The sequence below is a fragment of the Novosphingobium sp. BAM6 genome, assembly GCF_057784955.1.
In genome coordinates this window covers 57,672-173,014 of the sequence record NZ_JBYNTR010000005.1, presented here as the reverse complement: position 1 = coordinate 173,014, position 115,343 = coordinate 57,672, and the positions used below count along the sequence as shown (strand labels likewise).

Annotated in this window: 98 protein-coding genes and 3 pseudogenes (2 of these 101 cut by a window edge); 41 read left to right on the top strand and 60 right to left on the bottom strand. The window is 63.8% G+C overall.

Annotation, left to right across the window (positions count from 1 at the left end; genetic code table 11):
• Nucleotides 1–300, bottom strand: the 5' end (the start) of a protein-coding gene (gene serA / locus AC3EC3_RS14945; RefSeq protein WP_488490386.1) for a phosphoglycerate dehydrogenase. 1,287 nt of this gene lie to the left of the window's left edge; only the first 300 of its 1,587 coding nucleotides appear in the window; it begins with the start codon at nt 298–300; the stop codon falls past the left edge of the window.
• 123 nt (nt 301–423) lie between these two features.
• Nucleotides 424–1,554, bottom strand: coding sequence for a phosphoserine transaminase (locus AC3EC3_RS14940; protein ID WP_488490385.1), 1,131 nt, complete (start codon nt 1,552–1,554; stop codon nt 424–426).
• Nucleotides 1,555–1,737: 183 nt separating this feature from the next.
• On the opposite strand from AC3EC3_RS14940, the gene AC3EC3_RS14935 reads away from it, so the two are divergent.
• Nucleotides 1,738–2,439 carry an extensin-like domain-containing protein gene (locus AC3EC3_RS14935; protein WP_488490384.1) on the top strand — a complete coding sequence of 234 codons (702 nt, stop codon included), beginning with the start codon at nt 1,738–1,740 and terminating at the stop codon, nt 2,437–2,439.
• 239 nt (nt 2,440–2,678) lie between these two features.
• On the opposite strand, the gene AC3EC3_RS14930 is transcribed toward AC3EC3_RS14935, so the two are convergent.
• The 6 genes from AC3EC3_RS14930 to ykgO form a co-directional block, all read right to left on the bottom strand.
• Nucleotides 2,679–3,434 carry a proteasome-type protease gene (locus AC3EC3_RS14930; protein WP_488490383.1) on the bottom strand — a complete coding sequence of 252 codons (756 nt, stop codon included), beginning with the start codon at nt 3,432–3,434 and terminating at the stop codon, nt 2,679–2,681.
• A gap of 55 nt (nt 3,435–3,489) precedes the next feature.
• Nucleotides 3,490–4,398 (bottom strand): transglutaminase family protein, encoded by a 909-nt coding sequence (locus tag AC3EC3_RS14925; RefSeq protein ID WP_488490382.1) that lies wholly within the window; start codon nt 4,396–4,398, stop codon nt 3,490–3,492.
• 11 nt (nt 4,399–4,409) lie between these two features.
• On the bottom strand, nt 4,410–5,348 hold the full coding sequence (locus tag AC3EC3_RS14920) for an alpha-E domain-containing protein (RefSeq protein WP_488490381.1): 939 nt from the start codon (nt 5,346–5,348) through the stop codon (nt 4,410–4,412).
• A gap of 1 nt (nt 5,349) precedes the next feature.
• Nucleotides 5,350–6,750 (bottom strand): circularly permuted type 2 ATP-grasp protein, encoded by a 1,401-nt coding sequence (locus tag AC3EC3_RS14915; protein ID WP_488490419.1) that lies wholly within the window; start codon nt 6,748–6,750, stop codon nt 5,350–5,352.
• A 162-nt stretch (nt 6,751–6,912) separates the two neighbouring features.
• On the bottom strand, nt 6,913–7,587 hold the full coding sequence (locus AC3EC3_RS14910; RefSeq protein ID WP_488490380.1) for an HAD family hydrolase: 675 nt from the start codon (nt 7,585–7,587) through the stop codon (nt 6,913–6,915).
• Between the two features lie 98 nt (nt 7,588–7,685).
• A complete protein-coding gene (gene ykgO, locus AC3EC3_RS14905) occupies nt 7,686–7,811 on the bottom strand; it encodes a type B 50S ribosomal protein L36 (protein ID WP_004210176.1) in 126 nt (41 codons plus the stop codon).
• Nucleotides 7,812–8,053: 242 nt separating this feature from the next.
• Here ykgO and AC3EC3_RS14900 point away from each other — a divergent pair, with 242 nt between their 5' ends.
• The 4 genes from AC3EC3_RS14900 (at nt 8,054) to AC3EC3_RS14885 (ending at nt 11,453) form a co-directional block, all read left to right on the top strand.
• Nucleotides 8,054–8,848 carry a DUF4136 domain-containing protein gene (locus tag AC3EC3_RS14900; RefSeq protein ID WP_488490379.1) on the top strand — a complete coding sequence of 265 codons (795 nt, stop codon included), beginning with the start codon at nt 8,054–8,056 and terminating at the stop codon, nt 8,846–8,848.
• A gap of 75 nt (nt 8,849–8,923) precedes the next feature.
• Nucleotides 8,924–9,514 (top strand): DUF4136 domain-containing protein, encoded by a 591-nt coding sequence (locus AC3EC3_RS14895; protein ID WP_488490378.1) that lies wholly within the window; start codon nt 8,924–8,926, stop codon nt 9,512–9,514.
• The gene (locus tag AC3EC3_RS14890) at nt 9,511–10,650 is read left to right on the top strand and encodes a M14 family metallopeptidase (RefSeq protein WP_488490377.1); all 1,140 of its coding nucleotides are present in this window, start codon (nt 9,511–9,513) and stop codon (nt 10,648–10,650) included. The genes AC3EC3_RS14895 and AC3EC3_RS14890 overlap by 4 nt, the downstream gene beginning before the upstream one ends.
• Nucleotides 10,651–10,826: 176 nt before the next feature.
• Entirely contained in the window at nt 10,827–11,453 is a 627-nt protein-coding gene (locus AC3EC3_RS14885) for an RBBP9/YdeN family alpha/beta hydrolase (RefSeq protein WP_488490376.1), read from the top strand.
• 159 nt (nt 11,454–11,612) lie between these two features.
• Here AC3EC3_RS14885 and AC3EC3_RS14880 read toward each other — a convergent pair whose 3' ends face one another.
• Genes AC3EC3_RS14880 through AC3EC3_RS14870 form a run of 3 tightly spaced genes read right to left on the bottom strand, consistent with a single transcriptional unit; the run spans nt 11,613 to nt 13,285 of the window.
• Entirely contained in the window at nt 11,613–12,071 is a 459-nt protein-coding gene (locus tag AC3EC3_RS14880) for a cytidine deaminase (RefSeq protein WP_488490375.1), read from the bottom strand.
• An 11-nt stretch (nt 12,072–12,082) separates the two neighbouring features.
• Complete coding sequence (locus tag AC3EC3_RS14875; RefSeq protein WP_488490374.1) at nt 12,083–12,793, bottom strand: glycoside hydrolase family 25 protein; 711 nt, start codon at nt 12,791–12,793, stop codon at nt 12,083–12,085.
• 9 nt (nt 12,794–12,802) lie between these two features.
• Nucleotides 12,803–13,285, bottom strand: coding sequence for a UPF0262 family protein (locus tag AC3EC3_RS14870; protein WP_488490373.1), 483 nt, complete (start codon nt 13,283–13,285; stop codon nt 12,803–12,805).
• Between the two features lie 178 nt (nt 13,286–13,463).
• On the opposite strand from AC3EC3_RS14870, the gene AC3EC3_RS14865 reads away from it, so the two are divergent.
• Nucleotides 13,464–15,023, top strand: coding sequence for a replicative DNA helicase (locus tag AC3EC3_RS14865; protein ID WP_488490372.1), 1,560 nt, complete (start codon nt 13,464–13,466; stop codon nt 15,021–15,023).
• 192 nt (nt 15,024–15,215) lie between these two features.
• Here AC3EC3_RS14865 and AC3EC3_RS14860 read toward each other — a convergent pair whose 3' ends face one another.
• Nucleotides 15,216–15,722, bottom strand: a complete 507-nt coding sequence (locus AC3EC3_RS14860; protein ID WP_488490371.1) for a CHAP domain-containing protein — start codon at nt 15,720–15,722, stop codon at nt 15,216–15,218.
• A gap of 173 nt (nt 15,723–15,895) precedes the next feature.
• Nucleotides 15,896–16,753: a helix-turn-helix transcriptional regulator gene (locus tag AC3EC3_RS14855; protein WP_488490370.1), complete on the bottom strand. Its 858-nt coding sequence runs from the start codon at nt 16,751–16,753 to the stop codon at nt 15,896–15,898.
• A 241-nt stretch (nt 16,754–16,994) separates the two neighbouring features.
• Between AC3EC3_RS14855 and AC3EC3_RS14850 the strand changes: the two genes are divergently transcribed.
• Genes AC3EC3_RS14850 through ftsH form a run of 3 tightly spaced genes read left to right on the top strand, consistent with a single transcriptional unit; the run spans nt 16,995 to nt 20,451 of the window.
• Nucleotides 16,995–17,924, top strand: a complete 930-nt coding sequence (locus AC3EC3_RS14850; RefSeq protein ID WP_488490369.1) for a sensor histidine kinase — start codon at nt 16,995–16,997, stop codon at nt 17,922–17,924.
• Nucleotides 17,925–17,929: 5 nt separating this feature from the next.
• The gene (locus AC3EC3_RS14845; RefSeq protein WP_488490368.1) at nt 17,930–18,454 is read left to right on the top strand and encodes a hypothetical protein; all 525 of its coding nucleotides are present in this window, start codon (nt 17,930–17,932) and stop codon (nt 18,452–18,454) included.
• A gap of 59 nt (nt 18,455–18,513) precedes the next feature.
• Nucleotides 18,514–20,451, top strand: coding sequence for an ATP-dependent zinc metalloprotease FtsH (gene ftsH, locus AC3EC3_RS14840; RefSeq protein ID WP_488490367.1), 1,938 nt, complete (start codon nt 18,514–18,516; stop codon nt 20,449–20,451).
• A 214-nt stretch (nt 20,452–20,665) separates the two neighbouring features.
• Here the strand turns inward: ftsH and AC3EC3_RS14835 are convergent, their stop codons facing one another.
• The 3 genes from AC3EC3_RS14835 to rpoZ form a co-directional block, all read right to left on the bottom strand.
• Nucleotides 20,666–21,811 carry a DUF3667 domain-containing protein gene (locus tag AC3EC3_RS14835; RefSeq protein WP_488490366.1) on the bottom strand — a complete coding sequence of 382 codons (1,146 nt, stop codon included), beginning with the start codon at nt 21,809–21,811 and terminating at the stop codon, nt 20,666–20,668.
• Nucleotides 21,812–21,817: 6 nt separating this feature from the next.
• Nucleotides 21,818–22,588: a ParA family protein gene (locus tag AC3EC3_RS14830; RefSeq protein ID WP_488490365.1), complete on the bottom strand. Its 771-nt coding sequence runs from the start codon at nt 22,586–22,588 to the stop codon at nt 21,818–21,820.
• A 154-nt stretch (nt 22,589–22,742) separates the two neighbouring features.
• Entirely contained in the window at nt 22,743–23,087 is a 345-nt protein-coding gene (gene rpoZ / locus AC3EC3_RS14825) for a DNA-directed RNA polymerase subunit omega (protein WP_260929020.1), read from the bottom strand.
• Between the two features lie 201 nt (nt 23,088–23,288).
• On the opposite strand from rpoZ, the gene AC3EC3_RS14820 reads away from it, so the two are divergent.
• Nucleotides 23,289–23,975 (top strand): SDR family NAD(P)-dependent oxidoreductase, encoded by a 687-nt coding sequence (locus AC3EC3_RS14820; RefSeq protein ID WP_488490364.1) that lies wholly within the window; start codon nt 23,289–23,291, stop codon nt 23,973–23,975.
• Nucleotides 23,976–24,048: 73 nt separating this feature from the next.
• Here the strand turns inward: AC3EC3_RS14820 and AC3EC3_RS14815 are convergent, their stop codons facing one another.
• Entirely contained in the window at nt 24,049–24,564 is a 516-nt protein-coding gene (locus AC3EC3_RS14815; protein ID WP_488490363.1) for an SRPBCC family protein, read from the bottom strand.
• Nucleotides 24,565–24,665: 101 nt separating this feature from the next.
• Between AC3EC3_RS14815 and AC3EC3_RS14810 the strand changes: the two genes are divergently transcribed.
• Together AC3EC3_RS14810 and AC3EC3_RS14805 are read left to right on the top strand one after the other, a co-directional pair.
• Entirely contained in the window at nt 24,666–25,613 is a 948-nt protein-coding gene (locus AC3EC3_RS14810) for a LysR family transcriptional regulator (protein WP_488490362.1), read from the top strand.
• Between the two features lie 52 nt (nt 25,614–25,665).
• Nucleotides 25,666–27,378 (top strand): thiamine pyrophosphate-dependent enzyme, encoded by a 1,713-nt coding sequence (locus AC3EC3_RS14805; protein ID WP_488490361.1) that lies wholly within the window; start codon nt 25,666–25,668, stop codon nt 27,376–27,378.
• 510 nt (nt 27,379–27,888) lie between these two features.
• Here AC3EC3_RS14805 and AC3EC3_RS14800 read toward each other — a convergent pair.
• The 14 genes from AC3EC3_RS14800 to AC3EC3_RS14735 form a co-directional block, all read right to left on the bottom strand.
• A complete protein-coding gene (locus tag AC3EC3_RS14800; protein WP_488490360.1) occupies nt 27,889–28,386 on the bottom strand; it encodes a hypothetical protein in 498 nt (165 codons plus the stop codon).
• Entirely contained in the window at nt 28,383–31,814 is a 3,432-nt protein-coding gene (locus AC3EC3_RS14795) for a glycosyl hydrolase (RefSeq protein ID WP_488490359.1), read from the bottom strand. Before AC3EC3_RS14795 ends, AC3EC3_RS14800 begins: the two co-directional genes overlap by 4 nt.
• A gap of 99 nt (nt 31,815–31,913) precedes the next feature.
• On the bottom strand, nt 31,914–33,263 hold the full coding sequence (locus tag AC3EC3_RS14790; RefSeq protein WP_488490358.1) for a family 1 glycosylhydrolase: 1,350 nt from the start codon (nt 33,261–33,263) through the stop codon (nt 31,914–31,916).
• Nucleotides 33,260–34,150: an alpha/beta hydrolase gene (locus AC3EC3_RS14785; RefSeq protein WP_488490357.1), complete on the bottom strand. Its 891-nt coding sequence runs from the start codon at nt 34,148–34,150 to the stop codon at nt 33,260–33,262. The genes AC3EC3_RS14790 and AC3EC3_RS14785 overlap by 4 nt, the downstream gene beginning before the upstream one ends.
• A gap of 35 nt (nt 34,151–34,185) precedes the next feature.
• Complete coding sequence (locus AC3EC3_RS14780) at nt 34,186–36,459, bottom strand: TonB-dependent receptor (protein WP_488490356.1); 2,274 nt, start codon at nt 36,457–36,459, stop codon at nt 34,186–34,188.
• A 64-nt stretch (nt 36,460–36,523) separates the two neighbouring features.
• A complete protein-coding gene (locus AC3EC3_RS14775) occupies nt 36,524–37,357 on the bottom strand; it encodes a fumarylacetoacetate hydrolase family protein (RefSeq protein ID WP_488490355.1) in 834 nt (277 codons plus the stop codon).
• A gap of 29 nt (nt 37,358–37,386) precedes the next feature.
• A complete protein-coding gene (locus AC3EC3_RS14770; protein WP_488490418.1) occupies nt 37,387–38,277 on the bottom strand; it encodes a VOC family protein in 891 nt (296 codons plus the stop codon).
• 2 nt (nt 38,278–38,279) lie between these two features.
• Nucleotides 38,280–38,711, bottom strand: a complete 432-nt coding sequence (locus AC3EC3_RS14765) for a GlcG/HbpS family heme-binding protein (protein WP_488490354.1) — start codon at nt 38,709–38,711, stop codon at nt 38,280–38,282.
• Nucleotides 38,708–40,234: a bifunctional 3-(3-hydroxy-phenyl)propionate/3-hydroxycinnamic acid hydroxylase gene (locus tag AC3EC3_RS14760; protein ID WP_488490353.1), complete on the bottom strand. Its 1,527-nt coding sequence runs from the start codon at nt 40,232–40,234 to the stop codon at nt 38,708–38,710. Before AC3EC3_RS14760 ends, AC3EC3_RS14765 begins: the two co-directional genes overlap by 4 nt.
• Nucleotides 40,235–40,238: 4 nt before the next feature.
• Nucleotides 40,239–41,474 carry an amidohydrolase family protein gene (locus tag AC3EC3_RS14755; protein WP_488490352.1) on the bottom strand — a complete coding sequence of 412 codons (1,236 nt, stop codon included), beginning with the start codon at nt 41,472–41,474 and terminating at the stop codon, nt 40,239–40,241.
• A gap of 122 nt (nt 41,475–41,596) precedes the next feature.
• The gene (locus AC3EC3_RS14750) at nt 41,597–42,550 is read right to left on the bottom strand and encodes a LysR family transcriptional regulator (protein ID WP_488490351.1); all 954 of its coding nucleotides are present in this window, start codon (nt 42,548–42,550) and stop codon (nt 41,597–41,599) included.
• A 190-nt stretch (nt 42,551–42,740) separates the two neighbouring features.
• Nucleotides 42,741–43,382: a GlcG/HbpS family heme-binding protein gene (locus AC3EC3_RS14745; protein ID WP_488490350.1), complete on the bottom strand. Its 642-nt coding sequence runs from the start codon at nt 43,380–43,382 to the stop codon at nt 42,741–42,743.
• 29 nt (nt 43,383–43,411) lie between these two features.
• Nucleotides 43,412–43,921 carry a hypothetical protein gene (locus tag AC3EC3_RS14740; RefSeq protein WP_488490349.1) on the bottom strand — a complete coding sequence of 170 codons (510 nt, stop codon included), beginning with the start codon at nt 43,919–43,921 and terminating at the stop codon, nt 43,412–43,414.
• A complete protein-coding gene (locus AC3EC3_RS14735; RefSeq protein WP_488490348.1) occupies nt 43,855–44,790 on the bottom strand; it encodes a hypothetical protein in 936 nt (311 codons plus the stop codon). The genes AC3EC3_RS14740 and AC3EC3_RS14735 overlap by 67 nt, the downstream gene beginning before the upstream one ends.
• A 293-nt stretch (nt 44,791–45,083) precedes the next feature.
• On the opposite strand from AC3EC3_RS14735, the gene AC3EC3_RS14730 reads away from it, so the two are divergent.
• Nucleotides 45,084–45,737: an RNA polymerase sigma factor gene (locus AC3EC3_RS14730; protein ID WP_488490347.1), complete on the top strand. Its 654-nt coding sequence runs from the start codon at nt 45,084–45,086 to the stop codon at nt 45,735–45,737.
• Nucleotides 45,738–45,862: 125 nt separating this feature from the next.
• Here the strand turns inward: AC3EC3_RS14730 and AC3EC3_RS14725 are convergent, their stop codons facing one another.
• On the bottom strand, nt 45,863–46,186 hold the full coding sequence (locus AC3EC3_RS14725) for a hypothetical protein (protein WP_488490346.1): 324 nt from the start codon (nt 46,184–46,186) through the stop codon (nt 45,863–45,865).
• Nucleotides 46,187–46,332: 146 nt separating this feature from the next.
• Here AC3EC3_RS14725 and AC3EC3_RS14720 point away from each other — a divergent pair.
• The 4 genes and pseudogenes from AC3EC3_RS14720 to AC3EC3_RS14705 form a co-directional block, all read left to right on the top strand.
• Nucleotides 46,333–46,644 (top strand): annotated as a pseudogene (locus AC3EC3_RS14720) (tannase/feruloyl esterase family alpha/beta hydrolase); the annotation flags it as partial.
• Nucleotides 46,618–46,980, top strand: a complete 363-nt coding sequence (locus AC3EC3_RS14715) for a tannase/feruloyl esterase family alpha/beta hydrolase (RefSeq protein WP_488490417.1) — start codon at nt 46,618–46,620, stop codon at nt 46,978–46,980. The pseudogene AC3EC3_RS14720 and the gene AC3EC3_RS14715, both read left to right, overlap by 27 nt.
• 804 nt (nt 46,981–47,784) lie before the next feature.
• Nucleotides 47,785–48,180: pseudogene (locus tag AC3EC3_RS14710) on the top strand (PepSY domain-containing protein); the annotation flags it as partial.
• 11 nt (nt 48,181–48,191) lie between these two features.
• On the top strand, nt 48,192–48,566 hold the full coding sequence (locus AC3EC3_RS14705; RefSeq protein ID WP_488490421.1) for a PepSY domain-containing protein: 375 nt from the start codon (nt 48,192–48,194) through the stop codon (nt 48,564–48,566).
• Between the two features lie 51 nt (nt 48,567–48,617).
• Here the strand turns inward: AC3EC3_RS14705 and AC3EC3_RS14700 are convergent, their stop codons facing one another.
• Complete coding sequence (locus AC3EC3_RS14700; protein WP_488490345.1) at nt 48,618–48,833, bottom strand: hypothetical protein; 216 nt, start codon at nt 48,831–48,833, stop codon at nt 48,618–48,620.
• A gap of 53 nt (nt 48,834–48,886) precedes the next feature.
• Nucleotides 48,887–49,027, bottom strand: a complete 141-nt coding sequence (locus AC3EC3_RS14695; RefSeq protein ID WP_488490420.1) for a hypothetical protein — start codon at nt 49,025–49,027, stop codon at nt 48,887–48,889.
• 370 nt (nt 49,028–49,397) lie between these two features.
• Here AC3EC3_RS14695 and AC3EC3_RS14690 point away from each other — a divergent pair, with 370 nt between their 5' ends.
• The gene (locus AC3EC3_RS14690; protein ID WP_488490344.1) at nt 49,398–52,805 is read left to right on the top strand and encodes a S41 family peptidase; all 3,408 of its coding nucleotides are present in this window, start codon (nt 49,398–49,400) and stop codon (nt 52,803–52,805) included.
• Between the two features lie 96 nt (nt 52,806–52,901).
• Here the strand turns inward: AC3EC3_RS14690 and AC3EC3_RS14685 are convergent.
• The 3 genes and pseudogenes from AC3EC3_RS14685 to AC3EC3_RS14675 form a co-directional block, all read right to left on the bottom strand.
• A pseudogene (locus AC3EC3_RS14685) lies at nt 52,902–53,042 on the bottom strand (IS630 family transposase); the annotation flags it as partial.
• 120 nt (nt 53,043–53,162) lie between these two features.
• Nucleotides 53,163–54,263 carry an NAD(P)/FAD-dependent oxidoreductase gene (locus AC3EC3_RS14680; protein WP_488490343.1) on the bottom strand — a complete coding sequence of 367 codons (1,101 nt, stop codon included), beginning with the start codon at nt 54,261–54,263 and terminating at the stop codon, nt 53,163–53,165.
• Nucleotides 54,264–54,274: 11 nt separating this feature from the next.
• Nucleotides 54,275–55,276, bottom strand: a complete 1,002-nt coding sequence (locus AC3EC3_RS14675) for an alpha/beta fold hydrolase (protein WP_488490416.1) — start codon at nt 55,274–55,276, stop codon at nt 54,275–54,277.
• Between the two features lie 85 nt (nt 55,277–55,361).
• Between AC3EC3_RS14675 and AC3EC3_RS14670 the strand changes: the two genes are divergently transcribed.
• The 7 genes from AC3EC3_RS14670 (at nt 55,362) to AC3EC3_RS14640 (ending at nt 62,922) form a co-directional block, all read left to right on the top strand.
• Nucleotides 55,362–56,084, top strand: coding sequence for an A24 family peptidase (locus AC3EC3_RS14670; protein WP_488490342.1), 723 nt, complete (start codon nt 55,362–55,364; stop codon nt 56,082–56,084).
• Between the two features lie 70 nt (nt 56,085–56,154).
• Nucleotides 56,155–57,168, top strand: coding sequence for a Flp pilus assembly protein CpaB (cpaB, locus tag AC3EC3_RS14665; protein ID WP_488490341.1), 1,014 nt, complete (start codon nt 56,155–56,157; stop codon nt 57,166–57,168).
• A gap of 91 nt (nt 57,169–57,259) precedes the next feature.
• Nucleotides 57,260–58,816, top strand: coding sequence for a type II and III secretion system protein family protein (locus tag AC3EC3_RS14660; protein ID WP_488490415.1), 1,557 nt, complete (start codon nt 57,260–57,262; stop codon nt 58,814–58,816).
• A 14-nt stretch (nt 58,817–58,830) separates the two neighbouring features.
• Complete coding sequence (locus AC3EC3_RS14655; protein ID WP_488490340.1) at nt 58,831–59,532, top strand: CpaD family pilus assembly protein; 702 nt, start codon at nt 58,831–58,833, stop codon at nt 59,530–59,532.
• A 1-nt stretch (nt 59,533) separates the two neighbouring features.
• Nucleotides 59,534–60,814 (top strand): CpaE/TadZ family protein, encoded by a 1,281-nt coding sequence (locus AC3EC3_RS14650; RefSeq protein ID WP_488490339.1) that lies wholly within the window; start codon nt 59,534–59,536, stop codon nt 60,812–60,814.
• Between the two features lie 94 nt (nt 60,815–60,908).
• Nucleotides 60,909–61,883: a type II secretion system F family protein gene (locus AC3EC3_RS14645; protein ID WP_488490414.1), complete on the top strand. Its 975-nt coding sequence runs from the start codon at nt 60,909–60,911 to the stop codon at nt 61,881–61,883.
• A gap of 28 nt (nt 61,884–61,911) precedes the next feature.
• Nucleotides 61,912–62,922, top strand: coding sequence for a type II secretion system F family protein (locus AC3EC3_RS14640; RefSeq protein WP_488490338.1), 1,011 nt, complete (start codon nt 61,912–61,914; stop codon nt 62,920–62,922).
• Nucleotides 62,923–62,948: 26 nt separating this feature from the next.
• Here the strand turns inward: AC3EC3_RS14640 and AC3EC3_RS14635 are convergent, their stop codons facing one another.
• Genes AC3EC3_RS14635 through AC3EC3_RS14615 form a run of 5 tightly spaced genes read right to left on the bottom strand, consistent with a single transcriptional unit; the run spans nt 62,949 to nt 66,528 of the window.
• Nucleotides 62,949–63,884 carry an AraC family transcriptional regulator gene (locus AC3EC3_RS14635; RefSeq protein WP_488490337.1) on the bottom strand — a complete coding sequence of 312 codons (936 nt, stop codon included), beginning with the start codon at nt 63,882–63,884 and terminating at the stop codon, nt 62,949–62,951.
• 49 nt (nt 63,885–63,933) lie between these two features.
• Nucleotides 63,934–64,203, bottom strand: coding sequence for a hypothetical protein (locus AC3EC3_RS14630; protein WP_488490336.1), 270 nt, complete (start codon nt 64,201–64,203; stop codon nt 63,934–63,936).
• Nucleotides 64,204–64,228: 25 nt separating this feature from the next.
• Nucleotides 64,229–65,083: an S-methyl-5'-thioadenosine phosphorylase gene (mtnP, locus tag AC3EC3_RS14625; RefSeq protein ID WP_488490335.1), complete on the bottom strand. Its 855-nt coding sequence runs from the start codon at nt 65,081–65,083 to the stop codon at nt 64,229–64,231.
• Between the two features lie 25 nt (nt 65,084–65,108).
• A complete protein-coding gene (locus AC3EC3_RS14620) occupies nt 65,109–65,735 on the bottom strand; it encodes a TetR family transcriptional regulator (RefSeq protein WP_488490334.1) in 627 nt (208 codons plus the stop codon).
• A 7-nt stretch (nt 65,736–65,742) separates the two neighbouring features.
• A complete protein-coding gene (locus AC3EC3_RS14615; protein ID WP_488490333.1) occupies nt 65,743–66,528 on the bottom strand; it encodes an SDR family oxidoreductase in 786 nt (261 codons plus the stop codon).
• A gap of 422 nt (nt 66,529–66,950) precedes the next feature.
• Between AC3EC3_RS14615 and AC3EC3_RS14610 the strand changes: the two genes are divergently transcribed.
• The 3 genes from AC3EC3_RS14610 (at nt 66,951) to AC3EC3_RS14600 (ending at nt 76,918) form a co-directional block, all read left to right on the top strand.
• Nucleotides 66,951–69,986 (top strand): TonB-dependent receptor plug domain-containing protein, encoded by a 3,036-nt coding sequence (locus AC3EC3_RS14610; protein ID WP_488490332.1) that lies wholly within the window; start codon nt 66,951–66,953, stop codon nt 69,984–69,986.
• A 334-nt stretch (nt 69,987–70,320) separates the two neighbouring features.
• Nucleotides 70,321–73,359, top strand: a complete 3,039-nt coding sequence (locus AC3EC3_RS14605; RefSeq protein ID WP_488490331.1) for a TonB-dependent receptor domain-containing protein — start codon at nt 70,321–70,323, stop codon at nt 73,357–73,359.
• A gap of 487 nt (nt 73,360–73,846) precedes the next feature.
• The gene (locus AC3EC3_RS14600; protein WP_488490330.1) at nt 73,847–76,918 is read left to right on the top strand and encodes a TonB-dependent receptor domain-containing protein; all 3,072 of its coding nucleotides are present in this window, start codon (nt 73,847–73,849) and stop codon (nt 76,916–76,918) included.
• Between the two features lie 146 nt (nt 76,919–77,064).
• Here AC3EC3_RS14600 and clpB read toward each other — a convergent pair whose 3' ends face one another.
• Complete coding sequence (clpB, locus tag AC3EC3_RS14595) at nt 77,065–79,644, bottom strand: ATP-dependent chaperone ClpB (protein WP_488490329.1); 2,580 nt, start codon at nt 79,642–79,644, stop codon at nt 77,065–77,067.
• Between the two features lie 193 nt (nt 79,645–79,837).
• On the opposite strand from clpB, the gene AC3EC3_RS14590 reads away from it, so the two are divergent.
• A complete protein-coding gene (locus AC3EC3_RS14590; RefSeq protein ID WP_488490328.1) occupies nt 79,838–82,780 on the top strand; it encodes a M16 family metallopeptidase in 2,943 nt (980 codons plus the stop codon).
• Entirely contained in the window at nt 82,780–83,082 is a 303-nt protein-coding gene (locus AC3EC3_RS14585) for a hypothetical protein (RefSeq protein WP_488490327.1), read from the top strand. The genes AC3EC3_RS14590 and AC3EC3_RS14585 overlap by 1 nt, the downstream gene beginning before the upstream one ends.
• A gap of 81 nt (nt 83,083–83,163) precedes the next feature.
• Here the strand turns inward: AC3EC3_RS14585 and gatB are convergent, their stop codons facing one another.
• From gatB to rpsU, 6 genes are all read right to left on the bottom strand, one after another.
• Complete coding sequence (gene gatB, locus AC3EC3_RS14580) at nt 83,164–84,660, bottom strand: Asp-tRNA(Asn)/Glu-tRNA(Gln) amidotransferase subunit GatB (RefSeq protein ID WP_488490326.1); 1,497 nt, start codon at nt 84,658–84,660, stop codon at nt 83,164–83,166.
• A 1-nt stretch (nt 84,661) separates the two neighbouring features.
• The gene (gene gatA, locus AC3EC3_RS14575; protein WP_488490325.1) at nt 84,662–86,149 is read right to left on the bottom strand and encodes an Asp-tRNA(Asn)/Glu-tRNA(Gln) amidotransferase subunit GatA; all 1,488 of its coding nucleotides are present in this window, start codon (nt 86,147–86,149) and stop codon (nt 84,662–84,664) included.
• A gap of 93 nt (nt 86,150–86,242) precedes the next feature.
• Nucleotides 86,243–86,545, bottom strand: coding sequence for an Asp-tRNA(Asn)/Glu-tRNA(Gln) amidotransferase subunit GatC (gene gatC, locus AC3EC3_RS14570; RefSeq protein ID WP_260928633.1), 303 nt, complete (start codon nt 86,543–86,545; stop codon nt 86,243–86,245).
• A 149-nt stretch (nt 86,546–86,694) separates the two neighbouring features.
• Entirely contained in the window at nt 86,695–87,315 is a 621-nt protein-coding gene (locus AC3EC3_RS14565; RefSeq protein ID WP_488490324.1) for an FKBP-type peptidyl-prolyl cis-trans isomerase, read from the bottom strand.
• A gap of 17 nt (nt 87,316–87,332) precedes the next feature.
• Nucleotides 87,333–87,893 carry an FKBP-type peptidyl-prolyl cis-trans isomerase gene (locus AC3EC3_RS14560; RefSeq protein ID WP_488490323.1) on the bottom strand — a complete coding sequence of 187 codons (561 nt, stop codon included), beginning with the start codon at nt 87,891–87,893 and terminating at the stop codon, nt 87,333–87,335.
• Nucleotides 87,894–88,119: 226 nt separating this feature from the next.
• Nucleotides 88,120–88,326 carry a 30S ribosomal protein S21 gene (gene rpsU / locus AC3EC3_RS14555; RefSeq protein ID WP_054440590.1) on the bottom strand — a complete coding sequence of 69 codons (207 nt, stop codon included), beginning with the start codon at nt 88,324–88,326 and terminating at the stop codon, nt 88,120–88,122.
• A gap of 303 nt (nt 88,327–88,629) precedes the next feature.
• Here rpsU and crcB point away from each other — a divergent pair, with 303 nt between their 5' ends.
• From crcB to AC3EC3_RS14530, 5 genes are read left to right on the top strand one after another with little or no spacing between them, the layout of a single operon-like run.
• The gene (gene crcB, locus AC3EC3_RS14550; RefSeq protein ID WP_488490322.1) at nt 88,630–89,034 is read left to right on the top strand and encodes a fluoride efflux transporter CrcB; all 405 of its coding nucleotides are present in this window, start codon (nt 88,630–88,632) and stop codon (nt 89,032–89,034) included.
• Nucleotides 89,034–90,368, top strand: coding sequence for an RluA family pseudouridine synthase (locus AC3EC3_RS14545; RefSeq protein WP_488490321.1), 1,335 nt, complete (start codon nt 89,034–89,036; stop codon nt 90,366–90,368). Before crcB ends, AC3EC3_RS14545 begins: the two co-directional genes overlap by 1 nt.
• A gap of 1 nt (nt 90,369) precedes the next feature.
• Nucleotides 90,370–91,020: an HAD-IA family hydrolase gene (locus AC3EC3_RS14540; RefSeq protein ID WP_488490320.1), complete on the top strand. Its 651-nt coding sequence runs from the start codon at nt 90,370–90,372 to the stop codon at nt 91,018–91,020.
• Nucleotides 91,017–91,241, top strand: coding sequence for a hypothetical protein (locus AC3EC3_RS14535; RefSeq protein ID WP_488490319.1), 225 nt, complete (start codon nt 91,017–91,019; stop codon nt 91,239–91,241). The genes AC3EC3_RS14540 and AC3EC3_RS14535 overlap by 4 nt, the downstream gene beginning before the upstream one ends.
• Complete coding sequence (locus AC3EC3_RS14530; protein WP_488490318.1) at nt 91,238–91,933, top strand: ATP12 family chaperone protein; 696 nt, start codon at nt 91,238–91,240, stop codon at nt 91,931–91,933. Before AC3EC3_RS14535 ends, AC3EC3_RS14530 begins: the two co-directional genes overlap by 4 nt.
• 33 nt (nt 91,934–91,966) lie before the next feature.
• On the opposite strand, the gene AC3EC3_RS14525 is transcribed toward AC3EC3_RS14530, so the two are convergent.
• From AC3EC3_RS14525 to AC3EC3_RS14510, 4 genes are read right to left on the bottom strand one after another with little or no spacing between them, the layout of a single operon-like run.
• Nucleotides 91,967–92,590 carry an ABC-type transport auxiliary lipoprotein family protein gene (locus AC3EC3_RS14525; protein WP_488490317.1) on the bottom strand — a complete coding sequence of 208 codons (624 nt, stop codon included), beginning with the start codon at nt 92,588–92,590 and terminating at the stop codon, nt 91,967–91,969.
• Nucleotides 92,591–92,601: 11 nt separating this feature from the next.
• Nucleotides 92,602–93,540, bottom strand: coding sequence for an MlaD family protein (locus tag AC3EC3_RS14520; protein ID WP_260928652.1), 939 nt, complete (start codon nt 93,538–93,540; stop codon nt 92,602–92,604).
• Between the two features lie 9 nt (nt 93,541–93,549).
• Nucleotides 93,550–94,464 carry an ABC transporter ATP-binding protein gene (locus tag AC3EC3_RS14515; protein ID WP_488490316.1) on the bottom strand — a complete coding sequence of 305 codons (915 nt, stop codon included), beginning with the start codon at nt 94,462–94,464 and terminating at the stop codon, nt 93,550–93,552.
• The gene (locus AC3EC3_RS14510) at nt 94,461–95,579 is read right to left on the bottom strand and encodes an ABC transporter permease (RefSeq protein WP_488490315.1); all 1,119 of its coding nucleotides are present in this window, start codon (nt 95,577–95,579) and stop codon (nt 94,461–94,463) included. Before AC3EC3_RS14510 ends, AC3EC3_RS14515 begins: the two co-directional genes overlap by 4 nt.
• 150 nt (nt 95,580–95,729) lie before the next feature.
• On the opposite strand from AC3EC3_RS14510, the gene AC3EC3_RS14505 reads away from it, so the two are divergent.
• Entirely contained in the window at nt 95,730–98,375 is a 2,646-nt protein-coding gene (locus tag AC3EC3_RS14505) for a valine--tRNA ligase (RefSeq protein WP_488490314.1), read from the top strand.
• A 75-nt stretch (nt 98,376–98,450) separates the two neighbouring features.
• On the opposite strand, the gene recN is transcribed toward AC3EC3_RS14505, so the two are convergent.
• The 3 genes from recN to AC3EC3_RS14490 all read right to left on the bottom strand — a co-directional run bounded on the left by recN (nt 98,451) and on the right by AC3EC3_RS14490 (nt 101,545).
• Entirely contained in the window at nt 98,451–100,115 is a 1,665-nt protein-coding gene (gene recN, locus AC3EC3_RS14500; RefSeq protein WP_488490313.1) for a DNA repair protein RecN, read from the bottom strand.
• A gap of 61 nt (nt 100,116–100,176) precedes the next feature.
• The gene (locus tag AC3EC3_RS14495; protein ID WP_488490312.1) at nt 100,177–100,647 is read right to left on the bottom strand and encodes an RrF2 family transcriptional regulator; all 471 of its coding nucleotides are present in this window, start codon (nt 100,645–100,647) and stop codon (nt 100,177–100,179) included.
• A 97-nt stretch (nt 100,648–100,744) separates the two neighbouring features.
• Entirely contained in the window at nt 100,745–101,545 is an 801-nt protein-coding gene (locus AC3EC3_RS14490; protein ID WP_488490311.1) for an outer membrane protein assembly factor BamD, read from the bottom strand.
• Nucleotides 101,546–101,722: 177 nt separating this feature from the next.
• Between AC3EC3_RS14490 and AC3EC3_RS14485 the strand changes: the two genes are divergently transcribed.
• Together AC3EC3_RS14485 and AC3EC3_RS14480 are read left to right on the top strand one after the other, a co-directional pair.
• Entirely contained in the window at nt 101,723–103,495 is a 1,773-nt protein-coding gene (locus tag AC3EC3_RS14485) for a cation:proton antiporter domain-containing protein (protein WP_488490310.1), read from the top strand.
• Nucleotides 103,496–103,559: 64 nt separating this feature from the next.
• Complete coding sequence (locus AC3EC3_RS14480; RefSeq protein ID WP_488490309.1) at nt 103,560–103,931, top strand: hypothetical protein; 372 nt, start codon at nt 103,560–103,562, stop codon at nt 103,929–103,931.
• A 287-nt stretch (nt 103,932–104,218) separates the two neighbouring features.
• Here the strand turns inward: AC3EC3_RS14480 and AC3EC3_RS14475 are convergent, their stop codons facing one another.
• From AC3EC3_RS14475 to alaS, 3 genes are all read right to left on the bottom strand, one after another.
• Nucleotides 104,219–105,160, bottom strand: coding sequence for a glutaminase (locus AC3EC3_RS14475; RefSeq protein WP_488490308.1), 942 nt, complete (start codon nt 105,158–105,160; stop codon nt 104,219–104,221).
• A gap of 7 nt (nt 105,161–105,167) precedes the next feature.
• Entirely contained in the window at nt 105,168–105,650 is a 483-nt protein-coding gene (locus AC3EC3_RS14470; protein ID WP_488490307.1) for a hypothetical protein, read from the bottom strand.
• Between the two features lie 162 nt (nt 105,651–105,812).
• Complete coding sequence (gene alaS, locus AC3EC3_RS14465; RefSeq protein ID WP_488490306.1) at nt 105,813–108,461, bottom strand: alanine--tRNA ligase; 2,649 nt, start codon at nt 108,459–108,461, stop codon at nt 105,813–105,815.
• 322 nt (nt 108,462–108,783) lie between these two features.
• On the opposite strand from alaS, the gene AC3EC3_RS14460 reads away from it, so the two are divergent.
• Nucleotides 108,784–110,322: an MFS transporter gene (locus tag AC3EC3_RS14460; RefSeq protein ID WP_488490305.1), complete on the top strand. Its 1,539-nt coding sequence runs from the start codon at nt 108,784–108,786 to the stop codon at nt 110,320–110,322.
• A 510-nt stretch (nt 110,323–110,832) separates the two neighbouring features.
• Here the strand turns inward: AC3EC3_RS14460 and AC3EC3_RS14455 are convergent.
• Nucleotides 110,833–111,585 (bottom strand): hypothetical protein, encoded by a 753-nt coding sequence (locus AC3EC3_RS14455; RefSeq protein ID WP_488490304.1) that lies wholly within the window; start codon nt 111,583–111,585, stop codon nt 110,833–110,835.
• Nucleotides 111,586–112,283: 698 nt separating this feature from the next.
• Here AC3EC3_RS14455 and AC3EC3_RS14450 point away from each other — a divergent pair.
• Both AC3EC3_RS14450 and AC3EC3_RS14445 read left to right on the top strand, forming a co-directional pair.
• The gene (locus AC3EC3_RS14450) at nt 112,284–114,008 is read left to right on the top strand and encodes an Ig-like domain-containing protein (RefSeq protein WP_488490303.1); all 1,725 of its coding nucleotides are present in this window, start codon (nt 112,284–112,286) and stop codon (nt 114,006–114,008) included.
• An 85-nt stretch (nt 114,009–114,093) separates the two neighbouring features.
• Nucleotides 114,094–115,343, top strand: partial view of a family 43 glycosylhydrolase gene (locus AC3EC3_RS14445; RefSeq protein WP_488490302.1) — the 5' portion only. It continues 1,126 nt past the right edge of the window; 1,250 of the gene's 2,376 nt are visible here — the first part of the coding sequence; the start codon lies at nt 114,094–114,096; the stop codon falls past the right edge of the window.

The following is a 115,343-nucleotide window of genomic DNA, read 5'->3' as shown; positions in this document are numbered from 1 at the left end:
CGAGTTGCCGAACGGCGTATTCATCACCACGACGCCCTTGGCCGATGCCGCCGGGATATCCACGTTATCCACGCCGATACCGGCACGACCGATGACCTTCAGATTGGTCGCGGCTTCGAGAATGGCAGGCGTCACCTTGGTCGACGAGCGGATGGCGAGGCCATCGTACTCACCGATGCGGGCGATCAGCTGTTCGGGAGTTTCACCGGTGATGACGTCAACGTCGCAGCCCATCTCCTCGAAGATACGGGCGGCGTTGGGGTCCATCTTGTCGGAAATGAGAACTTTGGGCTTGGTCATGGAATGTATCCTTGCGCACCTTGCCGCGACACGGACGCAATTCAGGCGTCGGCGCGGCATTGGAAAGAAGCGGAACCCCTGCGACCTTGCAGGGGCTTCGCCAGTATCGGATCGGTAGTTGGGTCAGACCGCCTTGACAGTGGCGTAGGCCCAGTCGAGCCAGGGACCGAGCGCCTCGATGTCGGCGGTGTCGACCGTGGCGCCGCACCAGATGCGCAAGCCTGCCGGAGCATCGCGGTATCCGGCGATGTCGAAGGCCGCGCCTTCCTTTTCGAGGAGAGCGGCGAACTTCTTGATGAAGTCGGCATCCGCGCCTTCGACGGTCAGGCAGACCGAGGTCTTCGAACGGGTGCCCGAATCCACCGCGAGGTGGCCCAGCCAGTCACGCTCAGCGACGATCTTGTCGAGCGCGTGCGCGTTGGCGTTCGAGCGGGCCATCAGCCCTTCGAGACCGCCCAGACCCTTGGCCCATTCGAGCGCGAAGATCGCATCCTCGACGGCGAGCATCGAGGGAGTGTTGATGGTCTCGCCCTTGAAAACGCCCTCGGCCAGCTTACCCTTCGAGACAAGGCGGAACACCTTGGGAAGCGGCCAGTTGGGGGTGTAGTTCTCAAGCCGTTCGACCGCGCGGGGGCCGAGGATCAGCACGCCGTGGCCGCCCTCGCCGCCCAGAACCTTCTGCCACGAGAACGTGGCAACATCGATCTTGGTCCAGTCGATGTCATAGGCGAACACCGCCGAGGTGGCGTCGGCGAAGGCAAGGCCCTCGCGGTCGGCCGGGATCCAGTTGGCATCGGGAACGCGCACGCCCGAGGTGGTGCCGTTCCAGGTGAACAGCACATCGTCCGACCAGTCGATCTTGTCGAGGTCGGGCAGCTGGCCATAGTCGGCGCGCACGACGGTCGGTTCGAGCTGAAGCTGCTTGACGGCGTCCGTCACCCAGCCCTCGCCGAAGCTTTCCCAGGCAAGGGCGGTGACGCCGCGGGCGCCGAGCATGGTCCACATGGCCATCTCGAAGGCGCCGGTGTCCGAACCGGGGACGATACCGATGCGGTGCGTATCGGGCAGGCGCAGCACTTCGCGCATCAGGTCGATGCAGTAGGCGAGGCGCGTCTTGCCGATCTTCGCACGATGCGAACGACCCAGCGATTCGGTAAAAAGCTTTTCGGGGGAATAGCCGGGCGGCTTGGCGCAGGGGCCCGACGAGAAGTGCGGACGCGCAGGCTTGCGCGCCGGAATCATAATATCAGTCATTTCTGACTCTCCTTACAGAGAGCACGCGCGGCGTTGGGACCGCGTGGCCCGGAGCCGCGTTTAAAGTGCGCTGGCGGCATGTCAATCGCACTTTGTCGAAACTGGAGGCCGGGGCGACGAAACGATGTTGTTTTCCACGCGTTGGCAAGCTGCAGTTAAGCCTTGGGGGGCACACTCAAGTCCATGCGTATAAACACGAAGATCCTGCTCGGAATCCTGCCGGTGGTCCTGACACTGGCCTTGCTGAGCGGGTGCATCGGCGGTCAGGGAGCGCGTGATCGCGCCGAGTCGCGGCGCCCGCCGGGGCGGATGCAGTCACGCCCCGCACCGGTTCCGCGCGTAATCAGCGACCAGCAGTGCATCGCTGATCTCAGCGCCCGCAGCGCGCAGTTCACACCCCTGCCCGATCGCTATTACGGATCGGGCTGCACGACGCTGGGAACGGTCCGACTGGTCAGTCTGGCGAGCGATTCGTCGCGGATGGAAGTGACCAACCTCGGCCCCGTCACCTGTTCGATGTCCGAAGGCTTTGCCGGATGGGCGCGATTCGGCGTGGACCGCGCCGCGCGGCAGATCCTCGGCAGCCCGGTGGTGAAGATCGAGACCTTCGGCAGCTACAACTGCCGCAATGTCGCGGGCACCAACCGCCTTTCCGGCCACTCCACGGCCAATGCGATCGACGTCTCCGGTTTTGTACTCGCAGACGGACGCCGGGTGACGGTGCTGGGCGACTGGAGCGGCGGCACGGCGGACGAGCGCGAGTTCCTGCGCGTGGTTCACGACAGCGCCTGCAAGCGCTTCGGCACGGTGCTTGGCCCCGGCTACAACAGCGCGCACCAGAATCACTTCCATCTGGAGGCCACGCCAGGGCGCTTCTGCCGCTAAGCCGCTCGACAAATACAAGGAAGCCACGATGCACGTATTCATCGTCGGCGGCACCGGCAAGGCCGCAACGGACGTGGCCCTGCCCTACGGCAGCGTGACCCGAGACGGCGTTGCCGCCGTGCTGGCCGCGCTGCTGGAGACGCCGCAGATACGCCTCCGGATCATCGAGCCGACCGAAGGTGCAGAACCGGTGCCGATTGCCGTCCAGCGGCTGGCGCACGAATGGGGCTGGCAGGCGCTCAGCGCTTGCTGTCGCGCTCCATCACGTAGTCCGGCAGGCCATCGAGCGCTTTCTTCAACGCCTCGCCCCAGCTGTTGGACAGGGTGGCGAAGTATGGATCGTCGCCGTCGATGCGCCGCTCCTGCAAGGGCTCGAAGGTATCGCGCTCGACCACCAGCAGGTCGAGCGGCAGACCGACCGAGAGATTCGCCTTCAGGGTCGAATCGAAGCTGACGATCATCAGCTTCACCGCCTCCTCGAAGCTCATGTCCTTTTCATAGGCACGGATCAGGATCGGGCGGCCGTACTTGGTCTCGCCGATCTGGAAGAAAGGCGTATCGAAGCTCGCCTCGATGAAGTTGCCTTCGGGGTAGATCAGGAACAGGCGCGGCTCCATGCCCTTGATCTGGCCCGCCACGATGATCGAGGCATTGAAAGTGCCCGCCGCCGCGTGCTGGCCGTTGTCCTGCGCGGAGTTGGCGATCGTATCGCGCAACAGCTCGCCCACCGCCGTCGCCACCTGGAACATGGTCGGCGCTTCGAGCAGCGAATTATGCCGCTCGGCAGGTGCCTTGTTGCGCTCTTCCAACTGGCTGATCACCGCCTGCGTCGTGGCGAGATTGCCCGCCGTCATCACCGCGATCAGTCGCTCCCCCGGCACCGACCAGTGGAACATCTTGCGGAACGTGGAAATGTTGTCGACGCCGGAGTTGGTGCGCGTGTCGCTCATCAGAACGAGCCCGCGATCCAGCACCATGCCCACACAATAGGTCATGTCGTATCTTAGTCCTGCAACCCTTATGAACGCCCCACCCCGGAAGCGCGGACGATCAGCCGCCCTGCACCTGCTGCCCCGACGACGCGGATTGGGATTGGGACTGGCCCGAATCCGACCCCGAATCCGACTGGGACTGCTGCTGCGCCTGGCTTCCTAGCATCTTCTCACCCACCGATAAATGAACGGAGAGGCTGGTATCCCCCGCACCTACGGCAAGCCCGGTGACAGGCGCCGCTTCGGCATAGTCGCATCCGGTGGCGACACGGATATAACGCTCGTCCGGGCAGATGGCGTTGGACACGTCGAAGCCCACCCAGCCCAGCCCCGGCACATGGGCCTCGGCCCAGCCATGCCCGGCCTCCTGCTCGTCCTGCCCTTCCATGCGCAGATAACCACCGACATAGCGCATCGGGATGTCCAGCAGGCGCCCCGCCGCGATCAGCACATGGGCGTGATCCTGACAGACGCCTTCGCCGCGCACCAGCGCTTCCTCCGCCGTGGTCGCCGCATCGCTGGCGCCCTTGGTGTAGGCGATCCGCTCCCCCACAGCCTGCGAAAGGTGGTGCAGCATGTCGAGCGGATTGGCACGGTCGAGCGCGGTATCGCTCACCAGATCGCGGATCGCCGGGCCGGGGCGCGTCAGCGCGGTGGGTCGCAGGAAACACCACAGCGGCATCAATCCCGAGTGCGACCCGGTAACGCCGTTGTTGTCCACCGTCTCCACCTCGCCCCGGCAGGTGATGACGACTTCCTCCACGCCCGGATCGATGGAGACGAGCACGGTGCGATTGTCGTTCTGATCGACATATTCCGCCTCGGGCTTGGCACCGAGATAGCCCACCGACCAGTCGATCACGCGCTGGCCGTGCGTGGACTTGGGCCGCAGCCGCAGGCGTTGCAGGCCGTGCGAGACGCCCTGCGAGAAGCCGTAGCGAGTGGTATGGGCAACGCTGAGCAGCATGGTCCCGGCTCCTATTCGACGAAACGGTAATCGGCGGCGATGGCCGTGCCGATGCGGATATTGCGGGCAATGAAGTCCTGCAGGAATTCGTGCAGGCCATGGTCGAAGATATCGTCGATCGAGGTCTGGTGCAGCCGCGCCCCGGCATCGCGCAGCAGTTCGTGCGCTGCCGTTTCGCGCCCGTACTGCTTGGCGAGCCCGGCCATATTGCTGCGCACCTTCTCGTAACAGAAGGTCAGACTGCGCGGGAACTGGCCGTCGAGGATCAGGAAGCGGGCGATGTCGCGCGGGTCCATGGTGCCTGCGTTGAGCCAGGAATAGGCCCGGTTGCCCGCCACCGAGCGCAGCAGCGTATCCCACTGCACGTTGTCGAGACTGGAGCCGACCCACGCCACCGACGGCAGCAGCACGTAGTACTTCACGTCCAGGATGCGCGCGGTGTTGTCCGCCCGCTCGATGAACGTGCCAATCCGCGCGAAGTTGAAGACATCGTTACGCAGCATCGTGCCTTCCAGTGCGCCGCGAACCAGCGTCCCCTGCCGCCGGATGGTGGTGAGCACGTCTCCCAGATCCGCCTCGCGCACGGGGCGGGCCAGCAGCGCACGGATGGTCATCCAGCTTTCGTTGGTGGCTTCCCATACCGAGTTGGTGATGCTGGTGCGCACCATGCGTGCGTTGGTGCGCGCATTCTCGATCATCTGCAGCACCGAGCCGGGATTATCCCGGTCGCGCAGCAGGAAGTTGAACACCTGCGCCCCGGAGAAATCGTCATGCCGTGCAGTGTATTCGTCGAGCAGGCCGGTGGTGGTGAGCACCGACTTCCACTCCTCGTCCGCCGACTTGCGCGTCAGCGCGAGGTGGAAGCCGACGTCGATCAGCCGCGCGGTATTCTCCGCCCGTTCGAGATAGCGGCTCATCCAGTAGAGCCCGTTGGCAGCGCGTCCCAGCATCTTATTCGTCCAGCACCCAGCTGTCCTTGGTCCCGCCCCCTTGCGAGGAATTGACCACAAGAGAGCCCTTCTTCAGCGCCACGCGGGTCAGGCCGCCGGGCGTAATCTCGATACCGTTCGGGCTGACCAGCACGAAGGGCCGCAGATCGACATGGCGCGGCGCGAGGCCTTCCTTGGCGAAGATCGGCACGGTCGAGAGCGAGAGCGTGGGCTGCGCGATGTAGTTCGACGGCTTGGCTCGCAGCTTCGCCTCGAACTCGGCCAGTTCCTTCTTCGAGGAGGTCGGCCCGATCAGCATGCCGTAGCCGCCCGATCCGTGGACTTCCTTGACGACGAGATCGGCCAGATTGTCGAGCACATAGGCCAGCGCCTCCGGCTCGGAACAGCGCCAGGTCGGCACATTGGGCAGCAAGGGCTTCTCACCGGTGTAGAACTCGACGATCTCGGGCATGTAGCTGTAGATCGCCTTGTCGTCGGCGATGCCCGTGCCCGGCGCATTGGCGATGGTGACGCCGCCCGCACGGTAGACGTCCATGATGCCTGCGATCCCCAGTACCGAGTTCGGATTGAAGCTGAGCGGATCGAGATAATCGTCGTCCACCCGGCGATAGATCACGTCGATCGCCTTGTAGCCGGTGGTCGTGCGCATGCACACGCGCCCGTCGACGACGCGAAGATCGCTGCCCTCGACCAGTTCGGCGCCCATCTGGTCCGCCAGAAACGCATGCTCGAAATAGGCCGAGTTGTAGATACCCGGCGTCAGCACCGCCACCACCGGACGATGTCCGCGAAACGCCGGCGGCGCGCAGGCTCGCAGCGAATGCGCCAGACGGCGCGGATAGTCGGAGACGGGCCGCACCGGAACCTTGGTGAACAGCTCGGGGAACATCGACATCATCGTCTCGCGGTTCTCGAGCATGTATGAGACCCCGGACGGCGTGCGGGCGTTATCTTCCAGCACCATGAACTCGTCAGGGCCGGTGCGGACAAGATCGATGCCGACGATATGCGTGAAGACGCCGCCCGGCGGCGTCATCCCGATCATCTGCGTCAGGAACGCCTCGTTGTTGCGCAGCGCCTCGATCGGCAGACGGCCCGAACGGATGATCTCCTGCCGGTGATAGAGATCCTGCAGAAAGGCGTTGAGCGCGCGCACCCGCTGCTCGATGCCCTTGGTCAGCTTGCGCCATTCCTGCGCCGTGATGATCCGGGGGATCATGTCGAACGGGATCAGGCGCTCCTCACCCGCATCCTCGCCATAGACGTTGAAGGTGATGCCGATGCGGCGGAAGAAATGCTCGGCCTCGGCGTCCTTGCGCTTCAGCCAGGCGCGATCCTGGGCATCGTACCAGTTCCGGAAATCTGCATAGGCAGGGCGGACCGAACCGTCCGCATTCAACATTTCGTCGAAGTTCTGTACCTTGGTGCCGCTCACTCGTGACTCCCGTTTGACCTTGTGATGCAACAAGGAAACGGGCTTGCCAAGCGGTTCCACCGCGCCTGCGAAATAAAAATGCAGAAATTGCGAAGGCGGAATTACGACTATTTCAGTCGTTAATTGCCTCTAAGACACGTCATTACCGACAGGAGCCTCGGCAGCCAGCAATCCCCGCGCGGTCAGGTCGGCACGAAGCCCTTGTGCATCCGCGAAATGATGCACCTGCCAGCCCAGCTTCGCCGCCGACGCAATGTTCGCCGCATTGTCATCGATGAACAGCATGCGCTGCGGGGCATGGCCAAAGCGGCGCGCGGCAAGATCGAAGATCGCCGGGGCGGGTTTGGCGAGCTTTTCGTCGCCCGAGACGACGATATCGCCGAACAGGTCGAACAGCGATTCGCTGGCCCGGTATTCGCGCCAGAAGGGCGTCGCGAAGTTGGTAATGGCAAACAGCGGCGTGCCGCGCGAGGCCAGTTCGCGCACGATCTCGTGACTGCCGGGCACATTGCCGGGGATCGTTTCGAGGAACCGGGTCGCGTAGGCGTCGATCGCCGCGTCATTGCCGGGATAGAGCGCCTTTCGCTCGGCCACAAGATCGGCAAGTTCCTCGCCCGCGTCGTGGCGCGCGTGCCATTCCTCGGTGATCACCGTCGAGCAGAACCAGTCGAGGTGCGCCGGATCGTCGATCACCCGCGCGAACAGGCGGCGCATGTCCCACTGGACCAGCACCCGGCCCACATCGAACACCACCGCATCGACCTGAAGGGCCTCGCCCCCGGTGAAATCGGCAACAGCAGACATGACAAGACCCCCGCGCTCAGGCGGGGGCCTCCTGTCGTCGGAACGGAGCCGTCCGCCGAAATGCCCCCGCGTGGTCACGCAGGAGCAGGCAGACTGGATCAGCCCTGACGCGCCTTGAAGCGGCGGTTGGTCTTGTTGATCACGTAGGTACGGCCACGACGGCGGATCACGCGGTTATCGCGATGGCGGCCCTTGAGCGACTTGAGGCTGTTACGAATCTTCATGGGTCTATCTCGTCTGCGTTGGTCGGGCGGTTACCGACCGCCGGAAAATCGAAGCCGCGCCGTTACCGGTGCCGCCCGGCAAAGTCAAGCACAGCACCGCTTTTCCATCGCGGCTCCGGCACAACTTGCGACAGGCGTTCATTTGTCGGCAAGGCACGCTTGCCCTATATGCACAAACACGCTCGTAACCAAGCCGGTCTTTTTCGTCTCAACCAGCCCACAACCAGCAAAGCCTTCCAGCCATGTCCAAAACTGCCTCTTCCAGACTGACGCGCGTGGCCCTGCTGGCCGGCCTTGCCGCCACGATCGCCACGATTCCCGTCGCTGCACAGGCGCAGCGGGGCCGCTGGGGCGGTGGTTGGGGTGGCGGCTGGGGCGCCGGTGGCTGGAACGATCCGTGGGGCTACGACGGCTGGGGCGCAGGCCCCTTCGATTCGCCGGGCATCCCCACCCGCACGTTCGATCCGCGCGAGGGCAAGATTTCGGTCAGCCGCTTCCTGGCCTCGCCCGATGCCGCACAGGAGTTGGGCCACGGCATGGCGACGATCGCCTCGGATGCAGCCAAGGACGGCGCAGGCGGCGAATCGGACAGCGCCAACTGGGTGGCGCAGGACGACCGCAAGACCTTCGAGGCCGCCGTGATCGATTCGCTGGTCGGCGCCGGCTACGACACCACCCACCCGCATGCCGACACCGGCCAGTCGGTGGAAGTGCGCGTCAGCCGGCACGAACTGGCCCCTGCAGAACAGAAGAAGAGCCCGATCAGCGGCAGCGCCGCGATGGGCGTGAGCAACTATGGCTCCGCCTACGGCCTTGCGATCAATGTCGATCTGAGCAAACCGCGCTCCGCCCTCGTCTCCACGCGCCTCGACGTGCGCATTCTCGACAAGGCCACCGGCAAGCCCTTGTGGGAAGGCTATGCCACCATCGCCACGCGCGATGGCGACGACGGCTGGACCGACACCAAGATCGCCAACCGCCTCTCCGAAGCCCTGTTCGACAACTTCCCCAAGGCGGATACACCCGGCAAGCCTTAACCCATACGCGGGCGACACCGCTTGCCTCCGGCACGCAGGCGCCCCACATCGGCGTTTCAATTCAGGAGAGGTTCGATGCGGCAAGGCATTCTGGTGGCAACCACGGCAGCACTGGTCGCAACCCTGCTGGCAGGCGGATGCGCGGCGCCCGTCGGGCCGGTTTCGGTCACACGCTTTCATGTGACGCCCGCGCCGATCGCGCGCGGTACGATCCGGGTCGTTCCCGGTCCCGGCATGGATGCGCAATCCATCGAGTACCGGGACTATGCCGCCGCGCTCGCCCGTGAGCTGAACGCTGTCGGCTATACCAGCGGCGACGGAGGACAGGTGGCGATCCTCACGCTGGAGCGGGAAACCGCCCTTCCGGCGCCACGACGCAGCCCCGTTTCCGTAGGCCTCGGCGGCAGCACAGGCAGTTATGGCTCGGGCATGGGAATGGGCATCGGCATCAACCTTGCCGGACGCCCCAAGCCCGCCGTGGCGACGCGCCTGCACGTCTTCATCCGTCAGAACGCGGATGGCCCTACTGTATGGGAAGGCCGCGCCAGCTTTGTCGTGCGCGGCGATTCGCCGCTCGCCACCACCTCACTGGGGGCAGCGAAGATGGCACAGGCCCTGCTCAAGGGCTTCCCCGGCAACTCCGGCGAGACTATCGACGTCAAATGACCCAGATCCAGATCACCTCCGCTTTCGATTCCGGCAATATCGAAGTCCTCTCCATCGACGGCACCGAGGCGCGCCTTGCGGTGCGCCACGATCACCAGAGCGAGTTCTACCAGTGGTTCCACTTTCGCGTCGCAGGCGCAAAGGGGCAGGATCTGACGCTGCGGATCACCGATCTTGGCAAGTCCGCCTATCCGCTGGGCTGGCCCGCCTTCAAGGCCCGCGTCTCGGAAGACCGCCAGTTCTGGGGCCTTGCCGAAACCAGCTATGACGCCACTGTCGAGGGCGGCACGCTGACGATCCGTTATCGCCCGGAAGGCGATCTTGCGTGGTTCGCCTACTTCGCTCCCTATTCGCTGGAGCGCCATGACGATCTGATCGCCGAAGTTGCCGCCGCGCCCGGCGTCTCGCACCGCATGCTCGGCACCACGCTTGACGGACGCGCGATCGACTGCCTCGAAATGGGCGAGGGTCCGACGCAGATCTGGCTCTATGCCCGCCAGCATCCCGGCGAATCGATGGCCGAATGGTGGATGGAAGGCGCGCTCGACGTGCTGGCCGATCCGGCGAACTCGGTGGGGCGCGAGCTGCGCCGCCGCTGCTCGTTCCATGTCGTGCCTAATGCCAATCCGGACGGCTCGTTCCGCGGCCACTTGCGCACCAATGCGGCAGGCGTGAACCTCAACCGCGAATGGGCCGAGCCCACGCCCGAACGCTCGCCCGAAGTGCTGGCGATCCGCAACGCGATGGATGCGACCGGCGTCGACTTTGCGATGGACGTCCACGGCGACGAGGCGATCCCGGCGGTATTCCTCGCAGGGTTCCACGGCATCCCGTCGCACAAGGACACTCAACAGGCGGGCTATGATCGCTACGCCGAGCTGCTCGACCGCCGCACGCCCGATTTTCAGCGCAAGCTCGGCTATCCCGAAGCACGCGCAGGTGCGGCCAACCTCACCATGTCGACGAACCAGCTGGCGGAGCGTTTCGGCGCCGTCTCGATGACGCTGGAAATGCCCTTCAAGGACCACGACGACGCCCCCGATGCGGCGCAGGCGTGGAGCCCGGAGCGCTCCGCGCAACTGGGTCGCGACTGCATGGCGACGCTGCTGGAATGGCTGGTCGGCTACGAAAACTGAGGTTTCGCGCGGTTCGGCGGTCTATCGGCCGAACCGCGCCTATCCTTTTGGCGCATCGCCTCTTCGGATCGCCGCAAGCCTATTGTCTACTATATCAGTTATGATAACTTTGCTCTCACTCGGGACGTAAACAGAGTCGACCGGGCCCATTTCCGCAAAGCATGTGGAGAGAGCCGATGACGATCTACCGTTACCCTGAAGAACATGCCCACCAACCGCTGATCCTGATGGTGCCAGGAGCCCCGCTCACCGAAGGTCACTGGATGACGCGCTGGAGCCGCTGGAGCGCCAATGCGCAGATCCTTGAGCTGGGGCTGTGGGACGAACCGCACCGCAATACCTGGGTGAACAAGCTGAACCTCGCGATCCAGCGGGCTGACCGGCCTGTGGTGATCGTGACCGAAGATATCGCCGCGCTGGCGCTGGCCTGGTGGGTGGAGTTCGAGGCCGTAGGCCCAGAGAATGCTGTGACCGGCGCCATCATCGTCAACCCGCCGGACCTCGACCTGCCCGGTGCCGACGAACGCCTTGCCCGCTTCGGCGCGGTACCGCGCCGCGAACTGCCGTTCCGCTCGTTTCTGGTCAGCGATTTGGAAGGTTCGGTCGGTCGCCAGCGCTCCTTGGCTCGCCTTGCGCGGGATTGGGGCGCCTGCCCGGTCTGCGACGACACCCGGCGCGGGTTCACTTCGGGCTGGATGCTGTTGCAGACGGTGCTGGGGCTGGAGACGAAGCAGGCCGCCCCTGATGCGCCCTTCGTGGGCGTGCTGCCGGGCAATGCGCCGGGATCGTCCCTGCGTCAGTGAGATAGGGGGAGGCTTCCTTTGCGAAGGGGCCTCCCCCTTATCGTCATCCCAGCGAAGGCTGGGATCGTTATGAACTTGGCGCGATATCGAGAGCGATCCCAGCTTTCGCTGGGATGACGAAATTGCCTGTGACATCCTGCTCCCAAAGCAGGCGCGCTATCAATCCCGCCCCGTAATCCCCAGATGGGCCGGACCAAAGGCATGGGGCAGCATGTCCGACAGGCGCATTTCCAGCGGCCCTTCGGCGCCGTCGCTCCACACCACCGGGTCGGTGGCGCCCAGTTGGGCAAGCTCGTTCAGCACCTGACGGCAGCGCCCGCACGGCGTCACCGTATCGCCGGCGCCCGGCGCCCCGGCCATGCCGCCGGTGACGGCAACCGCCTCCAGCTTCGGCGTTTTGCCGGTCGAGAGAATCTTGGCGATCGCTACCGTCTCGGCACAGAGCGAAAGGCCGTAGCTGGCATTCTCGACATTCGCGCCGGTGACGACAGTGCCGTCATCCAGCAGCAGCGCCGCGCCGACATGGAACTTCGAATAAGGTGCATAGGCCCCACGCGCGGCCTCACGGGCGGTTGCCAGCAGGGCGTCGCGTTGCAGGCGGGCGGTCTCTTCGCTCATAATCTGATCCCTCAGGGCTGGACGACCACCCAACGCAGACCGTGCTCGGTCACTTCGTTGAGGTAGTCGGAATTGGCCGTCCACATCGTCCAGGGACGACCGGCATAGTCGGGCTGCACGCGGTCGCGCACCAGCCACAGGTTGCGATCGAGCTTGGCGGCGATGTCGTAGCGGGACTGGAAGCGCGGCGTGACTTTCAGGATCACGGGCTTGCCGGTGTGCGTCTCGATCTGGTTGAGGAAGGTCATCAGCTCGCTCTCGACCTTGGCCTCGCTGACGTGCACCGGGCAATCGTCCGCAAGGCGGTCCAGCTCGACCGCAGGCGGCAGCATGGTGAGATCGCGCGGCACGGTGACGACGAAGTTCGCCGCCTGGTTCTGCGCGGGCTGGCACGGGTCGTAAAGATGCACCGCCCCCACCTGCAAGCCGGCTACTCGTGCGTGCTCCAGATTGGCGACAAAGCGCGGATCGCGCGCAAAAGCGCTGGCGCTCGCATCGATATAGGCGAACTTCACACCGATGGCCTTGAGCGAATCCCAGGCGATATCGCCATCGGTATCGCTCACTTCCACGCCCTGCATCGGATAGACATCATGCGGCGGCGTCCAGTGGCGTAGATGCCACCAGGCAATACCGCTGCCGACCGCTGCCAGCAGCGCCAGCACGATGACGACGATCAGGATCAGTCGGGCCTGCCCGACCCGGCGCTTCTTGCGAGCCATCGGTATTCTTCAGCCCCGGATATGAAGGACGCAGATCAGCGTGAACAGCCGCCGCGCAGTAACGAAATCGGTCTCGATCTTGCCGTCGAGACGCTCGATCAGGATTTCCGCCGCCTCGTTGTGGATCGAGCGGCGGGCCATGTCGATCGTCTCGATCTCCTGCGGCGTCGCCTTGCGGATGGCCTGATAGTAACTCTCGCAGATCGCGAAATATTCGCGGATCGAGCGACGGAACCGCGCAAGGCCGAGCAACAGCGATTCGACTTCCACGCCCGCCTCGTCGGCGATCTTCATCGACAGCCGCCCGTCGCGGACCGAAAGGTGCAGGCGATAAGGGCCTTCATGGCCGCTTTCGAACGCACGCAAGGGCTTGAAAACGCTGTCTTCGATCAGGTCGAAGATGGCGATACGCCGCTCCTGCTCGATATCGGCGTTGCGCCACAAAATGGTCGCCTCGTCGAGTTCGATGTGGGAGATGCGCGGATCGGCCATGATCCTCGAAGCCTTACGCGGTCACAGGGGTATGCGGCAAGGGAGCGGCGCCTGAAAAAGCGGAACGGACGATTGGCCGGCAGGCGGACCTGTCCCTCTCCGTCCACACCCTGTGGAAACAAATCGCCCCGATAGCAGCTTGAAGCCAGGCCGCTTCGCGCGCATGGTCACAACCCTTATGGCATCCGAAAGCACTCTCGTCCGCGCCGTCCCTTCGGCAGCGGCAACCCCCGGCGATTCCGGCAGTTCCGCGGGCGAGCAGGCCCGCACCCTGCCCTCCAACGTTGAGGCCGAGGCCGCGTTTCTGGGCGCGGTGCTGATCGACAATCGGGTGATCGAGGAACTGCAGACGCAGCTGACGCCCGCGCACTTCTTCGAGCCGGTCCATGCCCGCATCTACGAGCGCGTGCTCAACCTGCTCGATCGCAAGGCGGTGGTGACGCCGGTCACGCTGCGCCCCTACTTCGAATCGGACGAGGCGTTGAAGGCGCTGGGCGGCGTGGGCTATCTCGCGCGCCTGACCGCCGACGGACAGGGCCTGCTGGCGCCGCGTGAACTGGCCGACCAGATCTACGACCTCGCCCTGCTGCGCGAGCTGATCTCGGTGGGACGCAATCTCGTCGAAAGCGCGATGGACACCTCGGAATCGGTCGAGCCGCTGGAGCAGGTCGAACGCGCCGAAGCCGCGCTCTACAAAGTGGCCGAGGGCGCTGCGACGCAGAGCGAGGCACAGAGCTTCGGCGTTGCCACGCGCACCGCGATCCAGGCAATCGAGAAGGCGTTCAATTCGGGCGGCCATGTCTCGGGCAAGACCACTGGCCTCAACTCGGTGAACGAGAAAATCGGCGGACTGCACGATTCCGACCTTATCATCCTTGCCGGACGTCCGGGCATGGGCAAGACCTCGCTCGTCACCAACATCGCCTTCAACGCGGCAGACCGCCTCCAGCGCGACCATGCCGATGGTATCACCACCGAGAAGTCGGTTGGCTCGGCCGTCGCCTTCTTCAGCCTCGAAATGAGCGCCGACCAGCTGGCGACGCGTATCCTTGCCGAACAGTCAGGCATCAGTTCCGAAGCGCTGCGCATGGGCAAGATCAGCCGCGAGGACTTCCAGCAGCTCTCGTTCGCCAGCCAGCGCCTTGCCGAGCTGCCGCTCTATATCGACGATACGCCGGGCCTGACCATTGCGGGCCTGCGCACCCGCGCACGTCGTTTGAAGCGCCGTCACGATATCGGGCTGGTGGTGATCGACTATCTCCAGCTGTTGCAAGGCTCGGGCCGCGCCACCGACAACCGCGTGAACGAGATTTCCGAAATCTCGCGCGGCTTGAAGACGCTGGCCAAGGAACTGCACGTTCCGGTGATTGCGCTCTCGCAGCTCAGCCGTGCGGTGGAACAGCGCGAGGACAAGCGCCCGATGCTGTCCGACCTTCGTGAATCGGGCTCTATCGAGCAGGACGCCGACATGGTCTGGTTCGTGTTCCGCGAAGATTACTATGTGAAGGCGACCGAGCCGAAGTTCCCCAGCGATACCGACACGCCCGACGTGAAGGACAAGTGGGAAAGCTGGCGGGCGAAGATGGAGGAAGTGACCGGACTTTCCGAACTCATCATCGCCAAGCAGCGTCACGGTGCCACCGGCAAGGTGCGCCTGCGTTTCGAGGCGCGGATTACCAAGTTCTCGGATCTCGCCCACGACGATCTGCGCGCCAACCAGTACGGCTCGGACGACTAGAGCATTTTCCAATCAGGCAGGATCGCCTGATGGCTCGGAAAATGCGACAAACCAAAAACTTAGAGCGATTGATCCGATGCAACCGGATCGGAAATCGCTCTAATCACGGTCTTCAGGCCAGGTGCCCGCATACAAAAAGGCCCGCGTGGAGCGATCCGCACGGGCCTTTTTGTATGCAGCGGCCTGTTGCGATCAGCCTGCCGAAGACGCCGTGTCCGCATCGTTGCTGGCGATGGCAGTGTCTGCTGCCGGAGCGTCTGTCTCTTCCGGACCGTAGATGAAGCCGAAGGCCGCGTTCGGGCGCAGGCCGAGCGAGTGCGTCGGGCTGTACCACACGCGCACGTCCGACCAGTCGCCCGCTGCCGAGACATCCTCAGCCATCGCGTCACGCTCGACCATGCCGGGGCGCGACCAGTTGGCGTGGTTGAGGATGACGTGGCGCGCATCGACGACCTTCTCGATCACCGCAACGTGGCCGTAGGGCATGGAGCCGGTGGCCTTGAACACCAGCACGGCACCGGTACGCGGATCGTGGCCGCGCTCGTACGTGCCGGCGGCCTGCGTCCACCACGTGGCGGCATTGCCGTGCAGGTCGACGTCGGAATGTTCGCGGGCATAGGGCGCGCACTGCAGCGGCGAGGCCATAACGGGAGTCGCGAAGAGCGACGCGATCAGAGCTGCTGCGGGAACCCACTTCATGGGAGAAAGTTATAGGCAGGAGAGTGTAACCGGGACACCTGCCGACCCGGAAGGCTGCCGTTCGTCCTGCACGGTTCGTCGCGCGGTGAACGGTGGGCTGTGCACAATTCATCGCCCATACACCGCCATGCAGCATGATCAGGCATAAGGCGATCCCTCTGCCCGCTGCGCGCTCACTCGACTGATTCGAGAACTTTTTCTGTCGTACGGCTTGCGCAAAGTTGCCGGATGCGCTCGCGATCCACCGGATCGACGGGGTTATAAACGATCATCGCCAGATCGGTCCGACCATCCACCGCAAACCCTGAAAACTCCAGTGCCAGCTCGCCCAGTTCGGCATGGCGGATACGCTTGATCCCGCCGCCGAAAGCACTGACATCGCGATCGTGCCACAGGCGACGAAACTCCGCGCTGGTCTCGCACATCTCGTCGACCAGCGCCTGAGCGCGGTCCTGCGCCCCGGCACGCGCCACATCGGCGCGAAACACCGCAACCACCATGCGCGCCACGCTTTCCCAGTTCTCCTGATGACCGCGCACCCGGTCATCGCGGAACATCATGCGCAGCACATTGCGATCGCGCGGCGGGATGGTTGCGTAATCCGTCAGAACGACGCTCGCCGCGCGGTTCCACGCGATGATATCCCACAAGGCGTTCTTGATCATGGCCGGAGCGGGATCGAGCGCATCGAGCACGCCCTGCAGGCGCTGCGTCACGCCTTGCGGATCTTCGACAGCCTTGGCCCTCACGTCCGGTGCATGGCCGAGTGCCAGGAGGAACAGATGCTCGCGCTCTATATCCGTCAACAGCATCGCGCGCGCCAACCGGTCGAGCACATCTGCAGACGGCGCGCCCCCGCGTCCCTGCTCAAGCCATGTGTACCAGGTGGCACTGATGCTCGCGAGTTGCGCCAGCTCCTCGCGCCGCAGCCCCGGCGTACGGCGGCGGCCTGCCGGAAAGCCGAAATCCTGCGGATCCATGCGCTCACGACGATCGCGCAGGAACGTTCCCAGAGATGTGCTGTCGGGCATGTGTGGCCTTTCAGTTATACCTGTTTAGAAGGTATACATTACCCCGATACTGCGCAAGACAGGTAGCGACGGAACAAAACGCCACGCCGACCGTCTTTTCGGTTGAAAAACGGTCGCCGTCTGCCCGACTGACATGAAAGCACCGCAAGGACGGGCGATGTCCGCTTCCGGCCACGGCTGAAGGGAGCAACGATTGGGTCAGCACCCGACCTTGATAGAACGCTTGCCGCTGCTGCCACACATGCCAGCTGCCGGATATGCCTTTGCAGTCGTGCTCAGCCTTGTCGCACTCGCTCTGCGCTGGCAGCTCGATGCGGCCTTCCCGCCGGGCTACCCCTACCTGACCTTCTTCCCCGCCGTAATCCTGACATCGTTCCTGTTCGGACCGCGCCCCGGCATCGCCGCCGCACTGGTTTGCGGCATTTTCGCATGGTACTTTTTCATTGCTCCACGCTGGAGCTTCACGTTCGACGCCCGGACGCAGGTCGCCCTAAGCTTCTACGGTTTCGTCGTGGGGGTCGATATCGCCCTCGTCCATTTGATGCAGGCCGCGAACCGTCGGCTCAGCGCGGCGCGCCAGACCGTACACGACCTTGCGGAAGAGCGTGGGCGGCTGGCGACCCGTGCCGAAGTCCTGTTTCAGGAACTCCAGCACCGCGTCGGCAACAACCTGCAGATGATCGGCAGCATCCAGCGCGAACTCTATCGTCACCATGGCGACGACGTGCCGCTGGATACCTTCATTACCGATCTTGCGACGAAACTTGCCGTCGCCACGGCCCATGCGCAAGTGACCATCCACGTCGAGGCCAATTCGAACCGGGCCTTGCGACAGGCTGCTGCGATCCCGGTGGCGCTGATCGTCGCCGAAGCGATCGCCAACGCAGTCGAGCATGGCTGCCCAGGTCATGTCGGCACGATCCACGTCCATTGCCTGCACGATACGGCCTCGCGCGCAATCCGCATCCGCGTACGGGATGAAGGGCCGGGCCTACCGTCGACGTTTAATGCGCAAGCTGCCACCAGCGTCGGCTTGCGCCTGTCCCATGTCATGGCACACCAGCTAGGCGCAGAACTGCTGCTCGAAAATGGTCGATCCGAAAGCGATATCCCCTGCGGCGCGGTCTCCACGCTCACCTTGCCTCACGAACACTTGCTCCCGCATACATGAGCCCCGTGCCGCTTCCAGAACTCGCTCCTGCCCTGCGCAAAACCCTGCTTGATGTCGCCGCGATCATGGCCGGCGCACGCGAGCGCTGGTGGATCATCTCCAGCGCAGCCGCTGCATTGCACGGTGCCGCGCCGATCGAGGTGGCCGATGTCGATGTCTTGCTTTCGGTCCCAGACGCCAACTCGATCCTACCGGGCCTCGGGCTCGCCGTAGGCCCCGGCACGGCGAACAAGCGCTTCCGTTCGGCCTGCTTCGCCACCTGGCGATCCGCCGCCCTGCCTGTCGATTTCATGGCAGACTTTCTAGCTTGGGATTCCCAAAGGCCAGAGGGACCCAAATGGAATCGCGTAATGCCGCAAACGCGCGTGTCGATCGATCTTTCCGGTGCAAGGCTCTACATCCCCTCACACGTTGAACTTCACACGCTTTTTCTGCGCTTCGGGCGCCCGAAAGACCTTGCGCGGGCACGGCTACTGGCCGCTCTTCACGTGCCGGATCCGGGACAAGCGCATCTTGGTGACGCCCGCTAACTTGCAGTTCACTCCAAGGCGCCTACATTGGCGAGGAGAAAGGACGGATTCCCTCCAAGATGAACAACGACGACCAGCCTAACGGCAATCCCTGGGTGAAGAGCCTCTTTGTATGGGGCGGTATCTTCCTGGCCCTGCTTCTGGTGGTATCGATGTTCGGATCGCGCGCCGAAAGCGGCCCGCTGATCCCTTACTCGGACTTCCGCGCCAAAGTCGCACAGGACACCGTCGCGTCCGTCGATATCGGCGACGATCGCATCGACGGCAAGCTGAAGAACGGCGAGAATTTCTCGACTATTCCTGTCGCCAACGACACCTCGCTGGTTCAGCTGCTGCAGGACCATGACGTGCGTTATGCTGGCAAGTCGCCCGAGCAAGGCAGCATGCTACTGTATGTGCTCGCCAATTTCCTGCCGTTCCTGCTGCTTCTGGGCATTGCCGTGTTCGCACTGCGACAGGTCCAGAAAGGCGGCGGTTCGGGGGCGATGGGCTTCGGCAAATCCAAGGCCAAGCTGCTGACCGAACGCGCCGGTCGCGTCACCTTCGACGACGTGGCCGGTATCGACGAGGCGCGCGAGGAACTGGAGGAAATCGTCGAGTTCCTGCGTGATCCGGGTCGCTTCTCCAAGCTCGGCGGCCAGATCCCCAAGGGCGCACTGCTGGTCGGCTCGCCCGGCACCGGCAAGACCTTGCTCGCCCGCGCCATCGCCGGCGAAGCAGGCGTGCCGTTCTTCACCATCTCGGGTTCGGACTTTGTCGAGATGTTCGTCGGCGTCGGCGCAAGCCGCGTGCGCGACATGTTCGAGCAGGCCAAGAAGAACGCCCCGTGCATCGTCTTCATCGACGAAATCGACGCCGTGGGCCGCCATCGCGGCTCGGGTCTCGGCAACTCGAACGACGAGCGCGAGCAGACGCTCAACCAGTTGCTCGTCGAGATGGATGGCTTCGAGGCGAACGAGGGCATCATTATCATCGCGGCGACCAACCGCCCCGACGTGCTCGACCCCGCACTGCTGCGTCCCGGCCGCTTCGACCGCCAGGTCGTAGTGCCGGTGCCCGACATCGATGGACGCGAGAAGATCCTGGCTGTTCACATGAAGAAGGTGCCGCTGGCGCCCGACGTGAACCCGCGTGTAATCGCACGCGGCACGCCCGGTTTCTCGGGCGCGGACCTTGCCAACCTCGTCAACGAAGCCGCCCTGCTGGCCGCACGCCGCAGCAAGCGCCTCGTCGCCATGCAGGAGTTCGAGGACGCCAAGGACAAGGTGATGATGGGCGCGGAACGCCGCTCGATGGTCATGACCGAAGACGAGAAGAAGATGACCGCCTATCACGAAGCGGGCCATGCGCTCGTCTCGGTGCATGAACCGGCGTCGGATCCGATCCACAAGGCCACGATCATTCCGCGCGGTCGCGCGCTGGGCATGGTCATGCGCCTGCCCGAGCGTGACAGCTATTCGTATCACCGCGACAAGATGCTGGCGAACCTCTCCGTCGCCATGGGTGGCCGTGTCGCCGAGGAACTGATCTTCGGTTACGACAAGGTATCCTCGGGCGCTTCGGGCGATATCCAGTACGCAACCGGGCTGGCCCGCTCGATGGTCACGAAATGGGGCATGTCCGACAAGCTCGGCCCGCTCCAGTATGAAGACCAGCAGGAAGGCTATCTTGGCATGGGTGCCTCGCAGCGCATCATGGGTTCGGACGAGACCAACAAGCTGATCGACAGCGAGATCCGCGAATTGGTCGACAATGCCCATGCCCGCGCAACGCAGATCCTCACCGATCGCAACGAGGAACTCCACACGCTGGCGCAGGCGATGCTGGAATACGAAACGCTGACCGGCGATGACATCAAGCAGTTGCTGGAAACCGGCAAGCTCGACCGCCCCGGCGACATGACGCTGGCTGCGGGCAAGCCTGTGGCCGTGCGCGGCTCGTCGATCCCCAAGGCAGGCAAGCGCTTCTCCGGCGGTCCGGCAGCGCAGGGTATCTAACGGTGAAATTTTCCGGTCCGTTTCACCAAACGGGAACCGGATGAACAAACTACGGTTCTCCTTCATGGAGAATGCAGGAAGGGGCGTTGAACCAAGGGTTTGGCGCCCCTTTGCTTTGGGCAATCGGCTCGCGAAAGTGACAGCCGGATCGGCTAACCATGGCGGACATGTACTCTGCCCTGCCGGACGCGCCTTTAGTGCGTTCTCTACCCGCTCAAAAGCTGGTCTGGGCCATGATCATCACGAAAAACAGCGTCAGGGCCATCGCCGCGAACCACACCAGCATGACCGTTCGCCAGAGCGCGCCCCAGCGGCTGACCAGATAAGCACCGCGCAACTGTCGATACATATGCAGCGGCGGCAGGAAGGCGAGCACGCCGACCAGTCCTCCCCAACCAATGGCTGAACAGAGCATCGCCACAATCACCAGAAGTGTCATGAAGCATAGTGAATATGTCACGAAAACGGTATGATCGTACATGTGGTATCGTCGGGAGAACGGGAAAAGCAGCCACAGGAAAGGCACCGAAATCGGAATTAGTGCCCAGCTGTATTTATAGGCATAGGTCTGTATCTTGTAGATCGCGAGATCGGGATTGCTCTGGAATTTCCGGATCGCGCCGACAATTCGCGGGCGCAAGGTCTTGTCGAGCTGCGAAATCGACGTCCCGCTCGCCACCAGATTTCCGCCCTTGTCCGACAGGGCGTCGCGTGTGCCATGGAGGACATCGAGGCCATCCTCGGCATTGTCGATCTGCTTGTCGATCTGATCTGTATCGCGCCCGGCGACGACCAGACGGGCGCGAGCAGCCTTCAACTGATCTACTTTCAACTCACTGGCAGATATGGCTTTCTGGATGGCAGAAGGGTCGGACACCGCCGCTGTGGTGTGCCCGCCCTCGCGGTCTTCCACCGCATGGAACACGGCAAACATCACGAAGACGAAGAACAGGAACAGCGCGATCGGCGACACGTAACTCGCCCGTTTTCCCGCGATATATTGCCGCGTCAGTCGCCCCGGATGCAACACCAGCAAGGGCAGCGTCCGCCAGACCCGTCCCTCGAAATGGAAGACCCCGTGCAGCAGGTCGTGGAAAAACGCTCCCAGGGTCCGGTGAATATGCGCTGCCTGGCCGCAGACATGACAGTGAGAGCCAATCAGGCCCGTCCCGCAATTGAGGCAGGCGGTTTCATGGGTGTGACCGTCATTTTGAAGCCCCTGCGGCTTGACGCCGCCGCCGTCCACCGCCGCCGAAAGCGACACCCCCTGCCCCAGTTCCGCCAGCCCTTCCCCTGCACTCATCATCGCCCCCCAGCAATCCAGTGCAGTAAGTGTGCCGTACTGATCGCCACTACGCAATGCAGGTTAGATTCCGGCGAAGCCTCCGGCACGGCCACCCTGCAACTTGCGCTCGATCGCCGACCACAGACCGGCAAACGCCTGCGCCGCTGCGCTTTTCGGCGATAGTACGCCTACTGGCTGACGCTGCACGGCACCTTGTTCAACCACGCTGGCATAAGGCACCGAGGGCCAGTCCGGCTGCGCGGCGCGCACATCCCGGTGGAGACCGCGACGTAAGTCTAGCATCGAGAGAACAGGAAGGATCGGCGGGTGTCGCTTTCCGGCTCCGACGATCTCGCGGACCACCAGATCCAGCGCCCGTGCCGAAAGCGGCGAAGGCGGCAGTGGTACGATCACAAGATCGGCCGCGCGAATGATCTGGGCGGACAGTTCGTTCATCACCGGCGGGCAGTCCAGCACCACGCGGGGATAATGCTGCGTCAGTTCCTCGGTCAACCGCGCCAGGCGCTTGCGCTTGCCGATCTGCAAAAGCCGAGAATCGAGCGCTCGAATGCTGTCATCGGCAGGCAACACATCCAGCCCGGCATAAGAGGTGTGCTGGATCAGCTTCGCAACGGCACGGCCGCGCGTGAAGACCTCTTCGACAAGATGCGTTGATTGTGGCTGAAGATCGTAGAGAAATCCCGATCCGCCTGCAGCATCGAGATCCCACAATAATGTACGATACCTCGTCATTGCACTGGAGCACCAGGCAAGGTTGGCGGCGAAGGTCGTCTTCCCGACGCCACCCTTCACGCTGTAGACGGCAATCGTCGCACCAGCAGGTGCAGACATGCCATCAGCGTTTTGCTCACCAGAATGTCTGGCCGCCTCATCCGGCTTTCGCACGCCACCCATGGCGAACCCTGCGATCCGGGGAAGTTTTCGGTTTTTGTCCTTCACCGGGAGGAGACTTGCGCCTCATCCCGGCAAGGTCAAGTGCCGGGGATCAACCGTCGTAATCGGCGCCCAGCGAGGTATTGCGCGTCGGCGCCGAAGCGGTGATGCGCAGCGCTTCGGCCGACTGGCTCAGCGAGCCGACATCGTCCATCTCATCATCATCTTCCGGCAGGTAGCGCTGCATCGATGTGACCAGCGTTTCCTTGAGGATCTTGGGCGTCACGGTCTCTTCTGCGATCTCGCGAAGAGCGACGACAGGGTTCTTGTCACGATCGCGCTCGAGCGTGAGTTCCGCACCACCCGAGATCTCGCGCGCACGCTGCGCAGCCAGCAGGACCAGGTCGAAACGGTTGGGGATCTTGTCGACGCAATCTTCGACAGTAACGCGCGCCATGGGCACTCCGTGAAAATTCGAGAGTTCGGAAAGGACGGCAACTAGGCATCGATTGCCGAAAAGTCAAGAAAAGCCGCATCCGCACCGGAACGCCGCCGCGCACGACATCAAACGAATGACGTCGGAGGGAACCTGTAGCTCCTTCAACCGCTTGACCCGAGGGCGTATCCTGCCCTGCCTGCCACTCGAGGGATTTTCATCATGGCCAATATCGCCATAACCGGCGCGGGGCGCGGCATCGCGCTCGAAATTGTGAAGCTGCATCTTGCCAAGGGCGATCGCATCTTCGCCCTGCTCCGCGATCCTGACCGCGCGACCGAACTGAACGCGCTGGGCGCCAATAGCGATGGCCGGATCACGCTTCATGCCATGGATGTTTCCGAAGACGAATCGGTCCGCCAAGGCGCTGCCGATACCGGTGACGCACCGATCGACATCCTGTATAACGTGGCAGGTGTCCTGGGTTCGCGCTCGTCGCAGGTCGAGCATGCGGATTTCGACGAATGGCTGGGCGTTCTCAACGTCAATGTCATTGGCCCGATGCGCGTGCTTCAGGCGTTCCTGCCCCGGCTCCACGAAGGCAGCAGGGTCATCAATTTCGGAAGCCAGATGGGCGCATCGACGTGGACACATCCGGGTGCGGAAATCTACTGCACATCCAAAGCCGCATTGCACAAGCTGACGCAGCAGATTGCGGCCGGCACGACGGGTCGCGGCATCATCGCCATCAGCGTCCACCCCGGCTGGGTGCAGACCGACATGGGCGGCCCCGGCGCCGACATCACGCCGCAGGAGAGCGCGGGCGGCATCTTCAATCTTGCCGGGCAGCTTACGCCCGACATGTCGGGCGGCCTCTACAAATGGACCGGCGAGCCCCACGCCTGGTAAGACGAGCCCCACGCCTGGTAAGAAAAGAACGTGCGGACGACGGGAGCGCCCGTTCGCCCGCACGCTTTCTTCCTCAAGCTTGCGCCAGGCCCTCGCGCACCGCGGCGAGCATCCCGCGCAGCCATTCATCGTGACCATTGATCATCGGGTTTGGCACAGCTGCCGCCAGCGCCTTCGCAGGGGTGCCGTTCTGGGTTTCCTGCGTGAGGATGCGCACCCGGCCGCCTTCGATATCTTCAATCAGCCAGGCATGATGCACGTCAAGACGCTCATCGCCCTCACCCGACCAGCCATGCCACGCGACACGCCCCGGCGCTCCAGCCTGCGGTGCAACATATTCGGTCACTTCGCAATCGACCGGAAAGCCAAAAGTGCGGAAAAAGAAACGAGTACCTTCTGCGAGTACCGGACCATTCCCATCGGGGAAGGCAATGTCAGCGCAATTCGCGTAGTAGCTCGGCCACACTTCAGCGTTGGCCAGCAGCGGCCACACCTGCCCGGCGGTGAGCCCAGCCACGATCATCTCGTTCGAGGCAAAATTGTCGGCAAAGCCGGGAATGTAACCTTCCGGCCAGAAAATGGCATTCATCTCAGGATCTCACTCGAAATTTTACGGTGAACACCCTCTGCGTTCACCTTACGGCTGTTCATTTGCGCCTCACTCAGCCATTATTCCAATTATGACTCTGGATGATCGTCATCGCCATGGCTGATATCAGAACTTTCGACCTCAATCTGCTCAAAGCGCTCGACGCCCTGCTGGTCGAACGCAGCGTGACGCGAGCTGCCAATCGGCTCAACTTGTCGCAGCCGGCGGTCAGCGGCATGCTCGCACGGCTAAGGGAAGCGTTTGCCGACCCACTGTTCGTCCGGGGACAGCGCGGCATCGTGCCGACCGAGCGCGCACTGCAATTGACCGCGCCACTCCGGCAGGCTCTGGGCGAGTTGGACAGCCTGTTCCAGCCCCCGATTTTCGACCCGTCGAGCGCCCGGGGTACATGGCGTATTGCAGCGACCGATTATGCGCTTCACACCCTTGCCCTGCCCTGTCTCTCGCGCCTTCGCTCGCTGGCTCCGGGAATACGCGTTTCGGTCCAACCCGTACCCGAGGTGGAACTGGGAACGTGGTTTGACAATGGCGACCTCGATCTGGCGCTGACCACGCCGCAGATGGCACCGGGGTCGCTGCGCTCCCGCCACCTGTTCGACGAGCATTACGTTGTCGCGATGCGGGCCGATCATCCGGCCTCCGGGACGTCGCCCGACCTCGACACGTTCTGCGCGCTCGATCATGCGCTGGTTTCCCTTGGTGGCGACGATTTCTCCGGGGTGACCGACATAGCCCTGGCCACGATCGGTCGCTCGCGACGGGTACAGGCATCTCTTGGCAGCTTTCAGGCGCTCGCCGATCTGCTGCGAACGACCGATCTGGTAACGGTCGCCCCTTCACGGCTTTTCCGGCATGCTCCAGGCATCGTGGCATATCCGCCGCCGATCGACGTCCCCGGCTTCAGCAAGATCGCCGTATGGCATGAGCGCAGCCACCGCGATCCCACGCAAGGCTGGCTACGCGCATTGCTTTTCCAGCAGGCAGCCGGAGATGCCCCACCCTCATCCCCACTTGCGGACAACGCATGAAACCTTACCCTCTCCCGGGACTTGCTTGGCCGACCCCCAAGGAGTTTCCCGCATGTCCCAGACCGTCGCAGATGTCATCGTTGAAACGCTGGAACAGGCCGGTGTACGCCGCTGTTACGGCGTCCCGGGTGACACGCTGAACCATGTTACCGATTCGATCCGCCGCTCGCAGATCCGCTGGGTTCACATGCGCCATGAGGAAGCCGGTGGGTTTGCCGCAGGAGCCGATGCCATGGTGACAGGCGATCTCACCGCCTGCGCCGGTTCATGTGGCCCCGGCAGCCTGCACTTTATAAACGGTCTGTTCGACAGTCATCGCAACCGGGCGCCGGTGGTCCTTATCGCCAGCCAGATCGTGCGCGACGAACTCGGCTTCGATTTCCCGCAGGAAGTGGACTACAAACCGATCTACCAGAGCTGTTCGGTATTCTGCGAGGAGATCCGCACACCCGGACAGGCCCGCCGCATGACCGCTATGGCTGCGCAGGCCGCGATCGCGAAGAAAGGCGTTGCGGTGCTGATCGTTCCTGCCGACGTCTCCAGTGCCAAGGCGCCCGACGAGCCTGCCTTCCGCGTCCATCGCACGACACCGCGGACGCTTCCTGCCCAGACAGAACTGGAACAACTGGCAGCAGCCCTGAACACCGGCAGGAAAGTCGCGATCTATGGCGGTTCGGGAACGCATGAGGCCCATGATCAGGTGATCGCGCTGGCCGAAAAGCTGAAGGCGCCCGTGGCACATACCTCGCGCGCCAAGGATTTTCTGGAGCATGACAACCCCTACCTCGTGGGCATGACCGGTGTGTTCGGCTCCGAGGCGGGTTATCACGCGCTGACCGCGTGCGATACGCTGTTGCTGCTCGGCTGCGACTTCGCGTGGCGCCAGTTCTATCCCGAAAAAGCGACGATCCTGCAAATCGACCTGGATGGCACCCACCTTGGCCGCCGCCACCCGGTAGACATAGCTGCAGTCGGCGATGTGCGCTCGACACTCGATGCGCTCCTGCCGATGATAACCCCAAAGGATGATCGCGCCTTCCTCGACCAGTGCCTGAAACATCACGCCAAGGCAAAGGGCGAACAATCAAAGCATGCCGTAGCCAATGACAAGGTGCCGATCCATCCGCAGTATCTGACCGAGACCATCGCCAAACACGCACAGCCTGACGCAGTGTGGACGGCCGACGGTGGCTCCCCGATGGTCTGGTGCCTGCGCCATGTCCCTGCGACCGGCCAAAACCGCACGGTGATCTCACTGACCCACGGAACCATGGCCAATGCCATGCCCAATGCACTGGGCGCGCAGGCGGCCTGCCCCGGCCGTCAGGTCATCTCGCTTTCGGGCGACGGCGGCATTGCCATGCTGCTGGGCGACCTGCTGACAGCCATTCAGGAAGACCTGCCGATCAAGGTCTGCGTGTTCGACAACAGTTCGCTGGGCTTCGTGGAGCTTGAACAAAAGGTCGAAGGGCTTCTCGATTCCTACACCAACCTCAAGAATCCCGACTTCGCACGGGTTGCCGAGGCCATCGGCTTCTGGGCTCGGCGCGTGGAGAAAGCCAGCGATCTGGACAATGCCGTGCGGGACTGGTTGGCAACGCCTGGCCCCGCACTGCTCGATGTCGTTACCGATCGCATGGAACTGGTGATGCCGCCCAAGGTACAGGCCAGTCAGGTATTCGGCACCGCGCTCTATTCGGCCAAGGCTGTGCTTGCGGGCAGGGCCGAGGATGTGAAGGGGCTACTGCGCGGTGCCCTTACCTGATTGCGCCTGTGCCGCGCGAAGGGGAGCCGCACCTGCTTGCACTCCCCTTCGCGCGATACATCCGCCCGGCCGGTTCGTGCCCTCAGAACGGGTATGCTGGCCGTCATGACAAGGGCTACTGCGCAAAAAACAAGGATTAGGGATACAGCGTATCGTCTCCGCTGTTATCGGCCTAGTGCATACACGCATCAAGCGACGGCATGGACTGGCGAAGCTGGAGCGGCCGATTATCGAACCGCCACTCCCGAACAAGCCGCACGATATGGCGAGACAACCAGCGAAACCTCGTCAATTCATCCGCGCTCTAACGCGTCATAAGATCATCCGCTAACGCCAATCCAGTTGGCACTGGAAAATGACGACACTACCGATGTCATCATACGAATGGCAGCAGAGCGCCCTTGATTTCACGTGTCACACCACGCCTGGGCAACCGATCGCTAATATTGTCATCACCCCTTCGAAACGACAGCACAGTTAATCACCTGGTGCTTGGCCCAAGCATGCTGATCACCGTGCGGCCAGTGCTGCCCGCAGACCTGCAGGCGTTACAACCAGTGCTAGCATGGCACCGAAGAGCAGTTTGCCGCTCAACGCAAACCACCAGTTCATCTCTTGCAGACCCGAGACAGCGAAGATCGCCAGTGCGATCAACGAGCAGGCCAGCGCAGAGAGCACGGCCATCCCGATCGCCCGAATCCAGGGCGAATACGGCAGAACAGACTTTCCGACGAATGCCCCCACCTTGCCTGAACGCCGCTTCGCGCGCGCTATCAAACCTGGAACCAGTACCCCCATCAGTGTGATCATGAAGCTTTGCGGCAAAGTGTCGAAAACGAGGTTGCCAAGCCCCCAGATCGGCACTCGTGGCTCGATACGAAACACCGCGAGAAAAAAGGCCAGACTGAGTGCCGTGTTGATTACCACACTGGTCATCGTTTCACGGCGAATGAAATCCGCCGCAGACATCGCGCCTGGCTCGATAGGCAGACCACTCGTCTCGATCACTTCCCTTCCTCCCACAGCCGCACCGGACCGATCAGGCCAGAAGGACGCAGCGGCGCGTCGGCACGGTAGGTCGGCATTGCCGTCCAGGTAATGGCTTTCGCACCCGGCTGAGCATCGCCGATCAGGCGATTGACCCAGGTATCGGCGACCTGCACCTCGAGCGTGTTGGCGCCCGCCTTCACCACCTTGCCTATCTCCAGGCGGTAAGGCGCATGCCAGACTGTGCCGACCGCGACACCGTTCACCCGAACCGCAGCCAGGTCGCCGACCTGCCCAAGGTCAAGCCACAAGGGCGTACCGGCCTTGTGTGAAGCCGGGACTGTGAAGCGCCGCGAATACGTCGCCACGCCGGAGAAGTATTTGATCCCGGGATCGACGCTTTCGCTCAACGAACCCAGCTTCGGCAGGTTCGCTGATGCCGGAGCGCCGCGATCCGGCTGGAAGGCAACCCTCCAGCCACTGGTGAGATCGCCAGCCACCGCACGTGGCACCGGCTTGGGCACGGTGAAGTCAGCCTGCGTGGTCGGTTCGCGGAACACCACGAAGACGGCGTCGTCGGCCGTGAGCGAGAGCGGCACGATCGTCTCGCCCTCGACGATCCGGTAACTCACCGGCTCGGACGTTCCGGTCTCGGGATGCCACAGTTCGGGGCGCTTGCCGGTCACACGAAAATGCGCCTCGATGGTCTGCGCGGTGTCTGCCGGGTTCGAGAGATAATAGATGTCGCCCTTGCCGTCACGCCGATGGACGAAGGGGATCGCCACACCCGATGCTGCCCCGGTGAAGCGGAAATCGGGCGCGACACCCATCCCCGCAAGCGTGCCTTCCACATCGTCCGAGGCGATCACCCGGCCCTTGCCAATCATGGCCTGCCCGCCAGCCGGCCACAGCCGGTCGACAAGACTCGTCCACTGCGCCACCTCGCCCTGCTCACTTGCGACGAGGCTGGGTGAAAACTGCGGCTTCTCGCCGATGACCGTGGCCCCGCCTTCGACCAGAGCGGACAAGCGACGGAGCGCCGCCAGCGTCATCCGGCTGGACGAACCTCCGAGATAGATCGCGCGATAGCGCGCGCCTGCGGGCGACACCACATCGGCCCCGTCATTGGTCAGCAGTGTGTTCAAGGCATCGAAGTTCAGGAAATCATAGGCATGGGTCACGGGCGCATCGGCGACGGGCTTGTCGCCATACAGCGATGTCAGCGGTGCTTCCTCGCCATGGAAATAGGCCAGATCGGCCACGTTGCGCCCTTGCTGCAACATCAGCGAAGAGCGCGAGATATAGTCCACCCACGGCTTCGCCATACCGGACCAGCTCTCCATCCGGTTGAAGTACTGGCCGAAGATGAACAGCGAGAGGCCCGGCTTCTTGTCATCGACCGGGACATGGACCGAGGTGTGCACCACCGGGCGGTTGACGCCGGTCACGAACTCCAGATCGATGACGTGCTTCAGATCCTTCGGCGCAAAAGCCCAGGGCGCCATCTGCGAGGTCATCGATTCCGCCGCGACAAGGTTCTGCCCGTAAAGGTGCGCGACCGAAGCCGCGCCCTTGATGTCGGCAACCAGCGACTGGCGCGGCCCCTCGGCCTTGTTGAATGCCCACATCGCCGCCATCGGCACGTCGGTGTGACTGCGCATGGTCATGTCATCGCCCAGCATCGGGCGGTGATCCTCCAGCGCCTCACCATAGAGCTTGAGGCCGTTGGCATGGGCAACGCGTGCAATGGTGCCATAGTGCTCGCTCGCCAGCAGATCGGCCATGGTCCGGCGATAATCATAAAGGAAGCGATCGCTATCCTCGCGCGAGCCGACGAGCACACCGGTCAGCGCCGGCAGCCAAGGCGTCGGATCATAGCCGCGCAAAGATCGGAACTTCGCGATCATCTGCGGCGTCCAGTTCGCCTCGCCTGCCTCGATGGAATCGGTCAGCAGCGCACGGATGCCGTGCTGACCGATCAGGCCATCGCCTACCGTCTCGCGATACATGCCCAGATAATGGTCGAGATAGGCCTCCACCGCCTTGCCATCGTACTTGTCGACTTCCAGACCGGTCGCCTCGGGTGTCGCCGGGTGATTGGTCGTGCCCAGCAGCGACCAGCCGAGCCGCAGCACTTCCCAGTGCTGTCCCTTGGGGAGCTTTGGCGCGATCCAGTCGAGCGAGCCGTCCAGCTTCACCCGGCTCGACAGATCGACCACTTTCGCCGCATCGATACCGCGCGTGGCATCGTTCACCGATCCCAGCGCATAATAATCCGGGCTCATCACGAAACCGGCCTTGGTTTCGAACCGGTCCACCCGCGCCTGCGACGCGAGCGCGAAAGTGCCGACGACCAGCGGCTTCTTCGCCATGGCCGCGCCGATGCCGTCGAACAGCCCCCCCATCGCCACACCCGGGGCGGGAGCGCCAAGGCCGCCATGGAGCGGCGCGGGATTCAGGACCAACCGATAATGCGAAGCCGTAACCGCCGGGAAGCTGGCCGTCGTGGGTACGCCGCTAAGCGTAAGGTCGGTGATCTTCGTCCAGTTCGTGCCATCTTCGCTCGCCTCCACGGCAGCCAGAAATGGCGAACCGGAGAATGGAATAACGACGTCCGGCAGGAACAGCGTGACGCTGCGCATCGTCACCGCACCGGGATAGTCCAGCCGCAGCACCGGTGCGGCGCCGTCCTTACGCGCAAGCGTCACACCCGCGCCCAGATCGCCATCTCCCAGCGCAGAGGCGTCGAGCGTGTTGCCCAGCCCATCCTGTGCGTGCGGAACCGGCAGTGCGGCTGCATCCTCGACTGGATAGGCGAGCACTGGACCGTCGCCTGTAAAATGCGGCCCTTCCGGTGCAGCATGCCCCGAAATCATCTCCTCGATGCTGAGCGCAGGATGCAGGCCCTGATAGGGACCAGTCGTAACCGGGAGAGTTGGCAGCGTACCGGTCAGTCGCTGCCCCGGCGCGAGCGAGAGGCTCGACCAGATCAGCTTCTTCATACCGTCCTTCGGCGCCACCCAGGGCCCACCGGTTTCGGACCACCCCGGCGAGGAAGCGATGGCGAACTCCAGTCCCAGCCGGTCCGCTTCCTGCACCGCGAAGCGAAAGGCATCCTTCCATTCGGGCGTCATGTAGGCGAGGCGCTTGGCCACCACCTGCGGGGTCTGGAGGTTTGCGTCAAAGTTCTGGACCCCGCCGATGCCGACCGACTTCATCCACGCCAGATCCTTGGCGATGCCGTCCTTGGTGATATTGCCGTTCATCCAATGCCACCACACGCGCGGGCGGGCAGAGGCCGGAGGATCGCGGAACTCCTGCGCCAGTGCGCTGTCGGTGGCGGCAGGTGCCGGCGCGCTCCCCGGCGTAGCGGGTTCTTCTGCCAGAACGGGCGCGGCGACAAGGCCGCTGGCAAGACACAGCATGATCCGAAAGCGCTTGCGCGACATTCCCAACTCCCGATTTTCCAGCCCTGCCTGTTGGGGCCTCTGGCTGATGTTTTCTTTTGCAATCATCAGGCTGGCGCAACCGCCAGCCCGCTACAATGCCTAGATTGATCCGCGAGAAGCTATGGCCCCCAGCACACGCGCGCTGGGCTTGGGCGTACGCACAAAAGTCTCACGATCGACGCTGCACAGGCCGAAATGCGGCTTGTATCCGAAGATCCACTCGTAGTTGTCGAGCAGCGACCAGTGGACATAACCCAGCACCGGCACGCCATCGGCCATCACCTGCCGCAAATCGCGCAGCGCTGCCGGAATGAAGCGCGCACGCAGAGTGTCGTCGTCGGTGCCGACGCCATGCTCCGAGACCAGGATCGGCACGCCGGTTGCTTCATGGGCATACTTCACAGCCCCGGTGAGCGAGGGTGCATAGACCTCGGTTCCCGACCAGTTGCGATCCGCGCCGTCCGGTGCCGGAAGCCGTCCCTTGTCGTTCCAGACGGCGCGCTCGTAGTTCTGCACGCCGATGAAATCGTCGCCCTTCGCGATCTCCAGCCACATGCCATACAGCTCTTGGCGAACGGCATCGCGCAGCGAGTTTTTGCCCGCCGCCTCTTCATCGATAATCGAGAGCGTGAAGCCCACCGGCAGATCGCTACGCACCGCCTTGATCGCCGCGCGCGCCGCCTTGTGCCCAGCGGCAAGGCCATGTTCGATGGCATCGATATCTTCAGGGCCAGCCACATTGGCGCAGACAAATTTCTCGACCCCCAAGCGCTTTGCGGCGGCCTGCACGGTGGCACGCTGTGCATCCCACACCGGCGGCGGCAGGATCTTGCGCAGCAGCAGCAGGATGTTCGGCTCGTTCAGCGTCATCGCCACGCCGATATCGGCGCCGATCGCGCGGGCGATCTTGTCGCAATAGTTCGCGAACAGCGCAGGCGCGTCGGGATTGGTCCAGCCGCCCATCGCGCTGAACCAGCGCGGCGCGGTGAAGTGGTTGAAAGTAACCAGCGGCGTGATCCCGCGATCCCGGCAACCGGCCACCATCGCCTTGTAGTGATCGAGCATCGCGCGCGAGATCAAGCCCTTCTCCGGCTCGATCCGCGCCCATTCGATGCCGAAGCGATAACTGTTGAGGCCCAGCCCCTTCACGATGTCGAGATCGGTCGGCCACAGTTCCAGACTGTTCACCGCATCGCCCGAAGGCTCGGCAAAGACGGTCGGCTTCTGGTTCTCCAGAAACCACAGGTCGGAGGCGATATTGTTCCCCTCGACCTGATGCGGTGCCGTCGCGGCGCCCCAGAAGAAGCCCTTGGGAAATGGCGCAGACGCTTTCGTGACAGCCGCCTTCGCCGCAGCCCTTGCGCTCAAGGGCGCAAGCCCTGCAAGCGCCCCTGCTCCTGCGCCGACGGCCAGCAACGCGCGGCGGTCCATCCGGAAACTCTCGGTCATATCGGCCTCTTACACAGGGTGTCAGAAAGGAAGGTGAGAAGATCATCGGACAGACGCGTGTCCGAAGTGCCGAGGTGCATCGGCAATGTGTAGTGCGTATGCCCGCTGGCAAGATAACCGCGCGGCAGAATGCCGTGGCGCTCCAAACGCGCCTGCATCAGCCCGGTCCACTCCCGCTGGAAGCGCGGCGGGTCATACTGCGCCCCGGCAATGTAGAGCGGCAGATCGGTCGCGACGACAGCCTCCAGCGGCATGCGCGATGCGTAATCCGCCTGAGGTCCATAATAGCGCTCGTCCCGGTCATCGAGCGGCGTGAATCCGTAAAGCCCGGAAAGCAGGATCGCCGCCTGGACAAGATCGGCGTGATGCGGATCGTCGCGCAGAAAGCCCGCGACATGCACCGCCCCCGCCGAAGTGCCCATCACCGCGATCCGCCCCGGATCGCCGCCATGCTGCGCAGCATTTTCGCGCAGCCATGCCAGTGCGGCACCGACGTCCTGCGCCCCGGCGGGCCATTGGTGATCGGGCGCAAGGCGGTAGTTCATCACCGCGCCCAGCATGCCGTTGGCTGCGGCCCAGCGCCCGACATGGGCGTTCGACCATCCGCTCTGCGAACCCTCGCCCCCCTTGTCGCCCATCAGGAAACCGCCGCCATGGACGAATAGCAGAACGGGAAGGTCCTCCTGCTCACCATCGCGATAGAGGTCCAGCCTATGACGCGCATCATCGCCATAGGCGCAATCGAGCGCCACCGGAGCGACCTTCTCGGCCAGACCCTGCTGCTCGGCGGCGAACAGGTCGCGGCACGCCGCCACGACCTGCGGCCCCATCCCGCTGCCCATCGCCATGATAGCATCGCGGATTTCGGCGGGTTGGGGTCCGGTCATCGTCGTTTTCTCTCCGGTCGTTACAGGCAGTGGCTTCAGAACTTGGCATCGAGGCTGATGCCGACATTGCGGAACGACTGCGGGCCATAGATCGCCCCGACATTCGCCTCACCGCTGTCCGTCGTATAGGGGAAGCTGCTCTGCATCAGCGACGGCTCATGCACGTTGAACAGGTTTCGCACGAAGACCGAGACCTGATAGCGCTGATCCTCCGTCCGCAGCCCCATCCGGCCACCCACCATCCAGTGCGGACGGAAGGTCGTTCCCGAATACGAGTTCTCCTCGTATCGGATGCGCGACTTCCACACGGTGTCGACCGCCAGGAAGGCGCCCAGACGCTCGCTGACAGGCACGTTGTATTCACCCGAAAGCGTGAACTTGTAGCGCGGCGAATAGGCCAGCTGGCTGCCGCCGATGTCCGTGCCATCGGTGCCGAGATAGCCCTTGGGATAGGTCGCCTTGGCATAGATGAAGCCGGTGTTGAGCGAGAGGTTCGGCGTGATGTTGCCGAAGAAGTTCACCTCGACGCCGCGCGTTTTCACACCGTTCACGTTCTTCTGATCGCACGAGATCACGCCGGTCCCATCCACCGTGCAGCTCTGCGCCTGGAAGTTGTCGATCTTCATGTAGAACGCGCTGACATCGGCCACCCAACCGCCGAACAGCGTGGACTTGAAGCCCACTTCGTAGCTGGTCGGGATTTCCGGCAGGACGACATAGGGCGTGCGGCCATCGGTCGGCACCGCGATCTGGCCGCCCTTGAACCCGCGCGAGACGGTGGCATAGGCCATCGTGTTGCGCGCCAGATCGTACTGCGCGCCCAGACGCCACGACCATTCCTCGGCATTGAGCACGGTATCGGCAGTGCTGGGCATCTGCAGCGAGAGGCGATCGGTGGTGTAGCGCGCGCCGGTGATGAGGCGCAGCGAATCTCCGATATGGGTGGTCGCCTGCCCAAAGAAGGCCAGCGATTCATCGCGGATCGTTAGATCGGGCACCGTCGTCGAGGCGATCGGAACCACCACGCCCGGCACCGGGACCAGCGTGACGTTCACCGTCTCGGGATCGCGGGTCTGCTTCTGGTTCGAATAGAAGGCACCCACGGTATATTCGATGGTGTTGGTGGCTGCCGAACTGACGCGGAATTCCTGCGTGAACAGGTTCAGGTTGCGATCGACCGGTTCGTTTTCCACCTGCAGTTCGAGCGGATCGCCACGGAACACGTTGGCCGATGCGCCAGAGCCCAGTTCGCCCGACTTGCGATAGGCAGTGATCGAGGTGAGCGTGAAGGGATCGGCGGCATAGTCCACCTGCACCGATCCGCCGTAGTTGCTGGTCGTGCCCTTGTAGTGCGAACTGGTGCAGTAGTCGCGGTTGCCCTCCTTCACGGTCACGCCGCAGCTGGCAAGGCGATCGGTGATGCCCACCGCGTCATAGCCCGCGCCACCGAAGAACGAGCCGGGGCCGCTGGTCTTGACGAAGGTGAAGAAGTCGCCGCCGTTCTCCGCGCTCGAATGCGCGTAGTCGCCGATCAGGTTCACGGTCAGGCGGTCGGTCGGCTCCCACAGCAGACGGCCGCGCACCGAATAGCGGTTGTTGTCGTTGAGATCGCCGGTCGTGGCATTGCGGTCTACGCCCTGACGCAAGTTGGCAACGCCGGAAATGCGCGCGGCCATGTTGGACGAGATCGGAATATTGACGACGCCCTGCACCACCTGATTGCCGTACTTGGCACCGGCGGTTCCGGCGTTCGACAACTCGGTGCGCACGCGGGCGGAGAACTCGCCGAACTTGGGCGCATTGGTGGTGATGTTGATGACGCCCGCAGAGGTCGTCAGGCCGAACAGCGTGCCCTGAGGGCCTTTCAGCACCTCGACACGGGCAACATCGAACAGATCGGAAATATTTGCGTTGCCCTGGCTGACCTGATCGACGACCACGCCCACCGAAGCCACCGCGCCCGGCGAAAAGGTCATCGTGCCGATGCCGCGGATCGAACCGCCGCCGCCAGTGTTCTGGCCCGGCGCCGCCTGAATTTCGAGGCTCGGCGCAATGCGGGCAAGGTCGTTCACGGTATTCACCTGCTGGCGCTCAAGCTGCGCGGCGCTGGCGACGGTGATCGAGATCGGAACTTCCGTCACCTTTTCGGCGCGGCGTTGCGCGGTGACAATGATTTCCGACGGCGGCGGTGCTGCGGGGGCGGGTTCGGCGCTGGTGGCGTCCTGCGCCATGGCAGGAACGGCGAAAGCCGAAACCGCAACACCGCACAGCAGAGCGAATTGCCTGGTCTTTTGCCCGATCTTTTGCATGGTCTGTTCTCCCTGACAGGTATTTGGTTTGTTTTTTAGATTCTGAGTATTGAAGGAATAAAATTCAGATTTCGTCGATTACGGGGTTGCTCAAAGTCCCGATCGCCCCGACCGATATTTCCACGGTGTCACCCGCCTTCATGTAAAGCGGCGGCTTTCGCTTGTCGCCGACACCGCCCGGTGTTCCGGTGGCGATCACGTCACCGGGATTAAGCGTGGTAAAGATGGAGCAGTATTCGATCACCGTCGGGATATCCCAGATCAGGTCGGAGATCGGCTGGTCCTGCAACAGTTCGCCGTTGAGGCGCGTCTGCACCCGCAAAGAAGCGAGATCGGACACCTCGTGCGCCGGGATCATTGCAGGACCGAACGCGCCGGTGCCGGGCCAGGTCTTGCCGGGGGTGAACTGGATGTTGTGGCGCTGCCAGTCGCGGATCGAGCCGTCGTTGAACACCGCGTAACCGGCGATGTGGTCCATTGCATCGGCCCTGGCAATGCGGCGCCCCGGCTTGCCGATCACGATGGCGAGTTCGCCCTCGTAGTCGAAACGCTCGCTTTCGGGCGGACGGACCATCGGTTCGCCATCGGCGATCAGGCTGTCGGCCCAGCGGGTGAAGATCGCGGGATGATCCTTCTGCTCGCGTCCGGTCTCGGCGACGTGGGTGGCGTAGTTCAGACCCACGCACAGGATCTTCTCGGGGTTGGGCACCACCGGAAGAAGCGTGACCTCGGCGCGCGCATGCTCGCCGGTGACAGCCAGAACCGCCAGATCGCCACCAAGCGCGTCCTTCAACCACGCATCGCCACCGGGCGCGCCCAGATCGTGTACCGTCTCACCATCGAAACGACCGAAGCTGGCGGTGCCGTCAGGGCGCTTGAAGCTGATGTACTGCGTCATGTCCGTCTCTCTTTCCGCAAATGCTGCATTCAGGCGCCCAGCGGCGCAGGCTCCCAGTCGCGCCGGAAGCGGAAGCGCTCCTCGGCACGGCGCAAGCCCTCGAAATCCTTGTCCGACATGCCCCACTGGTCGATCCGGCCTTCCGGCCAGGTCCAGTCGTCGGGAGCGCCGACCCGATAGTCCTCGGCCACCTTGTTCACGGCGGTAGAGAACTCGATCACCGGGCCGAACGGCGCGATGTAGTAGGCATAGACATTGGCACCCGGCCCATGGCGGCCCGGCCCCCAGGCGGGCACTTGCGCATGATCGCGCAAGCGGCCGATGCCGCGCATCACCGCGTCGATATCCTCCATCTCGAACGCGACGTGGTTGAGCGAGGTGAACCCGGCGCGAGCGAAGGCGGTGGAATGGTGGCTGTCGTTGCAGCGCACGAAAACCATGCCCTTGGTACGGTCCGACACCTTGAAGCCGAGTACCTGCTCCACGGCATCGCCGCAGCTTTCCGCATCCGCTGCGTTGAACACGACATGCGTGAGCTTAACCGGCAGATCCTTGCCCGCGATCGGCGCGACTTCAACGGCATCTACCAGAAAGCGCAGCAGCACGCCCTCGGGCAGTTCGACCAGCAGACCATGGCCTCCGCCCGGATCGGACGAGGTGACAGGCGCCGCCGTCCACCCCGCCGCACTCACCCGCGCGGCCAGCGCGGCAAGGTCCGCCGCGTCGCACACGAAAGTCGTCGTACGCACGAACTCGCTTTCCGAAGGCTCCAGCGCGACGAGGTAGGGGAACGGGCCGGAACCGCGCAGATAACGCGTGCCGCCCTGCTCTCCGGCCTCGGCCATGCCCCAGATACCAGTCATGAACGCCGCCGCCGCTGCCGGATCGGGCAGTGCCAGTTCGATGCTGCGCAGACGGATGGTCATGAGCAGATTCCCTGCCTGATAAAGGCGGCCGCGAGCCCCGCTGCCGCGCATTCGGCATCGCATTCCCCGGTGTCGCCGCTGACCCCCACCGCGCCGATGACGGTGCCGCTATCGTCGCGCACCAGCACACCGCCGGGCGAGAACGCCATCTGGCCGCCGACCGCTGTGGCCAGGCTCTGGAAGAACACCGGATTGCCCCTGGCCCGCTCTGCCAGCACCGCCGTATCCGCGCCCATGCCAAGCGCACCTGCGGCCTTGGCGCGGGCAATGTCGAAACGGAACAGGCTGGCCCCGTCCTCCCGTGCGAAAGCCACGGGATGCGCACCTTCGTCGAGCACGATCACTGCAAGCGGCTGTGCCCCCCTGTCGCGCGCGGCGGCAAGCGTATCGTCGACGATGGCCCGCGCATTTTTCAGCGTCAGTTTCATGCAGCCTGCTCCTGATGTTCTGTTGCGTTCCCGAAGAGCATTTTGCGCCGGGCGGCCAGCAGTGCTGCGCCGCGCCCTTTTTCCGTGCCGAAAACGTAGTGGTCGGGGCGCACGAGCACCGCATCGGCTTCGTGATCGTCAAGCCAGCGCGTCACCGCGCCGCCATCCGGCAGGTGCGCAGCGCCGATCACCGCGACACCGCAGGCAGGCAGCCCACCACCCGATCCGCGTACGAACAGCCGCCAGCCGCCCCCGGCCAGATCGTCGAGGCGCCCGCCGTTCTGCAATAGCGGCTGGACAAAGCGAGCCCCCGCGCCGGTGCTGGGCATCACCAGCCCAGCGCCGATGGCAGGGATCAGATCGTGCGCGGTTTCGCCGCTCCTGGCCCGCTCGCGAATTTCCGCATCACGCACTGCCGCTTTCGCCGGATCGAGTTCGCAGATGTAGCGCCCGGCATTCACCGCAGCACCGATCACCGCGCGAACATGCGGGTCGCGCTCGGGCTGGTAGGTTTCAAGGATCGTCTCCTCGGCGCCCTCATTGGCGATCCCCGCCATCTTCCAGGCAAGGTTCGCCACGTCACGCAGGCCATGGCACATGCCCTGCCCGAAGAACGGCGGCGTCTGGTGCGCGGCATCCCCTGCCAGAAACGCCCGGCCCACCTGCCAGCGCTCGGCCACGAGGCCATGGAAGCGGTAGGTCGCCGCCCGCACGATGGTGTGCGGCACGTCCTTCATCCACGCGCCGACCAGTTCGCGCACCTTTTCCGGGCGCATCATCTCGGCATCGTCCTCGCCGGGCAGCAGCATGAACTCCCAGCGACGATGGTCACGACGTCCCGGAACGACGGTCGCCGGGCGCGCGGGATCGCACATCATCACCGACAGGCGCTGTAAATCGGCATCGGCAGGCACGCCCGAAATCGGTGGAAAGCTGACGCCGCCCTCGACCTCGGCATCGACCACCAGCCACGGCTCCTCGAAGCGCAGATCGTCGAGCGCGACGCCCAGCGCCTTGCGCACCGCACTGCGCGCGCCGTCACAGGCAATCACCCAGCGCGTGCGCACCGTATATTCGTTGCCGTCCTGAAAATAACGCACCGTAGCGCCGCAGGCATCCTGATCGAGACCTGCAAAGGTCGCACCCAGCTGGAGCGAGACGCTATCCAACCGCGCCATGCCTTCGCGCAGATGCGTTTCCAGTTCGGGCTGGTAAAAGAAGTAGTCGTTCGCCCAGCCGAACGGACGCGGACGGCCGACCGTCCCCATATAGCGGATGACGCCGTGATCGGCACCAATGTGCAGGTGCCCATCGGTCGCTACCATGTCGGGCTCCACTGCGTCGATGACGCCGGCGGACTGGAACAGGCGCATCATCTCATGATCGAGATGCACCGCACGCGGCAGCGGGTAATGCTCCAGCTCCTTTTCCAGCACCAGAACGTTCAGTCCGTTCAGGCCGAGAAGGTTCGCGGCCAGCGCACCGACAGGTCCGCAGCCAATGATGACCACATCATGTTGCATCGGATCAGCTCGCGGTTTGAGGCTCGGCCAGCGCCTTGTGCAGCGCGCCGTCCTTCATGATCATATGGATGTTGGCAGGGTTCTGGAGGATGGTGACATCCTGCGTCGGATCGCCATCAACCAGAAGCAGATCGGCAAGATAGCCCTCCTTTACCAGTCCGGTCTCGATCCCCATCAGCTCGCCACCGTACTGGGTTGCGGCGCGGAGCGCCTCTGCCGGGGTGAAGCCGTAATAGGTCACGAAATGCTCAAGATCACGGGCATTGCGGCCATGCGGATTGAACGGGAAACCGTAATCGCCACCGATCAGAATACGCACGCCGCGCTTCTTCAGTTCGGGCACCAGCTTGGCCTCGATGTCGAGGCGCTTCCGCGCGCTGGCCTTCATGTGCGTCATGTCGACATGCGGCGGCGGATTGGCTTCGAGCGCGGCAACCGACACACCCGGCCCCGGCGCATAGAAGAACGTGTCCCTGTCAGCCGCCATACGATCGAGCGCGGCTTCGTCTGCGAACGAGCAGTGATAGAGGATGCGCGCACCGGCATCGAGCGCCAGGCCGATCGCTTCGCCCGAATAGACGTGGCAGGCGATCCACAGGCCCGCCGCGCGGGTTGCCTCGCCCGCCGCCATCATCTCGTCGCGGGTATAGAGAACGTCCATCGCCGAATTGGGCTTGAGCGCATCCTCGCCCGAAACCACGAGCTTGATCGACTTCACCCCTTCATCCGCACAGTAACCGACGAAAGCGCGCATCGCATCGGGTCCGCGACCGTTGAACACGCCGCCGGTCTCGACCCCTTCGCCCCCTTCCGGGCTGCGCTCCAGCGTGGAGGGCACCAGACGCGGCCCCGGCGTCTCGCCCCGCTCTATCGCACGGGCCAGATCCGGCTCGATGCCGTCCCCCAGCGCACCGGCGGAATAGAGGCTAGTATAGCCATGGTCGAGCAGCACGCGCGCATTGCGCCAGGCAGCGACCTTCAACTCGTCCGGCGGCAGAATGAACTGGTGATAGACCTTCTCGATCGAGGATGCCCAGGTTAGGTGCGTATGCGCATCGATCAGGCCGGGCATCAGGGTCATGCCGCGCCCGTCGATCACGATATCCGCCGCAATGTCTGGCATGGCACTCTCGCCCAGCGAGACATCGGCGATGCGCTCATCCTCGATCAATACCCGGCCGCGCTGCAGCGGCGCTCCCGTGCCGTCGAAAATGGCGATGTCACGGATCAGTGTCCGCATGGTTCCTCTACCCCAATCGTTTGTGTTCTGGGTTCTGATTCGGTGTAAAACCTCACGGATACCATGTAAAATAATGAATATTTCGATCTCCATAGTTTTTAACTATGGAATGCCGGCCCGGATCACTCCAGCCTCGGCAAGGCCTCGAACAGCACTCGCGCAAGCGGTGAGAGCGACTGGTTGGCGAGGTGTAACACACCGACATTCCTGTCGAATTCCGCCTCGCGGATAGTGATCGCGCGCAACGAACCATTGGCGATATCCTCGCCCACCACCGTGCGCGGGAGTACCGTCACCCGGTCAGTTTCGCGCACAATGGCACGGGTGGTCAGCAGCGAATCACAGCGGATCGCCGTCAATGGCACGCTCACTCCCGCCGAAAGGAACAGCGCATCGACCTGCCGGCGGAATGCTCCCCGCGCCTCCGGAAGTACCCAGTTCCACGCAGCAGCATCTCGCAAGGATATCTCGTTGCCCAGATCAAAGTGCTGCGCGCCTACAACCAGCGAAAACGGATCGCTCGCGCATGTGACTTCCGCCATATCATCCGGGCGCTGCTCGATCCGGGTGGTGACAAATGCCAACTCGATCACCCCCTTTCGCAGCATGTCGAGCAATTGGGCATCATCACGCTCCAGCACGCTGAGGGAAAACTTGCCGACTTGCGCTTCCACCTCAGGAATCACGCCAGGCAACAGTGTCAGCAATGCACCGGGCGTTCCAGCAACGCGTAACGGCCCAGCGATACCGAGACGTGCATTATCAATATCAAGAGCAGCGTCGACCAGCAGTGTTGACAAGGCTTCTGCCCGGCGTTGCAGCGCTTCGCCCTCTGACGTCAGCGCAATTCCTCCGCGCCCACGCGCAAAAAGACTGGCACCGAGACTACGTTCAAGCAGAGCGATGGTGTTCGAGACCGACGGCTGAGAAATATTGAGATCCCGTGCGGCTCCGCTGATCGAGCCCGCCTGACAAACTGCGCGAAAGGTCATCAATGCCCGCGGATCAATCGCGAGGCGCCGTCCATTCACTTCATTACCCGGCCTTTCCTTCGTAAATGCGTTCCGTTCGCTCACATCTGACCTCATTGCTTGCGTCGACACCCCTACCTAGCGGTCCGGCAGATTCTTCCTGCAGTGAGACCCGCTTCATCTACAAGAGCCATAACGCCCGGCACCGGCAGAAACTGACACCCTTTTAGCCGATGCGGTCTAGGCGCTGCTCAGTCTCAGGCCCGATCGGAGTGAACTGCCCCCGGGGAAACTCTCAAAGCCTATCAACGATTTTCGCGATTCCATCTGCGGCACACTTTTCCTCTTCGTGGGCACTGGCACAACTTGTGGCGATCGCACCCAGGAACCGACCGTCCTTGATGATCGGCAGGCCGCCGGGCAGGAGCGACATATGCGGCTTCACCTGATCCATGAGCGATGGATCCTTCTCGATTCTGGCCCGCAGCTGCAGTGTCGACATGCGGAAACCTACGACCGTCAGGGTCTTGTGCATGGCCATGTGAATGCCATTGGGCATGGTGCCCTCGCCCGCCAGCGCTGCCTTGAGGTTGCCTGCGGAGTCCGACACGGCGACTGTCACGCTGTACCCGTCCTTCGTACACGAATGAAGCGTAGCCAATGCCGCTTCGGCGGCCAGTTCTCCGTTCGGCCCCAGAATCGAAGCCGGGATTGGGCGGTGCGGCAAGTCCTTGGGGCGCGGCCCGGCGGGAGGACCAAGCGGCACCTTCAACTGCGCACTTTGCGGAATGTCGAAGTAGTCGCCCGTCATCGATTGCGGGCTTGGGGGTGTCGTGTTCCGCTCCGGGTGCCCGTCCTGCGCCTGTAGCGCAACGGCACCGAACAACATGGTGGTGCCCAGCACGGCGCTCGTGAGGCTAAGGGGTCGGTTGGCCATGGGTAAATGCTCCATCTCTCTATCGGCGATCAGCGTGTTGGGAGGAAGCGGCCCGGCTTCGACAGCCAGCCGTCGAGGTAATCAAACAGTGTCTTGACGGTGTCGCCGAATTCACCGGGCTCCCGTTCGCACTCCGTGCAAGGCACGTACATGTGCGAGGCGCCCTCGACGAAGGCGATCTGCTTGTCAGCGCTGGCGGCATGCTCATAGATCGTCTCGGCGGCCAGGCCTTCCCAGTGGCCCGTCATGCCCATGGCGATCAGCGGCACATGAATATACGCAACATTGCCCGGCGGGTTGGCGTAACTGGAATCCCAGTCGATCCCGTGGATCGAGGTGGCATCGTAATAGAAATCGGGCGCGACCCGGATGGCGAAACCGGACAGGAAATCGCGCACCGTGGTATTCATGGCGCCCATCCGGAAGTTCGCCGCAGGGATGCCATGCCCTTGCCCGACGCGCAGCGAATAGATCACTTCGGTGGTCTGGGCGCCGCCCTTGTGGAGCAGCGGATAAGGCTTGCTCGATGTCGAGAGCAAGGCGGTATCCTGCGAGAAAAGCTTGTTGTTCGGTCCCAGACTGCTGCCGCCGGGAATAACCATCGAGGCATCGCCGATGAATGCAGCGGTGCCGGCATCGAGACGTGCGGCACGGGCCTGCGCTGCGGCGACCAGACGGTTGTAGCGCGCGGCCTCGGCCGCCAGAAACTTGCGGCGAAAGTCTTCGCTGTAATGGCTGCCCCCGGCGAGAATCCGATCTTGGCGGAATACATGTCGAGACCTTCGTCGACCGCGGTTCCATCGCTTTCGTCGACTACCGCAGGGTCGATGCTGAACAGCGTCATTTCCGCATCCCCCCAGTTGGCATCCGGCAGGACGACACCATCCGCCGGGGTCAGCCCGGCAAGGCCCGAGGGACAGGCATGGACCATGCGCGCATCCTGGCAAAAACCGAGGCCGCTTTCCGCCATCGCCTGATAGGCGCTGACGATCGTCGCCCCTCCGCTGAGCCCCAGCAAGACAACCTTGCGCACGCCCGTAAGGCGCTTGAGAAAATCGACCGCCAGCCCTGTCTCCGCAAGCGTCTTGTCGAGGTTCCCGCTGCTCGGGCTCTCACACAGGACGCGATAGCCGCGACGGGCAAGCTCGGGACAGGCGATGAAGCGGGTATAATCGCCATAGTGCGTGACGACGATGCCAATGGTCGCCCTGTCTCGCGGCTTTGTCGGTTCATACAGCACGCCGTAGTCATCGTCGGCATGATGCACGAAAGTCGTCCTCACACCGGCGGGGACCGAAGTCGGCGCCGTATCCGCATGCAGACCCATCGGCTCGTCCGCGCGTACCGGACCGGCAGAAGCGACTGTCAACGCAGCGGAAACAAGCAAGGCATGGCGCAGTAAGGGCATCGTTCTTTCCGTTGATCCAGGCTCCCGAGAGCCGCCATAGCCCATCATCCTGAACCGAAATCAAACGAGCCGCAGCGCGCGGCGAAGGCGCGGTTTCGCACCCGTATCGCCACCAGATCCGCCTCTCCCCGAAGCGCAATCGACGCCCCGCACCGCATTCAGATTCAGTTTAATCCGACCCCGCATAGCGACCTGAAAAACAATCGGCACTCGGGGAGAGAGCGATGATGGGACGCCTGGTGTTTCGCAGGGGCAAGGCAATGCTTGGCCGCGTATCGTGAATCGAACATCTCATGACGGGGCTCGACAACGACCGGCACCGCTGGTTCCGCATGGCCGTCCTCCCGCTCGAATCCGACCTGAAACGCCATGCCCGGCGGTTGTGCCACGGCATCACCATCGACCCCGAAGACCTGTTGCAGGATACGATGGAACAGCTCTTCCGGTACGAAAACTGGCACGGGATCGACAATGTTCGGGCCTTCAGCATCGCCACAATGCGCAATCTCGCGTTGCAGGTCGCGCGCCGTGACAGGGTCCTGACGATCCAGACCATCGACAATCTGGAGAATTTCGACATCGCTTGCGAAGCGCCCTCAGCTGAGCGGATCGTGGTCGCGCGCGATGACTGGGCAACAGTGACAAAATGCATCTCGTCACTGCCCCCACAGTGCGGCAAGGTCTTTTCGATGCGCAAGATCGACGGATTGTCCCAAAGCGAAATCGCAAGGCAACTCGGCCTCAGTATTTCCACGATCGAAAAGCATGTGATCAAGGGATTGCGCCGGTGTTCGGATGCCATCGCCTGGCCCTCCGAGAGGGCGAGCAGGACCAGCCCCCAGCGACCACGCAACCTCTCTCGTGATAATTCCGGTGCAGTTCCATGCCCGCCACTAACGACAGTCAACGCGCTCGCTTACGGGGCCGTCGATTGCACTCATTTCTGAAACCTGAGCACAATTGCCGACGGGTTGGCGGGCATTCCAGCAGGCGCCTGCATCAAGATACGTTCCCTTAAGGAAAAAATCGGGCCGCCTTCCCGAAAAGGGGAAACGCGGCCCGAAATCCATGGTCAGTAACGCACTGTCAGGCGTACACCGAACAGGCGCGGGTCAGAGACCCGGACTGTCGTGCGATCGGCCGCGCCCGATGTCGGGTTGTCGATCGGACCAGGATTGATGCTCTGCGGCGCGCCCAGCAATTGCATCTTGTTCTCGATGTTGTGCACGAAGGCGTCGATGCTGAACTTGCACGATGCAGTCGTATAGCTGATCATCAGGTCACTGCGCGTAAAGGACTTCTGGGTGAACTGGGCCAGAAGAACAGTATAGACGCCGGTGAATGGGTTGCCGTCACCGGCATAATTGCTCACCTTGTAGCCGCTGTTGTAAGTCATGTTCACGTGAGCCGTGATGTTGCCACCACCGGCAAGGTCGAAGCGGTGCTCGTAAGAGCCGCGGATCGTGGTCCGCGCCAGCAGATCCAGCTCCTTGCCCTTGAAGTTCTGCTGGTTAGAATAGATGAACCCGGCAGCGCTTCCCGCTCGATTTCGACGGGATCGGCGCAGGCTGCCCGCCTATCAACACCACCGTCAACAACGGCTTGTTCACCGCGTGGAACGTGATGACCAACACCGCGCCCGATGGCGGGCCAATCCTGACCGCCGACAAGCTGCCCATCCTGCACAAGGCAGTGCTGGACCAGTGCGATGCGGCGGATGGTGCCAGGGACGGTATCGTCTCGCTGCCCTATGCCTGCCACCCCGACATTACCGTGGTGGAGTGCAGGCCGGGTCAGGATCCCGCCACCTGCCCGACCCCGGCACAGATCCATGTCGCACAGGAAATCTATCGCGGCGCACATGAGAAGGCGGGCCGCAAGCTGATCCTGTGGATGGCATTGGCCGATACCAACGTCATGGTTCACCAGTCCGTCCTCTATTATCAGGCGCTGCAAAGCCAGATGGGCGAGAAGACGGTCGATGTTTTCGTCCGCTTCTACGTTTTGCCCGGCGTGTACCATTGCGGAGGCGGCGATGGCCCTGTGATTAGCGACCTGCTCGAACCGCTTATGCTGTGGGTCGAGCGCGGGATCGCGCCGGGAGCGCTTGCCGGGGTTCACCGCCGCGCGGACCGGGAATGGAGCAGGGGGCCGGGCCGCGTCAGGCTACCCTCGCCGCGCCCGACCTGACCCGGCCGATCTACCCCTACCCCTACATCGCGCAATACACCGGAAAAGGCGATGTCCGGGTCGCCGCCAATTTCGTGAAGGCGCCGCACATCCAGCCCCGGCCGGTCTCGGAAATTGGCCCGGTGCCGGATTCTACAAGCCCGGATACATGCGCTGGTGCACCGCCACGCCCACGTCGATCGATTGCACCACCACCCGCCAGTAATTTCAGTCTCAGCCCCTGAGCGGTGCGCCCCGTCCGTCGCGCCGCTCAGGGCAAAGGGAGTGCCCACCTTTGCCAGACATCAATCCTGCCCCGCCCGCGCCCTTCCGGAAGGCCGCTGCCCCGCCCGTCGCCAGACGAAGCGGCAAATCGATCGAGATGCGCACGGTGCACCGGGTGCTCTCGCTGATCGCCTGCCTGTTCCTGCTCTATATCGGCGTGACCGGAACCCTGATCCAGACGCTGGACCTGACGGCGCTGCTCACCGGCAAGCCCGAGAGCGACCCGACGATGCAGTCGATCAATGAAGGTAGGTTCGGCAACGGCTTCTACTCTGCTGTCACGCTCGCAGACTGGAGCGCAGGCTCGCTACCAGCGAATGTCAACGTCGCGCGCGGCTTTTCCCTCGCGCTGACCCGCTTTCACGAGGTCCGACCCGACATGACCCCGGCCTTCGCCGAACTGCGCATGGTTGACGGGCGCGTCGTCGGCCAAGTCGCCTATGCCGATCCCGGCCCCCGCCCCACCCACGCCGCATCGGCACACCGGTTTCGGCGCTCGCGTTCGACATCGCGACCGGCCGGCCGGTCGCGTCCATCGACATGCGCGGCGCCTACCCGGCCCCGTCGCTGCGCCAGACGCTCAAGCAATGGCACCGTTTCTGGGGGCCCAACTTCTTCGGTCTGCGCGACGTGCCCGGCGTCTATATCGAGCTGCTGTCCGGCCTTGCCATGTCTGCTCTGATCGTCACCGGGCTGATCATGTATTTCCGCCTGCTCAAGCAGCGTCGCAAGATCAAGCGTCCCGACATGTTCTGGATGATTTCGGACAAATGGCGCTCCCTGCATCGCGGCGTTTCGGTAGCTGCATCGATACTGCTCATCCTTGTCGCCTTCAACGGCACCTGGATCGGGTTCGAGAGCACCTATGCCACCTTCAACCGGCACCGCCCCCGCCCGAAACACTGGCGATCAGCGATGCGCAAGTCGCCACCGTCGCACGAAGCACAATGCATGCGTTCAGAGCGCAAGAGCCCGACACACCGATCCGCACCATCCACGCCCGCGTCTGGTACGGCCAGGCCGAAGGCGCGGTCGTCACCGCAAGCGATCCGACGCGCCAGCTCGTTTACAACGCCGCCAGCGGCCAGAAACAAGGTCTCAGTTCTCCGCTTCATCCCAGATCGGCGTTCCCCTTTGGAACCAATGTGCATGAATGGATGAAGCATTTCCATTCCGGCGAACTGCTCGGTTTGCCAGCGCGAATGCTCGATCTGCTGGCAGGGATTTCACTCGCCTTTCTATCTGCTTCGGAGCTGTGGATGTACATCGACCTGTGGAGAAAGCGTGCAAGATCAGGCCGCAAGGCGTTGCTTTGGAAATAGTCAATTTCCATCATCAAGGAAACTTCTGAACCGCCAGAAGTAATATTATGATTAATAAAATCGAATATCATCTTGTCCTATGATCTTCGCGACATTTTTCAAGCGAATAAATACAAATATTTCATAACGAAACCGGACCGTAACAGCGCCCTTCTGACTCTGGCAGAGATCATCAAATTTTCCCCACTGCCACGCCACGCCGTCGCCGATTGCAGATATACGCACAGCCAGCTCAGGAAAACACGCCGACATCGGCAAACCGGCCATTGAAATCGTCAAACTGAACTGCGCCGGGTGTACCGGAGGCTGCTTGGTTTAAGTTACTCCGCCGTGGAGAAGTCATCCAGCATGGCATAATAGAGTTCTTCAGCCTCGGCAGGAGGTAAGCTGCCGACAGGTTCGAGCAGGCGACGAAGGTTGAACCAGTTCAATGTACCCGCGACATTTGCGGCAAGCATCATCAGCGGTCGGCTGGGAGGTTTGTACGAGACCATGATTCCCCAGAAATTCTAGTTCCTACATGCTGCGGTCGTCGGCGCGGGAAGACGCGCCCTGATGGTGCTGAGCAGACCGATCAGGCGATTGCTGGAAGCATGATCAGCTCTAAAGGCGGAAATTTTAAAAGAAGAAGGCATCCAGAAATCAAAGTGCGCTCAGATCCTACCACGGATGTATTCTCACCAGAATCCTCAATGAACTTCTATCAGAATATTGCCAACCAACCTGCGGCGTTGACGAGCACGTACTATCGTTCATATTCAACACTCTCAGCCAACCGGAAGCGCAGGTACTGACAAGCCGCGCCGCCGGACTATCAGACAGGGGATCTCGATGCGGCGACGTTTTTTCGCGTGTGGGCTTGCGTTCCTGATGGGCACGACTTCGGCTCTGGCGGCCAGTCCTTCGACCGCTCCCACTGACAATGCCCCGGCCCAGCCGCCGCTCCTGCTACAGCACCCCTCGCTGTCAGCGACGGCAATCGCGTTCGAGTACGCGGGCGAAATCTGGATTGTCCCTCGCGCAGGCGGCCGGGCCGCCCGGCTGGTCACCGGACAGGGGCAGTTGCGCGCGCCGATCTTCTCGCCCGATGGTAGCCAGATCGCCTTCACCGGTCGCTATGACGGGAATACCGATGTCTATGTCGTGCCTGCCAGTGGAGGCGAGCCGCGTCGGCTGACCTGGCACCCCAGCGCCGATGTTGCGCTGGCCTGGACGCCGGATGGCAAGTCCATCCTGTTTCGCAGCCCGCGCGCTGCCGCGCGTGATCTCGACCAACTCTATCTCGTCGATGCCGCAGGCGGCCCGCCGCGCATAGTGCCGCTGCCATCGGGCGAGGCGGGCAGCTTCTCACCCGATGGCACTCGCCTTGCCTACGATCCCTATCCGCAGTGGCAGCCGGCGTGGAAGCAGTATCGCGGCGGGCAGACCGCACGCATCTGGATCGCGGATCTCGCCACCTCGCACATCACCCCCATCCCGCGCCCGAACAGCAACGATCGCGCCCCGATGTGGGTGGGCGACACGCTCTATTTCCTGTCCGACCGCGACGGACCAACCACGCTTTATGCCTATGACGTGAAGACCGGCACTGTTCGCCGCCTGATCGACAACGCGCAAGGTTTCGACATGGCCTCTGCCTCGGCCGGTCCCGGCGGCATTGTAATCGACGCGTTCGGCAAGCTGGAGATCTACGATACGGCCAGTGGCACGGTCAGCGTGGTGCCGGTCACAATCGACGCCGACCTGCCGCAGGTCCGCCCCCATTTCGAGACGATCCAGCCGGACTCGATCGAACATGCCGCAATCACCCCATCGGGCAAGCGCGCAATCATCGAGGCGCACGGCGAGATCCTCTCAGCCCCTGCGGAAAAGGGCGAGATCCGCAACCTCACGCAATCTCCCGGCGTCGCGGATCGGGACCCGGCACCCTCGCCCGACGGCAAGTCGGTCGCCTATTTCTCCGACGAATCGGGCGAATACGCGTTGCACATCCGCCCCGCCGAAGGGGTCGGCCCGGTCCGCAAGATCGCGCTGGGGACGCCCGGCTCGTTCTTCTACAGCCCGCACTGGTCGCCCGACAGCCGAAAGATCGTGTTCCACGACAAGCGACTGAACCTGTGGATGATCGATCTCGATCACGACGGCGCAATCACCAAGATAGATACCGATCGGTACGACACGCCCAATTTCGATTTCGATCCGGCCTGGTCTGCGGACAGCCGCTGGATCGTCTACACCAAGCAGTTGCCCAACCACCTGCATGCCGCCTGGGCCTATTCTCTGGCCACCGGCAAGGCGACGCAGCTGACCGACGGCACCAGCGACGTGTCATCGCCCCGCTTCGATGCCAGCGGCAAGTACCTCTACTTCACCGCCAGCACCGATCACGGCCCCGGCGCGGGCTGGCTGGACATGTCGAGCATGGGCCGGGCGGTGGATGGTGCAGTCTACGTCATGGTGCTGCGCAAGGACATTCCCTCGCCGGTGCTCCCGCAGAGCGACGAGGAAAGCGCCGCCGAAGAACCGCACCCCGGCCCGCCGATGAAGCGAACCGCGCACGGCAAACACACCTCCGCTACACCTGACGCCGCGACCACCGACACCGCGCCCGACGGTACGAAGGACGACGGGGCGGCGGGCAAAGGGCCGCCTCCGCCGGTCACTATCGATTTCGCCGATCTCGACCAGCGCATCCTGGCCCTGCCGATCCCGCGCGCCAATTTCGCCGACCTCGAAGTCGGCAAGAGTGGTGTGGTCTATACCCTCACCTTGCGCCCCGCGCAGACCGATGCGGACTACGAAGGGGACGATGACACCGGCACCGCGACGCTGTTCCGTTTCGACTTCAAGGACCGCAAGAACACGAAACTCGCGGACGAAGTTGCGCCGGGCAGCTTCTCGCTCTCGGCCGATGGCTCGAAGATGCTGCTTGCGCGCAAGGACAGCTGGGTGATCGCGCCCGCTGACGCCCCGCTAAAGGACGGCGACGGCGAACTGGCGCTTTCCACGATGAGCGTGTGGGTTAATCCACGCGCCGAGTGGAAGCAGATGTATTACGAGACCTGGCGGATCGAGCGCGATTTCTTCTACGATCCGCACTACCATGGTCTCGACCTGCCGCGCGCCAGGGCGCTTTATGCCCGCTTCCTGCCGGGCATCGCGGCGCGGCAGGATCTCAACACGCTGTTCGAGGAAATGACCGGCCAGATCGAGGTCGGCCACACCTTTATCAACGGCGGCGACATGCCCGAACAGGGCAAGGCGCAAGTCGGTCTGCTCGGCGCCGATTTCGATCTGGCAGACGGCCACTGGCGTATCGCAAGAATCTTGCAAGGTGAGAACTGGAACCCCAAGCTGGTCGCCCCGCTCAGCCAGCCGGGTATCGACGTGAAGGCAGGCGAATTCCTGCTTGCAGTCAACGGCCAGCCGGTTTCGGGCGATGCGCCGATAGAAAAGGCGCTCGACGGCACAGCAGGCAAGCACACCGTGCTGACGGTCAGCCCACATGCCGACGGCACGGGCTCGCACGAAGTTACTGTGGTGCCCGTCGCCAGCGAGACGCAACTGCGCTTGCGCGACTGGATGGAACACAACCGCCACACGGTGGATCGCCTTTCCGGAGGCAAGCTCGCCTATGTCTACCTGCCCGATACCGCTAACGGGGGCTTTGCGAACTTCAACCGGTATTACTATTCGCAGGTAGGTAAGCAGGGGGCGATCATAGACGAGCGTTTCAATCACGGTGGCGACATCGCCGACTACATCATCCAGCAGTTGCAACACACGCCGCAGATGGTCAACTCAACGCGCGAGGGCGACCCCATGGTCGAACCCGCGCAGTCGATCTTCGGGCCAAAGGTGATGATCATCAACGAGATGTCCGGTTCAGGCGGCGACGCCCTGCCCTGGTTGTTCAAGAAGAACCATGTCGGCACGCTCGTCGGCACACGGACCTGGGGCGGGCTGGTGGGCATCGGCGACTATCCCTCGCTGATCGACGGCGGCACGGTAACTGCGCCGCGCTGGGCTATCTATGGCACGCAAGGGGAATGGGAAGTCGAAGGCATCGGCATCACGCCCGACGTCGAAGTGATCGAGAACCCCGAACTAATTCGCCAGGGCCGTGATCCGCAGTTGGAGCGCGCGGTGCAGGAAGGGCTCGCACAGCTGGCAAAGAGCCCGCCGCAGACCTTCCCCGCCCCGCCTGCGCCTGACAAACACCAGGTTCTGCCGCAATAAGGGGGCCTGGGCACAGATATGCGCTGTCATCTGCAGGTTGGACCGCACTAGCCGTATTCATCGCTGTACTTGTCCTCCGCCTGGAGCAAATTCCGATCAGTCCGGATCATATCTGCAAGATCTGAAGTAATTGGAGCATTCGGCGGGCCGGCAGATGTCGACGAGCTTGCCGATGAGGCTCCACAGGCCGCTGACCATTCGCCCGCCGATCTTCCCGAACAATGCCAAAAGCCGGGAGCACGAATCCATCAAAAGCGGGCGCCCCATCCATACCAGCCTCATTTACCGGCCGGGATTATGAGTTACAAAGCGACATCGTACGGGATCTCTACCGCCTCACACTGGTCGAAACCCGCTCTAAGCGAGATGTCCCGAAGCGAAGCGCGCCGGCGAATAGGGCACCGGGTCGATGTCACCTCCGCCTTCGCCCAGCAGCAGACGGGCGCCGAGCTGCGCGGCGGCAGGCGCGGTCTGGATGCCGAAGCCGCCCTGCCCGGCGAACCAGAAGAACGCCGGGTCGCGCGGATCGAAACCGTAGACGGCCATCCGGTCCGGCGCGAACGAGCGCAGGCCCGCCCAGCGCCGCTCCACCCGCTCGACCCGCCAGTCCACCACGCGAGAGAGACGGTCCAGCGCCAGCGAGACGTCGGCCTTGTCGGGCGCCGCATCGCAGGGTACGCTCGGCGTCTCGTCGTGCGGGCTGAGCCAGATGCCACCGCTCTCGGGCTTGAAGTAGAAGCTGCCGTCGAGGTCGAGCACCAGCGGCAGCGCCGCCGTCGTCGCAGGCGCGACGGCGACTTGCGCCATCGTCCGGCGCAACGGCACGATCCCGAGCGGACGTACGCCTGCCAGCCCCGCCACCGGGTCCGCCCAGGCGCCTGCGGCATTGACCAGCACCGCTGCCCGCGCCTCGCGTCCATCCTCGAACGTCAACGCCCAGCCGCCGGTCAGGCGCTCGGCAGACGCAAGACGGGCGCGCGTCCACAGATCCACGCCATCGCGGCGCGCCTGCGAAAGGTAGTGCTGATGCACCCGCGCCACGTCGATATCGCAGCAACTGGGTTCGAGCACGCCGCAGGTCCAGTCGGCGTGCAGACCCGGCACGCGCGCGGCGATCTCCGCCCGGTAGAGATCCGGCATCTCGACACCCAACGCCCGGAACGGTGCGGCGAAGGCCTGAAGCGCTGTCTCCTGTCCCGCCTTCGCCAGCGTCAGCGCGGCACGCGGGGTCAGCGCGCCAAGCGCGTCGAGCGGTGCGCGCGAGGCAAGCGTGAGCGGCTGCATTCCAGCGCCGCCGTAGCTCTCCATCCAAAACGCAGCCGAACGCCCCGTGGTGTGATAGCCGGGCACGCCCTCCGCCTCGGCCAGCAACACGCGCGCCTTGCCATCGAGCCCAGCGGCCAGCGAGGCGCCTGCCATCCCCGCGCCGATGATCGCGATATCGTAACGGCCTTCCATGCCCGCAGCCCCTAACGGGCGGGAGCCACCTCGTCCAGAAAGGCAGTGACCGCCTGCATCGCCCGGTCGCGCACGGGATCGACCTCGCGCAGGATTTCGTGCCGGGCCTCACTCCCGAACGACAGCAGCCGCGCGTTCGGCAAGCGCTTCGCCGCGCGTTCGATCGCGGGCCAGGACACCAGTCCATCGGCAGATGTGCCGAACAGCAGCACCGGCACCCTCACGCTTTCGGGCACGCCGCGTTTTTCGAGGCCGTGGATCGAGGAGAGCGCGCGTTCGATCCAGCCCCAGCTTGCCGCGCCCATGGCGAGCCCCGGACGCTGCTGGCGCCACCACGCCTCGTCGGCATAGCGCGCTTCGTCATGGGTCAGCAATTTCGCGCGATCGACGGGCGGGAACTGGGGTTTCTCGCTGTGCTTCCAGCCGGGGCGACGACGGTCGCCCAGCGCGGCGATCACCTTAGCGACGGGTAGCAGCACACGGCTTGGTACAGCGGCGGGATGGATGCCCAGCATCGGCGCGGAGAGTACGAGGGCGTCAGGCATCACGCGCTTTTCGGCAACGGCGCGCAAACTGAGGTGTCCGCCCATCGAATGTCCGATCAACACATGCGGCCCCGGCGTGCGCGCGACCCAGTCTGCCCAGATCGCGGCGAAGTCGTCGATCCAGATCGCGAAGTCAGGAATATGCCCGGTCAGCGCATCCTTGCCGAGCCGCCCGCTGAGCGCCTGCCCGCGCCAGTCGAACGAGGCGACGTTCCATCCGGCATCCGACCAGTCGATAAGCGATTCGAGCCACTTCTCGTAAGCGTCCCCACGTCCGGGCACGAACATCAGCGAGCCGCGCGCCACCTCGCCTTCGGCCAGCGCGGGCGACCACTCGATCCGGCGCAACTCCTGCCCGTCAGGCCCTCCTCCCGGCGCCGCCCAGCGCCATTCGCGAGCGCGGGAAGGAATCGTGCGGGTGCGGGCGCGGTCCGTGACGACAGTTTCGCCAGCGCGCTCGGGGGACAGGTCGGGAATGGGAGCCTCTCGGGTTTGGTTACTATTTGCTAAGCGGTGCGCGCGTACATGCAGTCTCGAATTGGGAATGTATGTCATGCCGCTCGGACTAATTTCGTACGCATTGCCGGGAGCGCTGGCAACCGCGCTTGTCGTGGCAGCCTTTACCGACATTCGCCGTCGCGAGATCGACAACGGCCTGAACCTCGCCATCGCCCTCGCCGCGCCGCTGTGGTGGCTGGTGAGCGCCTATAGCTGGGCCGCAGTGGCGATCCAGATCGCCCTTGCGGCGGGGACGTTCGCTCTCGGCTGCCTGCTCTTCGCTCTGCGCCAGATGGGTGGCGGCGACGTCAAGCTGCTGACCGCGCTGGCGCTGTGGTTCGTGCCGGAAAGCTTCCTGCAACTGGTGGTGCTGATGGCGATCCTGGGCGGCGGCGCTTCGGTGGCGATGGCCGCCTTCAACATGCGCCGCGTTCCGGGCGAAACCCTGCGTGACGGGCTGGCGGTGCTGGCCGCGCTCGTCTGGGTGGGAGCCATCGCTTCTGTGGTCATCTCGCTAATCACCCATCGCCCACTGGTGCCAGCGTCGCGAATCGAAACGGTTCTCACCGCGATTCCGTCGATATGGATGCTGTTTGCGCTGCTGCTTACGGCGTTTGCCGTAATCGGAGCGGGCCTGATGCACATCATGCGGCGACAGAAATCACGCCTCCCGATCCCTTACGGCGTGGCCATTTCTGCGGCTGGGCTGTGGATTCTGGGCGAGCATGCGCTGCACACCGCCGGGCAACTCACGGGAAACGTGGGCGGCTTGGGGTGAACCCGATTTTAACCATTTTACTCCAGATTCGTACGGACGATGACAGGGATTCTAGGGGGCTTGCATAGCCATGGACAGAAATAAGCTGCTGCTTCTGGTGCTGGCGCTGGTCGTCGCGGCGGGGACCGCGATGGCCGCACGCTCGCTCTTTGCGGGCAGTGCCGCACCGCGCGCCGGAGCCGTGGTCGAGACCGTGCAGCCCAAGGGCCCCAAGGTTCTGGTCGCCCAGCGCCAGTTGCCGGTCGGCACGATCATCACTGCCGACGCCCTGTCATTTCAGGACTGGCCCAAGGGACTGGTCAAGGACGCCTATTTCCTCGACGGCCAGACCGACATGAACAAGCTGCTCGGCACCGTCGTGCGCTTTCCGATCACGGCTGGCCAGCCGCTGACGCAGGGCGCGCTGGTCAAACCGGGCGACCGCGGATTTCTGGCAGCAGCACTCGGGCCGGGCATGCGCGCTGTCACGATCCCGGTCAACGCCAAGACCGCCGTGGGCGGCTTCGTGTTCCCCGGCGACCGCGTAGACCTCGTGCTGACGCAGGAGGTCAAGGGTGACGGTCAGGGTCAGGATCTGGCCGCTGCAGAAACGATCCTACGCAACGTGCGCGTTCTCGCCACCGACCAGTCGACCGAAAACGAAACCGAAGACGGCAAGACCGTGGTCCATGCCTTCCAGACCGTCACGCTCGAAGTCACGCCCCGCATCGCCGAAAAGGTCGCCGTGGCGCAGGAACTGGGCCAGCTGAGCCTTTCGCTGCGTTCGATCCAGGACAGCAGCGGCGAATTCGAGAAGATGCTGGCCGACGGCGACGTCAAGGTCCCCGACGGCGCCTCGCCCAAGCAGGAAGACGCGCTGATGCGCAACGCAATGAGCCAGCCGATGGACAGCAAATCGTCCTACGTCACCGGCGGCGATGTTTCGCGGTTCCAGCGCTCGTCGATGCCGCGAATGGCGCCGCGCCAGCAAATGGCAGTGGCAGGTCCGGCAGTCGCTGGCACGGCCGCTCCGACACGTCCGGCAGGCCCCGTCGTCCACGTCACCCGCGGCAAGACCACGACCGACGAACCGGTGAGCAAGTAAGATCGCCATGTCGCATCACACGCACCTGCGCAACGCGCTCCGCTCCACGAAGAACCCGCTCATCAAGGGTTCTTCCTCCAAGGGCAAGGTCATGAAATCGCACCTTATCAAGTCCCTGCTGATCTCCGCCTGTGTGCTTGCGCCACTTGGCCTGGGTATGGCGAGCGCCGCCCCCGCCAATGCACAGGCAGTCACCAAGCCCGCGCACGACATCGCCCTGTCGATCGGCAATGGCGAACTGATCACCGTCCCCGGCACGATGAACGACGTCTTCGTCGCCAACGACGCCGTTGCCGATGTGCAGGTCAAGTCGAAGAGCCAGCTCTACGTCTTCGGCAAGGCGGGCGGCACCACCACCGTCTATGCCAGCAACGCGGCAGGGGCGGTGGTATGGTCGGCAACGGTCCGCGTCGGCTCCAACATCGACAGCGTGGACCAGATGCTGCGCCTTGCCATGCCAGAGGCGCAGATCGCGGTCTCCACCATCGGTTCAAGCACCGTGCTGCTGACCGGCACCGTGCGACAGCCCGAGGACGCGGCGGAAGCCGAGCGCCTCGTTACGGCCTATATGGGCAAGGACAGCAACGTCATCAGCCGTCTTCGCGTGGCGACGCCCCTGCAGGTCAACCTCCAGGTTCGCATCGCCGAAGTGACGCGCTCGCTGGTGCGTTCGCTGGGCGTGCGCCTGGCATCGGCAGACACCTCAAGCGGCTTCAAGTTCGGCATCGGCCAGGGCAGTGCTGTTAACACACAGTACGTTGCCGGGGGATCTCTCGGTGTCGGCGTCACCGCCACGAGCGGAGCCAACCAGTCGGACATCGCAGTGACAAGCGGCGCGACGACGATCGGCGCGGCAGGAAAGCTGCTCGGACTCAATCTGATCGGTGCGCTCGATGCCGGTGAAACCGTTGGCCTCGTGCATACGCTGGCGCAGCCCAACCTCACGGCGCTATCGGGTGAGACGGCCGACTTCCTCGCCGGCGGTGAGTACCCGATCCCGGTTTCGCAAGGCTCCAGCGGCGGCACCAGCGTCACAATCCAGTACAAAAACTATGGCGTCAGCCTGTCTTATACGCCCACCGTACTGGCCAACGGTCGCATTTCGCTGCGCGTGCGTCCCGAGGTTTCCGAACTGTCGAGCGACGGCGAAGTGACGCTGAATGGCTATTCGGTACCTGCCCTTACCGTGCGACGCACCGAAACCACTGTCGAACTCGGCTCGGGCCAGAGCTTCATGATTGCTGGCCTGCTCAGCACCAGCGAGCAGAACTCGATCCAGAAGATGCCGGGCGCCGGCGACATTCCGGTACTGGGCTCGCTTTTCCGTTCGACCAGCTATCAGCGCGGAGAAACCGAGCTGGTGATCGTCGTCACGCCCTATCTGGTCAATCCCGTCACCGGTGCGCAGATCGCGCTTCCGACCGATGGGTTCCAGAGCGCCAACGAACTCCAGCAGATCCTCGGCAATGCCGCACATGACGGCCAAAGTGGCGCGCCCCGCACCGGCGCGACGATGGCGCCCGGCAACGCCTCTGCCAGCCCCGGCGTCGGTCAGGCTGACACTGCAATGCCTGCCGCCGCCGCCAAGAAGCGCAGCACTTCGGCGGACGATGCCGCCGCCGCACGCCCCGGCTTCGGCTCGAACTGAGAAAGACACCGGACATGACAACCGCTTCTCCTTTGCGCTCTTCCGGCCCCCGCCGGTCGTTGCGGATCGCAGCCGGAACACTCGCTCTGTCGCTGGCGCTTACGCTTGGCGCCTGCGGCGGGGTTCCGACCAACCGCTCGCTTGATTCGATTCACCAGCCCGAAGTCTCGCGCAACGACTACACGCTCGACATCGCCACGACGCCCGACGGTCTGGCGCCGGGCGAGGGACGCCGTCTTAACGATTGGCTGGGGGCCATGAGCGTCAAGTACGGCGATCATCTCTATCTCGACGACCCCGCAGCCGTTCCGGCAGTTCGCGATGCCGTCGCGGCGATCAGCCAGCGCGCGGGCATCGCGCTTGACGGTGCCGCGCCGGTGACGACCGGCTACGTCACGGCAGGCACCGCCCGTGTCATAATCACGCGCTACAAGGCTTCGGTCCCCGGCTGTCCGGACTGGAAGGGCAAGTCGGACTTCAACCCGAACAACGCCACCAGCGCGAACTTCGGCTGCGCGGTCAATTCCAACCTGGCCGCGATGGTCGCCAATCCACAGGATCTGGTGCAGGGTCAAACCGACACCGGCAGCACACAGGCGATGACCACCTCCAAGGCCATCGACGCCTACCGCAAGGCCGACACGACCGGCTCTAAGGGCCTGTCGAGCAGTTCATCGACCAGCAGCAGCAGCGGTTCAAGCGGAGGGAGCAACTGACATGAACGCACCCTGGAAAGGCTCGGGCCAGGCCCGGGATCAGTTCTGCGCCTACATGTGCGACGAAACCTCGCTCGACGTAATTCGCCAGATCTCCATCGAGATGGGCTGGCCGCCGGAGAAGTGTCATCGCGGCGGCCTGCGCAGCGCCGTGCAGTCTCTGTCCGTCTCGGCGAGCCCGAACATCCTGATGATCGACCTGTCCGAAAGCGGCGATCCGCTGAGTGACATCAACGCGCTCGCCGAAGTGTGCGAGCCGGGGACGATCGTGATCGCGGTGGGACAGGTCAACGACGTACGCCTATACCGTGACCTGCTGGCCAGCGGCATCCACGACTATCTGCTCAAGCCGCTGTCGCAGGGGCAGGTGCGCGATGCCATCAGCCAGGCGCAGGCGGTCTTCTCGGCCCCGCGGCATGGCGACGGCGATGTACGACGCCACCTCTCGACTGCCGTCATCGGCACCCGAGGCGGTATCGGCGCTTCGACGATCGCCACTTCGCTCGCCTGGCTGATGAGCATCGAGGACAAGTTCCCGACGGCACTGCTCGATCTCGACATTCACTTCGGCACCGGCGCACTGTGCCTCGACCTCGAACCGGGGCGCGGGCTTGCCGATGCGATCGAGACACCCAGCCGCATCGACGGCCTGTTCATCGAGCGTGCTATGATCCGCGCGAATGACAACCTCGCGATCCTTTCCGCTGAAGCGCCGATTACCGCGCCGGTGCTCACGGATGGCAGTGCATTCCTGCAACTGCTCGAAGAGTTCAAGCAGGCGTTCGACATGTCGGTAATCGACCTGCCGCGCAATATCCTCATCAACTTCCCGCAACTGCTGGCCGAAGTGAACGTGATCGTGCTGGTGGTCGAAATGACGCTGGCCTCGGCGCGCGACACGATCCGTATCCTCTCCTGGCTGCGCAGCAACGCCAGCCATACACAGATCCTGATCGTGGCGAACAAGGTCCAGCCCGCGATGGCCGAGATCAGCAAGAGCGATTTCGAAGCTTCGATCGAGACCCGGATCGACCACCTGATCCCCTATGACCTGAAAGCAACCTCGACCGCAGCAAAACTGGGGCAGACGCTGGTAGATGCGGCGAAGACAAGCAAGGCGACCGCTGCCATCCACGATCTCGAACGCGCCGTAGTGGCCACCAGCGCAGAGCTTTCCGGGAAGACCGAAGCGACGCCCAAGACCTCGTTGCTGGGCAAGTTCGACCTCAAGTCGCTGATGCCCAAAGCCACCGCCAAGAAGGCCGGGGTTCCGGCCCGATGATCCACGCCGCCACCGTCATGCCCCGGCAACGCCCGCCCATTTGCGAACGGGCCGGTGACGCATGCGGGTGGCCATGCCCCGTCTGGACAGCGCGATGAACACGCTTCCGCTCCTGATCGTAGCCGCCGGTATCACCACGTTGATCGTGTTGGTCTTCATGGCGTTTTCCGGCCCTTCGACCAGCAAAGAATCGACGCGCCGCCTGAAAGCCGTGCGCTTTCGCCATTCCGGCTCGGCAATGGACCGTGCAGAAGCCCAGATGCGCAAGGCTGTTGCCGCCCGTCGTCGCCCTGCCCGGCGCGGTCCCGCCGGATCCACGTCGCGCATCGATGCGCTGGCCCTGCGGCTGGAACGCTCGGGCAAGAAGTGGACGATCCAGCAGTACCTCTACGCCTCGGCCGGCGTCGGCGCGCTGGTTTTCCTGTTCATGCTGGTCAAGACCCATGCCCCGATCCTGGCGCTGATGCTGGGCCTGTTCGCTGGAGCCGGCCTGCCTCACATGGTGCTGGGCATGGCGATCAAGCGGCGAGGCAATCAGTTCACCTCAAAATTCCCGGACGCAATCGAATTGCTTGTGCGCGGTCTTCGCTCGGGCCTTCCGGTTACCGAAACGCTGGGCATCGTGTCCGCAGAAGTCCCCGGACCGGTGGGGCAGGAATTCAAGCTCGTGACAGAGCGCATGAAGATCGGCCGGGCCATGGAGGATGCGCTTCAGGATACCGCCGATCGCCTGCAGATGCCGGAGTTCAACTTCTTCTGCATCACCCTCGCCATTCAGCGGGAAACGGGTGGCAATCTTGCCGAAACACTGGCCAACCTTGCCGATGTGCTGCGAAAGCGCGCGCAGATGAAGCTCAAGATCCGCGCCATGAGTTCGGAATCCAAGGCATCGGCCTACATCGTCGGCTCGCTGCCGTTCATCGTCTTCGGGCTGATCTACATGGTGAACCCCAAGTACATCGGCAATTTCTTCGTCGATCCGCGCCTGATGGTCGCCGGGATCGGCGGTTTCATCTGGATGTCCATCGGCGCCTTCGCAATGGCCAAGATGTGCAACTTCGAGATCTGATGCGCGGACCGGAAAAAAGAGAGACGCCATGCTGAGCCAGCCTGCCGGCCCCACCCTTCTCGGTATCAACGTGATCTTCGTCGCCTCGATTCTCGCGGCTGTTGCTGCCGCGGCGGTGATGTTGGCGATCTATGCCGCCGTGACCGTGCGCGATCCGATGAGCAAGCGCGTGAAAACGCTCACCGCGCGCCGCGAGGAACTCAAGGCCGGGATCACCACCGGCGCACGCAAGCGACAGTCTGTCATCCGTCGCAATGACACTACCGATCGCATGGGCGCCTTTCTCGCCAAGCTGAAAGTCCTGCAGGACAGCCAGATCAAGGAAATCCAGCAGAAGCTTGCCTTTGCCGGAATCCGCGAGAAGGAATGGGCCGTCGCCGTCATCTTCGGCCGACTGGTGCTGCCGATCGCCCTGGGCCTGTTCGCAGCAGCCGTGATCTACTGGGCGAACTATTTCCCGGCCTGGGGGCCGATGAAGAAGTTCGGCGCCTTCGCGATCCTCGTGCTCGCCGGTTACAAGGGGCCGGACCTTTTCATCCAGAATCTGGCAACCAAGCGCACCGCCGCGATCCGCAAGGGCCTGCCCGACGCGCTCGATCTACTGGTGATCTGTGCCGAGGCCGGTCTCACCGTCGATGCCGCGTTCGAGCGCGTCGCGCGTGAACTGGGTCGCGCCTACCCCGAACTGGGTGAAGAGTTTTCGCTCACCTCGATCGAACTGTCGTTCCTGACCGAGCGCCGAATGGCCTTCGAGAACCTGTCCTGGCGCGTCAATCTCGACTCGGTGCGCGGCGTCGTTACCACGATGATCCAGACCGAGCGCTACGGCACCCCGCTGGCCTCGGCCCTGCGCGTTCTTTCCGCCGAATTCCGCAACGAGCGCATGATGCGGGCCGAAGAAAAGGCAGCGCGACTGCCCGCAATCATGACGGTGCCGCTGATCCTGTTCATCCTTCCCACCCTGTTCGTCGTCATCCTCGGCCCGGCAGCCTGCTCGATCGCCGATGCTTTTTCGAATGGGGGCCCCGGCCACGCCTAAGGGAGTTTGGTATAAGAGACCGGCAATCAGGCCGGTCCGTCCCAGAAGGCGCTTGCGACGACATTCTCCCGCGCTCCGGCCAATGCGACGCGAAGTTCGGCGACGTCCCGCTTGGGCGCTGCGCCGAACAGGCGGCTGTAATCGCGACTGAACTGCGAGGGGCTTTCGTAGCCAACCTCGAAACAGGCCGTCTCGACATTGAAGGCCCGCGCCACCATCAACCGCCTTGCTTCCAGCAGCCGCAGGCGCTTCTGGTATTGCAACGGGCTCATCGCCGTCAGCGCCTTGAAATGGCGATGGAACGCCGATGCGCTCATACGGGCGACCGCCGCCATGTCCTCCACGCGAACCGTCTCGCGAAATCGTTCACGCAGCCAGTGCAGCGCCTCGATTACCGGTCGGGATGGACTTCCAGCCAAAGTCAGCCGCGCGATTTCCCCGCCACGAGGCCCGGTAAGGAGGCGATAGGCAATCTCTCGCAGGATCAGAGGTTGCAGAACCGGCACGGCCTCTGGCGTATCGCATAGCTCGACCAGCCGCAGCGCACAGGCAGCGAGAGGGCCGTCGAAATCAGTAACGTGAACGCCCCGCGTCGGCTCTCCCGCGAATCCCGGCAGATCCGGCAGATCCTGAGCGACGCTGCGCATAATCGCCGGGTCCAGTTCGAAAGCCAGAACTAGACAGGGTTCGGCAGGACAGGCCTCGACCACACGCCCGATCGACGGGGTCTCCACGCCGATCACCAGCGCCTGTCCGGCCCGGTATTCCAGCCGCTCGCCCCCGAACGTCGCCCACTTCGCCCCTTGGGCCACCACGCAAAGGGAAGGACGGAACAACAGATGCCCCGATGGCTTGGGATGGTCCGAGCGCATCACGATCATGCCGTCTACCGGCGTGGCGTAAGGGCTCTCCCCGGACTGGCGGGCAACGAAGCGCTCTATGGCGGCGATCAGGTCCTGCATCCCCGCAAACTGCGCTGCAAAGCAGGATCGGACAAGTTCTTCCGAGCGCTCAGGGCGCCTCGTCGCTTTCAACGAGTTCGGCTATTTCGAAGCGCCAACCGGCCCAGCCGCGCATCTTCGCCGCTTCCGCCGTGGCAGCACGCTTGCCCTTCGCCTCTACCAAAGAGCCCGCATGCCCCCAGAACACCTCGGTCTTGCCGTTTTCGAGTTCGGCAACGATCCGCCAGTAATGGGTGAACGGGTCGGCGGTCGGCCCAATGGTTTTCACATAGCCATCGGGCATTGTCGCCGTCAGCCAGCGCTTGCGACGGCGCGCCATGCCTTCCTTTCCTGCCGACAGCGCGTCAGTATCGCTCGCCGAACAGGCGGCGGGCGATGGCATCGAGCTTCATGACAAGAGCAGGATCGCGCAAGTTCTGGGGTGTCACCAGCGCATTGTCGAGCGTGGTGTCAATCGGGCTGGCCTCGCGCTCCGCAGGCAGGCGCAGGGCGAATTCCTCCACTGCCGCGCGGGCCAACTGCGCGTTGTGCTCCATCACTTCAAGAACATGGCTGACTTCCACCGCCGCGCCAAAATCGCGCCACGAATCGTAGTCCGTCACCATGCCAAGCACCGCGTAAGGCAGTTCCGCCTCCCGGGCGAGCCGGGCCTCTGGCATCGCGGTCATGCCGATCACATCAGCACCCCAACTCCGGTACATCCGGCTTTCGGCCCGGGTCGAGAACTGCGGCCCTTCGATGGCAACATAGGTCGCCGCCGGATGGACGGTCGCGCCGGTCGCGCGTGCGGCCTCCATCGCCAGTTGCGACAGGCGCGGACAGACCGGATCGGCCAGGCTGACATGCGCGACGAGGCCCGTGCCGAAGAAGCTGTTCTCACGCCCATGGGTACGATCGATGAACTGGTCGACCATCGTGAAATGCCCCGGCGCCATCTCCTCGCGCAGCGAACCGATCGCCGAGAGCGAGAGCACGTCCGTCACCCCGCAGCGCTTGAGGGCATCGATATTCGCGCGATAGTTGAGGTTCGAGGGCGGGATACGATGCCCGGCCCCGTGCCTTGCGAGGAAACTGAAACGCACCCCGTGCAGCGTGCCCGTCGTCACCATGCCCGAAGGCAGGCCGAAGGGACTGTTGACCTGGATCGCCTGCGCATTTTCCAGTTCGATTCCGGCGGAGAGGCCCGAGCCTCCGATCACGCCGATGTGCCATTGGGTGCTTTTGTCAGCCTGCAAGGATACCTGCCATGATTAGGTCGATGCTGTGTTCGCGATAACGATCGCGGAGCGACTCGGTCAAGGAATCCTCGCCGAAGCAATGGCGTAGCACGAGCCGCGCGGAAAAGAAGCGGTCCACCGCCCCGGTCACGGTGAAGAAGAACAGTTGCGGGTCGACGGGCCGGAATGCCCCCGAACGGACCCCATCGCCGATCAGCGCTGCATAGGCGCGATAGATCGGCGTCAAATAGCTGTCGGCAATGCGTTGCGCTTCAGCGGGCGAACTCTCCCGAATGAGGCGCATCGTCAGGCGCATCAGGTAAGGCACCTCGTAGAAGGTATCGACCACCTTCGAAAGATGCCGCCGCAACTTGGCCTCGCTGGACCAGTCATCCCTGGCGACCAGCGCATCGACGCTGGCGACGATGGCCTGCCAGTCCCGGTCGAGCAGCGCACCAAGCAGCCCGGCCTTGTTGCCGAAGTAGTATTTCACCAGAGCAGAGTTGAGGCCGGAACGCTGCGCAAGATCCGACAGCGAAATGTCGATCACATCACCTTCGCGCATGATCGCATGCGCAGTATCCAGCAGGTGCTCGCTGGCACCCGGCGGCGGCGTGAGGCTGGGAGCGGTCATGAAAGGCCTACTTCGCCGCCATGCGCACCGCGCCATCGAGACGCAGGCACTCACCATTCATATAATCGCTCTCCAGCAGGAACAGCGCGGCCCGAGCATATTCGTCGGGCCGCCCGAGACGCGCCGGGAAAGGTACCATCGCGCCCAGCGAATCCTGCACCGTCTGCGGCATCGCGGCCACCATCGGGGTCTGGAAAATGCCCGGCAGAATCGTGTTCACGCGGATACCGTCTGCCATCAGATCGCGCGCCAGCGGCAGCGTCATCGCCGCGACTCCCCCTTTGGACGCAGCGTAAGCGACCTGTCCGACCTGCCCGTCCTGTGCCGCGATCGAGGCGGTCGCGACAATGGCGCCCCGGCTACCCTCGCTGTCCAGCGGATCCAGCCCCCCCATGCCCGCTGCCGCACGGGCCATGCAGCGAAACGTGCCTGACAGATTTACGGCCAGAACCTGCGCGAACAGTGCCATGTCGTGCGGCGAACGCACGCCCGTTTCACGATCGCGACGCACAGTGCGGGCAGCGGGCGCGATCCCGGCGCAGGTCACGAGAATCCGCTCCTGCCCATGTGCCGCACGGGCAGCGGCAAAACCTGCATCGACGCTTTCGTCACTGGTTACATCAACCGCAAAGAACAGCGCGCCGGTCTCTGCCGCCAGCACCTCGCCAGAGGTCACGTCGCGATCGAACACGGCCACAGCGACATCACGCGCCCGCAGTGCGCGGACGGTAGCGGCACCGAGTCCCGATGCCCCGCCTGTCACCACTGCCGCTATCGTCGAATCCAGCTTCATTGCGCCTCACACCCGCTTCGGCGCGCTCCCGCACGCCGTTTAACCAGTCGATTAATTGGCGTTCAGGGTAAGGTCAATGGCGAGATGGCGCCCGGATGTCCCTTGGACAGCAGCAAAACAACTGACATATCGCATTACAAATATGAAATTTGCATCTGCACATTGCAACATATCCGACACATCTTCCAGAAATATAGCTATCTTCTTGAGATACCTTTTCATTGTGGAATCGCTGTGGCGTTAAAAACACACTGTATGCACGTTTTTTGACAGCTCCATTGAATGCCATTGCAAGCGTAGACACGTCGGCGCAACAAGCTGACCCATCGCGGCATCGAGCCGCCCGCCTGCCTTTCGGAAGTTGCCGCAATGGCGCAGCAATCTTTCAAAGGCAGCGGAACAACACACAAGGGAACGCCATCTTGAAGACATCAACCGCCAAGGCTGCGCTGAGGGGCGCGACCTGCCTTTCGGTGTTTGCGCTGAGCATGGGCGCCACCAGCGCCTTCGCACAGGACGCGGCCACGACGACCGCCGCAGCGCCCGCCGCCGATGCCGCCGACACTTCGGCGAACACCATCATCGTCACCGGCTCGATCTCGCGCAACCCGGCAGCCCAGACGGCATCGCCGGTCACGGTGATCACATCCGAGGACATGCAGAAGAAGGGCATGAAGACGGTTGCGGATCTGGTGCAGAACCTGGCCGCCAACAACGCCGGCACGCTGAATTCGAGCTGGTCGTCTTACGGCTTCGCGACCGGCGCCAGCGCACCCTCGCTGCGCGGCCTGAATGACGGCTACACCCTGACGCTGTTCAACGGCATGCGCAGCGCCTACTACCCGCTGGCGGATGACGGCGAGCGTAACTTCGTCGACATGAACTCCATGCCTTCGGACATCCTCGACCGCGTCGATGTCCTTCAGGACGGTGCTTCGGCGACCTATGGCTCGGACGCCATCGCCGGCGTGGTCAACGTGATCGTCAAGCGCCAGATCCAGGGCCTGCACATGGATGCATCGGCCGGTATCTCGCAGCGCGGTGACGGTGGCGAGAAGCGCATCTCGGCAACCTACGGCTATGGCGATCTCGACCGTCAGGGCTTCAACATCTTCGCCAACGTGATGTACCAGAAGAACGACGCGCTGCCGCTTTCGGCACGCAAGGGTCTTTCGGGCACCGCCGACCAGAGCAGCGTCTGCGACAGCCAGGGCAACTGCCTGACCAACGCCATCCGCAACGGCGTTCAGGCCGACGGCAGCTACAACGGCTTCCAATCGACCACCACGCCATTCGTGCGCCCGGTTGATGGCGATCTGAACCCCACCGGCACCGGCACTTATGCGCTGGCAAACCCGTCCGCCGGCTGCGGCAGCCTGACCGCCGCGACGCTGACCAGCGCCCAGCAGGCCGGCACCACCGCACCGTCGACGGTCTGCCAGCAGGATCTGGTCAACCAGTACGGCATGATGGACTCGCAGATCGTGCGCAAGGGCTTCACGGTCAAGGGCACCGCGAAGGTCGGGTCGAACGCCGAAGCCTTCCTGCTGTTCAACTACTACAACGTGAAGACGGCAAACTCGATCAGCCCGCTCAGCCTCACTGGCACGACGGCGGCAGGCGGAACTACCGAAACCGCCAACGCAATCTACCTGCCGGTCTACGTCTGCTCGGAAGGCGTTGGCTCGATCGATGCCAACGGCAACCTGACGGCCAGCGGCTGCAACGCCAGCAACGGCACGCTCAATTCCAGCAACCCCTACGCCGCACAGGGCGAGCAGGCACAGCTCTCCTCGCTCTACAACGAGCCGCGTGAAACCCTCACGGATGCCAAGACCTATCGCATCCAGGGTGGCATCGACGGCACCTTCGGCGCGAACAATGACTGGCACTATAACGTGCAGGGCCAGACTTCGTGGGTGACGCTGGGCATCACCAACAAGAACTACATCAACCTCGAAGGTCTGATGAATGCCGTCGCGCAGGGCACATACAACTTCGCGGACCCCTCTGCCAACACCGAAGCGCAGCGCCAGCTGATCGCGCCGGACAACTACACCCGCTCGGTGTCGAAGTCCTCGCAGCTGCAGGCCAGCCTCGACCACGACTTCTTCCAGCTGCCCGGCGGCATGCTGAACGTCGCCGTCACGGGCCAGTGGCGCTACGAAGGCGTCGACAACCCCAGCGCCAACGCCCCGAACGAGGAAGATCCGTACGATCGTTACTACTCGATCAACGCTGTGGGCGTGGACGCCAGCCGCCACGTCTGGTCGGCCGGTTATCAGGTGACGGCGCCGATCGTCGACATGCTGACGGTCACTGCGTCGGGTTCATATGACCACTACTCGACCGGCATGAAGCACTTCTCGCCAAAGTTCGAAGCCAAGTTCAAGCCGATCCGCCAGGTGACGCTGCGTGGCACCTTCTCGAAGGGCTTCCGCGTTCCCAGCTTCATGGAAGCCTACGCCGAGCCGACCACCGGCTATGTATCGACTTCGATCAACTGCAACAGCGCCGTCTACACGCAGTTCTGCGCCGATCACAACGCTTCGTACTATGGCAACAGCTACTCGTACGGCGTGACCTCGCAGGGCAACCCGGACCTAAAGCCGGAAACCTCGACGTCGTACACCTTCGGCACGGTGATCCAGCCGATCCACAACGTCACGCTGACGGTCGACTACTGGCACACCAAGATCAAGAACGTGATCATTCCGGTCTCTGTCACGACCGACATGATCAACGAATACTACCAGAACAACGGTGTCGTGAACGTCCCCGGCGTGACCGTGACCCCGGGCGTCGCCGATCCGAACAACCCCTCGGCACTGCCGCTGCTGGGCACGATTTCGGGCAGCTATACCAACGCCGACTCGTACCTCGCTGAAGGCATCGACGTAGGCGCCGAGGCGACCATCCCGCTGACCAAGAACCTGACCTGGGACACCAACTTCCAGGGCTCGTACCTGATGAAGCTGCAGCAGACCCTCGCCGACGGCACCGTGCAGCGGTACGACGGCACCCTGGGGCCGTGCAACGTGACCTCGTGCTCGGGTGCTCCGAAGTGGCGCCTGAACTGGACCAACACGCTGGACTTCAACGGCCAGGGCAGCATCTCGCTGACCGCGTACTACACCAGCGGCTACTCGGAAGTGGCGACCGATTCGGGCGGCGTCTATGGCAACTGCCAAGCCAGCGCCGACAACGGCCAGGTCCTTTCCTTCTCGGATGGCTCGCCGGTCCAGTGCCGTGCGAAGGCCACCTTCGACCTCGACGCCCACGCCGAAGTCAAGGTTGCCGACAAGTTCACGCTCTACACCGACATCGAGAACCTTCTCGACACCAAGCCGGATTACGAGCCGAACGCGGCCTACGGTCTCTACGAGTACAACCCTGCCTGGCAGGAGAAGCTGTTCATGGGTCGCTGGATGCGCGTTGGCGTCAAGATCGATATCTGATCGCCGGTTGCAACATCTGCAAAATGAAGAAGGGCGGCCTCTCGCGAGGTCGCCCTTTTCTCGTTTCCGATAGTCTCATTTATTGCGACGCCACACCGGCCCGACTCTCTATAACCGCTAACAACGAAGAGATTTCGGATGAACTTTTCGTCAAGTTACAAATGTGTTGCCTTACGATTACGCTCTCCGGGCAAATTGCGGCCAAGGCAATCCTCCGGTTGCAAAAAACATGAACCTGAAACAATCTTCCAAGCATTGGTAAGGGAGCATCATCGGCGCAAGCCGCAAATAGAAGCCCCTCGCCGTCATGCGTTGAACAGGGGACGCTACCGAGATGCAAAAGATCGTTCGCAAGGCCGCCTTGTGCGGAGCCACCTATCTGACCGCTGCCATACTGATGGGCTCACCCGCCTTCGCGCAGGATAGCAACCAACCTGAATCGGCCGAAACGCCCAGCTCCGCCGAAAACAACACAGCATCGGATGCGATTATCGTCACTGGCTCGCGCCTTGGCAAAGCAGCCGTCACCGCGCAGCCGACGATGACCTTGCAGGGGTCCACGCTGGCCGATCTGGGCTATACCAACATTGGTCAGGCCCTTACCGACAGCCCCCTGTTCGGCGTGCCGGGCAACAGCAACGCAGGGTCACAAGGCTCGTTCGGCGCTGGTCAAACCTTCGTGAACATGTACGATCTCGGTGCCCAGCGCACGCTGACCCTGGTCAACGGCAACCGCTTCGTCAGTGCAGGCAGTTCCTCGATTTTCGGTGCTGTGCAGGGCTCTCCTGTGGACCTTGGTCAGATTGCACCGGGCCTTGTCGACCACATCGATACCGTCTCTGTCGGCGGCGCGCCGATCTACGGTTCGGATGCCATCGCGGGCACCGTCAACGTAGTCCTCAAGAAAGACTATGATGGCTTCTCGGCCACCGGTTCCTATGGTCTTGCCGAAAAAGGCGATGCGCCGGATTACAACCTGTCGGTTCTGGCGGGCAAGAACTTCGCCGATGGTCGCGGCAACATCACTGTAAACGTCTATTACGATCATCAGAAGGGCCTGGCCACGTCGGCCCGCAGCGCGACCGACGGCAACAAGACCTTCTTCGGCACTGACCCGACCGGCACTTATTCCTATGCCCGTTACACTGGCGGGCAGCACTATTCGATCTTCACCAACACCGGCATGCCGATGGTGGAAGACTATCTTCCAATTGTTGGTGGACAGGCCGCGTCTGGCATCACCAATGCTGCCGGTCAGGCGCTGTACTTCAACAAGGCTGGTCAGTTGACTCCGTTTAACGACGGGATCGCTTTGGCCAATGGCATCACGGAAGCGGGTGGCGACGGCTTTGCGATCAACGACTACGGCAACCTGCTGACCAACAACCAGCGCTTCCAGGGCACGCTGCTGGCGAACTACGAGTTCTCTGACGCGCTGCGCTTCCACGGCGAATTCTGGCTGGGCCGCAGCAAGGCCTCGAACATCGCGGATCAGCCGTTCTACAATACCTATCTGTTCGCTGACGCAGGCGACACCAACGGCAACCTGATCCTTTCGACCAGCAATCCCTATCTGAGCGCGGCAGACCAGGCGACGATCAAGGCGAACCTTGCCGCAGCCGGCCTGCCGACTGACGAGTTCTACCTCGCCCGCGCCAATACCGACCTTTCGACCGGCGGCTTTACCACCACCACCACGCTCGTGCGCGGAGTTGGCGGCTTCGACGGCGATTTCCACGTCGGCAGCCACAACTTCACGTGGGAAGCCACGCTGAACTACGGTCGCATCAGCTCGAACACCAAAACGCGTGAAATCGTCACGCAGAACTACAACAATGCGCTCGACGCGGTGCTCGACGGCAGCGGCAACATCGTCTGCAATCCGGGCTACACCAGCGCCTCGATCCCGACGCTCAACAGCACCTGCGCCCCGCTTGACATATTCGGCAACGGCAATGCCAGCCAGGCCGCACTCGACTACATCACCGCGCTGGCCAAGACCCGTCAGGTCAACACCCAGCTCGACATTGTAGCCGACGTGAAGGGCGATATCGTCACCCTGCCTGCCGGCAAGGTGCAGTTCGTGCTCGGTTACGAGCACCGCCGCGAAAGCCAGAGCTTCAATCCGGGCGATTTCTATCGCGGCGAACTGCAGGATGACGGCACGTATGTGCAATACGGCAATTCGATCCCGATCACTCCGGTTTCCGGCGCCTATCACACCGACGAAGGCTTCGGCGAGCTCACCATCCCGCTGATTTCGCGTGATATGGATGTACCGCTTATCCATGCGGCGGACTTCCACGGCGCGGCACGCTATACCAAGAACAGCTATACTGGCGGCTCGTGGTCTTACACCGCAGGCGGCACGATCGAGACCGTTGCCGACCTGACAGTGCGCGGCAACTACACCCAATCGTTCCGCTCACCTTCAGTTACTGAATTGTTCGCGCCCACAGGCTCGGTCTACGAAACTGCGGACGATCCGTGCGACTCGCGCTTCATCGACAGCGGACCGAACCCGACAACGCGCGCGGCCAACTGCGCGGCAGCCGGTCTGCCGGCAGACTTCCAGTCGAACATCGTCGATTACACCGCCAAGGGTACTTCGGGCGGTAACACCAACCTGAAGAACGAACTGGCCAAGAGCTGGACCGCAGGCGTTTCGTACGCACCGGAATACATTCCCGGCCTGTCGATCACGGCGGATTATGTCAGCATCAACATCTCGAACGAGATTTCGTCGCCGGGCGTGACCTCGCTGATGAACGCCTGCTACGATTCGACGGCTTACCCCAATGTCTCGGCTTGCGATTCGTTCACGCGCGACTCCGACGGACAGGTCGTCGATTTCAAGGACGATTACTTCAACATCGCCATCGAGAAGTTCCGTGCCGTTCAGGCGTCGCTGAACTACGTGTTCCCGCTCAGCAACGTCGGCCTGCCCGACAAGGCCGGAATGCTCAAACTCTCGGCCAACTGGCTGCACACGACCAAGCATTTCTACAAGGTCGGCTCCGACGATCAGACCCTGGTCAAGGGAGCCTATACGGATCCGGTGGATTCGGTGCAGGGCAATATCGACTGGGCGACCAAGAGCTTCGACTGGCTCTGGCAGGTCACCTACTACGGCCCGAGCAAGATCGATCCCAACGCTGGCGAAGGCACTTATGAATACCCGCGTATGGGTGCGTACTGGATGATCAACACGTCGGTCGGCGTGAAGGTGAGCGACAACTTCAAGCTTCGCCTGATCGTCGACAACGTGTTCAACATGGGCATCCCCAGCCCCTACACTACGGCCAGCGCCAACAAGTACTACGACGCGATCATGGGCCGCTACATGCGCCTCAACGCCAGCGTGGACTTCTGATCCGACCAGAACCGCAGCATCACATTACCAAAAGGCCCCGGGGAACCGGGGCCTTTTTTTGTTGGATCGTGGGAAAAGCGACGCGAAGATGCGCGTAAAATCCCTCAAACTTCCACTCTCCAAGCCCTGCTCACACATCAGGAACACGTTTTTTCGGGCATCACCATATTGCTGCCATTCGGAAGTTTCATCGCATTCGAGAAAAAATGCGTTTGCATGTTTTTTGCCACTCTACGTCCCGTTCGTGACATACTATTACGCAAATTTCACTCATAAGGCATGAGTGTTGCAAATGAACAACAACCGACGCGACACTTTGTGTCCGAACCGGAAAAGATATTGAACCCGTTCATCGCTGTGTCATCAATTGGCGCATGGCCGGGGGGGCTTATGGTCACGCTCGCTCTTCCAGCCGCAAAAAACGCAACATGTACCGGGATTGGTCACGCGCCCGGTGTGTGGAACGATTGCAACAAGGGACACACCTGTGAAGACATCGAAGACGAAGGCGGCCCTGCGGGGCGCCACGTGCATCGCGGCATTCGCGATCAGCGCGACCAGCGCCTATGCGCAGGACACCGCGACACCTGCGGACGATGCCGCAACCGCCGACAACACCATCGTTGTCACCGGCACCATCCTTAAGTCGGCCGTCACCCCCTCGCCGGTCGTCACCATCCAGGCCGACGATCTGGACAAGCGCGGCATCAGCACCGTGCAGGGCATGATCCAGACGCTGGCCGCCAACAACGGTCCTGCGCTGACCAACTCGTTCTCGGCCAACGGTGCGTTCGCGGCGGGTGCCTCGGCCGTGTCGCTGCGCGGCATGAGCACGAACTCGACGCTGGTGCTGTTCGACGGCATGCGCGCCGCATACTACCCGCTGGCGGATGACGGCTCGCGCAACTTCGTCGATCTCAACACGATCCCTGACGACATCGTCGAGCGCGTCGATACGCTGCTGGACGGCGCCTCGGCTTCCTACGGCGCAGACGCCATCGCCGGCGTGGTGAACATTGTCACCAAGCGTGAGATCAAGGGCCTGCACATGCGCGCCGAAAGCGGCATCTCCAGCCGTGGCGACGCTTCGCAGTACCGCATCAGCGTGACCGGCGGCGTGGGCGACCTCGACCGTGACGGCTACAACGCCTACCTCAGCGGCTTCTACTACAAGTCGAACAAGCTGATGAACAGCCAGCGCGGCTACCCCTACAACACCGATGACGCCACCGGCATCTGCAACAGCGAAGGCAGCTGCGGCCCAAACAACGTCATCGGCGGCCTCGATGCCGATGGTATCTATCGCAAGGGCACGCCGACCGCTTCGGCCTATACCGTGCGCCCATACGATGCCACCAACACCACGGCACAGTCCTCGCGCTATTCCCTGCTCAACACCGACAGCTGCAACGGCTCGCTCTACAACCTGACCCCGACCGATCTGGCCCAGGTCAGCAGCACCGGCGCCCTGGTCAACGGCACTGCGCCGACGACGGTCTGCCAGGTCGACTATGCCAACAAGTACTACACGATCCAGCCGGAGATCGAGCGCTATGGCCTTTCGGGCCGCTTCACCGGCAAGGTGAACGATTCGATCGAGGCTTACGCCGAGTTCAACTTCCAGCAGTCGACGGTCAGCTACACTGGTTCGCCGGCCGCCATCTACGGCGCGGCACCGACCGGCATCTACTACCCGCAGTTCCGCACCTCGGGCACCGGCGGCACCGGCACCAACTATGCCGCTGGTTCGGGCATCCTTGCCCTGCCGGTCTACGTCTGCGACCTCAACGGTCAGAACGCGACGCTCGTCAACGGCGTGGCGACGGCTCCGGGCTGTAACGCCTCGAACGGCACGCTCAACCCGAACAACCCCTACGCCGCCAACGGCCAGGTTGCCCGTATCTTCGGTCGTGACCTGAACCACGTCACCTACAACGAAACCCGCAACCGCGTGTACCGCGCCGCGTTCGGCATCAAGGGTGACATCACCGACAAGCTGTCGTTCGATGTCGGCGCCACCGCGATGCACAGCGACCTGCGCCGCACGCAGGACGGCTATGTCTATATCCAGCACCTGCTGAACGCGATCGCAGACGGTTCGTACAACTTCGTCGATCCCTCCCAGAACACGGCAGAGGTGAACGATTACCTCTACCCGAGCAACATCTCGAACGCGACTTCGGACGAAGACCAGATCCAGGGAACCCTGAACTGGGAAGCGGCCCAGCTGCCCGGCGGTCCGCTTGAAATCGGCGTCGGCGGATCGGTTCGCTACGAGGCGGTCAACGCACCCAGCGCAAACTCGGACATCAACGGCCCGACCGAGCGCTACTTTACCCTGAACGCGTTCGGCACCAAGGGCAGCCGCTACGTCTACTCGGCCTTCGGCGAAATCAACGCGCCGGTGCTCGACATGCTGACGCTGAACGCAGCTGGTCGCTACGACAAGTACTCGTCAGGCCAGAATGCCTTCTCGCCGAAGTTCGGTGCGGTGTTCACCCCGATCCGCCAGATCGCGATCAGCGGCACCTACTCGCGCGGTTTCCGTATTCCTTCGTTTGGCGAAGCCAATGCGTTGCCGGTCACGGGATACGTGAACAATGGCGCCGGTCTGTTCAACGATGCCTATCTGGCCCAGTACGGTTGTAATACCCGTGCTACCTCGAGCACCAATACCAACGGTTATTCGACCTGCCCGACCTATATCAACGCTGCCTCCTACGGCTCGACCACGCTGGCCAGCCCGAACCTGAAGCCTGAAAAGTCGCGCAGCTTCACCGCCAAGGTCGACTTCATGCCGATCCGCAACGTGAAGTTCACGGTCGATTACTACAACATCAAGAAGACCGGCGCGATCACCACCCCGGACACGGGTGCAGCTCTGCAGGCGTACTATGCCGGTGAAGCTTACGATCCGTCGATCACGATCATCACCAACTCGCCGGACGTGAACTATCCTAACGCGAAGCCGACCGTGGCCTTCGTGCAGGCCCAGCTGATCAACGCGGACACCATCCGTTCGTCCGGTCTCGATTTCAATCTCAACGCCAGCCACGACTTCTCGGACAAGTTCTCGCTGTCGACCAACGTTTCGGCGACTTACGTCATCGAGCTGTCGACGACCGTGGACGGTGTGAAGCAGCGCTATGACGGTACGCTGGGCAACTACAACCTGACCGCCGGCTCGGGCACGCCGAAGTGGCGCGGCACCTGGTCGACCACGGCCACCTACGACAACTATCAGCTGACCGGTACGCTCAACATGACCGACGGCTATGACCTGTCGGCCATGGATCAGGGCGGCGACTACAAGGACTGCAGCCTCGATCCGGGTTACTCGCCCACCGGCTGCCGCGTGCCTTCGTACTGGACGTTCGACCTGAACTTCCAGACCAAGGTTGCCGACAAGTACACCCTGTACTTCACCATGAACAACGTGTTCGACAAGATGCCTCCCATCGACGTCGTCACTTATGGTGCGCAGTTCTACAACCCGGTCGCAGGTGGCGACGGCATTCTCGGCCGTTACTTCAAGGCCGGTATCAAGGCCGACTTCTAAGGCTTGCGCCTCGGATTTCATGCCGAACGAACAAAGGGGCGGCCTCGCAAGAGGTCGCCCTTTTCTTTTCCCTTCAATCCGGCGGACAAAGAAAAAGGGCGGGAACGTCACCGCTCCCGCCCTCTTCAGCCCTGATCGGTAGAGGCTTACTCGACCGTCATCACCAGCGCGCCATCGCCATCCTCGATGTGGACATGCGAGCCATCGGGCACATCGCCTGCCAGCAGCTTTTCGGCCAGCGGATCCTGCAGGTAGCGCTGCACCGCGCGTTTCAGAGGTCGCGCGCCGTAGATCGGATCATAACCGACCCGGCCCAGCCAGCGCTTGGCCGCCTCGGTCAGATCGAGCAGGATCTTGCGATCCTTGAGCAGCTTCTGCACCCGGTTGACCTGGATATCGACAATCGGGCCCATGTGGCTCTGCCCCAGCCGGTGGAACAGCACGATCTCGTCCAGACGGTTGAGGAACTCGGGCCGGAAATGCCCCCGTACCACTTCCATCACCTGCGGCTCGACCGCCTCGACATCCTGATCGTCGTCCAGGCTGGCGAGGTACTGGCTGCCCAGGTTGCTGGTCAGGATGATGATCGTGTTGGTGAAGTCCACCTGACGCCCCTGCCCATCGGTCAGCCGCCCGTCGTCGAGTACCTGAAGAAGGACGTTGAAGACATCGGGGTGCGCCTTTTCCACCTCGTCGAACAGCACGACCTGATAGGGCCTGCGCCGCACAGCCTCGGTCAGCACACCGCCCTCGTCGTACCCGACATAGCCCGGAGGCGCGCCGATCAGGCGGGACACCGCATGCTTTTCCATGAACTCCGACATGTCGATGCGCACCATCGCCGTGTCATCGTCGAACAGGAATTCGGCAAGCGCCTTGGTCAGCTCGGTCTTGCCGACGCCCGTGGGGCCGAGGAACAGGAATGAGCCGAGCGGGCGGTTCGGGTCCTGAAGTCCCGCCCGCGCGCGACGTACCGCCTTCGACACGGCAGCCACCGCCTGCTCCTGCCCGATGACGCGCGCGCCGATCACCTGCTCCATGTTGAGCAGCTTCTCGCGCTCACCCTGCAGCATCCGGTCGACCGGAACGCCAGTCCAGCGGCTGACGACCCCGGCAATATCATCCTCGGTCACTTCCTCGCGCAGCAGCGCATTGCTCGACTGCGCCTGTGCCTCGGAAAGCTGCTTTTCCAGCGCGGGAATCTTCGAGTACGAAAGCTCGCCCGCCTTGGCATAGTCGCCCTGACGCTGCGCCTGCTCCAGTTCGATCCGCGCGGCATCGAGCTGCTCCTTCACGCGGCCCTCGGCAGCGATCTTGTCGCGCTCGTTCTGCCAGCGGGTGGTCAGTTCGCTCGACTGCTGTTCAAGGTTTGCCAGTTCCTCACGCAGCGCCACCAGCCGGTCCTTCGAGGCCGTATCGTTCTCCTTCGAGAGCGCCATTTCCTCGATCTTGAGCTGGATGATGCGGCGGTCGAGTTTCTCGATCTCCTCGGGCTTGCTCTCCACTTCCATGCGGATGCGGCTGGCGGCCTCGTCCATCAGGTCGATCGCCTTGTCGGGCAGGAAGCGGTTGGTGATGTAGCGGTTCGACAGCGTCGCCGCGGCCACCAGCGCGCCATCGGTAATCCGCACGCCGTGGTGCAGCTCGTACTTCTCCTTGAGCCCGCGCAGGATCGAGATGGTGTCCTCAACCGTGGGTTCGCCGACGAAGACCGGCTGGAAACGGCGCTGCAGGGCCGCGTCCTTCTCGACGTACTTCTGGTACTCGTCGAGCGTTGTCGCGCCGATGCAGTGCAGTTCGCCGCGTGCGAGCGCGGGCTTGAGCAGGTTGCCCGCATCCATCGAGCCTTCCGACGCGCCCGCGCCGATCAGCGTGTGCATCTCGTCGATGAACAGGATGATCTGGCCGTCCGCGCCCTTCACCTCGTCGAGCACGGCTTTCAGGCGCTCCTCGAACTCGCCGCGATACTTCGCGCCCGCGATCAGCGAACCCATGTCGAGCGCCATCAGCTGGCGATCCTTGAGCGAATCGGGCACGTCGCCATTGGCGATGCGCAGCGCGAGGCCCTCGGCGATGGCAGTCTTGCCGACGCCGGGATCGCCGATGAGCACGGGGTTGTTCTTGGTGCGGCGCGCGAGGATCTGCACGGTGCGGCGGATTTCCTCGTCGCGGCCGATCACCGGATCGAGCTTGCCGTCCTTCGCGGCCTGCGTCAGATCGCGCGCATACTTCTTCATCGCATCGTAGGCGTTTTCGGCGCCCGCGCTGTCGGCGGTACGACCGCCGCGCAGCTGGGTGATCGCGGCTTCCAGCGCCTGCGGGGTGAGATTGCCCGCCTCCAGCGCCTTGCCCGCCGCCGTGGTCTTGGCCAGCGCCAGGGCCAGCAGCAGCCGCTCGACGGTGACGAAACTGTCGCCCGACTTGGCGGACAGCTGCTCGGCCTGATCGAGCACGCGCACCGCGTCGTTATCGAGGCCGGGCGCACCTTGCGCGCCGCTGCCCGAAACGGACGGCAGCTTGGCCAGCGCCGCGTCCAGCTCCTGCACGGCGAATGCAGCATTGCCGCCCGCGCGCTGGATCAGCCCGGCGGCCATACCTTCGGGATCGTCGAGCAGGGCCTTGAGGATATGTTCGGGCGCAATGCGCTGATGGCTCAGCCGGATCGCCACGGTCTGCGCTGCCTGAAGAAAGCCCTCGGCGCGGTCGGTAAACTTTTCGAGATTCATGGAACGAGTTGCCTCCTGATCCCTCAGATATAGTGTTGCATTATTGCCACACAAGGGGCCGGATCGCCTCAAATCCGCAAGCACGCCCGGCCCCCCGATCATGTGGGCGCAAGGCGAGCGATTTCAATCGCATCACCGCGAAAATGGCTCGGATGACCCTTCCCCAATCCCAAGGCCGTGTTACACATTGCCTATGCGACACTCCCCCCTTTCGCGCACGCTCGCGCTGACCGCCGCCCTTGCCCTGCCGCTCGCCGCGCTGTCGATCAGCGCCCCGGCGCTCGCGAAGGCCAGGCCGCCCGCTCCCGACGCGACAGCACCCAGTACGCAGAGCACCGCCCCGGCAGCCAGCCCCGCGCAGCTCGCCGCGCAGATCGATATCCCCTATCAGACCTTCACGCTGCCCAATGGCCTCACCACCATCATCCATACCGACCGCAAGGCGCCCATCGTCGGCGTGACGGTCTACTACCGCGTCGGCTCCAAGAACGAGCCGCGCGGCCACACCGGCTTTGCGCACCTCTACGAGCACCTGTTCTTCGGCGGCTCGGCCAATGTGCCCAACTTCGACATTCCGCTGGAGGCGGCAGGCTCCACCGCCACCAATGGCTCGACCTGGTACGATCGCACCAATTACGTCGAGACCGTGCCGACCGGCGCGCTCGATCTGGCGCTGTTCATGGAAAGCGACCGCATGGGCGACCTGCTCCCGGCGGTGACGCAGGACAAGCTCGACAAGCAGCGCGGCGTTGTCCAGAACGAAAAGCGTCAGGGTGACAACCAGCCCTATGGCCTCGTCCAGTACGCCGAAGCCGAAGGGCTGCTGCCGATCGGCCACCCCTATCGGCATACCACCATCGGCTCGATGGCCGACCTCGATGCCGCAACGCTGACCGACGTGCGCAAGTGGTTCACCGACCACTATGGCCCCAACAACGTGGTCCTTGTACTCTCCGGCGATATCGACGCAGCGACGGCCAGGCCCAAGGTTGAGAAGTGGTTCGGCTGGATTCCGCGCGGCCCCGCAGTGCAACCGGTGAATGCCGGGCCGGTGACACTGGCCGCGCCCAAGTCGCTCGACATCACCGATCAGGTGCCGGTGCTGCGCCTGATGCGCGAATGGACCGGGCCGGGTGTCAACGATCCCGAAACGCCGGCACTTCAGGTGGGCCTCTACATTCTCGGCGGCCTTGGCAGTTCTCGCCTCGACAACGCGCTGGTGCGCGGCTCGCAGCAGGCCGTCAGCGTTACGGCCAGTGACGAGGTGCAGCAGGAGCTGAGCTATCTGCAGGCGCAGATGGACGTGAAGCCCGGCGTCGATCGCGCCGCTGCCGAAGCCGCGCTCGACAAGGTGATCGCCGATTTCATCACCAAGGGGCCGACCGCCGACGAGGTGCAACGCGCCGTCGTCAGCATCATGTCCAGCCAGATCGACGGACTGGAAATGGTCGGCGGCTTCTCCGGCAAGGGCGCCACATTGGCCGAAGGCGAAGTCTATTCAGGGGATCCGGCGAAGTACAAGAAAGACCTCGAAGCGATGGCCGCACTCACCCCCGAGGCGGTGCGTGCAGCGGTGGCCAAGTGGATGGGCCGTCCGGTGTTCAAGCTGGCGATCGTGCCGGGTGAGCGCACGATGAGCGGCGACCAGCTTGGCGGCTGGGGTGACGAAAAGGACCACCCGGCCCCGCCGAAGGACCCGCACGCCAAGGCTCCGCCGCTGCCCGAAGGCCCCAAGCGCACTGCGCCTGCGGTACAGCCGGTCGAAGCGCTCAAGTTCCCCACGCTGGAACGCGCAACGCTGTCCAACGGCATTCCGGTGGTGCTGGCGCGCCGCACCGCGATCCCCAAGGTCGAGATCGCCATCGACTTCGACGCCGGTTACGCTGCCGACGCGCTCGACACGCCGGGCACGCAGGGGCTGATGCTGGGCATGCTCGACGAGGGCACGACCAGCCGCAGCGCCACCCAGATCGCCGAAGAGCAGGAGCGTCTGGGCGCGCAGATCCAGACAGGGGCCTCGCTCGACCAGAGCACCATCGGCCTCAGTGCGCTGACCGCCAACCTCGCCCCCTCGCTGGCGCTGGCCGCCGACGTGCTGCTGCACCCGGCCTTCAAGCCCGAAGACGTGGAGCGCGTGAAGGGGCAGACCGAAGCCAAGCTGGCGCAAGTGCTGTCCTCGCCCAACTACCTTGCCAACCGCACGCTGGCGGCCGAGCTTTTCGGCAAGCATCCCTATGCCCAGCCTTCGGACGGCCTCGGCAATGCAACCTCGCTCGCCGCGCTGACGCCCGCCGACCTCAAGGCCGCGCACGACAAGTGGCTGCGCCCCGATCTCGCGAAGATCACCGTGGTCGGCGATATTACGATGGCGCAGTTGAAGCCCCTGCTCGAACAGGCGTTCGGTGGCTGGAAGGCTCCGGCAGGCGCCAAGCCGGTCAAGCCGATCACCGCCGCCACGCCCGCACCCACCGCGCGGATCGTGCTGATCGACCGCCCGCATTCGCCGCAGTCGGTCATCATGGCCGGGCGCGTGGAGGGCCTTACCGGCCGCACGCAGGGCATGGAGCCGCTGATGCTGGCGAACGACGTGCTCGGCGGCGACTTCCTCTCGCGCCTCAACAGCGACATTCGCGAGGAGAAGGGCTGGAGCTATGGCGTCGCCTCGGGCGTCACCCAGCCGATGGGGCCGCGAGCGCTCACCTTGCGCGCGCCGGTGCAGTCCGACAAGACCGGCGCCTCCATCGCCGCGATGATCGCCGACATGAAGGCATTCCCGGCGACCCAGCCCGTCACCCCGGTCGAACTCCAGCGCGTGACCGATGGCACCATCCGGGGCCTGCCGAACGAGTTCGAGACCAACAGCGACGTCCTGTCGGCCATCCGCAAGGACGAACTGCTCGGCCGCCCGGACGACTACTACGCCAAGCTCCCCGCCACCCTGCGCGCCATTGATGGCAAGGCGATCGGGCAGGCTGCCGCCCAGTGGTTGCAGCCCGGCGGTATGACGTTCGTTATCGTGGGTGACAAATCGGTGGTCGAACCCCAACTCAAGGGTCTTGGCCTGCCGGTCGAAGTCCGCGAGGCTCCCAAGGTCGGCGGCGCCAGCGCCGACGGGGACGATACAGGAGAGAACTGATGGGAATTGCCGGAACCTACGACTTTGCAGTCGCCACCCCGATGGGTGAACAGAAAGGCACGCTGAGCGTGGTTCCGGACGCCACCGGCGCCTCGTTCACCGGCAAGGTCGCGGGCGCGCTCGGCGCGCTCTCGATCACCGGGACGGTCTCGGGCGAGACCCTCGAATGGACGATGAAGACGCCGGTGCCGATCCCGCTGGAGATCGAATGCTCCGCGACGATTTCCGGCGACACGCTTTCGGGCACCGCCAAGGCCGGGTTCATGGGCAGCTATCCGATGACGGGCACGCGCACTGGGTGATTTTTGGCGGCCGACCTAGGCCCCAAGGCCCGCGCTCCTCACCGGAACGCGGGCCTTTTTCATGTCAGTCGCAGACCTCGATCAGCCGAGCTTGGCCTTCAGGATCTCGTTGACCACCTGCGGGTTGGCCTTGCCCTGCATCGCCTTCATCGTCTGACCGACGAAGAAACCGAACAGCGCGACCTTGCCCTCCTTGTACTGGGCAACCTTCTCGCCATTGGCAGCCAGAATCTCGTCCACCTTCGCTTCGATAGCGCCGGTGTCGCTCTCCTGCTTCAGGCCCTCGCGCTCGACGATTGCACCAGCGCCGTCGCCGGTTTCGAGCATGATCTCCAGCACCTGCTTGGCGATCGATCCGGAAATCGTACCCTTGCTGACCAGCGCCAGCAGTTCGGCGCCCTTCACCGGCGTAATCGACGATTCGGTCAGCGAGGTGCCCGACTTGTTGAGCGCGCCGAACAGTTCCGAGATCAGCCAGTTCGCCGCCTGCTTGGCAACGTCCGCCGGGCTCTTGTCCGATGCCGCCGCTGTCTCGGCCAGCAGCACCTCGAACCAGCGCGCGGTATCGACGTCCGCCGTCAGCACCTGCGCGTTGTAGGCCGAAAGGCCCAGCTCACCGGTGTAGCGTGCGCGCTTGGCGTCGGGCAGTTCGGGCAGCGAGTTGCGGCAGTCTTCCAGAAACGCGTCGTCCAGCTCCAGCGGCAGCAGGTCCGGATCGGGGAAGTAGCGATAGTCGTGCGCGTCTTCCTTCGAACGCATCGAGCGCGTGGTGCCGGTGGTCGGATCGAACAGGCGGGTTTCCTGCACGATCTTGCCGCCGCTCTCCAGCACGTCGACCTGACGCGAGGCCTCGTGCTCGATCGTCTGCATGACGAAGCGCACCGAGTTGACGTTCTTGGTTTCGGTGCGCGTGCCGAACGGCTCACCCGCCTTGCGCACCGAGACGTTGACGTCGCAGCGCATCGAGCCCTGATCCATGTTGCCGTCGCACGAGCCGACATAGCGCAGGATCTGGCGCAGCTTGGCGACGTATGCCCCGGCCTCGGCGGGCGAGGTCATGTCCGGACGACTGACGATTTCCATCAGTGCCACGCCCACACGGTTGAGATCGACATAGGACATCGTCGGGTGCTGATCGTGCATCAGCTTGCCCGCATCCTGCTCGACGTGAATACGCTCGATCCCGATGACCTTGTCTTCGGGGATACCGGCCTTCTCGTCCGCCTCGATGGTCAGCGAGCCTTCGCCCACCAGCGGATGGTAGAGCTGGCTGATCTGATAGCCCTGCGGGAGATCCGCATAGAAGTAGTTCTTGCGGTCGAAGCGCGACCACTTGTTGATCTGCGCCTCGATGGCCATGCCGGTGCGCACCGCCTGACGGATGCACTCGCGGTTCGGCACCGGCAACATGCCCGGCATCGCCGCGTCGATCAGCGAGACCTGCGTGTTCGGCTCGGCGCCGAACGCGGTCGCCGCGCTGGAGAACAGCTTGGAGTTCGACGTGACCTGCGCGTGGACTTCGAGGCCGATGACGACCTCCCACTCACCCGTGGCGCCCTGGATACGATAGTTGCTCATATTACCACCACTTCTCCGGCTTGGCCGCGAACTGCGCGCGCGCCTCGATGGCGAGGCCGGCGTTGAGGACACCCTGTTCGTCGAAGGCCTTGCCGATCACCTGCAGGCCGAGCGGCAGGCCCTCGCGGTTGAGGCCTGCTGGCACCGACATGGCGGGCAGACCCGCCAGCGAGGCCGGGACCGCGAACACGTCGTTCAGGTACATCTTGAGCGGATCGTCGACATTCTCGCCAAGGCCGAAGGCGGCGCTGGGCGCGGTCGGGGCGAGGATAACGTCGCAGTGCTCGAACGCCTTGGCGAAGTCCTGCGCGATCAGCGTGCGGACCTTCTGCGCCTGCGTGTAATACGCATCGTAGAAGCCCGCCGAGAGCACATAGGTGCCAATCAGGATGCGGCGCTTGACCTCGGGGCCGAACCCGGCGGCGCGGGTGGCGGCGTACATGTCCTGAAGGTTAGCCCCTTCGGGCAGGTCGCGCAGGCCGTAACGCACGCCGTCATAGCGCGCGAGGTTCGATGAGGCTTCGGCAGGGGCGATGATGTAGTAGGTCGGCAGCGCGTACTTGGTATGCGGCAGCGAGATCTCGACGATCTCGGCCCCTGCATCCTTCAGCCAGGCGATGCCGTCGTCCCACGACTTGGCCACGTCCTCGTCCAGACCCTCGACGCGGTATTCCTTCGGAATACCGACCTTCTTGCCCTTGAGGTCGCCCGAGAGCGCGGCTTCCCAGTCGGGCACCGGCATGTCGAGGCTGGTCGCATCCTTGGGATCGAAACCGGCCATGGCTTCGAGCATGATCGCGCAGTCCTGCACCGAGCGCGCCATCGGTCCCGCCTGATCGAGCGAGGAGGCGAACGCAACGACGCCCCAGCGCGAGCAGCGGCCATAGGTCGGCTTGATGCCGGTGGTGCCGGTGAAGGCGGCGGGCTGGCGGATCGAGCCGCCGGTGTCGGTGCCGGTCGCGGCCGGGCACAGGCGTGCGGCAAGCGCGGCGGACGAACCGCCCGAGGAACCGCCCGGTGCCAGCGGCGCATTGCCGCCGTCATTGCGCTTCCACGGCGAGATCACGTTGCCGAAATAGCTGGTCTCGTTCGACGAACCCATCGCGAACTGGTCAAGGTTGAGCTTGCCCAGCATGCCGCAGCCTGCATTCCACAGCTTCTGCGAGACGGTCGATTCGTACTGTGGCTTGAAGCCTTCCAGCATATGGCTGGCGGCGGTGGTCTGGACGTCGAAGGTCGCGAACAGATCCTTCATGCCGATGGGCACGCCGCCCATCTTGCCCAGAGCCTCGCCCCTGGCGCGCTTGGCGTCGATCGCCTGCGCGGACGCAACAGCGGCTTCGGGGGTGGCGACGATGAAGGCGTTCAGCGCTTCCTGCGCCGCAGCGACATTGGCGTTGAACGCCTCCGCCACTTCGACGGCAGAAAAGTCGCCCTTGGCAACGCCGTCGCGGATGTCGGCTACGCCGAGTTCGGTAAGGTCAGTCATGCTGTGTTCCAGCTCTTGTGCTCCGCGTCCGTAGAGGAACGAGGAAAAATCGTCCGGGTCTTCGATCACGCAATTGCGCCGAATTCGAAGGACTTACTCGATTACCTTGGGCACGCCAAAGAAGCCATGCTCGGGCGCGGGCGCATTGGCGAGCACTGCATCACGGCGACCACCGGCGGTCAGCGGATCGGCATCGATCACGTCGTCGCGCAGGCGCAGCGTGTTGGGGATGACGGCGGTCATCGGCTCGACCGCGCTGGTGTCCACCTCGCCCAGTTGCTCCACCCAGGCCAGAATGCCGTTGAGTTCGGGCACCATCGCGCCCAGTTCGTCCTCACCCAGCTTGATGCGGGCCAGACTGGCGATCTTCGCCACCGTTGCGGTATCGACCGACATGGCTTTGCTTGCTTCCTTCGGATGGTTCTTGCGTCGGATAAATCGAATGGCCCGGCAAGCACGCGACACGTCGCGGCCACCAAGCCTCTTGCCCGCGCTAGCAGGCACCGGGTGCGGCATCAAGCGGGAGCCCCCGCGGATACGCGCGATCAGTGTTGTTGGGGTTGGGCCTGCGTTCCCGTGGCGTCCGGCGTCGCAGTGTCCGACGGCGTATCGGAAGGCGTGGCGTCCTGCCCTGCCTCCTTCTCGCGATCGGCCTCGGCAGCCTGCATCTGCGACATCATCGCCTGAAGCTCGGCCTGCGTCTTGAAGTCGAGCAGCGTGACTTCGAAGGTCAGATCGGTATTCGGCGGGATCGGCCCACCGCCCTCGGCGCCGTAGCCAAGCTCCGAAGGGATCACCATGCGATAGGTGCCGCCGCGCTGCATCTGCACGAGCCCTTGCGCGAAGCCGGGAACGACCTCCGCCAGCGGCATCACCGCGTTCTCGTTCTGGTCGAACACGGTGCCGTCGGGCAGCATGCCCTTGTAGTTCACCAGCACGTAGTCGTCGGCGGCAGGCTTGGCGCCTTCCCCCGGCGTCAGCACCGTGACCGTCACGGCACGCGCAGGCTTTGCCGGAGCCGGGGGCGCTGCGGGAGCCGCTGCTGCCGCAGGTGCGGCTTTCGCCACGGGTGCTGTCTTCGCCGCAGGCGCAGCGAGAACAGGCGCTGCCACGAAGGCAGCACCGGCAAGAAGAGCCGCACCGAGGCCGCGCGCGATCGTCGTCAACGAAAGGCCCGCCGCGATCAGGGCTGGGTCGCCGGCGCGGCGCCTGCCGCGTCGGGAGCACCGACCGGAGCACCGGCAGCAGCACCGCCTGCTGCGCCACCCTGCATCTGCATCTGCATTTGCTGCATCTGCTGGATCTGCTGGATTTCGGCGCGGGTCTTGTAATCGATCAGGTCGATATCGAAGGTGAGGTCAGTGTTCGCCGGGATCTTGCCGACGGCCTTGTCGCCATAGGCCAGCGACGAGGGTATCTTCACCTCGTACTTGCCGCCGCGCTGCATCTGCACCAGCGCCTTGGCGAAGCCGGGGATCACGCCGTTCAGTTCCATCGGCACCTGGTTGGCCTGATCGAACACCTGACCGTCGGGCAGCATGCCCTTGTAGTTGATCAGCACGACATCATCGACCGTCGGCGAATCGCCAGCACCAGCCTTGAGCGTGGAAACCTTCACCGAAGCCGGAACGGTGGCGTAGGCGATTCCCGCCGCAGCAATCGCGAGGACGACGACGCCGCCCCAGATCTTGCCCAGCGAGCCCTTGGCGACAGGCTGGAGCGGAACGCGGGTGATCTCGGTCATGGTCAGGGGCCTCGTTGGGATATCGCGTTGATAATGTCGCGGTTGTTATGTCTGCGCCGACCGGCTGCATGCCCCGAGGACCGGAGCGCACAAATGCAAGAAGGCGCGGATGGTTCGTCCGCGCCCTCATGGCTCAAGCAGGTCCGGCGTTCAAGCGTGAACGCCGTATGGCCTGTCGTTTCCCCGCTCTAAAAATGCATCCGCAGATGCAGCGGGGAACAACGACTTACTTGACGCCGTCGCGCTCCATGCGCTTGCGCTCCAGCTTGCGGGCGCGACGAACGGCAGCAGCCTTTTCGCGAGCGCGCTTTTCCGAGGGCTTCTCGAAGTGACGACGCAGCTTCATTTCGCGATAGACGCCTTCGCGCTGCAGCTTCTTCTTGAGCGCACGAAGGGCCTGGTCAACGTTGTTGTCGCGAACGAGAATCTGCATAAACTGACACACCTCACTGGTAGGGCCCAAACTCCGCATGCCGACGCGGCGGACCCTGAAAATGAAAACCGATACCGTGCCCGATTCCCTTACAGGATGGCACGAAGTTGGGCGCCGCTAGCACTGCATGGCGACAAAGGCAAGCAATCTTGCCGGGAGAACCGCTTAAATACGCCCGGCAAGGCCCTGCTTCAACCCTCGCACACCACGGAATTACCCGCGATGAACCCGAATCGACGCTCGCGCCATATAGATCGCCTGCACACGATTGGAAATCCGCCGATTCCCGGCTAAGGGCCAACGATGCCCATTCCCAATTTCCTTAGCGCATCGCTGCTAGTGGCAGCCGGTGGCGCGCTCGGCTCGTGGCTGCGCTATGTCGTCGGCCTTGGCTGGAGCGCCCTGCTCGGCCCTGTTCGTGCCGCGACATTCCCGGCTTCGACCCTGACCGTCAACGTGCTTGGCTCGCTCGTCATGGGCGTAATCGTGGGGCTATTCGCGCGTCAGGGAACCCACAGCGAATCGGCACGCCTGTTCCTGATGGTCGGCGTGATGGGCGGTTTCACCACTTTCTCCTCGTTCTCTCTCGACGTGATCTCGCTGGCCCAACGCGGCCAACCGGGCCTTGGCATGTTCTATGCCGGGCTTTCGGTACTGACCGGGATCGTCGCGCTGGTAGCGGGACTTTCTGTTGCGAGAGCGATCTGATGACGTACGATCCCCATACTCCCTCCTCCGATAGCGACAGCGTTCGCCAGTTCACCGTCGGCCATGACGACGATGGCGTGCGGCTCGACCGCTGGTTCAAGCGCCACCTGCCGCAGGTCGGCTTCGCCACCGTCTCGCGCTGGGCGCGCACCGGACAGATTCGTGTCGACGGCAAGCGCGCCGATGTCGACACCCGACTGACCCCGGGGCAAGTGCTGCGCGTGCCGCCGGGTGGTGATCCGCGCACCAATGCCAGCGGTGAACGCGTGCGCCGCGAACTGACCGAGGCCGAGCTGGAACTCGCCGATTCGATGGTCATCACGCAGGACCGCGCCGCGATCGTGCTCAACAAGCCGCCGGGCCTTGCAACGCAAGGCGGCAGCGGCACGCACCAGCATGTCGACGGCCTGCTCGATGCCTATGCCGACCGTGGACCGCGCCCGCGTCTGGTCCACCGTCTCGACAAGGATACCTCGGGCGTCCTGCTGATCGCCCGCACGCCGGGCAGCGCCTCGTTCTTCTCGAAGCGCTTTTCGGGGCGCACCGCCAAGAAGATCTACTGGGCGCTTGTGATCGGCGTGCCCTCGATCTCGGACGGGATGATCGAACTGCCGCTCGCCAAGCAGCCGGGTACCGGCGGCGAGAAGATGCATGTCGACGAGGAAGGCGGCCAGTCGGCGCGTACACGCTATCGCGTGATCGACCGCGCGGGCAACCGCGCCGCCTGGGTCGAGCTGCACCCGCTGACCGGACGCACGCACCAGTTGCGCGTCCACATGGCCGCGATCGGCCACCCGATCGTGGGTGACGGCAAGTACGGCGGACAGGATGCGTTCCTGTCGGGCACGATCAGCCGCAAGATGCACCTGCACGCCCGTCGCCTGATTATCGATCACCCGGACGGCACGCCGCTGGACGTCACCGCCGAGTTGCCCGAACACTTCGCCACCTCGCTCGCCGCACTCGGCTTCGAGGAAAGCGAGGCGCCCGATCTGCCCGAAGGTCCGGCCGAATTCACCAAGGAAGACCAGAAGCGCGCCGCCAAGCAGCACGCCAAGGAATACCGCAAGGAACGTCGCGGCGAGCGTCGCAAGCGTATCGATGGCCAGTCGGGCCAAAGCCGCCCCTCGCGTCCCGGCAGCAAGCCTGCCGGGAAACCGGGCGGCAAGCCCGGCACCAAGAGCGCCCCTCGCGGTACAGGTAAGCCTGCAGGCAAGCCCGGCGCCCGTTCGGGTGCGAGCCGTCCGGCCAGCGGCGGACGCCCCTCAGGCGGCGGTCGTCCGGCAGGCGGCAAGCCCTCGGGCCGTCCATCGGCACCGCGCGGAAAGCGTTGAGATGAAGCTGGCGGTCTTCGACTGCGACGGCACGCTTGTCGACGGGCAGGCCCCGATCTGCGAGGCGATGGAAGGTGCCTTCGCGCAGTTCGGCCTGTCCGCGCCCGACCGTAATCGCATTCGCCGCGCGGTCGGCCTCTCGCTGCCGCAGGCGATGCGGCAGCTGCTGCCAGACGAAACTGCCGAGATCCATCACGGCCTCGCCGATGCCTACAAGCAGCTGTTCCGGCAGGCGCGCACCGAAGGGCGCGTCTCGCAGCCGCTGTTTCCGGGCATTGCCGACCTGCTGCATGCGCTGGTCGATGCCGGGTGGACGCTCGGCGTCGCGACCGGCATGTCCGACCGTGGGCTCACGCACTGTCTGGTCGAGAACGGCGTCGCGGGCCTGTTCCACACACTCCAGACCGCCGACCGGCATCCCTCCAAGCCCCATCCGGCCATGCTGGAGGCCGCCCTGTTCGAGGCGGGAGCACAGCCCGAAGAGACCGTGATGCTGGGCGATACCGTGTACGACATGCATATGGCGGTGAACGCCGGTGCCCGCGCCGTGGGCGTCGACTGGGGCTATCACCAGCCGCAGGAACTGGCCGAGGCCGGCGCCGAATGGGTCGCCCACAGCCCCGAGGCGCTGCGCGCGCATCTGCTGGGATGAATCCGAAAGACCCGGCAAAGGCGCGATTTTTCGCCCTTCAGGCCTTGCGTCTGGGCGGCGTGGCGCTGGTCATCCTCGGCCTGCTGCTCACTGAAGGCCGTCTCGGCGCGGTGGCGGGTGACTCCGCGCGATACGGCGGCTATGCGCTGCTCCTTCTCGGGCTGGTGGCGATCTTCGTCCTGCCTGCCCTGCTGATCCGTCGCTGGAAGTCCCCCGAATGAAGCGTTTCTACACCGCCGCCGCCATCGAACAGATTTCCGAAGGCTGGCGCATCGTGCTCGACGGGCGACCGATCCGCACTGCCGGCGGTCGCGCACAGGTGGTGCCGAGCGCGGCGCTGGCCGAGGCGCTGGCCGCCGAATGGAATGCGCAAGGCGAGACGATCGATCCGGCCTCGTTCCGGCTGCGCGATCTCGCCGACTTCGCGCTCGATGTCGTCGCCGACGACCGCGCCGCGCTCGCCCAAGGTCTGCTGCCTTACGCCGAAACCGATACGCTGTGTTATCGCGCCGATCCCGAGGATGCCCTCTACGCGCACCAGCAGGCGGTGTGGGAGCCCTTGCTCGCCCGGATCGAGGCGGACCTTGGCGTTCGCTACACGCGCATTTCGGGGATCATCCACCGCCCGCAGCCCGAGCAAACCCTCGCAACCCTGCGCGCGAAAATCGAGAGCGAAGATGCCTTCACCCTCGCCGCGCTGAACATGCTGGCCAGCCTTGCCGCCTCGCTGTCGATAGCCCTGGCTGCGATCACGCCGGATGCCGAGGCTGAAAGCCTGTGGAACGCGGCCAATCTGGAAGAGGACTGGCAGGTCGAGCTGTGGGGTGAGGATCACGAGGCAACGCAGCGCCGCGCGATCCGCTTCGAGGCGTTCAAGCTGGCGATGGACTTCGCCCGCCTCTCGCGAAACTGACGGCTATGCGCGGCGGGGGATTACCCCGCCCGCTCACCCTTGAGTCTTCATCCAGTCGGCGACCTGTTGGGCGACCTGATTGGCCGCCGTGTTGAGCGCCGGGCCGACGGCAGCGGCCTTGGCCTCGACATTGGGCACGCTCGCCTCGAAACGGCGGGTCACGACCTTGGCGCCGGGCTGGTTGAGGATCGCATCAAACCGCACCACCACGGTGTGCGTCGCGGCGACATAGCCCATATCGAGCAGGCGACCGCTGAGCACGGTCTGGCCCGGCTCCTCGAAATCGCTGTCGACCACCACCAGCTTGCCGGAATTGGCTCGGATGGTTTCGGCCAGCAGATCGCGGAACTCGCGCGTCGGCTTCTCCATCCAGCTCGCATTTTTGAGATAGGCGATGCTGGAATTGTCGACACGTACCGGCACGCGCATAACATCGAGGCTGCGGTCGGCATCGGGCTCGGTGATGACAAGCGCGTCCTTGAGCGAGGCTGAGGCCAGATCGCCGCTGGGAGCGCTATGCGCGGGCGTCAGCGAGAGCAACTGGTTGGGCACCTTGGGCGCCAGCGAGATGCAGCCCGACAGCGCCGCGCAGGCCGCGCCCGCCAGCAACAGTCCCTGCGTCAGGCGAGCCATGCGGCTAAGGGAAATGGCGTTCATCGCTCTGGTCCTCATGGCTTGTAGTCGGGCAGCTTCTGCCCCTTGAACAGCGCGCCCGCGCCCTGCTCATCGATCTTTTCGGTGACGGAACGCAGCGCCTTGCTGGTCGCGCGAAGATCGCGGATCGCGGCGTTGGCGGCCGGAAGCGTCTGGTCGGAAACTTCCTTGAACGCGGGCTGCGCGGTTTGCAGCGTAACATTCAGCTGGTCCATCGAGGCCTGCGCCGAGGCCAGTGTCTTGCGCAGCTGATCGGCCAGCGAGTTGCCCTTGCTGCCCAGCAGATCGTCGGCCTTGCCTGCCACGCCTTGGAACGCGGCCAACGTCTGCGTCGCCTGATTGAGCGTGCCCTGCAATTCCACCAGCGTCTTCTGGACCTGCGGCGAGGCATCAGCCAGCTGCTTGGTCATGACATTGGTATTCTGCAGGATGCCGCCGATCGCCTTGCGGTTATCGGCAGAGAGCAGCTGGTTGAGGTTCTCGGTCAGCGTGGCGAGGCGCTCCATCAGCAACGGCGCATTGGCCAGCACTTCGCTGAAGGCGCCCGGCGTCGTCGGGATCACCGGCACGCCGTCCGGTCCCGGCTCGGTAATCGGGGCCGCGCCCTTCACCGCGCCTTCCAGCTGGATATCCGAAACGCCGGTGAAGCTCGACTGGATCGTCGCGGTGGTGCCGATGGTGATCGGCACGTTCTCTTCCACCTTGATGCGCACGCGGATGAAGCTGGGGTCCTTGGGCCACAGCTCGATCTGCTTCACCTGCCCGACCGGCACGCCCGAATAGGCAACTTCCGATCCCTTCGCGAGGCCGTCAACCGACTGCTTGAAGAAGATGTCGTACTGCTTCTGCTCGTGCTGGTTAAGCCGCGCGATCCACAGGACGAAGACCGCCAGCGCCGCCACCAGCACCAGCGTGACCGCGCCGACCCACAGATTGTTGGACCGAGTTTCCATGCCGTGTTCCTAGGTTTCCTGCGCTGTAGGTGTGGTGTCGTCGAACGAAAGCGAGGTATCCGGCTCGTCCGTGCCTTCGGCCTCGTTGTGGAGTTCGGTCGCCTGCGCCGCGCGTCCGCGCGGCCCCTTGAAGTATTCCTCGATCCACGGATGGTCGAGCGCCAGCAGTTCCGGGATCGTGCCGACCGCGATCACCTTCTTTTCGGCCAGCACCGCCACCCGGTCGCAGATCGCATAGAGCGTATCGAGATCGTGGGTGATGAGGAAGACGGTGAGGCCCAGCGTTTCCTTCAGCTCCTTGATGAGACTGTCGAACGCAGCGGCGCCGATCGGATCGAGACCGGCGGTAGGCTCGTCGAGGAACAGCAGCTCGGGGTCGAGCGCCAGCGCGCGGGCGAGCCCCGCACGCTTCTTCATGCCGCCCGAAAGCTCGCTCGGGTACTTGAACGAGGCCTCGTCCGGCAGGCCGGAGAGGCGCACCTTGAAGCGGGCGACCTCCTCCAGCAGCTGGTCCGAAAGCTCGGGATAGAACTGCTTGAGCGGCACCTGCACGTTCTCGCCCACGGTCAGCGTCGAGAACAGCGCGCCGCCCTGGAACAAAACGCCCCAGCGCGAGCGGATATCGAGGTCTTCCTCCTCGTTCGCGCCGGTCATCGAATGGCCCAGCACGGTGATCTCGCCGTGGCTGGGATGCTGCAGCCCGATGATCGAGCGCATCAGCACCGACTTGCCGGTGCCCGATCCGCCGACAACGCCCAGAATCTCGCCCTTGCGCACCTTGAACGAAAGGTCGTCATGCACGAGATGGCTGCCGAAGGCATTGGTCAGCCCTTCGACGACGATGGGATATTCCCCGTAGTCCTCGGAGTGCGCCGTATCGACCGCCTCGGCTTCGGCCACCTCGGTTTCCGAATACGCGCTCATTTCCAGCCGATCTTGGTGAAGAACACCGCGAAGAACGCATCGAGCACGATCACCGTGAAGATCGCGGTGACGACCGCCTGCGTAGTGCGCGCGCCGACTTCCTCGGCGTTGGTGTCCACCTGCATGCCCTGATAGCAGCCCGCCAGCGCGATGATCAACGCGAAGAACGGCGCCTTGATCAGGCTGATCCACACGTCGCTGATCGGCACCACTTCCTGCGTGCGCTGGAGGAAGGTGAGGAAGGGAATGTCGAGCGCGAAGTTCGAGATGAAGGCGCCGCCGATGATCGCCAGCACCGAGGAATAGAAGCCCAGCAGCGGCATCATGATCATCGCCGCCAGCACGCGCGGCACGACCAGCGATTCCATCGGATCAACGCCGATGGTGCGCATCGCGTCGACCTCCTCGGTCAGCTTCATCGTGCCGATCTGCGCCGCGAAGGCCGAGCCCGAGCGGCCCGCGACCATGATCGCGGTCATCAGCACGCCCAATTCGCGCAGCGAGAGACGGCCGGTCAGGTTGATGGTGTAGATCTCAGCACCGAACTGCTGCAGCTGCACCGCGCCCTGCTGGGCGATGACGATGCCGATCAGAAAGCTCATCAACCCCACGATCCACAGCGAGTTCACGCCCACATGCTGCATGTGGTGGACCAGCGCCGTCCCGCGAAGGCGCGAGGGGCGGCGGATCGTGCGACCGAATGCACTGACCAGCGCGCCGAAGAACGCCACCGAGCGCAGGAAACCATGGCCCCAGTTGATCACCAGTTCGCCCAGTTCAGCCACACTGCGGGTGATGATGTTCGAGCGCGGAAGCGGCTCTGCCTTTTCGGTGTGATCCTCGATCCGGCCGATGGCCGTGAACAGGCGCTTGGCCATGTCGCTTTCGCCGACGATCTCCAGCCCGTGCTCGCGCGCATGGCTCATCACGATCCAGGCGCCACTGGTGTCGATGTCAGTGACGCCCGACATGTCGATTCGGGTAAACTGCCCGCGTCGCTGGGAAATCCTGCGATCGAGATCGCCCAACGCGTGGACGCGTAGAGACCCCTTGAGCGCCAGCGTGGTGGCACCATCGTCGTTTTCCGACAGAGAGAAGTCAGCCCAGTCCCGCATGTACGCTCGTATTGGGCGAAAATGCGTGCACCGGCAAGAGGTTCCCGGCCGTCGACGAAATGCTGCGCAAATTACACAAGCCCGTTGCCGTCAGCCTCAGCGCCGCTTCGCGCTTGCACGCATGCGTCCGCGCTGGCATGGCCCCGCGCCATGACCGACAACTCTGGTGAAATGCTCGACAAGACCTTCGATCCGGCGGGGATCGAGACCCGCTGGTACGCCCATTGGGAAGCGAACGGCCTGTTCCGGCCCGAGCGCCCCGATGCCGCGCCCTTCACCATCGTCAATCCGCCGCCGAACGTCACCGGCTCGCTCCACATCGGCCACGCGCTCGACAATACCCTCCAGGACATCGTGATCCGTCACGAGCGCCTGAAGGGCAAGGATGCGCTGTGGGTGGTCGGCACCGATCATGCGGGCATCGCCACGCAGATGGTCGTCGAGCGCCAGATGGAAGCCGCCGGCGACAAGCGCACGAACTATTCGCGCGAAGGCTTCATCGACAAGGTGTGGGACTGGAAGCGCGAGAGCGGCGGCACCATCACCGGCCAGTTGCGTCGCCTCGGCTGCTCGATGGACTGGTCGCGCGAGCAGTTCACCATGGACCCGCACTTCACCAGGGCGGTGGTCAAGGTCTTCGTCGACCTGCACAAGCAGGGCCTCATCTATCGCGACAAGCGGCTGGTGAACTGGGACCCGAAGCTGAAGACCGCTATTTCCGACCTTGAGGTCGAAACGCGCGAGATCAACGGTTCGTTCTGGCACCTAAAGTACCCGCTCTCGGACGGCTCGGGCTATATTCACGTCGCCACCACCCGTCCCGAGACGATGCTGGCGGACATGGCCGTCGCCGTGAATCCGGAAGACGAACGCTACAAAGATCTCGTCGCGCGCGGCGCCACCGTGACGCTGCCGATCACCGGACGCGAGATTCCCATCGTCGCCGACGAGCACGCCGATCCGGAACTGGGCTCGGGCGCGGTGAAGATCACGCCGGGGCATGACTTCAACGACTTCGAGGTCGGCCGCCGCGCCGGGATCGAGGCGCGCGACATGCTCAACATGCTCGATGCCGAAGCGAAGGTCTGCCAGACCGCCGACGGCCTCGTGCCGTCCGAGTTCATCGGCATGGACCGCTTCGAGGCCCGCAAGCTGGTGGTCGAGATGCTCGACGCCGATGGCCTGCTCGAAAAGGTTGAGGACCGCGTGATCCAGACACCTTACGGCGATCGCGGCGGCGTGGTGATCGAGCCCTGGCTGACCGACCAGTGGTACGTCGATGCGGCAACGCTCGCCGGGCCGCCGATGGAAGCGGTGCGCTCGGGCGCGATCGAGATCGTCCCCAAGTCGTGGGAGAAGACCTTCTTCAACTGGATGGAGAACATCCAGCCCTGGTGCGTCTCGCGCCAGCTGTGGTGGGGCCACCGGATTCCGGCGTGGTACTCGGAAGACGGCGAAATTTTTGTCGCCGAGACCGAGGAAGAGGCGCAGGCACTCGCCGGCAACAAGGCGCTCACCCGCGACAACGACGTGCTCGACACCTGGTTCTCCTCGGCGCTGTGGCCTTTCGCCACGCTCGGCTGGCCCGATGAGGATGCGCCGCTGGTCAAGAAGCACTATCCCAACGACCTGCTTGTCTCGGGCTTCGACATCCTGTTCTTCTGGGATGCGCGCATGGCCATGCAGGGCATCCACTTCATGAAGGAAGTACCGTGGAAGCGGCTCTATCTGCATGGACTGGTGCGCGCGGCAGACGGCGCCAAGATGTCGAAGTCGAAGGGCAACGTCGTCGATCCGCTCGGCCTCATCGACCAGTACGGCGCCGATGCGCTGCGCTTCTTCATGGCCGCCATGGAAAGCCAGGGCCGCGACGTGAAGATGGACGAGAAGCGCGTCGAGGGATACCGCAACTTCGCCACCAAGCTGTGGAACGCCGCGCGCTTCTGCCAGTCGAACGGCATCACCGCCAGCACCTCGGTCAAAGCACCGGCGGCGACCACGGCGGTCAACCGCTGGATCATCGGCGAAGTGGTCGAAACCGTCACCGCACTCGACAAGGCGATGGCCGACCTGCGCTTCGATGCCGCTGCCAACGCGATCTATCACTTCGTGTGGAACCAGTTCTGCGACTGGTACATCGAACTGATCAAGGGTTCGTTCGACGACGAGACCAAGGCCGTCGCCGGCTGGGTGCTCGACCAGATCCTCGTCATGCTGCACCCGTTCATGCCCTTCGTCACCGAAGAGCTGTGGAGCAAGATGGGCACGCGCGAAGGCGAACTGATCGTCGCCCAGTGGCCCGCCCCGGAGGCTGAGGTCGATGCTACCGCCAAGGCCGAGGTCGAATGGCTGATCGCGCTCGTCGGCAACCTGCGCGGCGCGAAGGCGGAGCTGGGTATTGCTCCCGGCGCGCGCCTCACCGCCTATCTCGGCAATCCTTCAGAGGCGACCCGCGCGATCATCGAGCGCAACGGTAGCGCCATCGACCGCCTCGCCCGTCTGGAAGCGATCCGCTTCGAGGCCGCGCCCGCTGGCCCGGCCATGCAGATCGGCGCGGGCGACGCGACGCTCGTTCTCCCGCTCGAAGGCGTGATCGACATCGCGGCGGAGAAGGCCCGTCTGGAGAAGGCGCTCGCCGCTTCGCAGAAGGAAGCCAAGTCGCTCGAAGGCCGCCTGTCGAACCCCAAGTTCGTCGAGAAGGCCAAGCCCGAGGCGATCGAAAAGGCCCGCGCCGACCACGCACACCACGCCGCCGAGGCCGAGCGCCTCGCCGCCGCCCTCGCTCGTCTGGGCTGAGGATAGACCGATACGCAAAAAGGGCGGCCTTTCCAGTTGGAAGGGCCGCCCTTTTTGATTCCTCTAGCGATTCACTTAGAGCTTCTCCAAAAGCCGATCCGCCTGGGCGCGGGCCTCGTCGGTCACTTCGGCACCCGAGAGCATGCGCGCGATCTCTTCCTTGCGCCCGGCATCGCTGAGCGGCGTCACCGACGTACGCGTGACCGTCCCCTGCGAGGACTTGGCGATCATGTAATGGCGATCTCCGCGCGCGGCGACCTGCGGGCTGTGCGTCACCGCCAGCAGTTGGCCAGTCGAGGCAAGGCGCGAGAGCCGCTCGCCGATAGCATCGGCCACGGCACCGCCGACACCGCGATCGATCTCGTCGAAGATCACCGTCGCAGCGCCGCCCTCTTCGGCCAGCGCGACTTTCAGCGCGAGGATGAAGCGCGAGAGTTCGCCACCCGAAGCTATCTTCGCCAATGGGGCGAAGTCCGTGCCGGGGTTGGTCGAGATCAGGAATTCGACGGCGTCCATGCCGCTCGCGCTCCAGCGCTCTTCGGGCAGGCGGACGACCGACGTCTGGAAGCGCGCGGCATCGAGCTTGAGCGGCGCCAGTTCGCTGGCCACCGCCACATCGAGCCGCTTGGCCGCCGCGCGGCGCAGGTCATGCAAGGCGCCTGCCATTTCGCGATAGTCGAGTGCGGCCTTCTGCGCCGCTTTCTCCAACGCGATGAGATGCTCCTCACCACCCTCGATCACCGCCAGCGCCTCGCGAAATTCGGCGAGCTTGGCGGGCAGATCGTCGACCTGACAGCCGTGCTTGCGGGCAGCTGCGCGCAGATCGAACAGGCGGGTTTCCACCCGGTCCAGTTCGGCGGGATCGAAGGCCAGCGCCTCGACCGCCGCGTCGATCTTCTCCTCGGCCTCGCCTGCCTCGATCAGTGCGCGGTCGAGCGCGGCGAGCGCTTCCTCCAGCAGCGGATGCTCCCCGGCGATCCGGTCCAGCCGTCGCGAGGCGCCGCGCAGGTTCGCCACCGCCGAATCGGAGCCGGTCCAGACGTGCGCCAGCGCAGCAAGGTCATCGGCCAGCCGCTCGCCCTTCTGCATGTCGGCGCGGGCATGGGCGAGTTGCTCTTCCTCACCCTCGTCGGGCGCCAGCACTTCGAGTTCGGCTAGGTAGGAGGCGATCAGGTCCTGCTCTTCGGCAGCGCGCGAAACCCGCTCGCGCGCCTCGTCGAGCAGCCCTTGCGCGGCGCGCCACGCCCGCCACGCGGCACCGACCTCGGACACGTCACCGCCTGCGAAGCGATCGAGCAGCACACGATGGCCACGCGCGTTGACGAGCCCGCGATCGTCGTGCTGGCCATGGATCTCGACAAGTGCCGGGGCAATATCACGCAGGAGGGCCACGCCCACCGGCTGGTCGTTGAGCCAGGCCTTGCTGCCGCCGTCCGCCTTCAACTGGCGACGCAGGATCAGCGGTTCTCCGGGCTCGATCTCGATCCCGGCGTCCTCGATGCCTGCGGTAACGACGGGCGGAAGCTGTGCAAAATCGAAGCTGGCGATAACGCTGGCGCGATCCTCTCCGGCCCGTACCAGCCCGCTGTCGGCGCGATTGCCGATGACGAGGCCGAGCGCATCGAGCAGGATCGACTTGCCCGCGCCGGTCTCACCGGTGAGCACACCGAGGCCGCCAGCGAAATCGAGATCGAGCGCCTCGATCAGGACGATGTTGCGAATGGAAAGCCGGGTCAACATGTTCGCGAAGCGTTCTATCGACAATCGAAACGCGCGTCACCCGGAAATGCGCGCCGAAACATCAGGCCGCGTTCGGTCGCGCGACGCCTTCCGGAGACTCATCGAGCGGGAACGCATCTTCCAGCGCGATCGGATCGGCCAGCGTCAACCGGTCAAGCACCGCCGCCGTTTCGTCACGCAACATCAGCATCAGCGCACGCAGGCGGCATTCGGATTCGGGCAGGCAGTTAGCACAGGTCTCATGCGCGTTGCGACTGGCGCAGGGCACGAGCGCGAGACTGCCGCGCGTAATGCGGATGATATCACCATAGCGCACGTCGATAGGCGGAAGCGCCAGTTCGTATCCCCCGGCCCTCCCGCGATGCGAACGCACGATGCCGTCGCGCGACAGTTCCGAGAGAATGACCGTCAGGAACTTGCGCGGAATGTTCTGCGCAGAGGCAATCGCCTCCAGACGCACCGGCCCCTGCTGGTATTCGTCTGCCAGATGTTGAAGCGCACGGATGGTATATCGGGTTTTCTGCGAGAGCATGGCGCCGTCATGACAACGCCACCCTGCCGGAAAAGTCAACCGACAGGGTGGACTAAGCTGTGCTCCGGCTCGGAAATAACCCGACCGAAAGTCCGGCTCAGCTCTTCTGAAGTTCCTTCGGCTGGTACTTGCCGATCAGTTTGTAGGCACGAGCGTACCACACGCTGTCGGGATAGTTGCGCTGCAGCACGGCTGCGGCCTTGCGCGCCTCGTCCGGGGTGCCGAGCGAGAGATAGCCCTCGACGAGACGATACAGCGCCTCGGGAGTATGGCTGGTGGTAGCGTAATTATCGACGACGTTACGGAAACGCAGGGTCGCGGCCAGCCAGCGACCGCTCTTCTCGTAGAAGCGTCCGATCGTCATGTCCTTGCCCGCAAGGTGATCGTTCACCAGGTCGAGCTTGAGCTTGGCGTCAGTGGCATAGGTCGTCGTCGGGTAGCGACGGATGATGTCCGTCAGCGCATCCTTGGCCTGCTGCGTGGTCTTCTGGTCACGCGTCACGTCGCTGATCTGCTCGTAGTAGCACACCGCGATCAGGTAATAGGCGTAAGGCGCGTCCTTGTTGCCCGGATGGATCGACAGGAAGCGCTGCGCGGACTGCACGGCCTTGTTGTAATCACGCGCAACATAATAGCTGAATGCGCTCATCAGTTCGGCACGTCGGGCCCAGGGCGAATAAGGGTGCTGGCGCTCGACCTCGTCGAACAGCGCCGCCGCCTGCAGGGTACGTCCGTCGTTGAGGCGCTGCTGCGCGGCCGTATAAAGCGTGTCGACGTCGCGCGCGACATAGGCCGTGTCCTTGGTCTTGCCCCCGCGACCGGCACAACCGGCAGTGAGAACAGTGGCCCCGGCAGCTACGGCAAGCAGGGCGGTCTTCAATCGCGAGCGTTCGAACATGGTGTGGGTCTATAGCCAGCACATCGCCGAACGCAAAGTGAAGTTGCGTGGGGGACTCGGGAAATCGGCAAACTGTGCAAGTCGCCCCTCATATTTCCATACTTTTGCAGGCCTTCGCCAGACACAGGAGAAGTCTTCGCACATGACAAGCGGCAGGCCGTTGCGCATAACAGTGCCATGGCGGCAGAAACCCATCTCTACTCCCCCTTCCTTTCCGATGCGCTGGTGATCCTGGGCGCGGCAGGCGCGGTGATTCCCGTGTTCTCGCGCTTCCGCATCACCCCGGTCATCGGGTTCATCCTGATCGGCGTGCTGGTCGGACCGTTCGGCCTGGGGCGACACGTATTCGACCACCCGTGGCTGGGCTATGTAACGATCACCGATCCCGACGGACTGGAGGTCTTCGCCGAGTTCGGCATCATCCTGCTGCTGTTCTCGATCGGACTGGAACTGTCGTTCGGACGCCTGTGGCAGATGCGGCGGATGGTCTTCGGGCTTGGCGCGATGGAACTGCTGGTGACGGGCGCGGCCTTCACCTTCATCCTCTCGACGATGGGGCAGGCGACGGCGGGATCGCTGGCGCTGGGCCTCGCGCTCGCGCTGTCTTCGACCGCGCTGGTGCTCAAGATCACCAGCACCTCGACCCCGGTTGGTCGCGCCGCGCTGGCAATGCTGCTGTTCGAGGATATCGCCCTCGTCCCGATCATCTTCCTTCTGGGCGCACTGGCCCCGCATGCCGATGCGGACGGAATGAAGGGGCTGCTCTCGACCCTGCTGTGGGGCGGCGGCGTGGTCGCGGGCCTGCTCATCTTCGGGCGCTTCCTGCTGCCGCCGCTGTTCGCACAGGCCGCGCGGACCAAGAGTCCGGAGCTGTTCCTGGCCGCCAGCCTGCTCGTCGTCATCCTCGCCTCGCTGGCGACGGCGGCGACCGGCCTTTCGCCCATCGTCGGCGCGCTCGTTGCAGGCCTGCTGATCGCCGAGACCGAGTACCACGCCGAGGTCGAGGAGATCACCGAGCCGTTCAAGGGCCTCGCGCTCGGCGTGTTCCTGATCACCATCGGCATGAGCATCGACCTTTCGGTGGTCTGGAAGAACCTCGTTCCGATTCTGCTCGCAACGCTGGGCGTCATGGTGGTCAAGTCCATCGTCACCGGGCTGCTGCTGCGCCTGATGGGCGCGCGGCGCGGCACCGCGACCGAGACCGGCATCCTGATGTCGAGCCCTTCGGAAACGACCCTGATCGTGCTGTCCGCCGCCACGTCCGCCGGGCTGATCCAGAGCGGCACCGCGCAGTTCTGGCAGATCGTCACCGCGCTTGGCCTCACCGTCACGCCGCTGCTTTCGCTGTTCGGGCGGTTGATGGCCAAGCGGGTGGACGGCGTGGAGGACACCCACCACCCGGTGACGGACGACCGGACGCCGCCCACGCTGATCATCGGCTTCGGGCGCGTCGGCATGCTCGTGGCGGACCTGCTGACCACCCACAAGCGTCCGTATTACGCGGTCGATTCGGACGCCGATCTGGTTTCGCAGGGCAAACGGCAGGGCTATGCCGTGACGTTCGGCAATGCCGGACGCGGCGACGCCATGCGCCGCCTCGGCGTCGCCAATGCCAAGGCGGTGATCCTGACGATGGACGAGCCGGTGACGGCACAGCGCCTCGTGCGCAAGCTGCGCGGCGAGTTTCCCGACCTGCCGATCATCGCCCGCGCCCGCGATGTGGACCACGCCGCCGCGCTCTATCGTGCCGGCGCCACCCACGCGGTGCCCGAAACGCTGGAAAGCTCGCTGCAGCTCTCCGAAGCCGCGCTGGTGGAGACCGGCGTCGCGATGGGACCGATCATCGCCTCGATCCACGAAAAGCGCGACGAATACCGCGAGCAGATCATGAACGAGGGCGGCTTGAGCGCCAAACCGGCGCTGCGCTCAGGATCGCTGCGAGCAGAATGACGAAGGCCCAAAAGGTATGAGCAAGTCATCTGCGAGTTCGCAGCTTTGATGGACGTATCCCAGGTTGGCTGCGGCCTACCTCGGCGAATTTCTTGCCGCCGTGCTGATCCGTTTGCATGATCCTAGCAGCCTCCACCCCGTACTGACGCTCTTCATTGTCGTGGAAATCGGCTTTGTATCCCCTCTCGCTCAGGCGCTTGTAGTGATCGGGAAATTCAAACCAGATCGCCTGACAGCGGTCAGAGTGCGAGCAATACCTCTGGCGATAGGTCTGCTTTCTGCCGTCGGCGCAGCGCTTTATCCGGTATCGACGAATATTCAGGTGGCAGTAGTGCTAATGGGTGCAACGCTAGCACTCGTCAGCAAGGCCTCGATATTACATTACACCCGCGCCCTGCATTTCACGGCAAGCCTGTTCGACGCCCCTCAATCGTAGCACGCAACCCAGTCGAACAACGTCACCCCCGCGATCGGGGCGAGGAACAGCATCAGGGCGTTGAAGCCTAGGAGCGCCAGGACGATCTTTTCCCCACGCGGCCCAAGTGGCGGGCGCTGTGGCTCGTCGCCCGGTTCATCCGGTGTATCGGGGGGGTGGCGGGATGCCTGCCCCTGCGAGAAAGTTTTCGCGAAAGTCCCTGAACATGGCCGGGTTCTCCTGCGCGATCCTCGTGGATCATGCCCGCAACGCCGACCTCGCCCGATCCGTTCCCGACGCTGCGCCTATCAGCGCGGCTCGAACACCGACCATCCGGTGCGCTGGACGAGGCGTTCGAGCGCCAACTGGCCAAGCTGCGAGTTGCCGCTGGGGTTGAGACCGGGCGACCACACCGCGATGCTGGCGATCCCCGGCGCGACCGCGAGGATCCCGCCGCCCACGCCCGACTTGCCTGGCAGACCGATGCGATAGGCGAAATCGCCCGAATTGTCGTATTGCCCGCAGGACATCATCACCGCGTTGATACGCCGCGCGCGCTTGTCGGTGATGACCCGGTGCCCGTCCGAGATACCGCCCGCCATCAGGTAGCGCCCGGCCATGGCCAGCTGGCGGCAGCTCATCGCCAGCGCGCAGAAGTGGAAGTAGGTGCCCAGCACCAGTTCCACCTCGCCATGGATATTGCCGAAGGCGCGCATGTAGTTCGCCAGCGCGCGGTTGGTGAAGCCGGTGTCCTGCTCGGCCTTCGCCACGCTCTCATCGATGGCGATGGTGTCATCGCCCGCCAGTTCGCGCACGAAACGCAGCATCTGCCCGATCGCCTCGCGCGGCTGGAGACGCCCCAGCAGCACGTCGCACACCACGATGGCGCCTGCGTTGATGAAGGGGTTGCGCGGGATGCCGTGCTCGGTTTCCAGCTGGACGATCGAGTTGAAGGCACTGCCCGAAGGTTCGCGCCCCACCCGGTTCCACAACTGGTCGCCCACCGCGCCCAGCGCCAGCGTCAGCGCGAAGACCTTCGAGATCGACTGGATCGAGAACGCCTCGTCCGCGTCGCCTGCGACGTAAACGTCGCCATCGGCAAGCACCACGGCAATGCCGAACCTGCTGGCGGGCACGGCGGCAAGCGGAGGAATGTAGTCAGCTACGCGCCCGCGCTCGGTCGCAACGCGCATCTCGGCCGTGATCTCGTCAAGCGTCGCCTGCAACGCGGCGCCGGATATACTGTGCATCACCGTTTCAGTCCGCCAGGCATTGCGAGAGATGCGCTGAAACCGGATTCCAGCGCGCGGCTTCGGCAGCGGGATAGCGCAACTCGAACGTCACCTGCTTCTCCGCACCGATCAGCGATTTTAGATAGACGACCCCATCGGGGCCGGAGCCCGAAAGAACGTACCAGCCCGGCTTCACGACATCGTAAGTCACATTGTATCGCGATTGCCGCAACCGTTCGAGATCGACCGCCCTGGCGTCTTTCGCGGACGAAGACAGCACATTCCAGCCCCCCCATACCGCCAGATTGGCACCCTTCGCCCCCGTGAAAGTACGCCCGTCGCCATTATCGGACTCCGGCGCCGGTTCGAGCAGCCCTGCCGGATAACAGATCGAATAACCGAAACGCGCATTGACATAGCTGTTCCAGCCTGTCCCGGCACCGGCAGGAGGCGCCGCAGCGCTCAGGAAACACCCCATCAGAACACAGACCGCAGTCCACCGAGACATCGCGGATTCTCCACCTTGCGGAAGGCGCTGGCCGTCGCTGCGCAGTGTCTTGCCTGCAACTTCCGCCCGTGTCGAGCGCCGCCGGAAGCCGAGCCCGGCCACGAAAAAGGGGAGGAAGCCAAAGCTCCTCCCCCTTTCTGTTCCTGATCCGGCGAAAGCCGATCAGCCCGCCAGCACGGCCTTGACCGCCGCGATGGCATCGGCCGCCTTGTCGCCGTCCGGGCCACCGCCCTGCGCCATGTCGGCGCGGCCGCCGCCGCCCTTGCCGCCCAGCGCGGCAACGCCGGCGCGAACGAGATCGACGGCGCTCACCTTGCCGGTCAGGTCTTCGGTGACGGCAGCGGCGATGCTCGCCTTGCCCTCGTTCACCGCGACGATCGCCGCGACGCCCGACCCGAGACGCTGCTTGGCCTGATCGAGCAGCCCGCGCAGATCCTTGGGATCGAGCCCTTCGAGCACCTGACCTGCGAACTTCACGCCGTTGATTTCTTCGTCCGCAGCTTCGGCCTTGGCCGCGCCGCCCGACAGCGCGAGGGCCTTCTTCGCCTCAGCGAGTTCACGCTCCAGCTTGCGGCGCTCCTCGACCAGCGCGGTCACGCGGGCCTCGACGTCTTCGGGCGTGGTGCGCAGCACGCTGGCCGCGCTCTTGAGCGCTTCCTCGCGACCGACCAGCCACTGACGCGCGCCCTCACCGGTCATCGCCTCGACACGGCGAACGCCCGAGGAGACTGCGCTTTCCGAGACGATGCGGAACACGCCGATATCGCCGGTGGCGCGCACGTGGGTGCCGCCACAAAGCTCGACCGAATAGGTGCGATCCCCTGCGTGACGCCCCATCGAGAGCACGCGCACTTCGTCGCCGTACTTCTCGCCGAACAGCGCCATGGCACCTGCTTCGATGGCATCGTCCGGCGTCATCAGGCGGGTAAGCACGGCCTCGTTCGCGCGCACTTCGGCGTTCACTTCGGCTTCGATGGCGGCAATGTCGTCCGCCGTCAGCGCGGTGGGATGCGAGAAATCGAAGCGCAGGCGCTCGGCGGCAACCAGCGAGCCCTTCTGGGTGACGTGATCGCCCAGGCGGTTGCGCAGCGCGGCGTGCAGCAGGTGCGTGGCCGAGTGGTTGGCGCGCACCGCATCGCGACGCTCGACATCGACGACGAGGTTCACCGCATCGCCCACCTTGATCGCACCGGCCTCGACCGTACCGCTCATCGCGTGGAGGCGGCCGAGCGGCTTGGCCGTGTCGGTGATTGCGATCCTGAGGCCATTCGCGCCCGTGATGGTGCCGCGATCGCCTTCCTGACCACCCGATTCGCCATAGAACGGCGTCTGGTTGGTCAGCACGACAACCTCGTCGCCCGCGTTCGCGGACGCAACTTCCTTGCCGCCCTTAACCAGCGCGACGACCTGGCCTTCGCCGGTGGTGGAGGTGTAGCCGGTAAACTCGCTGGCGCCTTCGCGCTCGGCGATGTCGAACCACACTTCGCTGTCGGCCGCCTGCCCGGAGCCCTTCCACGCGGCACGCGCGGCGGCTTTCTGCTGCGCCATGGCGGCATCGAAGCCCGCCTTGTCGACCGCGATGCCGCGCGACCGCAGCGCGTCCTCGGTCAGATCGTAGGGGAAGCCATACGTATCATAGAGCTTGAACGCGGTTTCGCCCGGAAGCTCGCCACCCTCACCCATTCCGGCAGTCGCCTCGTCGAGCAGCTTGATGCCGTTCGACAGGGTGCGACGGAACTGCACTTCCTCGCGCTCCAGCGTCTCTTCGATCAGCGGCTGCGCGCGGCCCAGCTCGGGATAGGCCTGGCCCATCTCGGCGATCAGCGCGGGCACCAGACGGTGCATCAGCGGATCCTTGGCGCCCAGCAGGTGCGCGTGGCGCATCGCGCGGCGCATGATGCGGCGCAGGACATAGCCGCGGCCCTCGTTCGAGGGCAGCACGCCGTCGGCCAGCAGGAAGCTGGTCGAGCGCAGGTGATCGGCGATCACGCGATGGCTGGCGCGGCTGTCCCCCTCGGCGGCAACGCCGGTCAGGCTTTCCGATGCGGCGATCAGTGCCTTGAAGGTGTCGATATCGTAGTTGTCATGCACGCCCTGCATCACGGCGGAGATACGCTCCAGCCCCATGCCGGTGTCGATCGAGGGCTTGGGCAGATTGCCGACGATCTCGCCCGCAGACTGCTCGAACTGCATGAACACGAGGTTCCAGATCTCGATGAAGCGGTCGCCATCCTCTTCCGGCGATCCCGGAGGGCCACCCCAGATGTGATCGCCGTGATCGAAGAAGATTTCCGAGCACGGACCGCACGGGCCTTCGTCGCCCATCGCCCAGAAGTTGTCCTTCGTGGGAATGCGGATGATCTTCTGGTCGGGAAGCCCGGCCACCTTCTTCCACAGGTCGAACGCCTCGTCGTCGGTGTGATAGACCGTGACCAGCAGCTTCTCGACCGGCAGACCCCACTCCTTGGTCAGCAGCGTCCACGCATGGGTGATCGCCTGCTCCTTGAAATAGTCGCCGAAGGAGAAATTCCCCAGCATCTCGAAGAAGGTGTGGTGACGGGCGGTGTAGCCCACGTTGTCGAGATCGTTATGCTTGCCGCCTGCGCGGACGCACTTCTGCGACGAGGTCGCGCGCGGCGTGGCGCGTGTCTCCAGCCCGGTGAACACGTTCTTGAACGGGACCATGCCTGCGTTCACGAACATCAGCGTCGGGTCGTTATAGGGAACGAGCGGCGCGGAAGGGACAGCCTCGTGCCCCTGGCTGGCGAAATAGTCGAGAAAGGACCGGCGGATTTCGTTGGTCGTGTGCATGATTTGCGCCGATAAGCCACGCGCGCGAGGTCGGCAAGCGCTTGGTTGCGGTCAGACTGTTCGGATTTCGCGATGATTGCAGCGGCGATGCGCGAAAGCGACACCTCGCGACAGGCGACCGACGCCACCAGTGGTGCGATCAATGCAAGTGTGCGCCGCAGGGTGCTGTTTCCAAACACGCAACTCCGTCTATATGGAGTGTGACGACTCCGGCGCATGAGAGAAAATCCGGTCCCGAACCGGATTGAGGGCGCCGCCCCCCACTCTCGTCCCCGGAAAGCAGATCGATCATGACCCCGCCCGCCCTTCTCCCGGTGCTTCCATGCTGAAGCCCAGACGGCGTGGCATAGCCTCGGTCAATGCCGAGATCCGCGACGGCATCGTTCCGGCCGCAGGCGCGCTGACCCCGGCCCGCGATCCCGGAGGGCCAGAAACCTCGGGGCCAAACTATCGCGTCGTCGCATTGATCGTGGCCTCGGCACTGTTCATGGAATTCGTCGATGCAACCGTGCTCGCCACCGCGCTGCCGACGATGGCGCGCGACTTCGGCGTGCGCGCGCAGGACATGAGCATCGCGCTCACGTCATACCTCCTTGCGCTGGCGATTTTCATTCCCGCCTCGGGCCTGCTGGCCGACCGGTTTGGCTCGCGCACGGTGTTTCGCGCTGCAATCGCGCTGTTCATGATCGGAAGCCTGGCCTGTGGGCAGGCGCCGACGCTCGAACTGATCGTGCTCGCCCGCTTCGTGCAGGGGATGGGTGGCGCGATGATGATCCCGGTCGGGCGCCTCGTGCTGCTGCGCTCGGTTGCCAAGCACGACATGGTCAACGCGATGTCGTGGCTGCTGGTGCCCGCCCTGATCGGCCCGATCGTCGGTCCGCCGCTGGGCGGCTTCATCGTGACGTTCCTCGACTGGCGCTGGATCTTCTACATCAACCTGCCCATCGGCCTCGTCGGCCTGTGGCTGGTTACGCGCTACATCGCCAATTTCAAGGAGGACGAACTCGCCCCGTTCGACCTCTCCGGCTTCGTGCTCAGCGGTGTATCGCTCGGCTGCCTGCTGTTCGGCTTCGAGATGGCGAGCCGTACGGGCAAGGGACCGCTCGCGCTGGGCCTGATCGTGATCGGCACCATCGCAGGCGTGCTTTACATACGTCACGCCAAAGGCCGCGAAGGCGCCATCCTCGACCTGACATTGCTCAGAGACAAGACCTTTCGCCTCTCGGTGATCGCCGGATCGGTGACGCGCATCACGCAAGGCGCACAGCCGTTTCTGCTGCCGCTGATGATGCAGGTCGGCTTCGGCTTCACCGCCGCGCGCAGCGGCACGATCACCGTCGCCACCGCCGTCGGCTCGCTGGCGATGAAGGCCGCCGCCCCGCGCGTGCTGCGCCGCTTCGGGTTCCGCCGCACGCTGATCTGGAACGGCATCATAGCGACGGCGGGCTATGCCACCTGCGGCCTGTTCAGCCCGAGTTGGCCGACCTGGGCGATGTTCGGTATCCTCGCCTTCTCGGGCTTCTTCATGTCGCTGCAGTTCACCGCCTACAACACCATTGCCTACGACGGGATCGAGCAGCGCCAGATGAGCAGCGCGACGGCGTTCTACTCGACCTTCCAACAGCTGATGCTCTCGCTTGGCATCTGCGTCGCCGCCGTGGCGTTACACCTGGCCATGCTGGTTCACGCCAGCGAGCACGCAACGCTGGGCGACTTCTCCGCCGCGTTCTGGGTAGTGACCGCCATATCGCTGGCGGCAACGATATGGAACATGCGCTTTGCGCACGACGCCGGTGCCGAGATCAGCGGTCACAGCGCCCCGCATGGAGATGCCGATGAAGTGGAAGCGGCGAAAGGGTGAGACTGGCGGAGCAGCAGCAAACGCCGAGTTGTAGATCTTCAAGCTTAGTTTAATTTGCTTTGCATGACATTTAATATATTACAGATTGCCCTTACGTATTTAGGGCTTAACTTCGCCAGTTTCGTATCTGGCTATTGGGTCTGTGAGCATTTTGTAAGCCGAACCGCAGCTCCTCAGGTCGATGAATTGGGGTGGAGGGAACAGGACCTCCTCGACAACTTTGGGTTCGTGCAAGATGGGTTGGCCCGTTGGGCTGGCAAAAATGGGAAGACAAAAGCGCAGGCGCTTGAGATTTGGAAACCTCAAGTGATGGCCTTTGACGATCGGCAATGCGTTCAATTCGTTACAAGACGGGCGAATATAGGCGGCGCTGCACCAGTCTATTGCTACAGTTATGAAGGTACGGACAAGCCAAACGCGAAACTCGTTTATGTCCGGGATGATCTGAGCGAGTAATCAATCAACGCCCGCTTCCCGCCCATTACAGACCTTAAATCTCGACGCAGAGCTTCACGCCAACCCGGTCATGTGCCCCGCCAGGTCGACCCACCACACAGGTTTGGCGAACCAAAGCACCATCGAGGTGAACTCCACGCCGACGATCAGCGGTACGCCCCAGCGGTAGACAATGTGTACGCGACCGGTCGTCACCTTGTCGTGGATCATCCCGGCGACATAGAGTGGCAGGTTGGAAAGGTAGAAGTAGGTTCCCGCGCCGGGGATCGGGATACGGCCGAAGCCCGCCTCGGCAATGGCGGCGGTGGCGAGATACATCAGGCGGCGGTGATAGTCGGGCCGCTTGCGCAGCGCGATACCAAGCCAGGCGCAAGGCGTGAAGATCATCATGTCGGCCAGCGGCGTCGCCACAAATGCGAGGTCGTTGGCCACCTGTGTCGAATGAAACGCCAGAATGTCGAACCGGCGCATAACCAGCGCGGTCGCCACGCCCAGCGGCGGCATCACCAAGGCCAGTGCGGCGCCCAGCCAGCCCAGCGTCATATGCAGGCGTCGCTTGCGGACCTGGATCAGCAGCACCTGTGCGCAATAGACCACGAACCAGCTGACAAACACCGCCGAATGCACTGCCAGCAGTACCGGGCGATGCACCTTGGGATGGATCACATAGGCCGGAAACTCATACCCGAAGCCGAGCACCATGCCGCCGGCGATGATGATCGCCATGGCCATATGGAAACGAATCCAGCGCCCACGCAAAAGCGCACGCCAGTTCCATCGCGCAACCGTTGTCGCCTGTGTCGCCATTCCCGCCTTGCTCCATGAAGAAGCACCCACAAACGGCCTTATACCATCAAGCCTAAGCACACGTTAATCCTGATGAGGCAGCAAGGTTCAAGACAACTCGGCGACATTCTATAAGTCAGACATTTTATCTCGACCGGCAGATCGGAAGGATATCTCCTGCGTTACCTGAAAAGATGACCGGGCGGCGCCTAACCCATTTACTCAAGGGAAAACTACCGGATCACATGGTCGGATCGCACTGCTTCATCGCATACGATTGCGCCCAGCAGCAACAGCACAGCACACCCTGAGTTGTAATTTTATTACCAGAAGATACGGGGCGTTGCGATTTTTCTGCCCGCAATGTACCCCGACAAGAAAGGGCCAACAGAATATGGTGCCGCCGCCGGGAGAGAATACCTTGAAAGCCAGACAGTCACGCTGGACCACACATCGCTTTTCACCTCCATTCACAGCGATTTTTCAGGGCCCGAACGAGCGCCGCCCCCATCCTTTTTGCCTGACAATAACTCATGAAGCCCTGCCGCCGACGCTCGGTGTGACAACATAGAGTCGGACGATGCGGCATATCGCCATCCCTCGCTCAACCACCCCGTCCTGAGCACCGCTGCATCGGCGATCTCTCGTCCAACATCTTTCTCCACCCTCCAGGCCATCACCCGCCCACGCCTCACACTTTCGCGGAGCCGCCCGTCCCGATGACCATGTCCGAAAAGAGCCATGCCCCTGTCCGTCCGCGCCCGAGCCCGAGCCTTCTGACATTGGCTATGTTCGGCGCTCTCATGGCATCGATCCATGCCAAGGCCGCTCCCGGCCCATCTTCGCCAACAGCGGGACAACCGGCAGCCACGGCGGCACTTGCTCTCCGGGTTGCCGATGCGATCCGCAACGATTCTGCGCTGTCGGCACCGATCCGCGGCAGTATCACGCTCTACGATACCGGGGACGCAATCCCTTCACTCGCAGATGTTGAGAGCGCCGGAACGGCACGGATCACATGGCGATCCTCCGCCTCTGCAATCCTCAGCGATACCGATCGCAGGAACGGCGCCGACGTCATCCGAAAAGGCGCCGTCACGCGGGGCGCACGCGATCGCGCCGTCACCCTCACCGCGACAGTAACGGTGCCGGGCAGCAAGCCGATCCGCGTTCCCCTGAAGCTGAGCGTGCTTCACCGCGTCACGCTGCCCGCGATGAACGCCTACATGTTCGTCTATTTCACCGGTAACAGCGAGGATGGAGAGAAGCTGCGCTTCGCCACGTCCGATGGCAACAACGCCCTCGAATGGAAGCTCCTCAACGACGCACAGCCGGTCCTCACATCCTCCAAGGGTACGCGAGGCCTGCGCGACCCCTTCATCATGCGTTCGGCCGAAGGAGACCGCTTCTTCCTGCTGGCCACCGATCTGTCGGCGGCGCGCACCGGGTGGACACACGCAACCGATCAGGGAAGTCACTATCTGGAAATCTGGGAATCGACCGATCTGGTCCACTGGGGAAAACAGCGCCACGTAAAGGTTTCGCCGCCCACTGCCGGCATGACCTGGGCCCCGGAAGCCTCTTACGATCCAACAATCGGGGCCTATGTCGTCTACTGGACATCCACGCTGTTCGCCGATGCCGCACATACCCGCCCAGACGGAAACGGCGCCCAGATCCTGACCTCGATCACGCGCGATTTTCGCAGCTTCACGCCGCCCCGTCCATGGTTCAAGGCGGCAGACCTGCCCGAACTGGTCAGGGATCGCGGCATGATCGACACCACCGTCATGCGGGTCGGCAACGACTTCTACCGCTTCACGAAAGCGACGCAGGCGCAAGGCTGTCCATCGGCGGACATCATCGGCCAGCGCTCCACCTCGCTTCGCGCTTCGATGGCATCGAGCGCGTGGACGATGGTGAGCCGGTGTATCGGGCGTCAGGCCGGGACACCGGAAGTGGAAGGCCCAAGTGCCTTTCCCGCCAATCCCGGTGATACCAGTGGTTTCAGATACTTCCTCTGGGTCGATAACTATGGCGGCATCGGATATATCCCGCTGGCGACCAACTCGCTGGAAGGGGACATCCACTGGACCTACCCGCAGACGTTCCACCTGCCGCCTTCGCCGCGCCACGGCACGGTGATGTCGATCACCGCCGCCGAACGGGACCGCCTTGCAGCACAGTGGAACCCGGCGCTTCTCGTCACCTCGGTCACGCCGGTCGCCCTGTCGGCCCCGCCTGCCTCGCACATTCCCCCGTTGCCGCAAACCGTCACCGCACAGTTCAAAGACGGACACAGCGAGCAGGTCGCCGTCCGCTGGCATCTGCCCGATGCGTCGCAGCTTGCCCGTGCCCGTAGCCCGATCCGGATCGAGGGGCAGCTTGCGAACTCAGCAGCGACACCTGCGACGGCGACGATCGCCATCCGAGCGACGCGATGATGATCCTCTGGGCGCTTCCGGATCGGCAAGCCCCCTTCCGACTGTCTGGCTCGCGTATCGCCGCCATGATCGAAAGTTCCGAAAAATGCCCGATACCCGCAGCACCATAGCCGCCCTTGCACTGGCCTGTCTGGGATCGCCGCTGCTGGCAACGCCCGGTGACTCCGAACATACGCCTTCCACAACCCCAACCGCGACCACGCCCCGTCTTACCGCCGCCCGGACATGGATCGTGCCACCGATCGTCATGCCGGGCACACACCTGCCCACACCGCCGGGTTATTCCGTTTCCTGGATGCTGGATGGTCGGCCCCTTCGAGCCCCCGTGCTGCAGAATGCAAGCCGCAAGGCAAAGGCCGTACAACTCACCGGCACCATGACCCTGCCAACCGGCGAAACGATCACCAAGCGCTTCAAGGTGCTGCTGCTTGGCAACGACGCGCATCGGCTGATCGCCTATGCCCGGATCCCAACGGGGTCGCAGCAGGCCAACCAGCCGCTGATCGCACACAGCGTTCATCTGGCGCTCGGCATGTCGAGAGGAAAACCGCAACCGCTCAATGGCAACTACGGCGTCCTGTTCGCCAGCGGTGACTATGTTGGCGTCGACCGCGTCGACCAGCGCGGTATCGCCAACCCGGCCCTGTTCCATTTTGGCGACGGCAGCCTGGGCATCATCGCCACCCGCGTAACCATGGCAGGAACGCCCGTGCCATCGCAATCGTCCAGCGCATTGATCTACAAGGCGGACCCGCACCACCCTGCGGACTTCACCGAACTGGGTCTGCTCCATCTCGATACCGCTGGCGAGGTTCGATATCCGCAAGCCGTATGGGATTCATCCGCCGGGCACTACGTGGTATCCTGGAAGGACCAGTCCGGCTCCCCGCACTGGGCGACAGTGGAGGATCTGGCACGAACGGAGATGGTCCTAACACCCTATTTCCCTTTCACCCACGGGATGCGTTCGCAGATTGCCGTACGGGGAAATCTCGGCGAAACCCATGAAGGAGCACTCGCAAGTGTCGATACCAGGCCAAGCGATACGGCTCAGGATGTTATCGCCGATGCCGGGGCGGCCAGCAGCCTGGCGATCAGTGCTAACGTCGCCAAGGCGCTGATCAACCGCTTCGACCGGATCGTGAACACAACAGCATGGGTCGATCCGCGAACCATCGTGGCAGGAGACGTGGCCGCCTTGAGCACCACCCGCGTCCATCTGCTCTATTCGGACGGCTCCATCGCAACGTGCGCCATCGACTGGAACAAGGCCGATCTCCGCCGCCTCGCGGCAGCTCGGGCCGGAACCTTCATAATCAAAGGGCAGGTTCGGCA

Coding starts and splice junctions, on each gene's coding strand:
- cpaB (WP_488490341.1), top strand. CDS start 56,155: ATGGACAGAAATAAGCTGCTGCTTCTGGTGCTGGCGCTGGTCGTCGCG.
- AC3EC3_RS14530 (WP_488490318.1), top strand. CDS start 91,238: ATGAAGCGTTTCTACACCGCCGCCGCCATCGAACAGATTTCCGAAGGC.
- AC3EC3_RS14475 (WP_488490308.1), bottom strand. CDS start 105,160: ATGCACAGTATATCCGGCGCCGCGTTGCAGGCGACGCTTGACGAGATC.
- AC3EC3_RS14920 (WP_488490381.1), bottom strand. CDS start 5,348: ATGCTGGGACGCGCTGCCAACGGGCTCTACTGGATGAGCCGCTATCTC.
- AC3EC3_RS14865 (WP_488490372.1), top strand. CDS start 13,464: ATGGCATCCGAAAGCACTCTCGTCCGCGCCGTCCCTTCGGCAGCGGCA.
- recN (WP_488490313.1), bottom strand. CDS start 100,115: ATGTTGACCCGGCTTTCCATTCGCAACATCGTCCTGATCGAGGCGCTC.
- AC3EC3_RS14495 (WP_488490312.1), bottom strand. CDS start 100,647: ATGCTCTCGCAGAAAACCCGATATACCATCCGTGCGCTTCAACATCTG.
- AC3EC3_RS14450 (WP_488490303.1), top strand. CDS start 112,284: ATGACCATGTCCGAAAAGAGCCATGCCCCTGTCCGTCCGCGCCCGAGC.
- AC3EC3_RS14775 (WP_488490355.1), bottom strand. CDS start 37,357: ATGACGCAGTACATCAGCTTCAAGCGCCCTGACGGCACCGCCAGCTTC.
- AC3EC3_RS14890 (WP_488490377.1), top strand. CDS start 9,511: ATGACCCAGATCCAGATCACCTCCGCTTTCGATTCCGGCAATATCGAA.
- AC3EC3_RS14855 (WP_488490370.1), bottom strand. CDS start 16,753: ATGCCCGACAGCACATCTCTGGGAACGTTCCTGCGCGATCGTCGTGAG.
- AC3EC3_RS14885 (WP_488490376.1), top strand. CDS start 10,827: ATGACGATCTACCGTTACCCTGAAGAACATGCCCACCAACCGCTGATC.
- ykgO (WP_004210176.1), bottom strand. CDS start 7,811: ATGAAGATTCGTAACAGCCTCAAGTCGCTCAAGGGCCGCCATCGCGAT.
- rpoZ (WP_260929020.1), bottom strand. CDS start 23,087: ATGGCGCGCGTTACTGTCGAAGATTGCGTCGACAAGATCCCCAACCGT.
- AC3EC3_RS14560 (WP_488490323.1), bottom strand. CDS start 87,893: ATGACCGAGATCACCCGCGTTCCGCTCCAGCCTGTCGCCAAGGGCTCG.
- AC3EC3_RS14695 (WP_488490420.1), bottom strand. CDS start 49,027: ATGATGCTTGCCGCAAATGTCGCGGGTACATTGAACTGGTTCAACCTT.
- AC3EC3_RS14910 (WP_488490380.1), bottom strand. CDS start 7,587: ATGTCTGCTGTTGCCGATTTCACCGGGGGCGAGGCCCTTCAGGTCGAT.
- AC3EC3_RS14620 (WP_488490334.1), bottom strand. CDS start 65,735: ATGACCGCTCCCAGCCTCACGCCGCCGCCGGGTGCCAGCGAGCACCTG.
- AC3EC3_RS14490 (WP_488490311.1), bottom strand. CDS start 101,545: ATGTTCGAACGCTCGCGATTGAAGACCGCCCTGCTTGCCGTAGCTGCC.
- AC3EC3_RS14690 (WP_488490344.1), top strand. CDS start 49,398: ATGCGGCGACGTTTTTTCGCGTGTGGGCTTGCGTTCCTGATGGGCACG.
- AC3EC3_RS14520 (WP_260928652.1), bottom strand. CDS start 93,540: ATGGAAACTCGGTCCAACAATCTGTGGGTCGGCGCGGTCACGCTGGTG.
- clpB (WP_488490329.1), bottom strand. CDS start 79,644: ATGAATCTCGAAAAGTTTACCGACCGCGCCGAGGGCTTTCTTCAGGCA.
- AC3EC3_RS14470 (WP_488490307.1), bottom strand. CDS start 105,650: ATGTCTCGGTGGACTGCGGTCTGTGTTCTGATGGGGTGTTTCCTGAGC.
- crcB (WP_488490322.1), top strand. CDS start 88,630: ATGCCCATTCCCAATTTCCTTAGCGCATCGCTGCTAGTGGCAGCCGGT.
- AC3EC3_RS14940 (WP_488490385.1), bottom strand. CDS start 1,554: ATGACTGATATTATGATTCCGGCGCGCAAGCCTGCGCGTCCGCACTTC.
- AC3EC3_RS14900 (WP_488490379.1), top strand. CDS start 8,054: ATGTCCAAAACTGCCTCTTCCAGACTGACGCGCGTGGCCCTGCTGGCC.
- AC3EC3_RS14875 (WP_488490374.1), bottom strand. CDS start 12,793: ATGGCTCGCAAGAAGCGCCGGGTCGGGCAGGCCCGACTGATCCTGATC.
- AC3EC3_RS14795 (WP_488490359.1), bottom strand. CDS start 31,814: ATGTCGCGCAAGCGCTTTCGGATCATGCTGTGTCTTGCCAGCGGCCTT.
- AC3EC3_RS14730 (WP_488490347.1), top strand. CDS start 45,084: ATGACGGGGCTCGACAACGACCGGCACCGCTGGTTCCGCATGGCCGTC.
- AC3EC3_RS14870 (WP_488490373.1), bottom strand. CDS start 13,285: ATGGCCGATCCGCGCATCTCCCACATCGAACTCGACGAGGCGACCATT.
- AC3EC3_RS14485 (WP_488490310.1), top strand. CDS start 101,723: ATGGCGGCAGAAACCCATCTCTACTCCCCCTTCCTTTCCGATGCGCTG.
- ftsH (WP_488490367.1), top strand. CDS start 18,514: ATGAACAACGACGACCAGCCTAACGGCAATCCCTGGGTGAAGAGCCTC.
- AC3EC3_RS14540 (WP_488490320.1), top strand. CDS start 90,370: ATGAAGCTGGCGGTCTTCGACTGCGACGGCACGCTTGTCGACGGGCAG.
- AC3EC3_RS14850 (WP_488490369.1), top strand. CDS start 16,995: ATGCCAGCTGCCGGATATGCCTTTGCAGTCGTGCTCAGCCTTGTCGCA.
- gatB (WP_488490326.1), bottom strand. CDS start 84,660: ATGAGCAACTATCGTATCCAGGGCGCCACGGGTGAGTGGGAGGTCGTC.
- alaS (WP_488490306.1), bottom strand. CDS start 108,461: ATGCACACGACCAACGAAATCCGCCGGTCCTTTCTCGACTATTTCGCC.
- AC3EC3_RS14765 (WP_488490354.1), bottom strand. CDS start 38,711: ATGAAACTGACGCTGAAAAATGCGCGGGCCATCGTCGACGATACGCTT.
- AC3EC3_RS14700 (WP_488490345.1), bottom strand. CDS start 48,833: ATGGCCGGTTTGCCGATGTCGGCGTGTTTTCCTGAGCTGGCTGTGCGT.
- AC3EC3_RS14735 (WP_488490348.1), bottom strand. CDS start 44,790: ATGCCCTTACTGCGCCATGCCTTGCTTGTTTCCGCTGCGTTGACAGTC.
- AC3EC3_RS14505 (WP_488490314.1), top strand. CDS start 95,730: ATGACCGACAACTCTGGTGAAATGCTCGACAAGACCTTCGATCCGGCG.
- AC3EC3_RS14650 (WP_488490339.1), top strand. CDS start 59,534: ATGAACGCACCCTGGAAAGGCTCGGGCCAGGCCCGGGATCAGTTCTGC.
- AC3EC3_RS14510 (WP_488490315.1), bottom strand. CDS start 95,579: ATGCGGGACTGGGCTGACTTCTCTCTGTCGGAAAACGACGATGGTGCC.
- AC3EC3_RS14755 (WP_488490352.1), bottom strand. CDS start 41,474: ATGCGGACACTGATCCGTGACATCGCCATTTTCGACGGCACGGGAGCG.
- AC3EC3_RS14880 (WP_488490375.1), bottom strand. CDS start 12,071: ATGAGCGAAGAGACCGCCCGCCTGCAACGCGACGCCCTGCTGGCAACC.
- AC3EC3_RS14705 (WP_488490421.1), top strand. CDS start 48,192: ATGCATGCGTTCAGAGCGCAAGAGCCCGACACACCGATCCGCACCATC.
- AC3EC3_RS14930 (WP_488490383.1), bottom strand. CDS start 3,434: ATGACCTATTGTGTGGGCATGGTGCTGGATCGCGGGCTCGTTCTGATG.
- AC3EC3_RS14545 (WP_488490321.1), top strand. CDS start 89,034: ATGACGTACGATCCCCATACTCCCTCCTCCGATAGCGACAGCGTTCGC.
- AC3EC3_RS14810 (WP_488490362.1), top strand. CDS start 24,666: ATGATCGTCATCGCCATGGCTGATATCAGAACTTTCGACCTCAATCTG.
- AC3EC3_RS14860 (WP_488490371.1), bottom strand. CDS start 15,722: ATGAAGTGGGTTCCCGCAGCAGCTCTGATCGCGTCGCTCTTCGCGACT.
- AC3EC3_RS14815 (WP_488490363.1), bottom strand. CDS start 24,564: ATGAATGCCATTTTCTGGCCGGAAGGTTACATTCCCGGCTTTGCCGAC.
- AC3EC3_RS14760 (WP_488490353.1), bottom strand. CDS start 40,234: ATGCAACATGATGTGGTCATCATTGGCTGCGGACCTGTCGGTGCGCTG.
- AC3EC3_RS14725 (WP_488490346.1), bottom strand. CDS start 46,186: ATGACTTACAACAGCGGCTACAAGGTGAGCAATTATGCCGGTGACGGC.
- AC3EC3_RS14460 (WP_488490305.1), top strand. CDS start 108,784: ATGCTGAAGCCCAGACGGCGTGGCATAGCCTCGGTCAATGCCGAGATC.
- AC3EC3_RS14635 (WP_488490337.1), bottom strand. CDS start 63,884: ATGCAGGACCTGATCGCCGCCATAGAGCGCTTCGTTGCCCGCCAGTCC.
- AC3EC3_RS14590 (WP_488490328.1), top strand. CDS start 79,838: ATGCGACACTCCCCCCTTTCGCGCACGCTCGCGCTGACCGCCGCCCTT.
- AC3EC3_RS14915 (WP_488490419.1), bottom strand. CDS start 6,750: ATGTTGAATGCGGACGGTTCGGTCCGCCCTGCCTATGCAGATTTCCGG.
- AC3EC3_RS14455 (WP_488490304.1), bottom strand. CDS start 111,585: ATGGCGACACAGGCGACAACGGTTGCGCGATGGAACTGGCGTGCGCTT.
- AC3EC3_RS14745 (WP_488490350.1), bottom strand. CDS start 43,382: ATGGCCAACCGACCCCTTAGCCTCACGAGCGCCGTGCTGGGCACCACC.
- AC3EC3_RS14615 (WP_488490333.1), bottom strand. CDS start 66,528: ATGAAGCTGGATTCGACGATAGCGGCAGTGGTGACAGGCGGGGCATCG.
- AC3EC3_RS14660 (WP_488490415.1), top strand. CDS start 57,260: ATGAAATCGCACCTTATCAAGTCCCTGCTGATCTCCGCCTGTGTGCTT.
- gatC (WP_260928633.1), bottom strand. CDS start 86,545: ATGTCGGTCGATACCGCAACGGTGGCGAAGATCGCCAGTCTGGCCCGC.
- AC3EC3_RS14935 (WP_488490384.1), top strand. CDS start 1,738: ATGCGTATAAACACGAAGATCCTGCTCGGAATCCTGCCGGTGGTCCTG.
- AC3EC3_RS14605 (WP_488490331.1), top strand. CDS start 70,321: ATGCAAAAGATCGTTCGCAAGGCCGCCTTGTGCGGAGCCACCTATCTG.
- AC3EC3_RS14670 (WP_488490342.1), top strand. CDS start 55,362: ATGCCGCTCGGACTAATTTCGTACGCATTGCCGGGAGCGCTGGCAACC.
- AC3EC3_RS14535 (WP_488490319.1), top strand. CDS start 91,017: ATGAATCCGAAAGACCCGGCAAAGGCGCGATTTTTCGCCCTTCAGGCC.
- AC3EC3_RS14780 (WP_488490356.1), bottom strand. CDS start 36,459: ATGCAAAAGATCGGGCAAAAGACCAGGCAATTCGCTCTGCTGTGCGGT.
- AC3EC3_RS14645 (WP_488490414.1), top strand. CDS start 60,909: ATGAACACGCTTCCGCTCCTGATCGTAGCCGCCGGTATCACCACGTTG.
- gatA (WP_488490325.1), bottom strand. CDS start 86,149: ATGACTGACCTTACCGAACTCGGCGTAGCCGACATCCGCGACGGCGTT.
- AC3EC3_RS14925 (WP_488490382.1), bottom strand. CDS start 4,398: ATGCTGCTCAGCGTTGCCCATACCACTCGCTACGGCTTCTCGCAGGGC.
- AC3EC3_RS14655 (WP_488490340.1), top strand. CDS start 58,831: ATGACAACCGCTTCTCCTTTGCGCTCTTCCGGCCCCCGCCGGTCGTTG.
- AC3EC3_RS14805 (WP_488490361.1), top strand. CDS start 25,666: ATGTCCCAGACCGTCGCAGATGTCATCGTTGAAACGCTGGAACAGGCC.
- AC3EC3_RS14785 (WP_488490357.1), bottom strand. CDS start 34,150: ATGACCGGACCCCAACCCGCCGAAATCCGCGATGCTATCATGGCGATG.
- AC3EC3_RS14790 (WP_488490358.1), bottom strand. CDS start 33,263: ATGACCGAGAGTTTCCGGATGGACCGCCGCGCGTTGCTGGCCGTCGGC.
- AC3EC3_RS14515 (WP_488490316.1), bottom strand. CDS start 94,464: ATGAGCGCGTATTCGGAAACCGAGGTGGCCGAAGCCGAGGCGGTCGAT.
- AC3EC3_RS14895 (WP_488490378.1), top strand. CDS start 8,924: ATGCGGCAAGGCATTCTGGTGGCAACCACGGCAGCACTGGTCGCAACC.
- AC3EC3_RS14820 (WP_488490364.1), top strand. CDS start 23,289: ATGGCCAATATCGCCATAACCGGCGCGGGGCGCGGCATCGCGCTCGAA.
- AC3EC3_RS14830 (WP_488490365.1), bottom strand. CDS start 22,588: ATGTCTGCACCTGCTGGTGCGACGATTGCCGTCTACAGCGTGAAGGGT.
- AC3EC3_RS14680 (WP_488490343.1), bottom strand. CDS start 54,263: ATGGAAGGCCGTTACGATATCGCGATCATCGGCGCGGGGATGGCAGGC.
- AC3EC3_RS14630 (WP_488490336.1), bottom strand. CDS start 64,203: ATGGCGCGCCGTCGCAAGCGCTGGCTGACGGCGACAATGCCCGATGGC.
- AC3EC3_RS14525 (WP_488490317.1), bottom strand. CDS start 92,590: ATGAACGCCATTTCCCTTAGCCGCATGGCTCGCCTGACGCAGGGACTG.
- rpsU (WP_054440590.1), bottom strand. CDS start 88,326: ATGCAGATTCTCGTTCGCGACAACAACGTTGACCAGGCCCTTCGTGCG.
- AC3EC3_RS14585 (WP_488490327.1), top strand. CDS start 82,780: ATGGGAATTGCCGGAACCTACGACTTTGCAGTCGCCACCCCGATGGGT.
- AC3EC3_RS14640 (WP_488490338.1), top strand. CDS start 61,912: ATGCTGAGCCAGCCTGCCGGCCCCACCCTTCTCGGTATCAACGTGATC.